This is a genomic window from Humibacter soli, from assembly GCF_054779035.1.
Map to the genome: position 1 here is coordinate 55,628 of NZ_BAAGYX010000002.1, position 115,343 is coordinate 170,970.

Genomic DNA, 115,343 nt, shown 5'->3' on the forward strand with positions numbered 1-115,343 from the left:
CTCGGTCGCGTATCCCTGGTGCCAGGTTGCGCGAAGGAACTCGTAGGCGAGCTCCGGCTCGTCATCCTGCCCGTGCATGTTCGGGATCAGCCCGCAGTAGCCGATGGCATCGCCAGATCCCCGTCGTTCAGCGACCAGCAGGCCGACCGCAGGGTCGGTGTCTCCTTGCCGGATGTGCTCCTCGAGGTCCTCGATCGTCGGATGCCCGTCCGCATCGATCCTGCGGTGAGGAGGCACCCGAGGGTCGCGTTCGATCCACAACTCGCGCTGCACAGCGGCGTCGCTGACACGCCATCGCCGCAGCAGCAACCGCTCGGTCTCGAGGACGACCTCGCCGGGGGAAGGACGTGAGTGGTTCATGGGCGACCGGATCTCAGCCCGTCAGAGCGCGCGGATGCTCCAGCTCGCCGCCGTCGTCTCGCCGGGCTGAAGAACGATGAGGTCCGTTCCCGAGTTGAACGCATCCGGAGGGCAGGTCATCGGCTCGACCGCCAGGCCTACCCGGTGGAAGGAGGGGTCGGGATGATCCGCGGTGTGGATCTGCACCCACGGGCACGCGGCATCCCACTGCATGGTGACGCCGTGTCCGTCTGCGGCACGCAGTTCGACGGATGCGACGCCCTCGACATCCCTGCTCAGTGTCGTGAACGCGTGGTCGATGAAGACATCCGCGATGGGGCGAGGTGCGCGAAAGTCGAAGTCCCCGCCCTGCTCGGTCGCGACGTCGGCGACCGCGATCGGCGCCAGCCGGTCGGGCGTGACCGTGAGCACGCTCGACGCCGGGAGGGTCAGGGTCCAGTCGTCGACACGGCCGCTGCCCGCCACGAGATACGGGTGGGGTCCTGTGCCGAACGGTGCGGCATCCGCTCCGGTGTTGCGCGCGGTGACGATCGTCGTGAGGCCATCGTCGTCGAGCCGGAACAGCACGGTGATGTCGACGCGGTGGGGGTAGCCCTGCTGCGCCTGCACGGTCGCGCCGAGCTCCACGAAATCGTCGCCGCGGTCGACCACCCGGTAGTCGAGCCAGGAGCCGAGCCCGTGCAGAGCGTTGCCGCGCTGCGGCTCGGTCAAGGACAACTGCTCCTCGATACCGGCGAAGGTGTACCGGCCGTCGACGACACGGTTCGGCCAGGGCACCAGCGTCGTTCCGCGGAAAGCAGGCCTGATCTCGTCGGCGTCGAAGGGCACGACGAGATCGCGGCCGGCGAAGGTCAAAGAGCGCAGCGACGCGCCGACGGTGGCGATGGAGGCACGGTACTCGCCGCGCGCGAGGTCGATGGATGTTCCGGAGAGGGGGATGCTCACCGCCCCATTCTCTCGTACGGCCGAACCTCCTGAGAGCGCTCCCGCGCAACCCGGCCGACCCACCTGTGGTGTGATCGTGATGCACATCGACGAGGAGGAACAGCATGGCGAAGACGTGGGGTCTGCACGAGAGGACGCATCTCGGGCTGATGCTGGCGCTGACGTTCTCCACCGGTGTGGTGGATGCCGTCGGCTACCTCGGCCTCGACCGTGTCTTCACCGGCAACATGACCGGCAACGTCGTCATCCTCGGCATGGCGCTGATCGGCGGCGACAACCTGCCGATCATCGGCCCCATCATCGCGCTGGTCTGCTTCATCGTCGGTGCTGCGGCCGGCGGACGTGTGCTGCGGCGAGTGGATGCCGGATGGACCCGGCTCTCGACGACGATGTTCGCCAGTGTGGGGACCATGTTGCTGGCGGCGGCCGTCGTGCTGTTCGCTGCCGGTACGAATCCTGCGCAGGGGGTGCAGTGGACGGTGACCGGCATGCTCGGACTCGCCATGGGTGCGCAGGCGGCGACCGCCCGACACATCGCCGTGAAGGACGTGACGACCGTCGTCGTGACGTCGACGCTCGCCGGACTCGCCGCCGACTCGGTGTTCGGGGCGGGAAAGGGCCAGCCGTGGGCGCGGCGGGCCGGGGCCGTCGTGCTGATCGGACTCGGCGCCGTCGTCGGGGCCACGGCCGTTCACGCCCGCCCGGCGATCGGACTGCTCGTCTCGGCCGCGATCGTGCTGGTGGTCGCCGCATGGGGGCACGCGGCGACGGGCGGGCCCGTGCCAGCGGTGTCGACTGAGCTGTGACGCCGCTTGCGGGTTTCGAGACGCGCCGCTTCGCGGTGCTCCTCAACTCACGGTGGACGCGCCGCTTCGCGGTGCTCCTCAACCCACGGTGGACGCGCCGCTTCGCGGTGCTCCTCAACCCACGGAGCCTCTGAAGTGATGCACAGGTTCCACACGTCTGTGAAGAAGTTCACGTCCGGTTCACGCCCAGCCGGGGGAACGCCCAGCGGCTCGCGTTGACCTGAGTAGGGCATCCATTCGGGTGTCGAATTCAGGCGGGAGACGCGGTGATCGGAACCGACGTGCGCAGTGCGCAGACGGATGGCGCGCCCGCCTCCGCGGTTCGGTTCTCCACCCATGAATCGCGGATCGACAGGGGCCCCGCGGGTGGTCCCGGCGGTCTCTCGAGGTACCGTCTGCCGTTCGTCGCCCTTGCAGCAGGTGTGATCGCGTTCGTCGTCTCGTGGTGGGGATCGTGGATCCCGTCGTTCTGGGGCGACGAAGCGGCGAGCATCATGTCGGCCGAGCGTCCGTGGGCATCCCTGTTCCGGCTCTTCGGGCGAGTGGATGCCGTACATGGCGCGTACTACACGCTGCTGCACATCTGGATCGACCTGTTCGGCGCGACCCAGTTCTCCACGAGGCTCACGAGCGCGCTCGCGGTAGGGGTCGCTGCGGCGGGCATCGTCGTGCTCGTGAACCGATGGGGCGGGATGCGGCTTGCGGTGACATCCGCCCTCATCTTCGCCGTGCTGCCGCGCACCACCTACATGGGCGCCGAGGTGCGCTCGTACGCGCTCAGTACGGCGTGCGCGGTGTGGCTCACCGTGCTGTTCGTGCACCTCGTGACCCGCAGGACGACCAGGGTTCTGCCGTGGGTCGGGTTCGCGGTCGCGTTCGCTGCGTGCATCTACGTCTTCCTCTACCTCTCGCTGCTCGGCCTCGTCTACGCGGCGACGCTCCTGTGGGTCGGTCGCGGCCGCATCCGTGCGACTGCGCTCGCCGTGTTCGGCAGAGCCGCCGAGGTGTCGCCAGACACAGCCGCGCTCGCAACCGTCGTGAAGCGTTGGATGGCTGCGACGCTCGGCGCCGCCGTACTGGCCGGGCCGGTCATCGTGTTCGCGTACCGCGAGCGCGGTCAGCTCGCGTTCCTCGGGCGCAACCCGGCGGTGAGTCTTCGGAACCTCGCCGTCTCCCAGTGGTTCGACACCGACACGCTGCTCGCCGTCGTGGCGTGGCTGGCGCTGGCCGGCACCGTGGCCTGGGGGGCGGTCGTGCTGGTGCGCAGACGGCACACCCTGTTGGCCAGCGTTCCGGACGCCGCTGCGAGTCACGACAGCACCGTCCTCCCCGCGCTCGCCGTGGCGTGGGCCGTGATCCCGCCTCTGGTGCTGGTCGGCCTGAACTCCTTCGTGCCGGCGTACACGGTTCGGTACACCTCGTTCGTGACGCCTGCCGTTGCCGTGCTGCTGGCGATCGGGCTGAACGGCGCAGCGGGGTGGATGGCGCGCCGATGGAACAGCCGAAGCTCGGTCATCCGTGCCCTCGCTCTCGCGGTGGGCGTCGTCTGCATCGCGGCCATCGCCGCGCCGACGTACCTCGGGCAGCGCGGACCGTACGCGAAGGACGGCGGCAGCGACTGGGCGCAGGTGGCCGCGACGGTGCAGGCGCACTCGACGCCGGGCGACGACATCGTCTTCGACGAGAACGCGCGGCCGTCGCGCAATCCGCACAGGGCGCTGCACCTCTACCCGGAGCAGTTCAAGAACGTGGTCGACGTGAGCCTGAAGACGTCGTACGTCGACACGAACGGGCTCTGGGACAAGACCTATTCCATTCCGGATGTCGCGTCGCGACTGAACGAAGGGAACGGCCGGGTCTGGCTGGTGGAGTACGTCGGCCCGGATCGCAATGGCGTCGTGTCGTCCGCCGGCATGCACGCCAGGATCGCCCAACTGCAGGCACTCGGGTTCGGGGTCACCCACACCTATCGCTTGCACAGGGACGATGTCTACCTTTTAACGAGAGGATCATCATCATGAACGTGGCCGTCATCATCCCCACGTACAACGAGGTCGAGAACCTCGCATGGATCGTGGGGCGCGTGCGGGCATCGGTGCCTGAGGCATCCGTGCTGGTGGTCGACGACGGCTCCCCGGATGGCACAGGAGAACTCGCCGACGAGCTGGCGGCAGCCGACCCGTTCGTGCATGTGCTGCATCGCGCCAGCAAGGAGGGCCTGGGGGCCGCGTACCGTGCGGGCATGCGGAAGGCGCTGGCCGACGGCCACGATGTGATCGTCGAGATGGACGCCGACGGATCGCACAGACCGGAGCAGCTTCCCGACCTGCTGGCGGCGCTCAAGACCTCCGACGTCGTCGTCGGCTCGAGGTGGGTGCCAGGCGGCGGCGTCGTGGACTGGCCGCTGTCGCGCCGCATCCTCTCGCGCGGTGGCAGCGCGTACGCGCGCTTCGCGCTCGGCATCCACGTGCGCGACATGACAGGCGGATACCGCGTGTTCACCGCCGACGCCCTCGATCGCATCGACCTCGACGCTGTGCTCAGCCAGGGCTACTGCTTCCAGATCGACATGCTGCGGCACGCGCACTCCGAGGGGCTGCGCATCTCGGAGGTGCCGATCACCTTCGCCGAGCGCGAGCGCGGCAACTCGAAGATGTCGCTCGGCATCGTCGCAGAGGCCATGCTTCGGGTCACCGCCTGGGCGATCACGTCGATCCCCTCACGCGTGCGTCGAGGCGGCAGGGCGGTCGCTCCCGTCACGGACCCGGTCGAGAGCCACCCCACCAGCGTCTGACACTGGCACGAACCGTGTGTCCGCGCTAGGTGAGCCGCTCTCTGAGGCGGCGGCGCGTACGGCGCAGGACCCGGCGGCGTAGGGTGCCAACTGCGGCACGCCCGGCGGGGACATGCCGCGAAGCAAACAGGGAGGACCCCAATGGCCGAAGACCCTTATGAGCGGTTCGGAGCCGTTCCCTCGTTCACTGTGACCAGCGAAGACGTGGCGGACGGGCTTCCGATCGTCGTCGATCACCGGGCAAGCGGGGGCAACACGTCGCCGCAGCTGTCGTGGAGCGGGTTCCCGGCCGGCACCAAGAGCTTCGCCGTGACCATCCACGACCCGGATGCCCCCACCGGCTCCGGCTTCTGGCACTGGGCCGTGTACAACCTTCCGGCATCCGTCACCTCGCTCGAGCGTGGTGCGGGCAGCGCAGGCGGATCGCTGCCGGCGGGTGCAGCTCAGCTGAAGAACGAGTTGCGCCAGATCGGCTACACCGGCGCAGAGCCGCCCGAGGGCACCGGAGTGCATCGCTACTTCGTGGTCGTGCACGCGGTGGATGTCGAGCAGCTCGCCCTCGACCCGGAGTCGACGCCTGCTGTGCTCGGTTTCAACCTGCACTTCCACACGCTGGCGCGCGCCGTCATCGTGCCCACCGCGTCGTTCGCGGACTGACGCGGACCGCGCAGACTGACCCCGACCGACCGGCACGGCACCCGGACGGGTGGGCGTCGGAGACGGTGGACGGTAGCGTTGGACGGGTGAACATCACCACTGTGCGCACGCACCGCAGCGATGAGAACCTTCCTCGCACCGAGCAGCTGGCGTGGAAGCTCGCGGAGGTAGCGACCGACCCGGTCGAGGTCTCCGACGAGGTCGCCGACATGATCGTCAACCGCGTCATCGACAACGCGGCCGTCGCGGCGGCGTCGCTGCTGAGGCATCCGGTCGTCGCCGCACGGTCGCAGGCGCTCGCCCACCCGGTCTCGGTCGGCGGCAGCGGATCGAGCGTCTTCGGAACGGATGCCTCACGTCGCGTCAGCGTCGAATGGGCGGCCTGGGCCAACGGCGTCGCCGTGCGGGAGCTCGACTACCACGACACTTTCCTCGCGGCGGAGTACTCGCACCCTGGCGACAACATCCCGCCCGTCGTGTCCGTCGCGCAGCACCTCGCAACCGAGCGCGGGCTCACCGGACGCGATGTCGTGCGCGGGATCGCCACCGGCTACGAGCTGCAGATCGACCTCGCGCGGGCGATCAGCCTGCACGCGCACAAGATCGACCACGTCGCGCACCTGGGCCCGAGCGCTGCCGCCGGCATCGGCACCCTGCTCGGGCTCGACACCGAGACCGTCTTCCAGGCGATCGGCCAGGCGCTGCACACGACGACGGCCACCAGGCAGTCACGCAAGGGCGAGATCTCCAGCTGGAAGGCGTTCGCGCCGGCCTTCGCCGGAAAGATGGCCGTCGAGTCGGTCGACCGTGCGATGCGCGGCGAGACCAGTCCGACCCCGATCTACGAGGGCGAGGACGGCGTCATCGCCTGGCTGCTCGACGGGCCATCGGGCAGCTACGAAGTGGCTTTGCCCGAAATCGGCACGGCCAAGCGCGCCATCCTCGACTCGTTCACCAAGGAGCACTCCGCCGAGTACCAGGCGCAGGCGTGGATCGACCTCGCCCGCAAGCTGCACAACGAGTACCCGCTCATCTTCGACGACCCCGAGCGGGTGCAGAGCATCGTGCTGCACACCTCGCACCACACGCACTTCGTGATCGGCTCCGGCGCGAACGACCCGCAGAAGTACGACCCGAATGCGTCGCGCGAGACGCTCGACCACTCGATCCCGTACATCTTCACCGTCGCGCTGCAGGACGGCAGCTGGGACCACGTCGCCTCGTACGCCCCAGAGCGGGCATCCCGACCCGACACCGTCGCGCTGTGGAACAAGGTGACGACGCAGGAAGACCCCGAGTGGACGCGCCGCTACCACTCGCTCGACCCGAAGGAACAGGCGTTCGGCGGCCGCATCGAAATCACGTTCACCGACGGCTCGGTCATCAGCGAGGAGATCGCCGTTGCGGATGCCCACCCGCTCGGCGCCCGCCCGTTCGCGCGCGACGACTACGTCGACAAGTTCCGCACGCTCGCGGCCGACGCACTCGAGGCAACCGAGATCGAGCGGTTCCTGGATGTCGCGCAGAGGCTCCCCGAGCTGACCGCCGAGGAGCTGCCAGGGCTGAGCTTCACCGCGAGGCACGGCCTGCTCGCCTCCGTGGACGCCCCCCGCGGCTTGTTTTAGGCCGCGGCGCGCCCGCCGCACCACCCACCACCACCACCACCCACACCCCAACCACCACCCACCACCCCAAGTGGTCGCCAGTTGTTGCGGGTTCCTCACGGGGGATTCCACACCAAGTGGCGATGACTTGCGGGGAGGGCGAGGTGGGGTGGGCGTGGGGCGGGCGTGGTGAGGTGGCGCACGAGTCATCCGTAGGAGGGATGGCCCCGACGCGTCGCATCGGCGAGACTGGCGGGGAGCAGAGGAGCAGCATGTCCGAACAGGAACCCGAGATCCACAAGGGTCTCGCCGGGGTCGTCGTCGACACCACGGCCATCTCGAGCGTCAACCCCGCGACCAACTCCCTGCTGTACCGGGGATACCCCGTGCAGGAGCTGGCCGCGGAGTGCTCCTTCGAGCAGGTCGCCTACCTGCTCTGGCACGGCGAACTGCCGACGGATGTCGAGCTCGAGGAGTTCGAGGCGCAGGAGCGCTCCCTCCGCAAGCTCGATAAGCGCACCCGCAAGGCGCTCGACGACATCCCGGTCTCCGCGCATCCGATGGATGCTCTGCGCACCGCGGTCAGCCAGCTCGGCGGACTCGACACGACGCTGCAGCAGGAGAACGGCATCCTCGATCGCACTCTCAACGAGGGGCGCGCGATCTACCTGCTCGCCCAGCTGCCGTCGATCGTCGCGTACATCCAGCGTCGTGGTCGCGGCCTCGAGCCGGTCGAGCCGCGGGAAGATCTGGACTACTCGCGCAACTTCCTTTGGATGACATTCGGCGAGATGCCGGACGACGTCGTGGTCGACGCGTTCCGCGTCTCGCTGGTGCTGTACGCGGAGCACTCGTTCAACGCGTCGACGTTCACCGCACGCGTGATCGCATCGACGTTGTCGGATGTCTACAGTGCGATCACCGGCGCCATCGGCGCCCTCAAGGGCCCGCTGCACGGCGGTGCGAACGAGGCCGTCATGGTCGCGTTCGACGAGATCGGCTCTGCAGACAAGGCGGCGGCCTGGCTTGATGACGCCCTCGCCGAGAAGCGCAAGATCATGGGCTTCGGGCACCGTGTCTACAAGAACGGCGACTCGCGCGTTCCGACGATGAAGGCATCCCTCGAGCGGCTCGTCGAGCACTACGACCGACAGGACATGCTCGACCTCTACACCGCCCTCGAGACGGCCATGCAGGAGCGCAAGAACATCAAGCCCAACCTCGACTACCCGAGCGGGCCCGCGTACAACCTGATGGGCTTCGACACCGCCACGTTCACGCCGATCTTCGCTGCGGCACGCGTCACCGGATGGACGGCGCACGTCATGGAGCAGCTTGCGTCGAACGCGCTGATCCGGCCGCTGTCGCTGTACAACGGGCCGCAGGAGCGCCACCTTTAGCTCGCCGCCCAGGCCCGGGCTCGACACGCTCGGGCTCACCGGCCCCGAGCCCGGGTATTGCGCCACTTGCGCTTGACCGCGCCAGCCTAAGTGGCGCGATAGTGCGCAAGTGGCGCGGTTGAGGCCCCCAGGATCCGTGTGGGCATTGCCGAAGAGAGTCGGGGGTCGGCGGGGACTTCTTGTCGGGCATCGACAGGTGCGTGGCGGGCAGGGGATGGTCGTGCCTAGCCTGGCCGGATGCATCTGCTGTTCCGCACGATTCTGCACGCCTGGATCTCCCGCTTCGGCAAGCACGTCGGTCACTACGACGTGGTGTCGACGAAGTTTCGGGTGCTGCCGACCGACCTGGACATCCTGCGGCACATGAACAACGGGGTGTACCTGTCGATCTTCGACCTCGGCCGGTTCGACCTTCTGCACCGCAGCGGCATCTGGCAGATCTTCACCGAGCGCGGCTGGTACCCGGTCGTGGCGTCCGAGACGATCACGTTCCGTAAGTCGCTGCAGCTGTGGCAGTCGTTCACCGTCGAGTCGCGCCTGATCGGATTCGACGAGAAGGCGGTCTACATGCAGCAGCGGGCCGTGGTCGACGGCGAGATCTACGCCGAGGGCTTCATCAAGGGCAGGTTCCTGAGGCGCTCGGGCGGCACGGTGCCGATGGGCGAGCTGTTGGATGCCGTCGGTCGGCCGCCCTCGGACCTGCAGCTTCCCGAGTGGCTGGTGCGCTGGGGCGACGACGTGAAGCTGCCGGCGACCCGCGCAGAAGCGCCCAGCGTGTGGGAGTGAATGCATCTCTTCCGCTGGTTGAGGAGCTCCGCGAAGCGGGGTGTCTCGAAACCTCGCGCCGTGTGAGGCGGTCTCGAGACGCGCGCCCTGCGGCGAGCTCCTCAACCAGCGGGGTCGGCGCGCATAGCCTGGTCGCATGACGATCGCCACCGCCGAGCCCGCACCTGTGGGTGGCGGTGTGACCGCGCCGCTTCGGTGCGAGTACCGACCATCTCGGCCGGTCGACCTGCGCAGAACGCTCGGCGTGCTCGGCCGGGGCGCCTACGACCAGACGACGATCTGGACGGCCTCCGGCATGTGGCGCACCTTCCGCACCCCTGCGGGTCCTGCGACGCTTCACCTCGCGCAGCGCGGTGGCGGAGTGGATGTCGCCGCGTGGGGTCCGGGCGCGGAGTGGGCGATCGACGGCGTGCCGCAACTGCTGGGGGCGGCGGACGACTGGAGCGCGCTCGACGTGGGCAGACATCCGTTCCTCGTCGAGGTGCTGCGGCGGAACCCCGGGCTGCGGCTCACGCGCACGCGGCGAGTGTTCGAGGCGCTGGCGCCCGCGATCATCGAGCAGAAGGTGACGAGCCTCGAGGCGTATCGGGAGTGGGCGCGCATCGTGCGCTGGTTCGGGGAGACCGCGCCGGGAGTCGCAGAGGGGATCGCGCCGCGCGAGCTGCGGGTGTGCCCGTCCGCCGAGACGTTGAGGCACGTTCCGTCGTGGGAGTGGCATCGCATCGGGGTGGACCCGACGCGATCCCGCACGGTCGTGATGGCCGCGCGCGTGGCCGAAGCCCTGGAGCGCACCATCGAAGACGACGGAGCGGCTGCCGCTGCCAAGCTGCGTACGGTTCCGGGCATCGGCGTCTGGACGGCCGCCGAGACCCTCCAGCGCTCGCATGGCGACCCCGACCAGATCAGCGTCGGCGACTACGGCCTGTGCAAGGTCGTCGGCCACGCGCTCACCGGATCGAAGACCGACGACGACGGGATGCTCGAGCTTCTGCAACCATGGGCCGGGCAACGTCAGCGCGTGGTGCGTCTGATCCTGCTCTCCGGTCGCGGCCCCGAACGGCACGGGCCTCGCGCGACGATCACCGACCACCGCTGGCGGTGAACTCCTCGCACTGCGCGGGTGAAGCGGGGCAGAAGGCTCCGTACGGTAATCCGTTATCCCCTAGCATGCGACCATGAGTTCGAAGAGCAAGCAGGGTTCGCGCCAGGGATCGCAGCACCACGAAGAAGAGGCGCTGCAGCTGAACCGTGGCCTGTGGGGATGGCTGGCCGGACTGATCACCCTCGTGGTGGTCGCCTTCCCGCTGTCGGCCTCCTTCGCCTTCGCGACCAACCCCGCGACGCGCTCCCTCTTCGGCTCTCACCTCTCCGGGCTCTCGGCCGCCGGGTTCTCCGCCTTCTGGTGGCTCCTCACCCTTCTGCTGCTCGCGCTGCCGTTCCTCGTCGGATTCGGCATCGCGAAGCTCTCGGGCAAGTGGGTCGGCATCATCGGCGTGATCATCGTGATCCTGGTGGTCGGCCTCGTGGTGCTCGGCCGCATGTTCGCCTTCTAGTCCGGATCGGACGGGTCGATCGGCGCGTGGTGGTCGAGGTTCACCACCCCGTGCCGCCAATAGCCCTGCACATCGAGCTGGTCGGGCCGCAGCCCAACCTCGTGCTTGAGGTAGCGACGCACGGGCACGAGGGCTGAGGCCTCGCCTGCCGCCCAGACGTAGACATCCTCAGGATCGAGATCCAGCGACCGCACCGACTCGAGCAGCTGCTCCGGCCCGTCCGAGCGATACAGCCACTCGACCGACGCGCGCCGTAGCTGATCCGTGCTGAGGTAGCGCTCCACCTCCTCGTCCGCGACGTCGATGAGCGCCGTGATGTCGGTGGATGACGGCAACATGTCCAACCAGCGGGTGAGGGCGGGCAGCGCGGTCTCGTCGGCGATGAGCACCACGTCGCCGACATCCTGCGGAGCCAACCGCGACCCGCGGGGACCGGCCACCCCGAGCACGTCGCCGGGATGCGCCGCGGCGGCCCACGCGGACGCGGGACCCCCTGCGGCGGCATCCACGGGTGCGATGCGCACGCCGTCCGGTGCGTGGAGCACGAAATCGATGTCGAGCTCGGCAGCACCGAACGGCGCGGGGCGGAACTGGCGCGGCGTGTAGTCGCGCGAGATGATCATGCCGCCGGTCGGCCGTCGCAGCCCGTCACCGGTCAGCTCCGGAACCGTGAGGTCACCGGTCGCCGGGTCGGGGAAGTACACCTTGACGTGGTCGGTGGGGCCGACGGCGGCGAAGTCCTCCAGCGTGTCGCCGATGAGGGTGATCCGCACGATCGACGGAGTGATCTGCTCCACGCGGTCGACGGTGAGTCGCCGAACTGCCATGTCGTGTCGCACGTGTTCGCGGGTTGCCATGCTCCGACGCTACGCCCAGGTGGGCATTCGCTACTCGACCAGCGGAGATTCCGATCAGCCGACGTAGTGCTCGGTGATGTCGGAGAGCAGGCCCTGTTCGGTGGGGGCCCATCCCAGAAGCTCCCTCGTGGCGGTGCTGGATGCCATCACATCCGCCCCGAAGAATTGGCCGAGCCACCCGAAGTGGGCGGTCGCCTCCTCGCGCGGAATCGACGCGGTCGGCACGCCGAGGCCACGGCCGATCGCCTCGGCGATCTCCTTGGTCGGGATGCCCTCTTCTGCGACGGCGTGCGTGATGGTTCCCGACGGCGCCTTCTCGAGCGCGAGCCCGACCATGCGCGCGGCGTCGAAGCGATGCACGGCGGCCCAGTGGTTCGATCCGTCGCCCACATAGGCAGCCACTCCGCGTTCGCGCGCGATGCGCACGAGCACGGCCGAGAACCCGTGATCGCCGGCGCCGTGCACCGTCGGCGAGAACCGCAGCGCGATCGGAGAGATGCCCCGGTCCGCGAAGCTCAGCGCGAACCGCTCGCTGCCTCCGCGCGGTGAATCAGGTCCGACGAACGGTGACTCGTCGTGCTCGGTCAGCACCTTGCCGGGCGCAGCACCCGCCAGGCCCGACGCGAACATGAACGTGCGACCGGTGCCGGCCAGCACGTCGCCGAGCGCTTCGAGTGCTGCGCGTTCCGTGCGGCCCGAGGCGGCAAAGTCGTCGAAGTCGTGCTTGAAACCGAGGTGGATGACCGCGTCGGCGTTCTCCGCGCCCGAACGCAGCACGTCGGGGTCGTCCAGGCTGCCGCGAAGCGGGGTGACCCCCGCCGACTGGAGTGCTGCGACGGAGGCATCCGAGCGCGCGATGCCCGAGACCTCGTGCCCGGCCGTGAGCAACTCGGTGACGACTGCCGATCCGATCCATCCGGATGCTCCGGTCATGAAGATGCGCATGATTGTCCTTCTCTCGTTGGGACTTGCTGGGTGAGGGGTTGAGCTAGTGGCGATGGTTGGGCTTTCGAGTGATGTCAGTTTCTGACATGACCGACGATAGCAGTGATGTCAGAAACTGTCATCACCGTGCCCGACGGCATAGGATCGCCACATGGGCAGATGGGAGCCGGATTCGAGCGGCAGGCTCGGTCGCGCCGCGCTCGACCTCTACTCGGAACGCGGATACGAGCAGACGACCGTGCACGACATCGCCGAGCGCGCAGGGGTCACGGAGCGCACGTTCTTCCGCTATTTCGCCGACAAGCGCGAGGTGCTCTTCGACGGTTCGCACGCGCTCGAGGAGACGATCGTGAACGCGGTGGCCTCTGCGCCCGCCGAGGATTCCGACCAGCCGCTGCGGCTTGCCGTCGAGGCGCTGCAGGCCGCTGCACCGTTCTTCGACGACCGATACGACTACGCAAGGCAGCGTTCTGCGGTGATCGCAGCGAACCCGAGTCTGCAGGAACGCGAACTGCTGAAGCTCTCGTCGATGACGGTCGGCATCGCGACGGCGCTGAGGGCGAGAGGCGTCGCGGATACTGAGGCCGATCTGGCCGCTGATGTCGCGGTGGTCGTCTTCCATCGCGGGTTCCAGCGGTGGCTCGGAGGCGAAGGGCGCAGCCTCGGCCCGTTCATGCGCGAGGTATACGAGGAACTGGTCGCGCTGGTCGAATGATGGGTCGGCGGGTCAGCGGTCGTCGATCCCTATACGCGGGTATTACGCTTGCCGAATGCTGCCCGGGGCTTCCGACCCAAGCGCGAGCGGCTCTCCTTCGTCCGTGACGCCGCGGAACGTGGGGGCTGGTGCGCTCTGGCGCTCCCGCGCGCGTGAACAACGGGGGCTGCTCGCCGCGATCGCAGGAACCGTGTTCGTCATCGCCGCGCTCATGGTCGCGCTCGCCGGCATCGGGTCGCGGGCGCCGATCGAGGCGGTCCAGGGCACGATCGCCGCCGGTCCGACGGCCGACGTCTCGCGAACCGTCACGTTCGGCGCCATCGATGAGTCTCAGTCGGTCTCGCATGAGAGTGTGCGCGCCGCACTGGAGAAGCTGTTCACAGGGGTGCCGGTGACCGTCGATGTGCGCGATGGTGCGGCGGGAACTCAGTCGTGGACCGTGACGCCGGATGCCGAGCGCATCCGCCCCGAGCACCTCTCGGCGCTGCGCCGCGACGACGCGCGCCTCGAGCAGACCGTGTCAGCGGTGCCGGGGGTGGACGGCACGACCGTGAACGCGACAGGACAGGGAGCGGCGACGGCGCTGGCCATGGAACGCTCGCTCGACGCGTTCGCCGCCGTGCTCCCCGTTCCAGCCGCCGTCCTCGTGGTCTCCGCCGTGATCGCGCTCTGCCTGCTTGCCCAGCTGCTGGTGGAGGCGCGCGACAACGAGACACGACTGCTGCGGGCGCGCGGGGCGAGCATCCGCTGGATCATCGGTGCGGATGCCGCGGAGGCGGCGCTCGCTGTGGGGGCCGGCGCGCTGCTGGGGTCAGCCGTCGCGCTGGTCGTCGTTGCGCTGCTGATCGGGATGCCGTCGGCCGGCGCCGTCATCCTGCCGTTCCTCGGCGTTCTTCTCGGCTCGGCGGCGATCGTCGTCGCGTTCTCAGCAGTCGCTGCCGCCCGCACGTCGGGCGAGCCGCGTCAGGTCTCCGGCCGCACCCGCTTCGCCGTCTCCGCCGGCCTCACGTTCGTCGTGATCGCGGGCGCGGCCGTCTCGATGTGGCGGTTCATCACCGACGCGCGCGTCACGGGCGCCGCGATCGATCCGCTCGCGGTCATCGCACCGGCCGCGGGACTGTGCGCGCTGGCGGTGCTCGCCGTCGTGATCTTCGGGCCGGCGTCACGCGGGGTGGAGGCCACGACCGGCCGCTCGACCGGAACGGGAGCACTGCCGCTGCGTTCCGTCGCGAGGCACTCCGCCGTGTTCGCCGCGCCGGTCGCGCTTCTCACGATCGCTGTCGCCGTCACCACCTTCGCGGCCGGATACCAAGGCACCTGGTCGTCGTTCCTCGCGGCTTCGTCGCGCATCGTGATCGGCGCAGACGCCCGTCTCGACCTGGATGCCCCGCAGTTCGTGGAAGGCACGAAGGACGCCGCCCCGGTGACCCCTGTCGCCGCCGTGCCTGGGGTTCAGCGCGCGGTCCCCGCCGCGACACTGTCCGGCACGATCGGTCCGCTCGCCGTCGACGTCGTCGGCGCGCCGTCAGCCGAGCTGGCGGCCCTGCAGCCCGCGCCGAGCACGATGTTCGATGCGGCCTCGGTCTCGCAGGCAGTCGGGGCTGTGAAGGGTGGTGGCAGCGGCATCCGTCTGCCGAAGGGTGCTTCGACGCTCTCCCTGAAGGTCTCCGCGACGGGGTCGGTCGCGTCGACCGCGAGCCTGACCGGCTGGTTCCAGAACGCGTCAGGGGAGACCGTTCCGGGCACGAGCGCGCAGTTCGCGGTCGACGGCCCGTTGGGCTCGCCGTCGTCGTCTATCACCATTCCGGTGCCGGATGGCGGGCCGTGGACGTTCGCAGCGCTCGACGTAGCAGTCGATCTGCCCGCCAATCCGGACGGATCCGGCATGTCGCCGCTGCACAACGTGCGATTCGGCGTGCTGAGCGGGAAGGCGGGCGACGAGACGCTGCCCGTCGCATCCGCCGACTGGAACGTGCTGCCGGATGTCTACCCGCCGACCGGAGCGACCACCGTGCACGACACGAGCGGGATCGGCTTCACCGCGAACATCGCCGACTCCTCGCCGGCACTGCGGGTGCGACTGGCACCACCGGCTCACGAGGCGCCAGTCCCCATCGCCGTGAGCGCTGCGACGGCAGCGGGCACCGGTCTGCATGTCGGTCAGACCACGACGATCGACCTGCCGCAGGGGCCACTGACCGTTCGGGTCGCGGCGATCGTGCCTCAGGTGCCCGCGACGGATGACGTGACGGCGGTCCTCGCCGACCTGCCTCAGCTGAATTCGGCACTCCTCGCCTCGAGCCAGGACCTGCCGGCGATCGACACCATGCTCCTCGGCGTGGACGGATCGGCCCCGCAGGTCGCGGAGGCGGCCGCACGCGCGGCCGGCGACGGTGCGACGGAGAGCACGCCTGACACGGCTCTCGGTACACGCTTCATCTCACCGGTCGTCGCCGCGCTCAACGTGGGCGCGTACGGATGCTGCGTGCTCTCCGGGGTGGCGCTCGCCGCGTGCCTCGCAGCGCTCTGGCGGCGCAGAAGGGGCGAGACGGTCATCCTGCGCGCCATCGGGTTCGCCCCTGGGGTGCAGGCTCGCGGCCGTGGGGTCGAGGCCGTGCTCGCGGCCGGGTACGCGCTGGTGTGCGGCGTCGTGGCGGGCATCCTCATCTCCGTGCTCGCCGGGAACACGCTGGCGCGCAGCTCTGTGCCGTCCGCGCTTCCCTCGCTGCCGATCACGGGCGCCTTCGACACGGTGTGGCTCGCGGGATGCCTCATCGTGCTGCTGGTCGTCGTTGCGCTGATCATCCTGCGGTATGTGCGGGCGGTGCGTGCCGACGCCGTGCACGCCGTTCCGGGAAGGACGACGACGTGAGCGCCGCGCGCGACAGGCGATCGTCCTCGCTGTCGACGGTGGCGCTCGGGCTGCGGTCGATGCGGTCGTTCCGCGGAGCACTCGTCGCGCTCGGCATCGTCGTGCTGCTCGCCACGGCGGGGGTCGTCGCCTGGCCGAGCATCACCGCGTCGCTCGTATCGTCGGATGCCCGCTACCAACTCTCGGCCCAACCGTCGGCGGCGACGAGCCTCGGTGGCACCTTGTCGGTTCAGACCTATATCGGCGGGCCTTCGGACGCCGGCGGACTGTGGGACTCCGTTCCCGCCGCTCTGACCAAGGGCCGCCGCAACATGCAGCCAGCTCTGCGGGCGGTCACCGAGCCCGGACGGTTCGTCGGCCGGTCGGACGGCGTGTCTCGCGGGTCGACCGCGCCACCGGGAATCGCTGTCGTGCCCGTCGCCTCCGATCCGCCGCGCAGCGCGCTCGGCATCTCCGTCGAGGGCGACCCCGAGCTGCGATCGGATGCGCGCCTGGTCGACGGACGCTGGCCGAAGGGCGGTGTCGACGATGGCGAGACCGAGGTCGTGATGTCGGCGAAGGCGGCACGCGCACTGAAGTGGAAGCTCGGAACGACGAGAACGCTGAACCTCGACATCGACCCCGTCGCGGAGTCGCGCCTTCGCTTCCCCGGCGACACAGAGGGCAAGCCGAGGCTGAACCTCCGGCTGGTCGGCACCGTCGCTCCGCATGACGCGTCGAGCGACTTCTGGACGCTCGACCCGGTGCGGGCCGACCTCGGACGTGGCGTCTCGTCCGATCCGAACCTGAAGACCCCGCTGTACCACGGCCTGGTGTGGATGGATGCCGACGCCTGGCCCAAGACGGCCGTCGCACTGGGATCCCCCTATCTCTCCACCTGGTACGGCATCGACGACGGCGCGGTCGCGGTGCCTGCACTGCGCGACATCTCCGCGGCAGCCACCTCCTTCGTCGCGACGCCGATCCCCGTGGGGTCGGAAAACACCGGACAGGACCTGCGCCTGAGCACGCAGCTGCCCGACATCATCAACGAGATCCTGTCCAGGATCGCCTCCGTGCCGACCCTGCTCGCCATCGTCGCGATCGGACCCCTCGGCGCCGCGATCGCCGTGCTGTTCAGCGGCGCGAGACTGATGGCGTCCCGTCGCGCGCGGTCGTACGAGCTCATGCGCGCACGGGGCGGGTCTGAGTGGCGGGTGCGGGGTGGTGCCGCGCTCGAGGCGGCGGCCTTCACCGTGCCCGCGGCGATCGTCGGCGGGGTGGCTGCCTCGCTCGTCACGGGGGCTGGGGCGTCCGCAGCGTGGCTGATCGCGGCGTGCGCGCTTCTTCCACCGATCGCCATCGCGGCGACGGCCTCGAGCCCGACGATCGGGCGCGGCCGGCGCAGGCCCGTGCTCTCGTGGACGGTCGAACTGCTGGTCATCCTGCTCGCCGCGGCCGCGTGCATCGTGCTCGCCCAGCGCGGTGCCCAAGCGGTGGCGAACCCGCTCAGCATCGACCCGTTGCTCGTCGCGACACCGCTCCTGCTGGTGTTCGCGCTGTGCATTGTCGTGCTGCGCCTCTACCCGCCTCTGCTGCACGGGATCGGGCGGCTCGCGCTCGCCGCACGCGGCGCCGTCGGCCCAGTGGGCTGGGCGACGGCCGCCAGGGGCGGTGCCGGGCGACTCTGGCCGCTGTTCGCGATGCTGACGGGCGTCGCGGTGGCAGTGTTCGCGGGCAACACGCTCACCGTCGTGCTGACGGGAGGGCACGAGGATGCCCTGAGGCGCGTCAGCGCAGACATCACGGTGCAGGCCGACCTCTCCGAGGCGCAGCTGAAGCAGCTCGGTGAGCTGCCGGATGTCGCCGCGGTCGCCCCGGTGCGCCTCGTGGGTTACGCGGATGCTTCGACCGGCCAGACGGTCGCGACCTATCTTGTCGACGCCGGCGAAGTGATGAGGGCGCAGTCCGACGTGCCGGCCGACTCGAAGCTCTTCCCCGTCGGCAGCAGCGGCATCGGAGGCGCGACCGTTTTGGGCGGGCTGCCGACGTCGACGCGACCCGACAGCTTCGCCTTCAACGACGGACGGGACCGGATGCCTGTGCGCGTGGTCGACCACGCGAAGACCTCCGCCGCTCCCTTCCTCACCGACCCCTCATGGGCTCTCATCGACCAGCGAACGGCGCCGGCGTCGGTTCGTGCGGCGTCCACTCCCACCGCGGCACTGATCGATGTGCGGCCTGGTGCAGACGTTGCCGCAGTCGCCGACCAGGTGAACCCGATCGTCGGCGCTGACGCGGTGGTCGACTCGACCTCGGCGGCGCAGGACCGACAGGAGCAGGGACCGCTCTTGCCCGGCATCCAGAAGTTGATGCTTGCTGGGTCGCTGCTCGCAGTCATCATGGCCGTCGCGGCGCTTCTGCTCACGCTCGCGATGGGTCGACGAGCACGGGTGCGGCTGCTCAGCGTTCTGCGCACGCTCGGGTTCGACCGAGGGCAGTCCGCGGCACTCGTGGCGTGGGAGGTGACTCCGCTGGCGCTCACCGCGATCGTCGTCGGGGTGTTGACAGGGCTCGGGCTGTCGTGGCTCGTGCTGGATGCCGTCGATCTGCGTCCGATCACGGGCGCACTGGAGCGTGCGGACTTCGCGGTCTCGTGGCAGGCGGTCGCGGTCGTGGTCGGCGTGTTCGCGCTGGGTACGGCGATCGCGGTGGGGAGTGCGGTGGTGGCGGCGCGGCGGGCGGATCCCGCAAGGTCGCTGCGTGCGGAGGAGGAGACATGAGCGAGGACGAGAACCGCGGCGCTGCGGCCGTTGCCGAGCTGGGCCATGCGCCGGGGTCTGCGACGGATCGAGAGCGGGATGGCGGCATCCTGTGCTCCGATCTGGTGCGCATCTACTCCGGCGACGGCGTCGAGGTGCAGGCCCTGCAGGGGTTGAACCTGCAGGTGGACGGCGGGGAGCTGGTCGCGATCGTCGGGGCATCCGGCTCGGGCAAGTCGACGCTGTTGGGCATCCTGTCCGGTCTCGACAAGCAGACGGCCGGCAAGGCGGTGGTGGCGGGTCGCGATCTGCTGACCATGTCGCGCAAGCAACGGCTGGAGTACCGAAGGCGCGCTGTCGGCTTCATCTGGCAGCAGACCGAGCGCAACCTGCTGCCCTACCTCACAGCGAGGGAGAACATCGCGATGGCGATGAGTCTTGCCGGCTCGGGCTCGGGCTCGGGCTCCGGCTCGGGCTCCGGCTCCGGGGGCGGTCGGCGCGACCGCACCGCTCGCATGGCCGCGCGCTCCGCTGAGCTTCTCGACCTACTCGAGATCGGGGACAAGGCGGAGCGGATGCCCGCCGAGCTCTCCGGCGGCGAGCAGCAGCGCGTCGCGATCGCCGTGAGCCTGGCGAACGACCCGCGGGTGCTTCTCGCCGACGAACCGACCGGCGAGCTGGACGACGCGACGAGCGTCGAGGTGCTTGAAGTGATGCGCCGGGTGAACCGCGAGCTCGGCGTCACGACCCTGATCGTCACGCACGATCCGACGGTGGCGGAGCACGTGCGGCGCACCGTGCTGATCCGCGACGGGCGCACGTCGACCGAGGTGTTCCGCAGCCATGGCGAAGGCGGCGAGCACGCCGTGGCCGAGGAGTTCACCGTGATCGACCGCTCCGGCCGGCTGCAGTTGCCCGCCGAGTACGTCACCCGGCTGCAGCTCCGCGACCGGGTGCGGCTCGAGCTGGAGCCGACGCACGTCAGGGTCTCGCCGTCGCAGCGGCCCGCAGCGGTGGATGCATCGGATGATCCACAACCTGCCAGCAGCCCTGCGGCCCACCGAGCGGAGGAGTCATGACAGGCACGGTAGACGCGACCGGCGACATCCTGCCGGTCTTGCGCGCGCAGGCGCTCACCAGGGTGTTCGGCGAGGGCGCCACACGGGTCGAAGCGTGCGCCGGTATCGACGTCGAGGTGCGGCCGGGGGAGCTCCTCGTCGTGAAGGGGCGCTCCGGCTCGGGCAAGACCACGTTGCTGAACATGCTGGCGGCGGTCGACCGTCCGACCAGCGGGAGGGTGTGGCTCGGCGACGTCGAGCTGAGCGCGGCCACCGAGGACGAGCTCGTGCGGGTGCGGCGAGACCGCATCGGATTCGTCTTTCAGGGGTTCGGGCTCATCCCGGTGCTCTCCGCCGCCGAGAACGTCGAGCTGCCGCTGAGGCTGCAGCGGATGCCGGCCGACGAACGGGATGCCCGCGTCGCGCGCCTGCTCGCCGACGTCGGCCTCACCGAGCACGCCGCTCAGAGACCACCGGAGATGTCCGGCGGTCAGCAGCAGCGCGTGGGCATCGCGCGAGCCCTCGCGACCGACCCCGATGTGCTCTTCGCCGACGAGCCCACCGGCCAGCTGGACAGCATGACGGCGGCCGTCATCATGGACCTGCTCGTCGGGCTGGTGCGCGACCGCGGAATGGCCGCCGTGGTGACGACGCACGACCCCGCGATGTCGGAGCGCGCCACCCGCGTGCTGGAGCTGCACGACGGCCGCATCGTGTCGGGAGCGGCTGTCCTCCCCTCCGCTGGTTGAGGAGCACGCCGCAGGCGCGCGTCCCTCCGCTGGTTGAGGAGCACGCCGCAGGGCGCGTCTCGAAACCCGCCCGCCGCTTGAAGAGGTTTCGAGACGCGTCGCTCCGCGATGCTCCTCAACCTGCGGTGGACGCGTCGCTCCGCGATGCTCCTCAACCCACGGCAACCGCAAAGGTGCGGCGGTAGTCGCTGGGGCTCACCCCTGTGGCGCGGCGGAAATGCACCCGCAGATTCGCCGCTGTGCCGAGGCCGCACAGCTCGGCGACCCGGTCGACGCCGAATCCGGTGGTCTCCAGCAGCTCCTTGGCGCGGTCGATGCGTGCCGTGTTCAGCCATTTGAGCGGCGTCGTGCCGGTTTCGGCGACGAACTGTCTCGCGAACGTGCGAGCGGATGCCCGTGAATGCGCGGCAAGGTCGCCAACGGTGAGCGGCCGGTCGAGTCGCGCCAACGCCCAGGTCTGCGTCGCCGAGAGGCTGGTACCGCGCTGCCCCGCCACAGGGGGCCGCTCGATGTACTGGGCCTGACCGCCGTCGCGATGCGGCGCAGCGACGATGTCACGTGCCACGGCGTTGGCGGCCGCTGCCCCGTGATCGAGCCGAAGGATGTGCAGGCACACGTCGATGCCGCTGGCCACGCCGGCCGAGGTGATCACGTCGCCCTCGTCGACGAAGAGCACGTCGGGATCCACCGTCACCAGCGGATGCTTCCTGGCGAGGGCATCCGTGTAGCGCCAGTGCGTCGTCGCACGTCGGCCATCGAGCAGACCTGCGCCGGCGAGTGCGAAAGCGCCCGTGCAGATCGACACCATGCGTGCCCCGCGGCGGCTCGCCTCACGGAGGGCGTCGGCGACGTCGTCCGTGATGCCATCGGTCGCGTCGCGGAAGGCCGGCACGATCACAGTGTCGGCGCTCACCACCGCGTCGAGACCGTGCGTGGCGTTCACCGACCAGCCGCCCGTGGTGTCGACGGGACCCGGCGTACGCCCGCAGAGCACCACCTCGTAGGGCAGTCCGAGGTGATCGAAGATCTGGAACGGCATCCCGATCTCCATCGGCAGCGCGCGCCCGAGTGCGAGCACCGCAATGCGGTGCCGTCGGCCTTGTCTCGGTTGGGTCATGGCAGAAATGTATCGCATATCGGCATTCATGCCACTCGTGGATGCCCAGCCGGGCCAGCACAGTGGGTTCGTGACCACCCTGCGAACTCGAACGGATGCCTCGCCGCACCTGCGCGTCGCCCGTCGGCTCGCGCCGGCTCAGGCGCTCTACATCTTCGGCAGCTCCGTCGATCTCACCCTCACCGGCATCGTCGGTGCGCGCCTTGCGCCGTCCACCGCGCTGGCGACGCTGCCCTATAGCCTCATCCCGATCGCGGCCGTGGCCTCGACGTTTCTCATCTCGCGTTTCATCGGACGCATCGGGTACCGCGCGGTGTTCACGGCCGTCGCATGTGTCGCGGTCGTCGCGGGGATCGTCTCCGCCGTTGCGGTTCAGCTCGACCTGTTCTGGATGTTCTGCCTCGGTACCGGCCTGATCGGGGTCTACTCCGCGGGGGCCGGCTACTACCGTTACGCCGCTGCGGACGCCGCAGGAACCCAGCGCGCCCGCGCCGTGACCACGGTGCTGGCCGGCGGCCTGATCGCCGCGCTGCTCGGCCCCTTCCTCGCGACCTGGGTGTCGGGCCTTCTGCCGGTCGCGTTCGTCGCGAGCTACCTGCTGGTCGCTCTTTTCGCCGCGCTCGCCGCGGTGTGGAACGCGTTCCTCCCTCGCGAACTGTCGAGGCACGGCATCTCCGAGGCCGCGACTTCACCCACTGCCGGGGGCGCGGGGGAGTCGGCACGACCGTCCGAGCCCGCTCCGCGAACACGTCGCACACTGTGGCGGCAGCCGGTCCTGCTCGCCGGCGTCGCGGCGACCTCGTTCGCGGCGTTCTCGATGACGTCGATGATGACGGCCGGGCCGATCGCCGGAATGGCGATGGGCCACAGTGAGGCCGAGGCGGCCTTCGCCGTGCAGCTGCACATGATCGGCATGTTCGCGCCCGGGTTCGTGATCGCGCGGTTCATCGGGCGATTCGGCGAGCGGTCGATCGCGGTGGCCGGTGCAATTCTCGTCATCCTGGCCGGTGCCGCGGCCGCGTGCAGTACGGCGGAGTGGGCGTTCCTGACGGCGATGTTCGCCGTCGGAGTCGGCTGGAACCTGGCGTACAGCGGCGGCAGTGCCATGATCACGGATGCCTACCACGCGGGCGAGCGCGGCCGCGTGCAGCCGATCGCCGAGGTCGTCACGAACGGCTTCAACGTGATCGGAGCGCTGAGCGCGGGCATCCTCGCGACGGTGCCTGGCTGGCGGATGCTCGGCATCGGCCTGATCATCCTGTCGGTCGTCGTCGCGATCGGTGTCGCCGCTGTGCGACGCTCCGTGCGTGCCCCCGCGGCGTGAGGCGGCGTGCTGGAGACGACATCCACAATTTAGTGCGATTCTTGATATTATGGCTCTGAATTCACAGGAGAGCCGAAAGTCATGGATCAAGACCGGATTGACGACCTGCCTGAGGTTTCCATCAGCGCGTTCAAGGTGAATCCTTCTGCGTTCATGGTGAGCGGAGCTGTGGTCACCAACCACGGCCGCCGTCGCGCGGCGTTCGTTCCTCTGGATGACGAGCCCCGAGCGAACGCCAAACTCGACGAGGTGAAGGCGCAGCTGGCGCTGCTGTCGAGAACAGCTGATCCCGACGACGTTGCACGAGAACTCGCCGAGCTGAGTGCCTCGCGGGACGCCGAACTGATCGATCCAGCACGATGAAGGCCATGATCGACACGAGCGTGCTCATTGCCGGCCTTCCGGCGGAGATCATCGGGGAGATCGAGAACTACTGCTCGTCGATGATCTGCCGCGCCGAGCTCGCCAGGGGCCTCTACGCGTACGAGGCCGACCCGGCGAAGCGGCGGCAGGCAGCAACACGCAGGGAGTTGCTGCGGCTCCTCGATGCGATTCCGGGCTTCTGGGTCGAGTTCGATCGGTCGGCATCCGACGGATATGGCAGGCTGACGGCGGTGCCCAGCACGGCGATCCGGCACAAGGACGCCCTGATCGCCGGCCACTGCGTCTCTCGGCACCTCCCGCTTGTGACGGGAGATAAGGGCTTCACGCGCTTTCCCGACCTCGAGTTCACGCTGGTCGGCGAACCGGAGGCCCGGGCGTAGCTGCCTGCTCGGAGCCGAACGACTACCCGCCGTACTCCCCGGCGATCTGCAGGCCCGCGTGGTGGGCATCGCATGCCGCCGCGATGGCATCCGCCGCTCCGCTGTACGGCTGCGCCATGGGATCGAAGACGGCGCCGTCGACCGACGCAGGCGTCTTCTCGATGGCGTCCTTCGCCGCAGCGACCAGGTCCTTCAGCCCGTAGCTGGGCTGGAACGTGAGCGCCGAGTATTGGTAGGGCACGGTGTTCACCGCACCTGCATACTCGGCGGCCGAGATCTTGCCCTGCTTGTAGCCCGAGTAGGCGTTCAAGGTCGTCGTACCGATCGCAGAGGCGACGGCACACGTGAGCGCGATGTCGGATGCCCCCGACGATGCTCCTGCGGTGGCATCGGCGTAACTCGGTGCGGCGGTCGCCGGAGCGAGCGTGGTCGTCGGGCTGGTGGAGGTCTGCGCTGTGCATCCTGCGACGAGTAACGCGGCTGCAGCGAGCGTGACGGCGGCGAGGACTCGACCCGGTCTGAACATGGCTGAACCATAGCCGCGCATCCGGCCGCAAGGCGAGGATGTCTCGCGATATGTGCCCGAAGGTGTATGCCCTCACAGGCCGATCCCCCCGCGCGCCGCATTCACCCGTGCCACAGGCGGATCGGCCGAATAGTCTCGACTGCATGGCGCAGGACGACGGCATCCTCAACCCCAGCGGTGATCCGGATCTGGCCCGGCAGGCGGTCGAGCTGGTGCGGGCGTGGCTGACGGCATCCGATGCGCGGGATGCCATTCCCGAGGCGTCCAAGCGCGATCCCGCCGCCGAGCGTCTCGCGGGACTTCTGCGCGATCCACGGGGCCTGGAGTTCGCCGTCGGCTTCGTCGACGACGTCGCCCGACCGCAAGACGTCTACGTCGCCGCCGCCAACCTGCAGCGGCTGTCGCGGGCCATCCCGAGTTTCCTGCCCTGGTATCAGCGTGCGGCGCTCGCCGTCGGAGGCGCCATCGCGCCCGCCGTGCCGTGGGTGGTCATCCCGATCGCGCGGCGGGTGCTGCGCTCCATGGTCGGACATCTCATCGTGGATGCCACCCCGAGCCGACTCGGCACGGCCATTGCTCGGCTGCGCGATGGCGGGGCATCCGGAACGAATGTGCGCCTCAACCTCAATCTGCTCGGAGAGGCCGTGCTCGGCGAGCGCGAGGCGGAGGCGCGGCTAGCCGGAACCCGTGAGCTGCTCGAACGCGACGACGTGGACTACGTGTCGATCAAGGTCTCCAGCGTCGCGAGCCAGCTGTCGATGTGGGCGTTCGACGAGTCCGTGGCGCGCGTGGTGCAGCGGCTCGCGCCGCTCTACGCGTACGCCGCCGCGTCGCCCAGCCCCAAGTTCATCAACCTCGACATGGAGGAGTACCACGACCTCGACCTGACCATCGCCGTGTTCAAGCGGTTGCTGAGCGATCCGCGGTTGATGAAACTCGAGGCAGGCATCGTTCTGCAGGCCTACCTGCCCGACGCGTTGGATGCCCTGCAAGACCTCACCGAGTGGGCGCAGAACCGCAGGGCCGCGGGCGGCGCCGCCATCAAGGTGCGCATCGTGAAGGGTGCCAACCTGCCGATGGAGCGGGTGGATGCCGCACTCCACGGCTGGCCGCTCGCCACATACGACGCCAAGGTGCACACCGACGCGAACTACAAGCGCGTGCTCGACTGGGCGCTCACCCCGGAGCACACCCACGCCGTCAAGATCGGCGTCGCCGGGCACAACCTGTTCGACGTCGCGTACGCCTGGCTGCTCGCCCGAAGCCGAGGGATCGACGACCGCATCGACTTCGAGATGCTGCTCGGCATGGCGACCAGGCAGGCGGACGCCGTCGCCCAGACCGTCGGCGGACTGCTGCTCTACGCACCCGTCGTGCATCCTCGCCACTTCGACGTGGCCATCTCGTATCTCATGCGACGGCTGCAGGAGAACGCCTCGAGCGACGACTTCCTCTCCGCCGCGTTCGAGCTCACCGAGAAGCCGAACCTGTTCGAGCGAGAGAGGTCGAGATTCTTGGCTTCGATCGCGGAGCTCGACGCCGAACCGGGTCCGCGCGGTCTTGCGCCCCTTCCGAACCGCAGGCAGGACCGCGCACGTGAGTGGGTCGAGTCCGATCCGACGACGCTGTTCCACACTCGGCCCGCTCCGGTCGACCCTGCTGCGAAGGCCGTCGAAGAGGGGCTCACCGGGGTGGTCCTCGGACTGGATCACCGTGCACTCCAGTTCGGAGGCCGGATGCCGGAGGCGGAGGACACCGCAGTCGTCGCCGAACCCGTGTCCGTCGACACGTCGGCCTTCGACACGGCGACCCTGCACACGTCGGAGACCGCCACGATCGGCAGGAGGGCGGCGAAGGCCCGCGCAACCGGCAGCTCGAGCGGTGCGACCGGCACCGTCGGTGCCACCGGCAAGGCCTTCCGCAACGAGTCGGACAGCGACCCCTCGTTGCCGGCGAACCGCGGCTGGGGTCGACGCATACTGACATCCGTCTCGACGTCGACAGAGGGCTACGACACGCTTGCCGCTGCGCGCATCGACGACCCCCAGTCGCTGGACGCCCTGCTCACCACCGTGCAGGCGACCGGTGCGCAGTGGGGTACCATCCCTGGAAGTGCGCGGGCGGCTGCGCTGGACCGGGTGGGTCTGGCCCTCTCCGCCAATCGCGACCGGCTGATCGAGGTGATGGCCGCCGAGACCGGCAAGACGATCGCGGAGGCCGATCCCGAGGTCAGCGAGGCGATCGACTTCGCTCACTACTACGCGGCTCGGGCTCGTGAGCTCGACACCGTGCAGGGCGCACGGTTCGTGCCGTCGAAGCTCACCGTGGCGACGCCGCCGTGGAACTTCCCCGTCTCCATCCCGGCGGGCAGCGTGCTCGGCCCGCTGGCGGCGGGCAGCGGGGTCGTGCTGAAGCCGGCTCCGCAGGCAAGGCGCTGCGCCGCAGTGCTCGCCGAGTGCATCTGGGAGGCGGGCGTTCCGCGTGAGCTGATGGCGCTCGCCGACGTGGACGAGGGACCGCTCGGTCAGGCATTGGTCTCCGATCCTCGGGTCGACAGGGTCATCCTCACCGGCGCCTACGACACCGCGAGGCTCTTCAAGAGCTGGCGGCCCGACCTGCCGTTGCTCGCCGAGACCAGCGGCAAGAACGCCATCGTGGTGACTCCGAGCGCCGACATCGATCTCGCGGTCGCCGACATCGTGAAGAGCGCGTTCGGCAACGCTGGGCAGAAGTGCTCTGCGGCGAGCCTGGTCATCCTGGTCGGATCGATGGCCAAGTCGCGCAGGCTGCTCGATCAGCTCGCCGACGCTGCGGAGAGCATCTACACGGGGTGGCCGGAGCAGCCGACGACCTGGATGGGTCCGCTCATCGAGCCCGCCGCCGGAAAGCTCGCGTCCGCGCTCACCGAGCTCGCGCCGGGAGAGGAGTGGCTGGTCACCCCGCGCAGGCTCGACGAGTCGGGGCGGTTGTGGTCCCCGGGCATCCGCACCGGTGTGCAGCCCGGGTCCTACTTTCACCAGACGGAGTTCTTCGGCCCGGTGCTCGGCGTCATGCACGCGCGAACGCTGGAGCAGGCAGTGACGTGGCAGAACGACGTGGACTACGGCCTCACCGCCGGACTGCACTCGCTCGACGCCGACGAGATCGAGTACTGGATGTCCGCCGTGCAAGCCGGCAACCTCTACGTGAACCGCGGAACCACCGGAGCGATCGTGCAGCGCCAGCCGTTCGGCGGCTGGAAGCAGTCGTCCGTCGGTCCGGGTCACAAAGCAGGCGGCCCGAACTACCTGTTCGGGCTCGGCACGTGGATCGGCGACGCAGGGTCATCCAGCTCGAGCCTGCACTTGCGCGGCCTCGACAGCAGGGTGACCGAGCTGATCGAGTCCGGCCAGCCGTCGATGAGCTACGAGGAGTTCGACCTCGTGCGCCGGTCGGCGCTCAGCGATGCGATCGCGTGGGCGACCGAGTTCGGCGTGGTGCGTGACGCCGCGGGCCTCGGCGTCGAGCGCAACCTGTTCCGCTATCGCACGACGCGGGCGAGCATCCGGCTGAGCGAGGGCGTCGGGCTCCCCGCGTTGCTGAGGGTGCTGGGCGCAGCGGCCCTCGCGCGCGGGCGCTTCGACGTCAGCACGCCGAGCCGGCTGCCCCGGCCGTTGCATCAGGCGCTTCGCGAGCTCGCCGTCGTCGAGGCTGTCGAGTCGGATGCGGCATGGATGACGCGAGTCGCGACATCCGGCGCCGCAGTCGACCCGGAGAGCGGCCGGAGCGATCGCATCCGCCTGATCGGCGGCGATGCCCGCGCGCTCGCGCGCGCCCTCGGAGACCGGCTCGACGTCACGGTGTTCTCGGGCCCCGTGACAGCGTCGGGACGCGTCGAGCTGCTGCCCTTCCTGCGCGAGCAGGCCATCTCGATCACGAACCACCGCTTCGGCAGCCCGACGTCGTTGACAGCCGACGTGATCTGACAGACGCGTCCTTCCGCGGGTCGAGGAGCTCCAGCGCGCATCTCGAAACCTGACATGCACCGGCGGAGAACCTGACCATCTCCTGACAGCGCGACCGACGGGATGACCGACCTGGGCGCATCCTGACGCGCCAGAAATCCTGGTCAAGTGACCAAAAACGTTGCGATTCCCCTCCCGTCGAGATCCGCATCAGCATGCGGATCGCTCAGGGATCATATGCGTTCGCATAGGCGGGTCGAGGAGCCTCGACGTGGTGGCTCGGGCGGCCGCATCGCCGTCCATGAGCATCCTGAGAACCTGAACGGCTCCTGGCAGCGCGGCACAGGCGCCAACCTACGGTGGATCACGGCCGGCTGACACCGGCCTTTTGTTTTGCCCCCGACCAGGTTCACACTCATGCGCTCATCCACCCCCTCAGACGCCGACAATCCGGGCCCGCGCCGTTCTCGCCGCACCCCGCGCCACCTCACGCTCGCGGTCGCAGGCATCTCGTTCGGGCTCGTCGCCAGCCTCACGACCGCTCTCCCGTCCTATGCAGCGCAGGCCGAGGCCGTGCACCAAGCCGCGCACACCACCACGGCGGGCTCGAGCACCGTTGTGCATCCCAGCAAGGCGCAGGTGCAGAGAGCCGCGCTGAGGAACGAGATTCTCGCGGCCGCCCAGAAGGGCGACGTGCAGCACCTGAGCGTCTCCGCCGCTGTCGCCGCGCCCACGATCGAGAAGGACACCTTCGCCACCGTCGACGTCGTGGCCAATCTCGAGAAGACCTACGGCATCGCGCCCAACTACGCGCAGCAGCTCATCGGCGCGAGCAACCCGAACGGCAGAGCCGCCATCATCGCCACCGCGCTCACCTACCTCGGCGACCCGTACGTGCTCGGCGGTGCTTCGCACAGCGGCATCGATTGCTCCGGCCTCACGATGGTGGCCTACGCCGCCGCAGGTGTTGGGCTTGCACACTACGTGCCGGATCAGGATGCCGTCGGCACCCAGATCTCCGGCGCCGACGCGCGCCCCGGCGACCTCGTCGTGTTCGACGACGAGGATCATGTCGGCATCTACATGGGCGACGGCATGGTGCTGCACGCACCGACAGAGGGCCGCAACGTCGAGCTCGACCCGCTCAGCAGTTGGACCGGCATCGCTTACCACTTCACCCGCCTGATCTGAGCCGGCTCGCTCTCGCCCCCGTAACGCCAGTGGGACAGCTGTCGACACTGGGAGCCCTCTCAGTTGCGTCCGATCCTCAATCCGTTAGGGTGGAACAGGTCGGCTTAGCCGTCCGCATTTAGGGGGACACGGTAGTCAGATAGTCCGTACCCCGAGTGCGGAAACGGGAGCAGGCTGGGAGCGAATGGGTCGGAGAGTAGCGGTGGCCGCGTCAGGTCACCCCGAGCAGACCGACGCGGTTCCGGCGACGCTCGCATCATCCGCCACTCCGTTCGACCAGATCATCCAGCCCGGCAGTGCGGCACCCATCGTTGCCGAGTCGCCGGTCGTCGCGCCGGCAGCCGTCGTGCCGACGGCGCCCGCCGTCCCGGTTGCCGAGACGTCCTTACCTCTTCCCGCTACGCAGCAGGCCTTCGCGTCGCGTCGTGCTCGTCGGGATGCCGAGCGCGGGGTCTCCCAGGCTCAGTCACCCGTGCAGGAGGCCGCGCAGTCGACTCCGACCGCGCCCCCCGCGCCGTCGACTACATCGTTTACCCGCGGTCGCGCGGAGCGCAGGCACGAGTCGGGCAACGGTGCCCACGAGCCCAAGCGCTCCCACAGGCCCGCGAAGAGCCAGGCCCACCAGCCGGCGAAGCGAGCGCACAGAGCACCCAGCTCCCGCACGCCGATGGTCATCGCATCGGGTGCCGTGCTTGCGCTCATCCCCGGTCTCATGATCGCGGCGCCCGCCAACGCGGCTGAATCGCTCAGTCCGGATCAACTGCAGGCCACGATCGCCAGCAACTCACGCCTGATCGCCCAGAAGCTGACGGTGTCGTCGGCCGTTGACGGCACGAGCGTGCAGAGGGAGAACTACGTCGCGAGCGCGATCGCCGGCATCGTCTCCGCGGAGTCCGGGCCGAGCGGATCCGGCGTCGCCGTAGCCCTCTCGCAGGCCCTGCAGTACGGCGGCGCGAGGGAGAAGATCGTCGAGACGGCGCTGACGTACCTCGGCGATCCGTATGTGCTCGGCGGGGCATCCCACGACGGCATCGACTGCTCCGGGCTGACCATGATGGCCTACGCCAGCGTCGGCGTCTCGCTTGTGCACTACGTGCCGAACCAGGACGACATCGCAACGCCGATCACCGAGGCGCAAGCGCAGCCCGGCGACCTCGTCTTCTTCGACAACGATGACCACGTCGGCCTGTACCTCGGCGGCGGAATGCTCATCGAGGCGCCGGACTACGGCATTCCGGTGCGCATCGTGGCGGTCTCGAGCTGGGACGGAATCCCGTACCACTTCGGCCGCATCCTCCAGGGCTGACACCGTCCACCCCCTCCCCGTTGGCCCTGCAACGCCGCGGGCCACCCCGAGGCTCTACTCGTCGGGCTCCGCAACAGGCAGCATGACGTGCACGGTAATCCCGTCGATGGTGTTCTGAGACAGCTGGATGTCGCCGCCTGCGGCATCCACCAACGCGCCGACGATGGCGAGGCCGAGCCCGCTCCCGGTGCTCGTGGCGCGCGCGACATCCACGCGGGTGAACCGATCGAACGCGACGGGGAGGAAGTCGGCGGGCATGCCCGGTCCGTCATCCACGATCGTCAGGTCGACGGATGCCTCGCCGCGTGTCAACGTCGCGGTGACGGTGCCCGCGCCCTTCTCCGCCCCGATGGCAGCGATCGCGTTGGAGATGAGGTTGTCGGCGATGCGACCGAACTCCTGTTGGGAGAGGCTCACGGTGCCGTCCTGCACGGGGCCCTGCTCCACCTCGAAGTCGATGACGCACTGGACGCCGCGAACGGCTGCCGCCTGGCGCATGCGGTCGATCGATGACGCCAGCTCGTCGGCGAGCTCGCTCCAGGAGCTCGTGCCGCGCGCCTGGTTCGCCTCGATGCGCGAGAGCTCGAGAAGGTTCGTCGCGAGCGTCGAGAGCCGCAGGACCGTCTGCTGCGACTGCCTCACGTCACCCAGCAGCGCGTCGGCGTCACCGGCGTCGAGCTCCGCCAGTTCCAGCTCACCGCTCAACACGGCAAGCGGTGTGCGAAGCTCGTGGCTGGCATCCGACACGAGCTGCCGCTCGCGATCAGCTGAGGCGCGCAGGCCCTCGATGAGCCCGTTCAGCGTCGTCGCGAGCGCAGCGAGCTCGTCGTGCGCCGGGGGAACCTGCAGCAGTTCGGAGGCGTCCGTCGGTTCCGCGATGCCGGACTGCTGGCGTCTGGCGAGGGCATCAGCCTGCTGTCGCATCTCGTTGACCGGCCGCAGCGCCGTGCGCGCGAGGATGTACGACGCAAGGGTGAAGCACGCGACGAGGATGACGGCGCCGATCAGGAGCGCCGCGTTCAGGCGGCCGAGCACGAGGTCGTTGGCGTCTTGGTTGCGTGCCGTGACGACGTGCCACACGCCCTTCGGGGTCTCCACCGGTGAGCTGCGCACGATGTACTCGCTGCCGTGCACGGTGACGTGCGTCGTCGTCTCGTCTGCGGAGAGCGGGGCTCGACCGTATGGACGCAGATACTTCGGCAGGCTCGTCGTGCGTACCGTGCCGGCGGGCGAGATGATCGCGATGTACTGCCCGTCTCCCGGGGTCGCGTCGCCGTCGGACGGGTTCCGCTGCAACTGCTCCTCGAACGGCTCGGCATCGTGCCGCAGCAGGGTCAGCGTCGCGTTGTCGAGAATGGCGCTGACACCCATGCGGATGCCGATCACGGCCACGATGCCGATCAGCACGGCCACCACGAAACTCCCCGCCGTGATGCGGGCGGTGATCGAGAGCCGACTCGTGAGTGTGCGGAGGTGGATCACCGTCGGCTGGACGGCTCGCGGGAGTCGGGGTCGGACTCGTCGGCGTCGGCCGCGCTGGATGACTGGCCTCCGACATCCGTCTGCTTGAGCGTCTCCAGGCGATAGCCGAGACCGCGCACGGTGGCGATGCGGATGCCCGTGTTCGCCGCGTCGAGCTTGCGACGCACATACGACACGTACTGGTCGAGCACGTTCTGGTCTATGTGCTCGTGACCGCCCCAGATGTCGTCGAGGATGTCGCCCCTCGTCACCAGCTCGCCCGCGTGCGTCGCGAGCAGACGCACGAGCGAGAACTCGCGCGGGCTGAACGCCACCTGCTTGCCGTCGACACTCGCCTTGTGCTCGAGAGAGTCGATCGTGAGGTTGCCGACCCGCATCGTCGGGTTGTTGGAGGCGTCTCTGCGCAGCAGCGCGCGCATCCTCGCAGCCAGCTCCGCGAACGCGAACGGCTTGGTCAGGTAGTCGTCTGCACCGGAGTCGAGTCCGAAGACGCGGTCTTCGACGGCGTCGCGTGCCGTGAGCAGAAGGATCGGGATGGTGCGCCCAGACTCCCGCACGCGCCGGCACAACTCGAAGCCGCTCATGCCGGGCAGCATCACGTCGACGGCAAGGGCGTCGACGGGCGCATCGCGCAGGGCGATCAGTGCGTCGACCCCGTTGTCGACGGACGTCACTTCGTAGCCTTCGGCGGTCAGCCCGCGGCGCAGGAGGCGTGCCATGTCGGCGTCGTCCTCCACGACGAGCAGGCGTGCAGTTGCATCTTCCACGAGGTCATCGTCACAGAATCCGCTGTGCGCGTCGAGAGGGAATCCTATGGGTCCCTTCAGGTTCGGCTGGGTGGCGTCGTCACTCGAGGTCGCGGTGCACCAGCTGCGAGAGCACGATCGCGCTGCGCGTGTGGTCGACGCTCGGGGCGACGCGCACGCGCTCCAGCGCTGCCTCCAGGCTCGGGATGTCGCGCGAGCGGATGCGCAGAATGGCATCCGCGCTCCCCGACACCGTGCACGCCTCGGCGACCTCGGGCACAGCGGAGAGGATGCGCTGCAGCTCGCTCGGCGATACCGTTCCGCGGCAGAAGAGCTCGACGTATGCTTCGGTGCTCATGCCGTCGATCGTCGGGTCGACGCTGATCGTGAAGCTGCGGATGACCCCGTCGGCGACCAGCCGGTCGATGCGGCGCTTCACGGCAGAGGCCGACAGCCCCACCTTCGACCCGATGTCGCCGTACGACGCGCGGGAGTTCTCGCGCAGCAGGTCGATGATGTGCCTGTCGAGGTTGTCCACGCGGGAATCCTACGTGAGCACTGGTCCTGGCGAGCTCTACGCGAACTCGACGGCGACGCCGAGCCACTCCCCGAGGTCGGCGATCTCGGCGTTCACCATCTCGGTGTCATCCGGCTCGAACGGGGTGAGCTCGTACACAGCACTCACGCGGAGCACGTCGCGTTCGCGGTCGACAGCGGCGTCGAGCATCCCGACGAATCGGTCGCCGATCAAAATCGGATGAGCGAAGAAACCGTATCTGCGCTGCGACTTCGGTTTGAACTGCTCGAGCACGTAGTCGAAGTCGAAGATGTCGCGAAGACGCGGGCGGTCGAAGAGCATGCCGTCGTAGGGGCTGAGGAACGCGACGCGTCCGCCGGCGTCGTCGTTCAGTGCGGCGATCGCCTGCGGATCCACCCGCCACTTCGTGCGCAGGCCCTCGATGGTGGCGGGCTCACCGGCCTCTCCGACGGGCGTCCATGGGGACTTCTGCTTCGCAAGACCGGCAGCTTGCAGCCTGCGCTCGTTGAGCATCCGTGCCGCGTCTTCTGGCTCGTATTCCGGAAGGTCGGTCGGGTAGACGCGTTCCGCGACATCCCATACGCGATGCCTGCCCTCTCGGCGCGCCACCGCGATTCGGCCGGCGCGCGAGAGGAACTCGAGCATGTGCGGCACCTGGTTGGGGCCGTACCAGCCGGCCTCGTCGGCGCGGGCGACCGCTGCGGTGTCAGGGATGTCGGATGCCAGCAACGGCCCGTCCGCGCGAAGCCGAGCGAGCACGTCGTCGCGGAACTTCTCGTTCGCCGCGATCCACTGCTTGGTGCTGTCCCTGAGCCGTCTCGTGCGCATGCCGGGAAGCATGAGCGGCAGAAGGGTGGTCGGGTAGAAGCTGCCGTCGAGCTCGAACAGCACCCGGTCGAGCTCGACCGCCTTCTGCAGTTGGCCGGGCTCGTACGACCAACCGATACGCGACCACGGGATGGTGTGCTGAGCCGGTGCGATCGTCGCGGTCGGGTCGATGCTGATCCTGCCGATCTGCTCGGCGACTTCGACGACGTCATCCGGTCGCTCAGCATCGAGCAGCTGGGCGCGCACCACGATGCGGCGAGCCTCGTCCTTCGTGAGCTGGTGGGTCACGCGAACGAGGGTAGCCCCCGCCGTAGAGTCCAGCGGCGCCATTTGCGCTCTATTGCGCCACTTGGGCTGGCGCTGTCAAGCGCAAGTGGCGCTGTCGCGGGGTGGCCGCCCGATCACCGTGGGTCAAGAATGGACGGCATGGCCAACGACGTCGATGCCCTCCTGTCCCAGCTCACCCTCGAAGAGAAGGCCGCCCTTGTCACGGGCGACGGCTTCTGGCATACCGCGGAGATCGAGAGGCTGGGCATCCCGGCCATCACCCTCAGCGACGGACCCCATGGCGTGCGTCGCCAGCCGCCTGAGCAGGAGAACGGCATCGGCGGCAGCTTTCCGGCGACCTGCTTCCCGCCGGCTGTCGGCCTCGCGTCGACCTGGGATGCCGAGCTCGTCGAACGCGTCGGCGAGGCGCTGGGCGACGAATCCAACGCGCTCGACGTGCAGGTGCTGCTCGGGCCCGGCATCAACATCAAGCGCTCGCCGCTGTGCGGACGCAACTTCGAATACTTCTCGGAAGACCCGCTGATCGCCGGCGAGCTGGGCGCGGTGCTCATCCGGGGCATCCAGTCGAAGGGTGTCGGCACATCGCTCAAGCACTTCGCCGCGAACAGCCAGGAGACCGACCGCTTCAGGGTCAGCGCCGAGATGGATGAGCGTACCGCGCGCGAAATCTACCTGTCGGCGTTCGAGCGAGTAGTGAAGACCGCGGCGCCGGCCACCGTGATGGCCGCCTACAACAAGCTCAACGGGGTGTACGCGACAGAGGATCGGTGGCTGCTCACCGACATCCTGCGCGACGAATGGGGATTCGACGGCGTCGTCGTCTCCGACTGGGGAGCGGTGAACGACCGCGACGCCTCCGTCGCAGCGGGACTCGACCTCGAGATGCCGGAGTCCGAGGCGGGGCCGGCGGCGATCGTTGCGGCAGTTCGCGCAGGATCCCTCGAGGAGTCTGCTCTCGACACCGCGGTACGCAACGTGCTGCGGCTGGTGTTCGACCACGCGCACCTCAAGGCGGACGCCTCGCGGGCCCTTGCGGTGCCCGACGAGATGGTGAACGCCCACCACGAGCTGGCCAGGGAGGCGGCATCCAGAGCGGCCGTGCTGCTGAAGAACGAAGGCGGCATCCTTCCGCTGAGCCCAGACGCGTCGATCGCCGTGATCGGCGAGTTCGCCCGCAACCCGCGCTACCAGGGTGCAGGCAGCTCGCAGATCGAGCCGACGCGGCTGGATGACGCCCTCACCGAGATGCGCCAGATCGCCGGTCCCAGCGTGAAGTTCGCTCCGGGGTTCACCCTCGACGGCAGGCCGGATGGGGGCGAGCTCCTGCGCGAGGCGGTCGCCGTGGCCTCAGCAGCCGAGGTGGTCGTGGTGTTCCTCGGGCTGCCGTCGCAGGCCGAGTCGGAGGGATACGACCGCGAGCACATGGACCTGCCATCCAACCAGGTCGCGCTGCTCGCGGAGGTCGCTGCCGCCAACCCCAACGTGGTCGTCGTGCTGTCGAATGGGTCGGCTGTGCGGGTCTCCGGGTGGGATGGCGGTGCCAGAGCCATCCTCGAGGGATGGCTGCTCGGGCAGGCGGGTGGTGGTGCGACTGCCGACATCCTGTTCGGGGTCACGAACCCTTCAGGACGCCTCGCCGAGACCATTCCCGTCAAGCTCGAGGACACCTCGGCGTACCTCGACCTGCCGGCCCGCGACGGACACCTCGCGTACGGTGACGGCGTGTTCGTCGGCTACCGCTGGTTCGACGCGCGGCAGCTGCCGGTGAGCTACCCGTTCGGGCACGGACTGTCGTACACGAGCTTCGAGTACTCGGGCCTGTCGACGAGCGTGGAGGGAACGGACGACGACCTCGCCGTTCACGTCTCGGTCACGGTGACCAACACGGGGAGTGCCGCGGGACGCGAGGTCGTCCAGTTGTATGTCGCGGCCCTGAGCGCGGAGGTGCGGAGGCCGCTGAACGAGCTGCGCGGATTCCAGGTCGTTCCGCTCGAGCCGGGCGAGAGCCGCGAGGTGTCGTTCACGCTCGGATACCGCGACTTCGCGTACTTCCACCCCACGCTGAAGCGCTGGTACGTGGAGAGCGGCGCGGTCGACATCCTGGTCGGGGCGAGCTCGCGGGACATCCGCGAGCAGGGAAGCGTCGAGCTGCGGATGTCCGTGCCCGTCGTCCCCCTCGACCGTCAGTCGTCCCTCGCCGAGTGGCTGCACCACCCGGGCGGCCAGCAGGTGATCGCAGGACTGCTGCAGCAGGCAGCCGCCCAGAACCCGGATGCCGTCGACATGTTCCAGAACGAGGAGCTGATGGCGATGATGGGCTCGATGCCCCTGCGCCGCATCGGACGATTCCCCGGAATCGGCCTCACCGACGACCAGGTCGACGCGATGGTCGCCCAGGCGAACGCCGTGGCGGCCGCCGGCTGACGCCGCCCGGCCGCCGGCTGACGCCCCCCGGCCGCCGGCTGACGCCGCCCGGCCGCCGGCTGACGCCCCCCGCCGCCCCGCCGATTCGTACGCCAGTCCTCGTGGCCCCACCTGTTTCGTTTGCAAATAACGCTGTTCGTTGTTCGCGGAACAGCATTATTTGCAATCGAGACGGGGAAGAGACCGTGATCGGTGCAGGGGCGGCACGAGACCTGCCTCGATCGCTCGGCCAAACGCCGTGCGGACGGCGCCAACGATGGTCGTCGGGTCCTGGATGTCGAGGTCGGTAGCTCGTATCACTCGCCATCCTGCCTGCTCCAAGAGCACGACGCGACGAAGATCCGCACGCCACCGACGCTTGTCTTCGCGATGTTCATCGCCCTCGTATTCGATGGCTATGAGCGCCCACGGATACGCAAGGTCGGGATGCAGGATGCGACCGCCTGCCACGGAGACGGGGTGCGCGATCGTGGGCTCTGGCAGCCCTTGGGCTATCAACGTGAGCCGCAACAGAGACTCCCGGCGGGAGTCGACTCCGGTGCGGATGCGCGGCAACGCCCAGCGGATGCTCACGGCCCCTGGCTGCCTCCCGAAGCGCTGCGCCGCATCCACAAGGTCTTCCAGCGAACAGAGCGGTGGCGTGCGCGAGCCTCGCTTCAGCCGCTTGCCGGAGACGAGGTAGTCACCGGCCGCGACAAGATCCTCCCTGGACAGGAGCGATGCGAGTTGGCACCAGACCTCTGCCGGGGGAAAGAGCGGAAGCTCCTCGAGGTAGTAGGGCGCGGCATCTGCCACTTTGTGGCCGATGACTCCGCGCGTGCGGGGAGCCGCTCCGGCGGTGGCGCCGACGTGCACGTCGACGATGCGTGCGAGATCGAGTGGCAAGGGGATGTCCAACAGTTGAGCCGCGGTGACATGGCAGAACCGTTGGCCTGCACGGAGCCGCGGAACGTAGATGCGCGCTCGCTCGAAAGCGTCCTCGAAGTGGAGACCAACGCTTCGAACCCCATGGAAGGGGCGGTCGAGATCAGGTGAGCGGAGGCGACCATCGCCGAGCTCGTGGAAGTTTCGCTCAGAGACGTGGAATGACGAGCCGCGCAGATGCGGGGGAAGGGGGACTCGCGACGGCACGGGGCCAGTGTCACAAACCGCGCAACTCAGCGGAGTCAGCTTTCCACATGCGCGCTGCGCGAGCGCAGGGGCGCACACTTTTCGATTGCAAATAACGCTGTTCGAGCCGAGGCGAACAGCATTATTTGCACTCCAAACGCGTGGCTGCGCGTGGGTGCGCTGCGAGTGCAGCCCTAGACGCCTAGCGTGGGGTGCATGAGTGCGGACGCGGGGGCGCCGACCGACACGGGTAACTCGACGCGGGATCCCAACGAGAAGACGTTCTTCGCGCAGCCGAGGTCGCTGTCCAACATCTTCGGCGTGGAGATGTGGGAGAGGTTCTCCTTCTACGGCATGCAGGGCATCCTGCTGCTCTATCTCTACTTCTCCGCTGCCGACGGCGGGCTGGCCATGCCGAAGGCGATGGCGGCGGGCATCGTCGGGGCGTACGGCGGCGCGGTCTACCTCTCCACGATCATCGGCGCATGGATCGCCGACCGGCTGCTCGGCTCGGAGCGCGTGCTGTTCTACAGCGCGATCGTCATCATGTGCGGGCACCTGTCGCTCGCGCTCATCCCGAGCTATGCAGGTCTCGGCGTCGGTCTTGTGCTGATCGCAGTCGGTTCCGGCGGTCTCAAGGCGAACGCGACGACGGTCGTCGGCACGCTGTACACCGAGAAGGATCCGCGGCGGGATGCCGGCTTCTCCATCTTCTATCTCGGCATCAACCTCGGTGCGTTCCTCGGGCCCCTCCTCACCGGGCTGCTCCAGTCGACCATCGGATTCCACTACGGATTCGGACTCGCCGCCGTCGGCATGGCGATCGGCCTCGTGCAGTACTCGTTCGGACGCAAGCGGCTCCCGGCTGAAGCGCGCCAGGTGGCGAACCCGCTGCCGAGGAAGCGGTACGTGCTGTGGGTCGTGATCGCGGTGGCGGGGGTGCTGGTCATCCTGGGCCTCGTGCTCGGTGGGGTGATCCGCGCAGACAACCTCTCGATCGTGGTCATCGTGGTGACGATCGCAGCGGCGGTGGCGTACTTCGTGGTCATCCTCACGAGCAAGCTGACGGATGTCGAACGAAGTCGCGTCTACGCGTTCATACCGCTCTTCATCGCGAGCGCGGCGTTCTGGTCGCTGTACCAGCAGCAGTTCACGGTCGTCACCTTCTACTCCGACAACCGGCTCAACCGGGACATCTTCGGCTGGGAGTTCCCGATCTCGTGGGTACAGTCGATCAACCCGATCTTCATCATCATTCTGAGCGGGGTGTTCGCGGCGATCTGGACGAAACTCGGCGACCGGCAGCCACCCACCCCGATCAAGTTCGCGCTGGGCACGATCATCATGGGCGTCGCGTTCCTGTTGTTCCTGCCGTTCGCGGGTGGCGGCAAGAACAGCACACCGCTGATCGCGATGGTGGGCATCCTGCTCGTGTTCACCGTTGCGGAGCTGCTGCTGTCGCCCGTGGGGCTGTCGGTGTCGACGAAGCTGGCACCGAAGCGGTTCCACGCGCAGATGGTGGCGTTGTTCTTCCTGTCGGTCGCGCTCGGCACCGCGCTCAGCGGGCAGCTCGCCGAGCTCTACTCGCCGAAGACCGAAGGGGTGTACTTCGGTGTGCTCGGCGTCATCGCGATAGTGATCGGTGCGGCGCTCGCCGCGATCACACCGATGCTGCGTCGGCTGATGGCCGGGGTTCGGTGAGGGGTTTCGAGACGCGCCGCTTCGCGGTGCTCCTCAACCAGCGGTGGACGCGGCGCTTCGCGGTGCGGTGAGGGACTAGTGCGCCAGCACTCCGAGCTGCACGATGAACCAGATGGAGACGGCCGTGCCGACCGCGAGGGCGGCTCCGCCTGTGATGATGCCGGTGAGCGCGAAGCCGCGCGGGCGTCCGCCCAGGAACGCGACGATGCCGAACGGGATGGCGACGAACGCCGGAATCCAGGCCGCGAGGCTCAGGCCGGGGATGATCGCGCAGACGGCCGCCGCGATGCCGACGATCATCGAGACGAGCCCGAAGTGCGGATGGCGCCTCACCGGCTGCTGAGGCTGGTCGCTGCTCAGCGCCCAGCGGATGGAGGTGGCATCCGGGGTGGGGTAGCGCGGCGCCGCGGAGTACTGGGGCGAAGCGTACTGCGGCTCGGGCGAGTAGGTATCCGGCCCCGGGGAGTATGGGTCGGGCGCCGCGTAGGGGGCCGGCGCCGCGTAGGCGACCGGCTCGAACGCCGTAGCAGCCCCGACCGGGCGCATCACCGTCGACTCTTCGAGGTCGGATGCGGTGGATGTCGCGGGAGCCGCCACCACAGGAGCCTCAGCGTCACGGCGGTGAGCGGTGCGCGAGATACCCGTCCAGTCGGACCCCGACCAGTAGAGTTCCTCCCCGTCGTTCCACGGGTTCGGGTACCAGCCAGCCGGAATCGCGTCAGCCATGCGACGAATCCTAGTGGCTGCCGCAAGAGGTGTAGCCGGCGGTCCGGCACCGGGTGTTCAACCCCGTCGGGTACCGTCGGCACTGGCGCCACCGCCGACCGCGTGCGGCGTCGAGTAGGGCATCCGACTGGGCGCACGCGCCCTGCCACGAAGGGCGAAGATGAGAATCTCGGTGACCGGCTGCGGGTACCTGGGCGCGGTGCACGCGTCAGCGATGGCGAAGCTGGGGCACGACGTCATCGGCGTCGACGTCGACACGGCCAAGATCGAGCGGCTTTCGAAGGGCGAGCCTCCGTTCTTCGAGCCAGGACTGCCCGACCTGCTCACCGAGTCGATCGCGTCCGGTCGTCTGCTTTTCACGACCGACATCGCCGCTGCCGCCGACGCCACCGTGCACTTCATCGCGGTCGGCACCCCGCAGACCGCGGACGGCAACGCCGCCGACCTTCGCTACGTCGATGCCGCCATCGACGCTCTGCTGCCCCACCTCGGCCCCGGCCACGTGGTCGCAGGCAAGAGCACCGTACCTGTCGGCACTGCGGCACGGCTCGCCGAGCGCATCGAAGCCACCGGAGCCCGGCTGGCGTGGAACCCCGAGTTCCTGCGTGAGGGCTACGCCGTACGCGACACCGTCGAGCCCGACCGCCTTGTGTACGGGGTGCGAGCGGATGACCAGGCATCCGTCGCCGCTCTCGACGAGGTCTACGCCCATGCCCTCGAGCTCGGCACACCCCGCATCGTCACGGACTTCGCCACGGCTGAACTCGTCAAGGTGTCGGCCAATGCCTTCCTCGCCACCAAGATCTCGTTCATCAACGCGATGGCCGAGATCGCGGAGGCGACCGGAGCGGATGTTACTCAGCTGGCCGACGCCATCGGATACGACACCCGCATCGGCCGTCGGTTCCTGAATGCCGGGGTCGGTTTCGGCGGTGGATGCCTGCCCAAGGACATCCGCGCCTTCACGGCACGTGCGGAGGAGCTCGGCCGAGGTGAGGCCGTCGCGTTCCTCAAAGAGGTGGACTCGATCAACCTGCGCCGCCGCCGTCGCGTCGTCGACCTCGCGACGGTGGAGCTCGGCGGGTCCGTCGTCGGGCGCAAGGTCGCGGTGCTTGGCGTGACGTTCAAGCCGCACTCCGACGACGTGCGCGACTCCCCTGCACTCGACGTCGCTGTGGGGCTCAAGGGACTGGGCGCGAACGTGGTCGCGGTCGACCCGAAGGGCATCCAGAACGCCAGGGCGCGGCATCCACAGCTCGACTACACAGATGACCTGTCAGATGCCCTGCGCGGCGCCGACCTGGTCATCCTCGTCACGGAGTGGCCGGAGTACATCGGGCTCGACCCCGTCGCGGCGCGCGAGCTCGTTGCCGGGGCGACGGTCATCGACGGCCGCAACGCCCTCGACCGGGCGGCGTGGATGGCTGCCGGCTGGCGGTACCGCGGCATGGGCCGCGACTGAGAACGGTCTGCGATCCTGCCGTGCTCCTCACCCCGCGGTAAGGGGCCGGTTCGACGGTGCGCACGCCAATAGGCTGGTGCGATGTTCACCGATCTCCCCGAGCGCGAGCTCCGCGCCTATGTCAGCGACCAGCGCGAACCGGACGACTTCGACGCATTCTGGGAGAGGACGCTGAGCGAGGCGCGCTCGTTCCCGCTCGACGTGGTCGTCACTCCCGTTGAGACCGGCCTGGCGACCATCGACACGTTCGACATCACCTTCAACGGGTTCGGCGGACAGCCGATCAAGGCCTGGCTGCGCACCCCGGCCGGCGCCACCGGCCCGCTCCCGACGATCGTGCAGTACCAGGGGTACGGCGGCGGGCGTGGGCACGCTCTGGACAGCCTGCTCTGGGCATCCGCCGGCTATGCGCACTTCTTCATGGACACGCGCGGGCAGGGCTCGGCGTGGGGTCTCGGCGACACGGGCGACCGCGACGGCAGCGGGCCCGCGTACCCGGGCGTCATGACGCGGGGCATCGAGAACGCAGACACCTATTACTACCGACGGCTGTTCACGGATGCCGTGCGTGCTGTCGAGGCAGCACGGTCGCTGGATGTCGTCGATTCGTCCCGCGTGGTGGTGGCCGGTGGCAGCCAGGGCGGCGGCATCACCCTCGCGGTGGCCGGACTCGTTCCCGACCTCGCCGGTGCGTTCCCGCGGGTGCCGTTCCTGTGCGATTTCGCGCGGGCGTCAGTGATCACCGACGGATTCCCGTACAAGGAGATCGGCAAGTACCTCGCGGTTCATCGCAACAGCGTCGCGTCCGTTCACAACGTGCTCAGCTACTTCGACGGCGTGAACTTCGCCAAGCGCGCTACCGCGCCTGCCTGGTTCACGACCGCTCTGATGGACGAGATCTGCCCGCCCTCGACCGTGTTCGGCGCTTTCAACGCGTACGCAGGGACATCCAAGGAGATCGACGTGTGGCCGTACAACGGACACGAAGGCGGCGGCGTCGAAGACGACGTGCGCATGATCGAGATACTGCGGGAGCTGTTTGCTTGAGCGGCTCAGCCGGTCCGAGCCGGCGTGGGGGCGCTGCTCGGGGTCACCGACGTGGCGAGGAGCACCTTTCCGGTGGCGAGCGACCGCAGCTCGATGCGGGTGATGTCCTTCACCGGGATTGACGTCGAGTCGGTCGTCCTCACGACATCGCCGGGGCCCGCTGACCAGGTCGAGACGCGGTCCGTCGTCCCGTCGCTCGCGATGACCCAGAGTCCGTAGTCCCACCGCTTCGCCTGGGCGGACGGGGTCGTCTCCGCATACTCCTTCCACCAGCAGACCATGTCGATGGAGGTGCCCCACTTCTTCGGGGTGAGCGTGACGTCGGCGCTGAGTTCGCTGGATGTCGGCGACCCCGGTCCCACCTGCTGCAGGCTCGTCGCAACGGAGGCCGTCACCGGGCCCGTGAACAGCGCGGGCGTGACGAAGGCGACCACCGCGGCGATGACCGCAGCAGCGAGCACGGCCCCCGCCGCCGACCAGCGGCGCAGGCGCCGACGACGGTTGACCTTGTGAACCAGCGAGGGAAGCAGATTCGGGGCATCCGGCTCTGCTTCGTCGAGCAGGTCGAATGCCTCATCGCGCTTGAGCGTGCTCAGCAGGCCAGGGATGCCTGCCAGATCGCTCAGCGCGGCAGAGCACGACGGGCAGTCCGCGAGGTGCTCCTCGTACGCGCGGCGGTCGGCGGGAGCCAGGGCGCCGAGAACATAGGCGGCGTCCCAGTCCGCGAATCGGTCGTTGGCGCGCTCTCTGGTGTCGCGGTCGCTCATCGGGTCACCCCCTTCTCCTGCAGTGCGAGCCGAAGCGCTCGCAGCCCGTAATGCATGCGGGACTTCACCGTTCCTTCCGGGATGCCGAGCATGCCGGCGATCTCCTTCGTCGATCGCCCCCCGTAGTACGCGTGCACCACGACGGCGCGGTGCTCCAGCGACAGCGTCGCGAGAGCGTCGGCGACCAGCCACGCGTCGAGGCGGGCGTCGGTGTCGTCGTTCGTGGCGGCATCCGGAACGGTGTCCGTCGTGATCTCGTGCTGGTGCCTGGCGCTGCGGGCGCCGTCGATCACGAGGTTGCGCGCGACCGTGAACAGCCATGCTCGAGCGGATGACTCGCTCTGGTCGAGAACGCTCGGCTTGCGCCAGGCCCGCAGCAGTGTCTCCTGCACGATGTCGTCCGCCTGCGCGGGGTCTCCGGTGAGGTGCACGACGTAACGCCAGAGCGCCGGGGCGTGCTCGTCGTGCAAGGCGCGCAGGAGGGCCGCGTCGTCAGCCGTCATGCAGTCTCCCGTCGTCTCGCCTCGTGTTCAGTGTGCGCCATGCCGCGTTGATCGGATATCGATCCTTCATGACACGAGATGAGCGGCGGTTCGGTTCACCCTTCTTGGGTTGTGGGAGTGTCTCTCGCTGGTTGAGGAGCGCGGCGGAGCGGTGCGCTCCCCGCAGGTTGAGGAGCGCGGCGGAGCGGTGCGCTCCCTTCTGGTTGAGGAGCACGGCAAAGCGGAGTGCTGCCCGCTGGTTGAGGAGCGCGGCAAAGCCGCGTGTCTCGAAACCTGCCCGCCCGTTGGCAGTGGGTTTCGAGACGCGCGCGGCTTGCCGCGAGCTCCTCAACCCGCGGTATGGCGTGAGGGTTTCGAAACGCGCGCGGCTTTGCCGCGAGCTCCGCAACCCGCGGTAACGGAGGTCAGGCGCCCTTGGCTGCCTTCGTCGCTGCCGGCTTCGCCGCGGCCGAGCGGGTGCGGGTGCTCGCGGTGCGAGCGCTCGACGTGCGCGGGCGGGCAGGTGAGGCAGCCGCTGCCTCTGCAGCTGCGCGCGACACCGGCACGAGGCGTGCCAGCTGGGTGACGTGCGACGGGTTCAGCTCCTCGAGCGAGGAGACCCCGAGCAGCCGCATGGTGCGGCGCAGCTGGGTGGCGAGGATGTCGATGGTCTTGTCGACGCCCTGACGTCCGCCGGCCATCAGGCCGTAGAGGTAGGCGCGCCCGACGAGGGTGAACTTGGCGCCGAGGGCGACGGATGCCACGACATCCGCACCGTTCATGATGCCCGTGTCGACCATGATCGTGGCGTCCTTGCCGACCTCGCGCACGACGTCGGGCAGCAGCCAGAAGGGCACGGGGGCGCGGTCCAGCTGGCGTCCGCCGTGGTTGGACAGGATGATGCCGTCGACGCCCAGGTCGATCAGCTTCTTGGAATCCTCGACGTTCTGCACGCCCTTGATCACGATCTTGCCTGGCCACAGGTCGCGGATGACCGCCAGGTCGTCGTAGCTGATCGTGGGATCCATCGCGGCGTCGAGCAGGTCGCCGACCGTTCCGCCGGTCGAGGAGAGCGATGCGAACTCCAGCGGGGGCGTCGTGAGGAAGTCGATCCACCACCACGGGCGCGGGATGGCATTGATGACCGTGCCGAGCGTGAGCTGCGGCGGGATCGAGAAACCGTTGCGCTTGTCACGCAGTCGGGCGCCGGCGATCGGGGTGTCGACGGTGAACATGAGGGTGTCGAACCCGGCGGCTGCGGCGCGGCGGGCGAGTGCGTAGGAGATCTCGCGGTCGCGCATGACGTAGAGCTGGAACCAGTTGCGTCCGTTGGGGTTGGCCGCTTTGACATCCTCGATCGACGTGGTGCCGAGGGTCGAGAGCGTGAACGGGATGCCAGCTGCGCCCGCTGCAGAAGCGCCGGCGATCTCGCCCTCGGTCTGCATCAGGCGGGTGAAGCCGGTCGGGGCGATGCCGAACGGCAGCGACGAAGGACCGCCGAGGATCTCGACCGACGTGTCCACGTCGACCGCCGGTCGCAGGATGTCGGGGTGGAACTCGACATCCTCGAACGCCTGGCGCGCGCGGGCGAGGCTGATCTCGCTCTCGGCCGAGCCGTCCGTGTAGTCGAACGCGGCCTTCGGGGTGCGGCGCTGCGCGATCTTGCGCAGGTCGTAGATGGTGTACGCGGAGTCGAGCCGGCGCTTCCTCGCGCTCAGCTCCGGCTTCTTGAACTGCATCAGCTGCGCGAGCTCGCGCACGTTGGGGAACTGTCTCTCGACCATGTGATTCTCCTTGGGGTCTGTTCCGGGTCTGTGTCTGTGTCTGATCTGCGTCTGTGTCTGATCTGCCGGGCCTGCGCATAACTCCTGCAATTCGTCCGCCGGCCGGTCGGTGTCTGCCGTGTTCCGGGCTTCGGTGGCCGGGCATCCGGCAGATTGCAGGAGTTATGAACGGTCGGGGCTTGGGCCTGGGCTTGGGCTTGGGCTTGAGTCCGTGATGCGGGACTCGGCGTAGTAACCGGCGACGTGTGCGCGAACGCGGCGGGCGGCATCCGCGGCGTCACCGTCGTGGATGGCCTCCACGATGCCCCGATGCTCCGACCGCAGCCTCGCTGAGGTGGCCCACCACGACGGAAGGTTAGGCACGGCGGCCAGCACGTACCCCTCGATCGAGTCGCGCAGGCCTGCCATCGTCGAGCTCAGCACCGTGTTGCCCGTGGCCTCGGCCAGCGCAACGTGGAACCTCGCGTCGAGAGCGAGGAATTCGGCCGGCTCCAACTCCGGCGCGTCCATGGCGTCGAGCAGAGTGGATGCCTGTGCCAGGTCGCGCTCCGGACGTGCCGCCAGGTGCGCCGCGATCGCTGGTTCCACGACGAGACGCGCCTCGACGACGTCGGCGATGGGGAATCCCTGTGCGGCGACCTGCAGTCGCATCACCGTGCTGAGTCCTCCCTCGGGGGATGACACGATGATCGCGCCGGCTTTCGGCCCGCTGCCTGTCGCCGTGCGCACGAGCCCGAGCACCTCCAGCACGCGGATCGCCTCCCGCACTGAGGATCGTGCGACGCCGAGCTCCGCCGCGAGCTGGCGCTCAGGGGGCAGATGGTCGCCGGGACGTAGCTCGCCATCGAGCATGCGCTGCTCGATGGTCCCGAGGGCGACTCGCCACGCCCGCGCGCTGGGCAGCATGGGGACCGTGCCGGCGTCTGCGACCTCGCGTTCCCCGGCGCGTGGGTCGGCGACCGTCGCCTCTGACTGCTGTGGTCGGACCACATTGCTGCTCACGGTGAGCGAGTCTAGCAGTGTGGTCCGACCACAGGAGTCTGTCAGCCCTCGATCGTGTCGGAGGTCGTCGGAGTAGCTGACTCCGGCTCCGCACCGGACCCGCTTGTGCCGCGCGAGCCGATCCGCCGTTGCCAGGGCCACGCTCCTGTGATCTCGACGGCCAGCGTCCAGCTCAGGAAGGTGCGGATCAGAACGATTCCGCCGAGCACGGCGATCGACTCCAGCGTCGGAGTGACAGCGACCGTGCGGATGATGTCCGCCGCAACCAGCAGTTCCAGACCGAGGAGGATGGTCCGTCCGAGTTGGATGCGAAACCGGTCGTACACATCCGGTCGGCGCCCGAGCAGGCCCGGAACCGTGAGCAGTGCTGCGGCGATCGCCCCGATCACGATCACCGCTACACCCACGATATCGATGACCTTGCCGGTCGTCTCGATGATGACTGCGACGTCCACGATCACCCTCGTTCCGCTCGAGGCGACGGGGGGCCGCACGGCCTGCACCGACGCACTGCGAGCACGCTAACCCTCGCGTGGCCGGCACGCCGGATGCAACGCGGTGGCGAATCGAGCGCGCCCGCGGAGCATCCGGCGTACCGTGCTGCGGGAGGCGCGGCGGGGGGAGGTGATCCCCCTGCGTGCGGCAGGCCGTCACCGAAAACCGGAGGTGGCGCCGAAAACAGCAGAGAATCTGCGGTTTTCGCTGCGAGAGCGCGATCACTCCGGTTTTCGGGCCTGCCGGGTGGAGCAGGGTTTCGAGACGCGCGCCTGCGGGGTGAGGCCCGGGCGTCAGGTGCGGAGGACCACGTTCAGGGGTGGCTCGCCGGCCGACATCCGCTCGATCTGGCGTCGGAGCAGGCGCGCCATGCGGGGCAGCATCGCGCTGCTGGCCCCTCCGACGTGCGGGGAGATGAGCACGTTGGGCAGCGCGAACAGCGGATGCCCCGCAGGCAGCGGCTCCGGATCGGTCACGTCGAGCGCGAACCGCAGCCTGCCCTCGCGCGCGTGCTTCAGCAGTGCGTCGGCGTCTGCCACCTGCCCGCGGGCGATGTTCACCACGAGAGCGCCGTCGGGGAGAGCCGAGAGGAAGGCGTCGTCGACCAGCCCGCGGGTGGACTCGTTGAGCGGCGTGCCGACGATGACGACGTCCGCATTCGGCAGCAGCGCGGGGAGCTCGTCGATGCCGTGCACGTGCACACCGTCTTCGTCGCGGGCACGGGATGCCACTCGTGTGACCTCCACCTCGAAGCCTGCGAGCCGCTCTTCGATGGCCTTGCCGACTCCGCCGTATCCGACGATGAGAACGCGTCGGTCGGCCAGGCTCTCGTAGCGCTTCGGCTCCCACTCACCGCGCTCGGCGGCACGCACGAAGCCGGGGATGCCGCGCTGCGCCGCGAGAATGAGTGCCAGGGTGAGCTCCGCCGTCGAGGTCTCGTGCACGGTGGCGGCGTTCGCGAACACGATGCCGGACGGCAGCACGTCGGCCACGCCGTCGAACCCGATCGACTGGCTCTGCACCAGGCGCGTGCTCACGCCGGCGAGGTTGCGCAGCACGGCGATGCCGCCCATGTAGGGAGGCACGAGGATGTCGAAGTCGTCGCGCGGCGGCGGCGCCTGCAGATCCCATGTGACGAACTCGACGTCGGGCGGCGTGCCGGGCAGCGCGTTATAGGCGTCGAGAAGGGCGGTTCCAGGAAGGCTGACGGTGAGGGTCACGACTTCGACTTTATTGGGTGCGTCAGGCGGCGGTGCGCAGCGTCAGGTCCGGCCAGCCCGGGAGGCCGGCCGTTTCCCGACGTGCCCGGTGGACTAGCGGGAAGGCTCGTAGCGCACCAGGTCGAACGAGCGCGCGACGATCTCGCGCAGGTCGTCGAGGGTGGCATCCGCTGCGATCCCGCCGCCCGCGAGGGCCCGAGCCTGCACGAGCACGTTGCCGACAGCTGTCGCCTCGACGGGACCGGCGATCACCGGCAGTCCTGAGCGGTCTGCAGTGCTCTGGCACAGCATCGTGTTCTGCGCGCCTCCGCCGACGATGTGGATGACCGACACGGCCTTCTCCGCCAGGTCGGACGCCGCGCGCACGGTGTCCGCGAACGCCTGCGCAAGGCTCTCGACGATGCTGCGCACGAACTCCGGCTGCGAGCTCGGGGCCGCGACGCCGTGCTCGTCGCACCAGTCCACGATGCGCGACGGGATGTCGCCTGGCGGGAGGAATCGCGGGTCGTCCACGTCGAAAATCGTGACAGGGCCGGTGACGCGGGCTGCGGCATCCAGCAGCTCCTGCAGTGAGCTGGAGCGCTGAGCTGCGTTCGCCTCGAGCTCCCACGAGCGGATCGACTCCGACAGCAGCCACAGCCCCATCACGTTGTGCAAGAAGCGGATGCGCCCGTCGACGCCGCCCTCGTTCGTGAAGCCCGCGAGCCTGGCCTGCTCCGCGACGACGGGAGCCTCGAGCTCCAACCCGACCAGGCCCCAGGTGCCGCACGAGATGTAGGCGAAGTCGTCACGCTGAGCAGGCACGGCGACGACAGCGGATGCCGTGTCGTGCGACCCGACGGCGATGACCGGCACCGCGTCGCCCGCCAAGCCGGAGAGCTGCAGCGATGTCGTACCGATGTGGGCACCGGGTTCGACCAGTGGTGGCAGCAGGCGGGTCGGGATGTCGAGCCGTTCCGCCAGCTCCACGTCCCACTCGCGCGTGACGGGGTCGAGCAGGCCGGTCGTCGAGGCGTTCGTGCGCTCTGCGACGCGCTCGCCGGTGAGCCAGAACGCCAGCAGATCCGGGATGAGCAGCATGCGGTCTGCGAGGTCGAGCAGACCTGGTGTGCCCGCACCGTCGTCCGCATCGCACGCCAGCTGGAAGACGGTGTTGAACGGCAGGTGCTGCAGCCCGTTGCGGCGGTAGAGCTCGTCGGCTCCGATGCGGGCGTGCACGGATGCCACGCCCGCCGCCGTGCGCTCGTCGCGGTAGTGGAACGGCACCCCGAGCATCCGATCGCCTCGCATCAGGGCGTAGTCGACAGCCCAGGAGTCGATGCCGATAGCGGCGAGCTCCTCGCCGGACTCGCGGGCGGATGACCGTGCCGCGGCGAGCCCGGCGAGCACCTGTCGATAGAGCTCGACGATGTTCCAATGCAGCCCGTCGGTGAGCTGCACCGGGTCGTTCGGGAACCGCGCGATGTGTCGCAGCTCGACCCGTCCGTCGGCCACGCGGCCCACGATGACGCGCCCGCTGGTGGCGCCGAGGTCGACGGCGGCGACGCTGACGCTTGCGTTCGCGGCGCTGCCGCCGCTGGTGACGCGCCCGCTGGCGATGCCGTCGCCGGTGAGGCGCCCGCTGGTATCTGAGGTGCTCATGAAGGGTCCTTCGTGTCGTCGTCCCTGCCCGGTTCGCGAGACTGCACGCCCACGCCATCCTCGTGGGTGATACCCGCTGTCATGGGGTGGACGTGCAGTCTCGCGGGAGTCGGAGCGCGCTACCGCAGGAAGGCGGCCGCGACGCCGGAGTCGACGGGGATGTGCAGCCCGGTGGTGCGGCTGAGCTCGGGGCCGGTGAGCACGAAGACCGCGTCGGCGACGTTCTCGGGGACGACCTCGCGCTTGAGGATGGTGCGGTTCGCGTAGAACTGCCCGAGGTCCTCTTCCTTGACGCCGTAGGTCGCGGCCCGGTTGGCGCCCCAGCCGGAAGCGAAGATGCCTGAGCCGCGCACCACGCCGTCGGGGTTGATGCCGTTGACGCGAACGCCGTGCTCGCCGAGCTCGACGGCGAGCAGACGCACCTGGTGCGCCTGGTCGGCCTTCGTCGCGGAGTACGCGATGTTGTTCGGGCCGGCGAACACGCTGTTCTTCGACGAGATGTAGATGACGTCGCCACCGAGCTTCTGGTCGATGAGCACGCGTGCCGCTGCACGCGACACCAGGAACGAGCCCTTCGCCATCACGTCGTGCTGCAGGTCCCAGTCCTTCTCGGTGGTCTCGAGCAGTGGCTTCGAAAGGGAAAGGCCGGCGTTGTTGACAATGAGGTCGAGGCCTCCGAACGCCAGCACCGCCGCGTCGATCGCGGCCTGTACCGCGTCGGCGTCGGCGACGTTCGCGGCGATGCCGATCGCGACATCCGTGTTTCCGAGCTCGGCGGCAGCCGCCTGCGCCTTCTCGAGGTCGAGGTCGGCGACCACGACGCACGCGCCCTCGGCCGCGAGCCTGGTCGCGATGGCCTTGCCGATTCCGGATGCCGCGCCCGTCACGAAGGCGATGCGACCCTGGTGGGTCTTCGGCTTGGGCATCCGCTGCAGCTTCGCCTCTTCGAGCGACCAGTACTCGATGCGGAACTTCTCGCTCTCGGCGATCGGCGCGTACGTCGACAGCGCCTCGGCGCCGCGCATCACGTTGATCGCGTTCACGTAGAACTCGCCGGCGACGCGCGCGGTCTGCTTGTTCGCGCCGAAGCTGAACATGCCGACGCCGGGCACCAGAACGATGAGCGGGTCCGCGCCGCGCATGGCAGGACTGTCGGAGTCCGCATACCGCTCGTAGTACGCGGCGTAGTCGGCCCGGTACCGCTCGTGCAACTCGTGCAGGCGCGTCAGCTGCTCCTCGGCGGACGCCGTCGCAGGCAGGTCGAGCAGCATCGGCTTGACCTTGGTGCGCAGGAAGTGGTCGGGGCAGCTCGTGCCCAGCTCGGCCAGCGCCGGCGCTTTCTCGGAGGCGAGGAAGTCGAGAACGACGTCGGAGTCGGTGAAGTGGCCGACCATGGGCTTGTCGTGGGATGCGATGCCCCTGATCGTGGGAGCGAGCGCGGCAGCGCGTGCCCCGCGCTCGTCATCCGCCAGTGCTTCGAAGCCGGTGCGGATGCCGCCGAACGGTTGTGGATGCCCGTGCTCGGCGATGTAGGCGGCCGCGGTCTCGATAATCCACAGCGAGTTCGCCTCGGCCTCCTCGGACGTGTCGCCCCATGCGGTGATGCCGTGGCCGCCGAGGACGGCGCCGATGACCTCGGGATTCGCCGCCTTGATGGCAGCGATGTCCAGGCCGAGCTGGAATCCGGGACGACGCCAGGGCACCCACGCCACCTTGCCGCCGAAGATCGTCGCCGTGAGCGACTCGCCGTCGGCCGCCGTCGCGATCGCGATGCCGGAATCGGGGTGCAGGTGGTCGACGTGCGCGGCATCCACCAGGGCGTGCATCGCGGTGTCGATCGAAGGTGCTGCGCCGCCCTTGCCGTGCAGGCAGTAGTCGAACGCGGCGACCATCTCGTCTTCGCGGTCGACGCCCGGGTACACGTTCACCAGGGACCGCACCCGGTCGAGGCGCAGCACCGCGAGGCCCTTCTCGGTCAGCGTGCCGAGGTCGCCGCCGGAGCCCTTCACCCAGAGCAGCTCGACCTGCTCGCCGGTCACCGGGTCGAGCTCGGAGCCCTTCGCAGAGGTGTTGCCTCCCGCGTAGTTCGTGTTGCGGGGGTCGGCCCCCAGGCGGTTGCTTCGCGCGATGAGATCGCGCACGGTCTGGTTGGTCATCTTCTCCTCCACTGGGGGCTCTGCGATGGGGTTCTCAACGGATGCGTCTACGGCCCGGACGACCGGCGACGGCGCTGAATAATCTGGGCTCACTCGTCACACGAGTCGTAGAATTGCTAGCAATGCATGCACTTGCCCGGCGTGCCCACGGCGACCTGTGCGAGGTGATCACCATGGCGACCCTGACGATTCGCGACCTGGATGACGAGATCCGCGACAGGCTGCGCGTTCGCGCGGCGATGAAAGGAGTCTCCATGGAAGCAGAGGTGCGAGCGATCCTCGCCGAGGCGGTGAGCACCGACCCCGAGCATCCCGTGGTGGAACGCATGCGTCGTTCTCGCGAGAACCACGCACGATTCGCACAGTTGGCGGCGGATCCCCAGCCGGAGGGCTGGGTCGACCGCATGCGCGAGCGGCTGGCCGCGACCAATGGGTACTGGGATGACGACTTCGTCGACTTCGTCAACAACATCCGAAGGCTCCCGGACGAGGTGACGTATGAGGAGTTCGTCGAGCACAAGGACGAGCTGCTCGCCGGGATCGAGCGAGAGCGCGCCCGGTGGTCATAGTCGTCGACACCAACGTGCTTTCCGAACCGACCGCGCCCGCGCCGGATCCTCGTGTTCTGACCTGGCTGCGTCAGCCGAGAGCACCGGGGCTGTTCACAACGGCGACGGTGATCGCCGAGCTGGCCGACGGCGTTGGAAGGTTGCCGCAGGGTCGAAGGCGCATCGAACTGCAGGATGCCCTCGATCTGCTCATCGACGTCGAATACCAGGCGCAGATTCTGCCCTTCGACCTCGAGTCGGCGCGAGCCTACGGCTTCGTGCGCGAGCTGCGCCGCATCCAAGGGCGACCCATCCAGAAGCATGACGCTCAGATCGCTGCGGTCTGCCTTGTGTACGGTGCGACGCTCGCCACCCGCAACACGAAGGACTTCGAGGGATTCGGCCTCGAGCTCATCGATCCGTGGCAGGCCGAGTGATCCCTGCGTCACCGATGTGAGCGCCGGCGGAAGCGCGATCACGGGTGGCCGCACGGGCCCTGCGGCCTGCTGATTCATCGCGAAGCCTCATCGACCTCGTTGGCGATCGGTTCCGTGAGCGCCGTGATGCGTGCTGCGAAGCGGTCGAGCGAGGCGGATGCCTCCGGCTCCTCCGGACGGTTGAGGTGTCCGTGCCGCATACCCGGCGCTGTTGTCGCGTCGACCTCGACACCGGCCTGCTGCAGAGAGGTGGCAAAAGCCTCGCCGGAGACACGCAGCTCGTCGATCTCGTCGTTGATCATGATCGTCGGCGGGAAGAGCGCAAGGTCGCTCGCCGTAGCGAGACCGGGGACGGCGTAGATCGGCAGATCGGCTGCCGGTGCGGCATCCAGCGGAGCGCCGAGATAGTTCTGGTACATCCTGGCGACCGCGACGGGGCCGAAGCGGTCGGCCTCGGGATCGGCGTCGAGTGCGGCACGCAGTGCGGCATCCGGCTTGGGCTGTACGGCCAGCAGGGTCGGGTAGGCGAGCACCGCCAGTGCGGGGACGGATCCTGAAGCAGCAGCTGCCCCGGCCTCGTTGGCCAGACGCAGGGCCGTGCCCGTCGCGATGTTGCCGCCCGCGCTCGCTCCGCCGAGGGCCCACGGGCCCGCAGCGAGATCCGATGCGGCTGCCCACCGGAAGGCGAAGGCGGCCTCGTCCAGCGGCACCGGATAGTGCACGCCCTCGACAACGACGGGCTTGTCGAGGAGTTCGGTCAGCTCGGAAGGGTTCGGCGCCAGCCGATACCCGACCGATACGACCGTGATGCCGCGCTCTGCGAACCCGCGCGACACCCAGTCGGCCTCCGGCATGTCGAGGTCGCCCGCCGAGAAGCCGCCGCCGTGCAGCCAGACAAGGCCCGGACCCGACGAACCCGAGCTCGTCGGACCGGAGCCCGCGGAGTCCGAGCCCGTCGACGCCGCGGCACGGTACACACGAACGGGCAACGGTCCGTGCGGTCCGTCGAGCACCAGGTCGTCGACCGTCACGGCCGTCGCGTCAGTGGTCACGCGCCCCATCCAGCCTGGGTCCCGCCGACGCGCTCTTCCTCGATCTTCTCCTGGTAGCCCGAGGCGGCGTAGGCCTTCATGGGGTTCGCGGGCAGGCCGCGCGACTCACGCCACTCGGCAAGAGCCGGGCGAACATCCGTGTAGAACGCGTCCATGAAGATCTCGTTGGCGGTGAGTACGTCGCCCGCCGCCTGCGCCCCGCCGAGGGCGTCGCGGTCGACGAGCAGAGCCCTTGCGGTCATCTCCTGCACGTTCAGCACCGAGCGGATCTGGCCTGGCACCTTCTTCTCGATGTTGTGGCACTGGTCGAGCATGAATGCGACGTCGGGGTTCGCGTACCCGCCACCGCGGATGACCTCGACCAGGATGCGGAACAGCTGGTACGGGTCGGCGGCTCCGACGATCAGGTCGTCGTCGGCGTAGAACCGCGAGTTGAAGTCGAACGAACCGAGCTTGCCAAGGCGAAGCAGCTGCATCACGATGAACTCGATGTTCGTGCCCGGCGCGTGGTGACCGGTGTCGAGGCAGACCATGGCGCGGTCGCCGAGCGCGCTGACCTGGGCGTACGAGGTGCCCCAGTCCGGAACATCCGTGTGGTAGAACGCCGGCTCGAAGAACTTGTACTCCAGCACGAGACGCTGGCCTTCGCCGATGCGCTCGTAGATTTTCGACAGGGAGTCGTGCAGGCGGTCCTGCCTGCCTCGCATGTCGTCCTGGCCGGGGTAGTTCGTGCCGTCGGCGAGCCAGATCTTCAGGTCGCGGCTGCCGGTCTCGTTCATGATGTCGATGCACTCGAAGTGATGATCGATCGCCTTCTGGCGGATGACCGGGTCGGAGTGCGTGACCGAGCCGAGCTTGTAGTCGTCGTCCTGGAACGTGTTCGAGTTGACCGTGCCGAGCGCGACGCCGTTGTCCTCGGCGTGCTTCTTGAGGTCGGAGTACGAAGGCACCTTGTCCCACGGGATGTGCAACGCCACCGTCGGCGCCAAGCCCGTGTTCTTGTTCACCTGGGCGGCGTCGGAGATCTTCTCGAACGGGTCGCGCGGCGTGCCCGGCGAGCCGAACACCTTGAAGCGGGTGCCGGAGTTGCCGAACGCCCAGCTGGGCAGTTCGATCGCCTGACGGGCGAGTGCGTCGAGGGTCTCTTGGGTCAGGGTGGATGTCACGTTGTGCTGCTTTCTCGTGCTGGTGGTTCGTGCTGTCCTGGGTGTCTCGGGGTCGTCTTCGACGCCCGAGCGTTCGCCTGGGCGGGACTACGTCGCCCGACCCAGTTGGTCTTCGAGGTTGAACACCTCGCGAAGCGGAACGGATGCCTGATCCGCACGCCCGTCGAGCCCGACGAAGAACTCGCCCATCTCGGCCTCCCAGCGGGCGGCGACCTCCGAGCGTGCCAGGTAGGCCTGGGCCGCGTCGTCGTCATCCGTCTCGTAGTAGCCGACGAGGCGTCCGCCTTCTGCGAGGAAGAGGGAGTAATTGCGTCGCCCGGCCGCCGCGATCTCGGCGAGCATCTCGGGCCAGACGGCCGCATGGCGCGCGACATATTCGTCGACCCGGCTCGGGTCGATCTGCAGTTCGAAGCAGATGCGCGCCATGTCTCTCCGATGGATGTTCTCTGGCCGGATCACTCCGGCGACGGTCATCCGGTCGCCTGGGCCGAAGCGGGTCCGGCCGGGGTCGTTACGACCGAATGAATCGTTTCAAGACTATCGGCGGCGCCGACCGGGGTCAACCGGCCGGCGCCGCCGACGTGCTTGGTCATCCCTTGACCGCTCCGCTCGTCATGCCGGCGACGATCTGACGATTGAAGAAGATGTACATGATCAGCGGCGGAATGGCGATGAGCAGGATGCTCATGAAGAGCAGGTTGAACTGGCTGACCGACTGGCTCTGGAAGTTGTAGAGCGTCAGCTGCACCGTGGGGTTGTCGCTGCTCGGCAGGAAGTACAGCGGCCCGGTGAAGTCGTTGAACACCGCGACGGCCTGCACGACCACGACGGTGACGACGACCGGTCGCAGCAGCGGCAGGATGACCCGGAAGAACAAGCGCATCGGCCCGGCGCCGTCGATGACGGCGGCCTCGTCGAGCTCCTTCGGGATGGTCGCGACGAACGCGCGGAACAGCAGGATCGCGAACGACAGCCCGAACGTGGCCTCGATCAGGATCATGCCGGGCAGCGTGTCGAACAGCCCGATGCCCTGCAGAACCCAGATCGTCGGAACGACGGCCGGCGGAACGATCAGCCCTGCCAGCACGAAGAAGTTCACGATGGCGTTGAGCCTGGTGCGCTTGCGCTGCAGCAAGTAGCCGACCATGGCCGCGAACACCACCATGATGATCACGCTCACCACGGTCAGCGTGATGCTGTTGATGAACGCCGCCAGCAACTGGTAGTTGTTCGTCTGGATGACGTCGGCGAAGTTCTGCCAGAACTGCCACTGCGTCGGCAGGGAGAAGCCGAGCAGCCCGGCTTCCTTCGGGTCCTTGGCCGCCGTCAGCACGACGAAGGCGAACGGCACGAGGAACACGACGATCGACACCAGGATGGCGATGATGCCGACCAGGTACTTTCTGGCGAACTTGCGTGCCGTCATGCGGCGCCGGGGCGGGTGTAGACGATTGGGGTCTCGCGGACTCGCCGTTGTGATGGCCCTGGTGACGGTCACAGCTCCGCCTCCCTTCGGTTGAGGAACCATTGCACGGGGAGCATGATCCCCGTCACCACGATGAACAGGATGACGTTGCCTGCCGTCGACAGGCCGAAGAAGCCCGCCTGGTACTGCTTGTAGATCACCGATGCGATCACGTCGCTGGAGAACCCAGGACCACCGTTGGTCATGGCCCAGATCAGGTCGAAGGATCGGAGTCCTCCGATCAGCGACAGGATGATGACCGTCGCGGTCGCCGGACGCACCAGCGGCAACGTGATGTTGCGGAACACGTTCCACGACGACGCGCCATCCACGCGGGCCGCCTCGAAGTACTCGGAGGGGATCGCCACGATGCCCGCCATGAAGATGAGCGTCGCGATGCCGACACCCTTCCAGATGTCGACGCCCGCCACGGTGAGCAGAGCCAGGTGAGGGTCGGTGTACCAACCGGGCTGAGGCAGGTGGAAGAAGCCGAGAACGTTGTTCACCACGCCGTGGAACGGGTCGAGCAGGGCCTTGAACGTCAGGCCGACGCCGACGGTCGAGACCAGCACGGGGAAGAACACGACGGCACGAAGGTAGCCCCTGCCGAAGGTCGCTCCGGTCAGGAGCAGAGCGAGCGCGAGCCCGAGCACCACCTTTGCTGCGGAGGTCACGAAGCCGTAGATCAGCGTGTTGACGAAGCCCTGAGTGAGGGCGGGGGTTTCGAAGAACTGAACGAAGTTGCCGAACCCGATGAAGGTTTGATTGAACAGCGTCCAGCGGGTCAGGGAGAAGTAGAAGGACGAGAACGTCGGCAGCGCGAAGAAGATCAGGTAGAGCACGGCCGCCGGGATGTAGAACCACGACGGGTATGGGCTGCGAAGCCCCTTGCCCTTCTTCTTGCCTGAGAGACCCGGCGTCTTCGTCGGGCTTGCCGGCTGTATGCGCACGGCTGCATTGGTCATTGGCACTCCTTAGACGAGGAGCGGGGGTCGACGACTGCTACCGTCGACCCCCGCTCCCATCGGTCCGTTTAGGCGAGGGTCCGGCTTACCAGCCCTTGATTCCGAGCTGCTGGGCCTGGGCCTTCACGTCCTGGTCGTACTGCTGAGCTCCGACCTGCGGCGTGGTGCTCTGAGAGCCGACCCCGATCAGGATGGTCTCGAGGTTCGGTCCCTTGATCGGCGACAGGAACTCGAGAGCGGGGCTCGCCTTGTCATCCTTGAGGTAGCTCTGGATGTCGGAAATGAAGGACGGGGCGTCCGACGGGAGCGAGCAGGCGCTGGTCGCGAACGGTCCTGCGGCGCTGCCGGTCGTGTTCTGCACCTTGCAGCCCTCTGGACTGTTCACGAAGGCCACGAAGTTCTTCGAGGCCGCGAGCTTGTCGCCCGTCGTGGTGTTGGCGATGTAGACACCGTTCGGCTCCCACATCGTCAGCGACGTGTACTGGGCATCCGGCGACGGGATCGCGAACACACCGATGTCGTTCATGTTGGAGGGGTTGTCCTGCTTCACCGTGGACATCGATCCGGTCAGCATCGGGTACTGCGCGGCCTTGCCGGTCGCGAGCGCGTCCATCGCCTGGGCGTTGGTCATCGAGGCGTAGTCCTTGTTGACCAGTCCGTCGGCGACGATCTCCGATGTGTGCTGGAAGCCCTCGAACGCGGGCTGGTTCACGTACTTGGCGTTGCCCGTGTTGTTGGTGTAGTCGGTCGCCCAGTTCGGGTCCTGCTTGTTGATGTTGGCGAAGTCACCGAGCACGAGCAGCTGGCTGGTCCAGGTGTCGCCGTAGGACTGCAGGATCGGGGTCACGCTCGGGTCGCCCGACTTGATCTTCTGGCTGTTCGCGATGAACTCTGCCCAGGTGGTGGGGATCTTCAGACCGAGCTTGTCGTAGATCTTCTTGTTGTAGAGCATGGCGCCGGCAGACGTCGTGCCGAGGGGCGCGCCGTAGACCTTGCCGTCGGCGGAGACGACCTGCTTGAAGTTCTTGTCGAGGTCCTTCACCCAGCTCTCGTTGCTCAGGTCGACCATCGTGGTCTTGGGGTTGAGCGCCTGGAAGAGCGAGCCGGAGTTGTAGTAGAAGACGTTGTCCATCGTCTTGGTCGACAGCTTCGTCTTCATGAGGTTGTCACCCTGGGTGCCGGCGGGCTGGGTGTCCAGCTTGACGGTCACGTTCGGGTACTTCTTCTCGAAGCCGGCGATCATCGCCTTGGCCATCGCGACGGTGGGGGCGTCGTTCTGAGTGAGCCAGCTGATGGTCGTCTTGGCGTTCGAGTTGCCGCTCGATCCGCCGCCGCCGAACCCGCTGCATCCCGCGAGGGCGAGAGTAGCTGCGGCGACCGATGCGACTGCGACCAGCGCCCGTCGCATGGGAGATTTGTTCATCCCGTGTACCTCCTTGTAATGGCGAACGGTCCATTCCGTTCGCTCCAGGGGATCGTGAGAATGGCATTGAAACCATTCAATGAATGAACGATACGACGAGGTCGTGATGGGGTCAAGTCTCAATTCGGCTGGCTTATCACGATCGGATAACGCGCCTTGCGGCCCAGCAAACCTCTTGACAAAGGACCCTGAATCGTTTCACGCTAGGCCGAATCGGACTCGCTGCGAGACGGCCGTCAGACGCCGGAATCGCAGTGGTGTGACGGCGTGGAGCCATCGGTAGTCGAGGAAGACTCAGGCCCATCCGGCGCACAGAATCACCGCGATGATGCGGCGATTGGTGCACCGTTCGAGCGTCCGATGCCGAAAGAATGAGTAATCATCGGCGTGTCGCGAGGGGCGACGCACCGGTCAGCGGAGGTGACGAGAGTGGCGGCGAGCGTCAAAGATGTCGCACGGCACGCAGGAGTGTCGGTCGGTACGGTCTCGAACGTGCTCAACCGGCCGGAGCGGGTCGCCCCTGACACGGCCGACAGGGTCAACTCGGCCATCGCCGAGCTCGGATTCGTGCGCAACGACGCGGCGAGGCAGCTGCGAGCCGGGCGCAGTCGCAGCATCGGCCTCGTCGTGCTCGACGTCGGCAACCCCTTCTTCACGGATGTCGCACGCGGGGCGCAGCAACGGGCATCCGTCGACGGACTCTCCGTGCTGCTCGGCGACAGCGACGACTCCCGTGAGCGGGAGACCGCATACCTCGATCTGTTCGAGGAGCAGCGTGTGCACGGCGTGCTCATCACGCCGGTCGAAGAGGATCTGCCCCGGCTGCGCAGGCTCCGCGATCACGGCATCCCTGTCGTGCTGGTCGATCGTGACGTGCCCGACCGCCGGTTCTCGTCGGTCGCCGTCGACGACGTCGCTGGGGGGCAGGCCGCCGTCGAGCACCTGATCGAGATCGGGCGGCACCGCATCGCCTTCGTCGGCGGCCCGGAGTCGATCCGCCAGGTGGCCGATCGCCTTTCGGGAGCACGGGTGGCGGCATCCGAGCGCACGTCGGTCGCGCTGGAATACCTGCCGACGACGTCGCTCACCGTTCAGGCGGGAGAGCAGGCGGGGCTCGAGCTGTTCGCCCGCGCGGCCGAGCGGCGCCCTGACGCGGTGTTCGCCGCCAACGATCTGGTCGCGATCGGTGTGCTGCAGGCGGTCATCGCGCGCGGGCTGCGGGCGCCTGACGACATCGCGATCGTCGGATACGACGACATCGGATTCGCGGCGTCGGCCATCGTGCCGCTGACGTCGATGCGCCAGCCGGCCGTGCTGATCGGGGAGACGGCCGTCGGCCTGTTGCTCGAGGAGGCCGACTCCGCCGAATCCGAGGATGGCAAGCAGATCGTGTTCCAGCCCGAGCTGGTCGTGCGCGAGTCGACCTCGCCGGTCTGGAGCGCGGCAAGCGCGTCCGCGTAGCGGCTCGGACTCACCCGCTCGGTCTCGGCTAGTCGGCTACACGAACCGAACCGGTGCTGCCTCTCGCGATGAGTTGCGGCTCGAACGAGATGTTGCTCTCTGGGGGCGTCTCGCTCAGCAGCGCCCACATACGATCCCACGCCTGCCGGCCCAGCTCCTCGATCGGCACGGATGCCGTCGTGAGAGGCGGGGTCGTGTAGCGCGCGAACGGAATGTCGTCGAATCCGGTGATGGAGACATCCTGCGGCACGCGAACGCCCCGCTCCGTCAGAGCACTGAGCAGTCCCATCGCGACGAGGTCGTTGTAAGCGAGCACGGCGGTGTCGTCGGATGTCGCCACGACCTCGGCTGCCGCGTGACCGTCTTCGAAGCCGACACCACCGCGTCGCTCGCTCACAGTGGCATCCGGATGTGCTTCCGTGAACTCGCGGATGGCGGACAGCCTGCTGAGGTTGGACTGCGCCGAGGCGCTGCCGGGCAGGTACGCGATGCGCCGGTGGCCGAGCGAGTACAGGTGTTCGAGCAGCTGCAGCATGCCGGAGCGGTAGTCGGCTGTGACGGTCGACGCAGGCGTCGACGAGTCGCGGTTGATCAGAACGACGGGCCCGAGATCGGGCAGCAGGGCCTCGAGCTCCTCTGCCGGCATACGCGGAGCGCACAGCACGATGCCGTCGCAGCGACGCCTCGCCTCCACGGCGAGCACGCGCTCCTCCTCGAGGTTCTCGAACGAGTCGGCGACGAGCACGTGATAGTTCTGTCGCGCGGCGGCCGCGCTCAGTCCGCGAAGGATGCCCTGGAAGACGGGGTTGGCCAGATCGGGCACGACGACTGCGACGGTCTGCGTCTTGCCGAGCACCAGGCTGCGCGCCACGGGGCTCGCCGAATAGTTCAGCGAATGCGCCGCCTGGCGCACCCGCTCGCTCAGTGCGGGGTCGACCGTCGTGCTGCCGTTCATCACTCGAGAGACCGTCGAGAGCGATACGCCGGCCAGCTCGGCGACATCGGAGATCGTCCGCGCACGCGAAGGGGAGTGAGAACGTCGTGCCATCGGGCATTTCCCCTTTCGTGTCAGAGGCGATCGCGGCCAGCATACGACCGCGATCACACTATCGTGTACGGTGAGAGAAAGCGTTTTCTGACGCGCTGAATCGAGCCGCCTCCCGAGCGCCTTCGCATCCGATGGAGGTCGCAGAGGCGAAAGAGGAGAGAGACCGTGCCGCAACGCACCCGCTACGCCCTCGTCGGCACCGGCTCACGTGCCGGCATGTACATCGACGCGATCACCGGGGCGCATTCCGACGTCGCCGAGCTGGTCGCCGTGCTCGACCCGAACCAGGGAAGACTCGAGCACTACGCGCGACTCATCGCCGAGCGGTCGCCAGAGGCCGGTGCGCCGGTGCAGCGGCATCCGGATGACCTCGAGGCGGTCATCCGTGACGAGCGCATCGACCGCGTGATCGTCACGACGCCCGACTTCACGCATGCGGGCTACGTCGTTCGGGCCCTTCGCGCCGGAGCCAATGTCGTCGTCGAGAAGCCGCTCACGATCGACGAAGAGGGCAGCCGGTCCATCGCCGAGGCGGTCGAACAGACCGGCGGCGAGGTCGTGATGACCTTCAACTACCGGTACGCCCCGCGCAACAGCGCCTTCAAGCGTGTGATCGCCTCTGGCGCGATCGGCCGCCCGCTCTCGGTGCACTTCGAGTGGGTGCTCGACACCGCGCACGGCGCCGACTACTTCCGCCGGTGGCACCGGCAGAAGAAGAACTCCGGCGGGCTGCTCATCCACAAGGCTTCGCACCACTTCGACCTGGTCAACTGGTGGATCAACGACGTGCCTGCGCGCGTCTTCGCGTCTGGCGGGCTCCGGTTCTACGGCGCCGACAACTGGCAGGCGCGAGGCGGCGGAGATCGCCCTGAGCGCGGAACCGGTGCGCCGTCAGACGACCCGTTCGCGCTCGACCTCACCAGGGACGAGAAGCTCCGCAAGCTCTACTTCGAGAACGAGCAGTACGACGGCTACCGCCGCGACCAGGATGTCTTCGACAGCGGCATCACGATCGAGGACAACCTCTCCCTCGTCGTCGACTACACGAGCGACGCGAGCATGAGCTATTCGCTGAACGCCCACAGCCCGTGGGAGGGCTACCGCATCGCGGTCAACGGCACGGAGGGCCGTGTCGAGCTCGAGGTCGTCGAGCGAGGGGACGTCGGGCTGGACGGCGATGGGCGCGTCGTCGACCCGTCTGCCGTCGTCGACGACCGCTCGAACACGCTGCGGCCACGCAGCGAGCGCATCCTTCTGCAGCGCCACTGGGAGACCCCGCAGCTCGTCGAGATCCCGCAGGGCGAGGGTGGACACGGCGGCGGCGACACGATCCTGCTGCGCGACGTCTTCGTCGGGCCGGGTGAGGATGACCTCGGCCGAGCAGCGAACTACATCGACGGCGTGCGGGCGATCGCCGTCGGCATCGCGGGCAACAAGTCGCTGGCCACCGATGCGGCCGTGCGCGTCGACGACCTCGACCTGGGAGTCTCCATCGAGCGCGCGACGGCGGGGGCCGAGGCGGCCGGGCGATGAGCAGGATCCTCGTCACCGGGAGCTCGGGCAGGCTCGGGCGCAGCGTCGTCGAGGTGCTCGGCGAGCGCGGCAACGACGTCGTCGGGGTCGACATGGTGGTTCCCGAGTCGGCTCGGCACGGCGGAGAGGCGATTGCGGCCGATCTCACCGACGCCGCTGCGGCGTCCGCGGTTCTCGCCGAGACGAAGCCCGACGCGGTCATCCATCTCGCCGCGATCGCGGTTCCGTTCAGCGCTCCTGAGCAGCACATTCTGCGCACGAACGCCACGCTCGCGATCAACGTCATGCAGGCAGCCGTCGACGCCGGCGTGCGCAAGGTCGTGACGGCGTCCAGTCCGACCGTGTACGGATACGGCTCGCCTGCGGGATGGGCGCCGGAGCGGCTCCCGCTCGACGAGGACGTCGAGCCCCGGCCGTGGAACGCCTACGCGCTCTCGAAGCTCATCGCGGAGCGAACGATGCAGATGTTCGCTGCGCAGCAGGGCGACGCGGTGCGGCTCGCGGCCTTCCGCCCCTGCTACGTGATCGCGCCGGAGGAATGGCGTGGTGCCCTCACTCAGCAGGGCCACACGGTGCGCGAGCGGCTGGATCGGCCGGAGCTGTCGGCGCCCGCGCTGTTCAACTACGTGGATGCGCGCGATGTCGGGGTCTTTCTCGACACGCTGGTCGGCGCACTGGGCGACATCCCGAATGCGCAGACGTTCATCGTCGGGGCGGCCGATGCTCTCGCTCGCAGGCCGCTCGCCGAGTTGATGCCGCAGTACTGGCCGCAGGCGGCGGACGCATCGTACGAGCTGACTGGAACCTCGCCGGCGTTCTCGATCGAGAAGGCCAGGCGACTGCTGGGCTGGGAGCCCGAGCACGACTGGCGCACGGAGCTTGCCGACGAGACGGCGATCGACGACGCCTCCCCGACAGGGTTGGCCGTGAAGACTGGAGGCGCGTGATGCGATTCGATGGTGTGCTGTTCTTTCCCGTCACGGCATATGCCGTGGACGGTTCGGTGGATGCCGCACTCACGGCGGAGCACATCGCCTCGCGACTCGACCACGCCCCCGGCGGAGTGTTCGCCGCGTGCGGCACGGGTGAGTTCCACGCGCTGAGCGCCGCGGAGGTCGGTGAGGTCGTTCGTGCGAGCGTCGACGTGGTCGGCGGGCGGGTACCCGTGGTGGCCGGTGCCGGAGGTCCGCTCGGGCACGCCATCGAGTGCGCTCGACGCGCTGCGGATGCCGGAGCTGACGCCCTTCTCGTGCTGCCGCCGTACCTGGTGTCGGGCCCGATCGCGGGAACCGTCGCGTACGTCGAGGCGCTGCTGCAGGCATCCACCCTCCCGGTGATCGTGTACCACAGGGGCACAGCAGCGCTCACGGCGGATGCCGTTGCCCGGCTCGCCGCGAACCCGCGGGTCATCGGCTTCAAGGACGGCGTCGGCGACGTCGGAGTCGCACAGCAGATCGTGCGCGCAGTTGAGGCGTCAGGGCGTGACGACATCGCCCTGTTCAACGGGTTGCTGACCGCGGAGCTGACGCAGGAGGCCTACCGGGCGATCGGCATCCCGCTGTATTCGTCGGCGGCGTTCGCTATGGCGCCGCGCGTCGCGAAGGCGTTCTACGACGCATACGTCGACGGGAATGATGCCCGTCGGCTCGAGATTCTCGACGCCTTCTACCTGCCGCTGGTGAGGCTGCGCGACGAGGTGCCGGGATTCGCCGTTGCGCTCGTGAAGGCCGGAGTGCGGCTGGGAGTCGCTGGGTCGCCTGGGCTGCCGGTCGGAGGAGTTCGTCCCCCACTGGTCGACCCGAACGAACGACAGGTCGAAGAGCTGCGGCGCATCCTCGCCATCGGCGACGAGCTCGTCGGCAGCGCATGACCACCGACCTGGGCGTCATCGCAGGCCTCCGCACGCGGCTGATCGACGCACCGCTGATCCGCCCGTGGGGGACGGATGTCACCGAGTTGCACCTCATCGAGGTGCTCGTCGACACGACGTCGGGTGTCACTGGGCGAGGCTTCAGCTGGACGCCGTCGATCGGGGCATATGCCGTTCGAGGCATGCTCGACCATGACATCCGCGACTTCGTGCTCGGCAAGTCCGCCGATGCCGGTGAGCTGTGGCTTCCGCTCTGGAAGCACTTGCACGAGGCGGGATCGGGTGGCGTCACCACCATCGCGATGGCCGGCCTGGACCTCGCGCTCTGGGATGCCCAGGGTCGGGCCACAGCGCGGTCGATCACCACGCTGATCGGCGAGCGGCGGTCATCCGTCGAGGTCTACGGCAGCGGCGTGAACCGGCACTACCCGCTTGAAGAGCTGGTGGCGCAGGCGCAGCGGTGGCGGGATGCCGGCTACCGGCTCGTGAAGATGAAGGTCGGCGGTCACCCGCTTGCCGAAGACGTCGATCGGGTCGCCGCCGTGCGAGAGACCGTCGGCCAGGAGGTCGAGCTCGCCATCGACGCGAACCAGCTGTGGGCCCTCGACGAAGCGGAGCGTGCGATCGGCGAGCTGAGCCGCTTCGATCTGCGGTGGATCGAGGAGCCGTTGCGTGCCGACGACCTGCAGGGGCATGCCGAGCTGCGCACGCGCATCGACGTGCCGATCGCGCTCGGCGAGAACCTGCACACGGTATATCGGTTCCGCGAAGCGATCGACGGCGGCGCGTGCGACATCGTGCAGCCGAACGCCATCAGGGTCGGCGGCATCACGCCGTTCCTCGAGATCGCGCGGTTGGCCGCGGATCGGGGCGCCCAGTTGTACCCGCACCTGCTGCCGGAGCTCTCCGGTCAGCTCGCCCTGGCAGTGCCGGAGACGACGCTTGTGGAGGATGTCGAGGACGCGTCGTTCGAGCGCCTCGGTCTTCTCGCCGAACCGTCGCCGGTCGTCATCGAGGGGCGCGAGCTGACCTCGCGCGGACGCGACGGTCTCGGGATCGTCTTCGCGTAGGCGTTCGAGGTTGGTGGATCGCTCCGTCAGCGAACGAGGGTGACCGGGCGTGCCCGTCCGGCGACGGAGGTGGTCGGCCAGCGGTCGTCGATCGTGAGGGGTTCGATCGCCGGGGCATCCGCGATGCCGCCGAGCAGCACCGTGTCCTCCACCTTGGCGCCCGGTGCCCACGGATTCCAGGTGAAAGCCTGGCCGAGCGCCACGACGTCGGTGGTCGTCGGGGTCGCCCGCGGGTCGCGCCCTGCGTAGCCCGCCGCACCGCCCTGGTGGTGCCTGCGCCACTGATCGGCGTCGAACCCGTTCGCCGGGTAAGCGGCTCCGATCGCCTCGAGCACGCTCGAAAGGGTCGCGCCAGGGTGGGTCGCCTCGAACGCCGCGGCCTCGACCTGCAGGATGCGCCGCTCGGCATCCAGTTCCTGCGGCGTGAGCGCTCCGAACGACACCCAGCGGCTGAGGTTGGCGATCAGCCCGTCGCGACGGGCGCAGACCACGACCATCGTGCGGCGGCCGAGCGGGGCATCCGTCGGCAGCGGGTGGGGAAGGGATGCCCGCGACTCGCCTGCGACGAGCAGCACCAGTGGGTCGGCGCCGACCGCGACGAGGCGCCGCGCAACCTCGGAGGCGACTCTGCGCTCCGACCAGCCGGGCTCCGCGTCGAGGAGCACATCGGTGACTGCGGTGGCCGCGTCGGTGCCCAGGGAGCGGAAGCGGTCGCGCTCGCCGGGCAGCAGCACGGCCCTCGCGGCTCGCAGCTCTGCGTCGAGCCGGTGCTCAGGCAGCGCGCCGAGGTCGGCAGCGCTCGGAAGGGGCTCGAACCAGGCGCGATCACGAACGGACACGCCGGTCGGAAGCTCCTCGGCGAGCAATCGGGCGGTCTCGTTGGAGGTGGCGAGCACCTCGTCACTGTCGCGCCCGACCAGCACGGCGACGATGGGGTCGGCAGCGAGGCTCACGTTCTGCCGGCGTCCGTCGAGGTACCAGGCGACGGATGCCGCACTGGTGAGCAGCACCGAGTCGGCGCCGGCGCCATCGAGGAGCTCAAGCACCCTGGCTCGCTTCGTCGCGCGGTCGGATGCCTGCTGATTGTCGGACGGGGCGGCGGGACGGGCGATCGTGTCGGTCATCCCTCGTGTCCCTTCGCATCGGCGGGGGCGGCAGGGCCGGCGGCGGTTTCGGCTTCGGCCCGTGCGGCGAGCAGCGCGGCGACCTGGGCCGCCTCTGTCTCGGAGACCGCTCCGTCGATGACGGCGGCGAGGTAGCGACGGGTCAGGCCGGTAGCGGGGACCGTCGTCGTGGCATCCCATGCGACGGAGGAACCGACCCCCGGGTAGTCCCGAACGCGCACGAACCACGGGTCGGCGGTGGTGTCGTGGTCGCCTGCGGTGAACACGATCGACGCGGTGCCGTCCTCGCCGGGCCCGGCCGCGAAGTCAGCGGAGAAGGCCAACCACGACGCGACGGAGCCGTTCACGCCGTCTTCGCCGGAGGCGTCAGACGTGAAGACGTTCACCTCGGAGCAGTCGGGAAAGCGCCAGAAGAAGCCGCCGTAGCCCGCCGCCACGCGTCCCTTGCTGCCGGGGCTGCCGAGCAGCACCTCGTCGTCGCCCGCCGCCGGGGTGAGCCGCACATCGAGTTCCAGCGCCCACGCGCGTCGCTCTGCACCGAAGGAGAGCGCATGCCAGCGAAGGATCCGCTCCTCGTCGAGCACCGGATCGCCCGATGGGCCGCGCCAGACGAGCGTGTGCCGCGCGGCGTCGCCCACCGCCTCGGTGCTCAGCACCTCGATGCGGCCGTGGTCGTCGAGCGGTTCGTACCCGCGGTCGCGCACGTAGGTGCGTCCGCCCCAGAAGTTGACGCCTGCGGCATCCTGCACAGTGAAGCCAACGCCGGTGTGCCAGTCGTGGTCTGCCGGGTGGGTCGCCGTCACCGTTGTGCCGCCGAGGGTGCGCACCGGATGCAGGTAGGGGTGCGGGCTCGAGAACGGGATCGTGCCTGCGCCGTCGACCTCTTGCGCGACGACGATGCCGTCGAGTTCTGCCGAGGCGATCATCCGATCGGCGGTTCCGAGCGACCACGGAGCCCCGAGCTCGCTGAACGTCTTGCCGGTGGCGGATGCCGTGCGCACCGCGTTCACGATGTCGTCGACGACGGGGTATGCGTCGTCACCCTCGCCGTGCCAGGTCACCTGCTGCGGGTCGATCTTCGTCGGTTCCGGTGCCTGCCGGATCGCCTCTACGACGCGCATGAACGCTCCTGTAGAGACCAGGGGCACGACGAGTTCCGCTGCGCTGCGCCGGTGCTCGATGAGATTCTCGAGCAGGTCGACGCGGTCGAAGGTGCGCTGCCCGTCGCCGAGGGTGACGACATCGGTCGTGTACGAGAACGACGCGGATGCTCTGGCGCCCGTGACCTCGACGGTCGCCGCGTGATCAGGGCCCCTGTGGAGATCAGCTGGAGCGCAGAGCGTGAGGGCGCAGGTGACGGTTGGCAGCCGGTCGCCCGTGATGCGGATGACTGACGTGTCGTCCGCCTCGATCGCGTTGGCCCGGTACAGCTCGGTCTCGACGCGGCCGACCGAATCGGCGGTGTCGTATCCCGCGATGCGGAGGGCCGTCGCGACGGCGTGCGCGAGCGGGTTGGTGGCGACGCCGTCCACCACGGCGTGCCCGTCGAGCACGCGGCGGCCGGCCCACCTTGCACGCGACCAGTACGACTTCGCGCGACTCCAGAGGCCGGTGGCGCCGACCGAGACCGTCGAGCCGAGGCCGAGTGCGTCATCCGCGAAGGCAGGAATGGCGGCCGACCCGAGGCTCTGGAACCCGACCTGGATGACCCGCTGCGTCTCGCTCTGCACCGCGAGCAGGTGCTCGAAGGCGGCCATGGTCGGCACGGGCGGCTTCTCGAGCAGCACGTCGGCGCCTGCGCGCATCGCCTGCTCGGCCAGCTGCTCGTGCGTATCGAGCGGAGTGGCGACGATGACGATGTCAGCTTGGTGGTGTGCGAGGGCGTCGCCGAGGCCTGCGTAGATCGGGATGTCGCCGTCGTGGTCGCTTCTGCTCGCGACGGCCGGATCGACGAGTGCGACGATCACCAGCCTGCCCTCGTCGTGCAGGCGTCGCGCGTTCTCGAGATGCAGTCGGCCGTAACCACCGATGCCGGTGATCACGACGTGCGGGATCGGATTCGACGTGTCCATGTGTCATCACCTCGCTGCTTGCTGGAACGGCGGCTTCGAGCGTCCCACGCATCACCGTCCATCATGCCAGAAAGCGTTTTCCCCACGCGGCATGGGCTGGCACCGTGCCGCACCATCCGACCGTTTGTCTCGCGAATGGGCACGCACCGCACGTGGTCTGCGCGATTTCTCCACCTGGTGTCGAAGCAGCGGACGGCTCTTCGACGTCTGCACGTGACGGCCGATCGCGCGGTGCGGCGGCGCACGACGGGCGACCGAGGGGGCGCATCCATGTACAGCACGTATCGCAGGCCGGTGCCGACCGGCAGCAACCGTCGTCGACGGGAAGCACGATTGAGCGTGTTCGCGGTCTTCGCGACGGCGGGCTTCCTCGTCGGAGTCTGGTCGGGGGTCATCCCGCAGGTCGCGCAGCGCACGCACGTGTCGGCCGGGCTGCTGGGCATCCTGATACTGATCAGTTCGATCGGCATCGTCGCGGGCGCCCAGCTCGGCGGAAGGCTGCAGGCCCGGATGGGAAGCGCCGGCCTCTGCCTCGCTGGCCTCGGCACCGCGGCGTTAGGAGCCTTCGTGATGGGCCAGTCCGGCGACGCCGTCGTGCTGTGCGCGGCGATGACCGTCTTCACGTTCGGCATGGGGCTCAACGACGTCGGGATGAACCTGCAAGCCGTGACCGTCGAACGGGCGTATCGCCGGCCGATCATGGCGGCCTTCCACGCGTTCTTCTCGCTCGGCGGTGGCGTCGGCGCCCTTGCGGTGCTCGGTGCGGCGACGATCGGATGGTCGGCCCCCGTGGTTCTGCTCGTGGCGGCGCTCGTCGCGGCGGTGAGTGTGAGCGTGGCATGTGGATGGCTGGTGCGGCCCGCCGAGGAGCACCAACCCGTTGCGGTGGTCGCGTCGCGGCATCCGTCGTCGAATGTGGTGCCGCACGTGGCGACCGGGCCGGCCGGATGGCCCGACGAGGAGTACGCGGCGCCGCGCGTTGAGGCGAAGCTTCGGCGTCCGCGGGTGCGGATGACCCGCGTCGCGTGGATGCTCGGCCTGTGCGCCCTCGTGCTGATGTTCGCCGAGGGGGTCGCCACCGACTGGAGCGCGCTTCAGCTCACCCAGGCGTTCGGGGCGGCGGCCGGCGCATCCGCTTTCGGGTATGCGGTCTTCGCGGTGACGATGACAGGTGGTCGGCTCATCGTGGATCGGGTCGCCGCAGCAGTCGGACCCGTCGCGGTGGTGCGCGGCGGGAGTCTGATCGCGGCTGCGGGGCTGGGGGTCATCCTGGTCTCGCCGTCGATCTGGCTGACGCTCGCCGGATGGGCCGCCCTCGGAGCAGGGCTCTGCGGATGCGTGCCGCAGGTGTTCACCGCCGCGGGCGCGCAGCCGAACGCCGGAGTCGTGCTCTCGCGGGTGCTCACCCTCGGATACGTGGGCATCTTCGGCGGCCCCGCCCTGATCGGGCTCGTCGCCGGAGCGACGTCGGTCACGGTGGCGCTGGTCGCCCCGTTCGTGCTGCTCCTGGTACCGGTCACCCTCGCGGGCGCGGTGCGGCGGCGGGGCCTGGCCGCGGCCACGGGTGCGGGTGCGGCCGGCGTCGAGCCGAGCTCCGCCCTGGAGTGAGGGCGTTTGACCCCAGGACCCACCCGCACCGCGGGCCCGTCCTGGGGTGATGCCTTGGTTTCGTTTGCAAAAAACGCGCTTCGGACGCCAACGAACCGCGTTTTTTGCAATCGAAACGACGTTGCCGGGCGGGGGGGGCTGGCGTCGGGACGATGATGGCACCCCGCGACCTATGAAACGATTCATGGTGTGAGGATGACGCCGGACGAAACCGGCGACCGGAACCCGATGGAGCGCAACGGATGAAGAAACGCCTGATCATCAACACCGACGCGAAGAACGAGGCCGACGACCAGTTCGCAATCGTGCATGCGTTGTTGTCGCCGTCGCTCGACATCCGGGGCATCGTGCCTGCACACTTCGGCGACCGGCGCAGTTCGCGCAGCATGCTCGACAGCCGCGACGAGGTGGATCTGCTGCTGCGGATGCTCGACCTCGGCACCGACATCGGGGTGGCCAATGGCGCCGAGCACGGGATGCCCGACGAGAACACCCCCGTCGATTCAGACGGCGCCCGCCTCATCATCGAGGAGGCGCACAAGCCGGGGCCGCTGTACGTGATCTTTCTCGGACCGTTGACCGACATGGCCTCGGCGGTGCTGCTCGACCCGTCGATCGCGGACAACCCCGACCTCACCGTGGTCTGGATCGGCGGCACGCCGTACGACGGCATCGCGGGAGGGGAGGACCACGGCGAGTTCAACCTGTCCAACGACGTGCCATCTGCCAACGTGGTGTTCCGGTCGCGGCTGACCGTGTGGCAGATTCCGATGTCGGTCTACACCCAGGTCGCAGTCGGCTATGCCGAGCTGGACGAGCGCGTTGCGCCGTACGGCGAGCTCGGCGCATACCTGGTGCGGCAGCTGAAGGAGTTCAACGCCGAGCACGTCGACCCCGAGATCGAGTACCGGTCGCTGGGCGACTCACCGGCCGTGAGCGTCGTGCTCAACCCGCATGGGGCCGTGTGGCGCCACCAGCAGGTGCGGGTCTTCGGAGCGGATGCCCGCATGACCAACATCGCCGTCGAAGGTCGCTCGGTGCGGGTGGCGGAGTCCGTCGACGTGCGCTTCCTGCTCGAGGACATGTTCGCGAAGATCAAGGCGCACGCTGCAAGGGCCTAGCCACGTTGCGTGCGTGGCGGGTTTCGAGACGCACGCCTTCGGCGCGCTCCTCAACCGACGGTGGGGCGGGGGCGCGGGGCGGTTTCGAGACGCGCCGCTTCGCGGTGCTCCTCGACCGGCGGTGCGGGTGGGGCTCGGGGCTATGCGGGCGGCAGTGGGCGGCTGGATGGTTTCAAGAATTCGCCGGGCTCGCGGGCGGGTTTGCTCCTTGATGGGTGGACGGCGCTCCGATTGCCTTGATCGCGGTGCGTCGATGCGGTTACACTCATCCGAGTTGGAACGTTTCAGTTTTGCGATTCCGACTCGAAGAGGACCCGAGGCATCGCTCGGCCCGACATCCTGATGCAACGACGGCCGCATCCCTGGCCACGGGCATCATGACGCGTTCGAAGGAGAACCCGTGGAATTCCGTGACCTGGTCGCAGCGCTGTCCGAGCCGCCGATCGAGTTCCGCCCCGAGGTGCGCTGGTGGTTGGCTGAAGGCCTGCACACCGACCAGACGCTGAGGAACGAGATCGAGTCCGCTCGCCGCCTCGGCTTCGGCGGCATGGAGTTCCTCGCCATGGACGAGGCGGGCATCGACCACTCGCGCTACGGCTGGGGCTCTGAGGAGTGGGTGCACGACTCCCAGATCGTGGTCGAGGAGACCACGGCGCGCGGGATGGCCGTGAGCTTCACCTCCGGCACCAACTGGGCGAACGCCAACCTTCCCACCATCACCCCTGACGAGCCCGCGGCCGCCAAGGAACTCGACGTCACGATCGAGACGCTCGCAGGCGGCGCCGCCCGGTCGGGCGCCCTGCAGCGGGTGAACCTCGAGGTGGCGTCCGCGACCGCCGGCGTGCACGGCGAGCGGGGCGTCATTCGCGAGCAGAGCCTGCACGCCGTCGTCGCTGCGCGTGTGCTCGACACCACGGAGCTGGGCTTCGTGCTCGACACCGAGTCGGTCGTCGACCTCACGCAGCAGGTGCAGGACGAGTCGCTCGACTGGACAGCGCCCGCCGAGGGCGACTGGCGCCTGTTCTCGTTCTGGATGCACGGCACGGGGCAGACCGCCTCACCTTCGGCATCCGTGAACTACACCGTGAACTACCTCGATCGTGAGGGCGTCGATGCGGTCATCCACTACTGGTCGACCGTCGTGCTCACGCCGGAGCTGCGCGCGCAGATCGCGCAGAATCCGCGCACCCAGATGTACATGGACTCGCTGGAGCTCTCGACCTACGGCGCGGCCGGTCTGTTCTGGGGGCGCACCGTTTCCGACGAGTTCCGCGCTCGCCGCGGCTACGAGCTGACGCCGTGGCTGCCGTTCCTGACCAGGACGATGACGATGATGGCCTCGGACACCGTCTACCACAACCAGCCGGACGCCGAGCACGCCGCCATCGTCGAGAAGGTGCGCTTCGACTACGTGCGCACCCTCACCGACCTCTACATCGAGAACATGCTTCGCCCGTTCGCCGAGTTCCTGCACGAGAACGGCATCGGCCTGCGCTCGGAGATCAGCTACGGCCTGCCGTTCGAGCTCACCCGCCCCGGCCCCGAGGTCGACGGCATCGAGACGGAGTCGCTGGAGTTCGGTTCGCAGATCGACGCCTATCGCCTGATGGCGGGGCCGGCGCACCTCTTCGGCAAGCAGTACTCGTCGGAGACCGGCGCGACGACCCGCAACTACATGCTCGACCACCGGTTCTACGACCAGATCATCGCGACGCAGCTCGCCGCGGGCATCACCAAGACCGTGCTGCACGGATGGGCGAGCCCGGCAGGTGCTCCCGGCCTCACCGAATGGCCGGGCCACGAGGGCATGTGGCCGATGTTCTCCGAGCGCTTCGACACGCGCCAGCCGGCCGCCGAGTTCTACCCGCTCTGGACCCGCGCGCTCGGCAGGCAGCAGATGATCCTGCGCCAGGGACGTCCGCGCGTGGATGTCGGCATCCTGCACACCGACCACTTCACCGACAACCTCTCCGGCATGTACCTGCTCGACGACAAGGGCAACCGCATCGCCGACGAGGATGCCTACGGCCGCATGTGGATGCGCGACCGCCAGAACCACTGGTGGCGCGACCTCGGCATGCAAGACGCCGGCTGGAGCTACGAGTTCTTCGACGGCTCCCTGCTGCTGCGCGATGACGTCGCGTTCCAGGACGGTCTCGTTCAGCCGACCGGTCCCGGCTACCAGGCGCTGATCGTCTTCCAGGACGGTCTCGACGCGGATGTCGCAGCACACCTCCTCACGTGGGCAGAGGCCGGCTTGAAGCTGCTCTTCGTGCACGGCACCAGTGAGCTGCTCTTCCTGCGCGATGCCAAGTACCACGCCAACGAGCGGGCGGCATCCCGTACGCCTGGCCTGGACGGACGGGATGACGAGCTCGCCGGCATCGTCGAGCGCCTGCTGGCGCTCCCGAACGTCTCCCAGGTCGACGACCCGGCGCAGACCGTCGAGGCGCTGCGCGAGCTCGGGGTGGCCGGACGTGCCGAGTTCGTCGAGGAGAACCGCAACGTGCTCAGCCACCTGCGGGAGGACGGCGACCTGCTGCACCTGTACCTCTACCACTTCCTCTACGAGACCGGTGAGCCGATCGAGGTCGAGGTCGCGCTCCCCGGCAACGGCACCGTGCACCGCATCGACACCTGGGCCGGCGTGGCGACCCCGCACGACGGCGCGCGCCAGGACGGCGACCGCACGATCGTCACCGTGCGCCTGCAGCCAGGCGAGACGGCGTTCCTGACGCTGGACCGTTCGACAGGGGCATCCGATGCGACGGCGCCGACCGCATACGAGCAGGTCGCTGCGCTGGATGACTGGAACATCGTCGTCGAGAGCTGGGACGCCGGCGAGCACGAGACCATCACGGAGGACCGCGGACTCGGTTACGAGTCGGTGGAGATCATGCCCACGACCGTGGTGACACGACTCGCGTCACCCGCCACGGCTCTTGCTTCGTGGAAGGACTTGCCCGGCGTCGGCGGCGAGGTCTCCGGTGTCGCGCAGTACACCGCGACCTTCGCGCTCGATGAGGAACCCGAGGATGACGCCGTCTACATTCTCGATCTCGGGTCGACGTCTGGCGGGCTCGGCTCGGTGCGGGTCAACGGCGGCGACCCGCTCGGGTTCGACACCTCTCACCCGGCGGTCGTCGTCACGGGCGCGCTGAGAGCGGGGGAGAACACGATCGAGGTGCGGGTCGCGAGCTCGCTGAACAACAGGATGCTCGCGCGCGGCTACTACGACCGGGTTCCGGACGTCATCTCGCGGCACGAGGGCCTCGGGCAGGCGATGCAGAAGACCTACGTTCGCGACTACGGGCTAGTCGGGCCCGTTCGCCTGCTGCGCGAGGTCTGAGGTGTCGGGAAATCCGAGGATGTCGCCAGATGCGAACAGGTCGGGCGGCCGGCGATGAAGCAGCACGATGACGCGCTCGCGTGGTTCGTCGAGCGCTGCGACGCGGATCCCGAGGTGCTCGCTGTCGTGATCAGCGGGTCGCTGTCACGTGGTGAGGAGCGCGCGGACTCCGACATCGACCTCTACGTCGTCGTGACCGAGGAGCGCTGGGAGCGAGCACACGCCGATGGCAGGCTGATGTACGTCGACTACGAGGGTGCCGACTATCCGGGCGGCTACTTCGACATCAAGCTCGCGACGCTGGACTACCTCGACGAAGCCGCCGACCACGGCGACGACCCCGTGCGCGACAGCTTCGTGCACAGCCGCATCGCCTACAGCACGGTGCCCGATCTGCAGGAGCGCATCGACCGCATCCGGAACGTACCCGAGGCCCAGTGGGAGGCGCACATGGCGTCGTTCCTCGCGCAGGCCAGGCTGCACGGCGAGTACTTCCTGAACCAGGGAATCAAGAGGGATGATCCGCTGCTCACCGCGCACGCAGCCGTACACCTCGCCACTTCGGCCTGCCGGGCGCTGCTCGCTCGCGACCACGTGCTCTTCGCAGGGCCCAAGTACCTGCTGAGCACCACGGCGTCGCTGCCGAACGTGCCGGATGGCTTCGCCGATGCCGTGCGCGACCTGGTCACTATGCCCACCGAGGCCGCTGGTCGCCGCGTGCTCGACCTGCTGGAGGCCGCGCACGACTGGCCTCTGCACGAGGACAACACCCTGTCGGTCTTCGTGCTCGACAACGAACTGGCATGGCGGTACCGAACCCCGCCGCCGGAATACCGCTGACCACCCCCACAACCCCGATCAAGGAGGATCATGACCGCCACCGTCGCCACCCTGCGTGCCGAGCTGCGGACCGACAGCGACGACGTCGCCTCTGCCACGCCGCGGCTCAGCTGGGCGACCGAGTCGACAACGGAGGGCTGGACGCAGGCCCATGCCGAGATCGAGCTCGACGGTCGCCACATCGCTGTCGTCGAGGGAAGGGACTCCGTGCTCGTCGCGTGGCCGTTCCCGCCGCTCGACCCACGGTCGGTGTACCGCGTGCGCGTTCGCGTGACCGGCTCGGACGGCGAGACGTCAGAGTGGAGTGAGCCGAAGGTCCTGCGCGCGGCGTTCCTCGCGGACGGCGAATGGACGGCGCCCTTCGTCGGACTCGCCGAGCCCCAGGGTCACGCTCAGCCGGCTCTGCTCCGTTCGGAGTTCGAGGTGCGTCCGGGCCTCGTGCGAGCCGTGCTGTACGCGGCCGCGCGCGGCGCGTACCAGGTCGAGGTCAACGGACACGAGGTCGACGACCAGGTGCTCAAGCCGGGATGGACGCCGTATCAATACCGCATCGTGCACGAGACCACCGACGTCACGGAGCTGCTGACCGAGGGCGCCAACGCGATCGGCGTCAACCTCGCAGGCGCGTGGTACACGGAGAAGTTCGGCTTCGGCGGCTTCGGACGCGCCTTCTACGGCGACCAGCCCTCGGCGGCCGTGCAGCTGCGCCTCGACTACGTCGACGGCAGCAACGAGACGATCACGACGGGCGAGGACTGGGCGGCATCCACCGGCCCGATCACCTCGAGCGGCATCTACCACGGCGAGGACTACGACGCACGTGCGGAGCAGCCCGGCTGGTCATCCGCAGGCTTCGACGCCTCGTCGTGGACGCCCGTGCGCATCGACGACGCGACCGGCCCGACCCCGACCGTGCGCACCGGCCCGGCGGTTCGCGCGCTGCACGAGGTTGCCGTGCAGGATGTCGTGACGTCGTCCAGCGGCGGGCAGATCCTCGACTTCGGACAGAACCTGGTCGGACGTCTCCGCATCACCGTCAGCGGCGCGGCAGGCACCGTGGTCACCCTGCGGCACGCCGAGGTGCTGGAGAACGGCGAGCTGGGCATCCGCCCCCTGCGGTACGCCCGCGCGACCGACACCTATGTGCTGCGCGGCGACGGCGAGGAGGTGTGGGAGCCGCGGTTCACGTTCCACGGATTCCGCTACGCCGAGGTGACCGGGCTCGACGCGCCGGTCGACCCTGCGGCCGTCACCGCGGTCGTCATCCACAGCGACATGCGCCGCACCGGCTGGTTCGACAGCTCGCACGCGCTGCTGAACAAGCTGCACGAGAACGTCGTCTGGGGCATGCGCGGAAACTTCGTCTACGTGCCGACCGACTGCCCGCAGCGCGACGAGCGCCTCGGCTGGACGGGCGACATCGAGGTGTTCGCGCCCACCGCGAGCTACCTCTACGACGCCGACGGCTTCCTCTCCTCATGGCTGGAGGACCTCGCGCTCGACCAGGCAGGCATCGGCGAGGGCATCGTGCCCTTCGTCGTGCCGAACGTGCTCAGCGACGGCGCGCAGCCGGCTGCAGCATGGGGCGACGCGGCGACCATCGTGCCGACCGTGTTGTACGAGCGGTTCGGCGACACGGGCATCCTGGAGACCCAGTTCGACAGCATGAAGGCCTGGGCCGACCAGCTGCTCGGCCGGGCTGGGGAGCGGTTCCTCTGGGAGGGCGACTTCCAGTTCGGCGACTGGCTCGACCCGACGGCGCCGCCTGAGGACCCCGCCGCCGCGAAGACGGATGCCGACATCGTCGCCACCGCCTACCTGTTCCGCTCCACCGATCTGGTCGCGAAGGCGGCGGCGGTGCTCGGGCGCGACGCCGAAGCGGCACGCTACGCAAAGCTCGCCGAACAGGTGCGGCAGGCGTTCCTGCAGCAGTACGTGACCCCTGGCGGGCGCATGATGTCGGATGCCCAGACCGGGTACGCCACGGCGCTGATGTTCGACATCGTGACCGACGACGAGAGGCGTCGAGTGATGGGTGACCGGCTCGCCGAGCTCGTGCGCACCACCGGCTACCGCATCGGGACCGGCTTCGTCGGCACCCCGCTGATCACCGACGCGTTGGCGGAGACCGGGCACCTGGACTCCGCCTCGCGGCTGCTGACCCAGACCGAGAACCCGTCGTGGCTCTACCCCGTGACCATGGGAGCGACCACGATCTGGGAGCGCTGGGACAGCATGCTCGAGGACGGCAGCATCAACCCCGGCGAGATGACCTCGTTCAACCACTACGCGCTCGGCGCCGTCGCCGACTGGCTGCACCGCTCGGTCGCCGGACTCGCCCCCGCCGAGCCGGGCTATCGGGTGATCGACATCGCTCCCCAGCCGATCGCCCAGCTGGAGCACGCCGAGGCACGCTTCGACAGCCCCTACGGGCCGGTGCGAGTCGCCTGGCGTCGCGAGGGCGAGCAGATCGTGGTCGACGCGACAGTGCCGCCGAACGCCTCAGCGCGAGTGCGGCTCCCTGGCAGCGACGACGTGCTCACCGTCGGCTCCGGCGAGCACAGCTGGAGCGTGGATGCCCCGGCAGCGGGCTCTGCGCCGGCGCCGGTGGATGACACCACGACGCTCGCCGAGGTGATCGACGACGAGGCCGCCTACCAGGCGATCACGAGCGCGATCAAGCGGGTCGACCCGGAGGTGGCGAAGAACTTCCCGTTCGGACGCCGCTGGGTCGCAGGCGTGCCGGTGCGCGAGGCGCTGCGGCGCATCCCCACGGAGCCGCGTGAGGCCGCCGAGGCGGCGATCGCCGAGGTGAACGCCGCCCGCTGACCTCCGCCCGCTGACCTCCGCCCGCGGTACCGACCAGAACCACGCACGACAACGTCGAAGGATCCGAACACATGAGCATCACCACCAGTGCGCCCCGCTTCGAGCACGTCCGCGATGGGCTGGGCATCGGCACCGGAGAGCCTCGGCTGTCGTGGACCAACACGGCGGACGACGGCGGATGGCAGCAGTCCGCGTATGAGGTCGAGGTCGTCACCGACCGCGGCACCGAGACCACGCGCGTCGAGGGCGATGCGCAGAACCTCGTGCCGTGGCCTGTCGCACCGCTGGGCAGTGGGGAACGCGCCGCTGTGCGGGTTCGCACGTTCGGGGTGGACGGTTCGTCATCCGACTGGAGCGATCCGGCTGTCGTCGAGCCCGGGCTGCTCTCCGTCTCGGACTGGACGGCACGGATGATCAGCCCGAGGCACCTCGGCGGCCTTGACGACCCTGCGCCGACCTTCACCACCGCATGGGCGGAGCAGGGCGAGGTGGCGTCAGCCCGGCTCTACATCACGAGCCGTGGTCTGTACCGCGCGGAGCTCAACGGTGCCAGGGTCGGCGACCACCAGCTCGCTCCCGGGTGGACCGCCTACGCGAGCCGCCTGGTGTACGAGACGCACGATGTGACCGAGCTGGTGCGCGACGGCGAGAACCGGCTGGAGGTCACGGTCGGCAACGGCTGGTACCGAGGCAACCTCGGTCGTCCGCAGCGGCGCGACCTCTACGGCGACCGCCTCGGCCTGCTCGCCCAGCTGGAGGTGCGGTTCGCGGACGGGAGTCGCCGTGTGATCGGAACGGATGACGGCTGGAGCGCACGCTCGAGCGACATCCTCTCCGACGACCTGTACAACGGGCAGCTCACCGACCTGCGCGGATCGGACGATGTGGCGCCGGATGCGGCGAATGCGGCGCAGGACGACGAACACAGTGTCGAGGTCGTCGACTTCGATCTCGGCACCCTGGTCGCCCAGCAGACCGAGCCCATGCGCGTCGTGGTCGAGGTGCCGGCGGTCGAGATCATCACGTCGCCGAGCGGTAGGACGCTGGTCGACTTCGGCCAGAATCTCGTCGGCTGGGTGCGGCTGCGGGTTCGCGGCGGTCGGGCGGCAGACACCGTGACCGTGCGCCATGCCGAGGTGCTGGAGCACGGCGAACTCGGCGTACGGCCGCTGCGCACGGCGCGCGCGACCGACCAGTACCTGCTGCCGGCGGATGACCGGAGCGACCGCGTCCTGGAGCCGGAGTTCACCTTCCACGGCTTCCGCTACGCAGAGGTCGAGGGCGTCGACGGGCTCGAGCCGGGCGACCTCACCGCGATCGTGATCAGCTCCGACCTGGAGCGCACCGGCTCGTTCGAGAGCTCGAACCCGATGCTCAACCAGCTGCACGAGAACGTCGTGTGGGGCATGCGCGGCAATTTCCTCAGCGTTCCGACCGACTGCCCGCAGCGCGACGAGCGGCTGGGCTGGACGGGAGACATCCAGGTGTTCGCGCCGACCGCGGGGTCGCTCTTCGACACCTCGGGATTCCTCGCCAACTGGTGCGAGGACCTCGCGGCCGAACAACTGCCGGACGGTTCCGTGCCGGTGGTCATCCCGGACGTGATGCGACGCCCGGCCCCTGCCGCTGCTGCGTGGGGCGACGCCGCCGTTGTCGTGCCTTGGGTGCTGTACCAGCAGTTCGGCGACACCGCGGTGCTCGAGCGTCAGTTCGAGAGCATGTGCGGCTGGGTCGACAAGATGCGCGAGCTCGCCGGCGACGACCTGCTCTGGGTCGGCGGCTTCCAGTACGGCGACTGGCTCGACCCGACCGCGCCGCCGGACAAGCCCGCCAAGGCGATGACCCCGCACGACGTCGTCGCGACCGCGCACCTCGCCTACTCAGCCGACCTGGTGTCGCGTGCCGCCGCCGTGATCGGTCGCGGAGAGGATGCCGACCGCTACGCCGAGCTCGCGGGGGCGACGAGGGCCGCGTTCCGCGCAGCCTACGTCACTGTCGACGCGCTGATGATCGGCGACAGCCAGACCGCCTACTCGATGGCGATCGAGTGGGGCCTCGTGGATGACGCCCAGTCCCGGCAGCGCGCCGGAGACCGGCTGGCCGACCTGGTGCGCAAGTCGGGGTTCACCATCGGCACCGGGTTCGTCGGAACCCCGCTCATCCTCGACGCCCTCACCGACACCGGACACCTCGACATCGCCTTCCGGCTGCTCTCGCAGACCGAGAACCCGTCGTGGCTCTACCCGATCACGATGGGCGCGACCACGATCTGGGAGCGCTGGGACAGCATGCTCGAGGACGGCACGATCAACCCGGGCCAGATGACCTCGTTCAACCACTACGCCTACGGCGTGGCGGCCGACTGGATGCACCGCGTGATCGGGGGCCTGGCGTTCGCCGATCCCGGTCGCCGCACCCTGGTCGTCGACCCGCGGCCCGGCGCAGGGGTGACCAGCGCGACGACCAGGCAGCGCACGCCGTACGGCGAGGCCGCAGTGTCGTGGACGCTCGAGGACGAGATGCTTCGGCTCTCCGTCACGGTGCCGACCGGGTCGAGCGCGCTCGTGACGGTGCCAGGTGGGGCGGACGGTGCCGGTGGATCCGGTGCATCCGGTACGGATGTCGAACGCGTCGAATCCGGAACGCACGAGTGGAGCATCCCTGTTCCCTCCGTGACGCGACCGGTGCTGGGCCCGACCCCTACGACGCGGGAGACGATCGACGACGAGGAGGTCTGGTCGCAGATCGTCGCCGCTGCCCAGAGCATCGACCCGTCGTGGACGCAGAAGGCGCTCGCCGAGGGCGCCGGGCAGTACCTCGACCGGGACATCCACGAGATCACGCGCCTGATGGGCCGCTCGATCATCTACCGCAAGGAAGGCGTGTTCACCGACGAGATCGACCGCATCCTCGGTGCCTGACATGAAGGTCGGTTCGATCAGCGGGATCGGTTTGGGCACGGCTCCGCTGGCGTTCAACGACGTCGACCTCGACCGGGGCGTGCGGGTGGTGCTGGATGCCGTCGACGCGGGCATCCGCCTCATCGATACGGCTCTCGCGTACACCCACGCTGATGCGGAGAGCTTCGCAGAGTCGCTGGTGGCGGAGGCGCTCGCGCATCGACCCGACGTCGACGTACTGGTTGCGACGAAGGGCGGGCACTATCGCGACGGCGAGGACTTCCCGGTGGATGGCTCGCCGGAGGCGCTGCGACGTGACTGCGACATCAGCCTGCGCACCCTCGGCGTGGAGCGCATCGGGCTCTACCAGCTGCACCACGTGGATCCGCAGGTGCCGCTCGCCGAGAGCGTCGGGACACTCGCGGAGCTTCAGCGGGAGGGCAAGGTCGACGAGATCGGGCTGTCCAACGTGTCGGTCTCGCAGCTGGAATCGGTGCGGTCGATCGCACCGATCGCGTCGGTGCAGAACCGGCTGTCGTTCGCGCGCTTCGAGGACCACGCCATGGTGCGGCACTGCGAGGAGATCGGGGCGCGGTATCTGGCCTACTCGCCCCTCGCGAGTGTGCAGTCCGGCGTCGTGGATGAGCGAGCCGAGGTGGCTGCGCGCTACGGCGTGAGTGTCCAGCGGCTGACGCTGGCGTGGCTGCGCTCGTTGTCCCCGGCCATGGTGCCGCTGGTCGGGGCGACGAGGTCGGCGTCGATCCTCGACTCGGTCGCGTCGGCACAGCTGGAGCTCTCCCCGGACGACGCCGCGGCGCTCACCACGGCCGCCCGCCGCTGACCCGCGTCGCACGCGCTCGGCGCAGAACTCGTTTCGATTGCGAAAAACGCTGTTCCTGGGCGGCCGAACAGCGTTAATCGCAATCGAAACGGGGGTCTCGCTCAGGGGAGGCGGGCCCAGGAGAGCGGGGCGAGGGTGACGCGTTGCTCGCCGGCCGGGGTCACGATGATCGCAGTGCGCTCGTCGCGGTCGAGGTTCGCGACGAGCACGGTCTGGCGCACCGTATTGGTCAGTGTCTCGCGTTCGGGCTCGTGTTCAGGTTCGTGTTCGGGCTCGTGCTCGGGTTCGTGTTCGTGCTCGGGTCCGCCCGAGGGAGGGAGAGCGGCCGACGGGATGATCGCACCGAGGGCCCACACGAGGCCATCCGGGCTGGAGCTGCCGCTGAGCAAGGTGCTGCCTCGCAAGTCGTCGATGGCGCGCAGAGCCTCGGACACCGGGAAGTCCTCGCCGGCGGCGGAACGGATGCCCCTTGGTCCCCACTCCTCGAAATAGGTCAGACTCGCCACTCCCGGCACGGCGAGGGCGGCTGCGTTGGCGATCGTCCACGCTGCGAGCTCCGGTGCGGACTGGCGCGGATCCACCGTGTCGAGCAGTTGTGGACCGTATCCCTCGGAGAGATCGTCGCGGATGGGTCGTGGCGGCGGCGTGGTCGCAACGTTGTTGAACCGAGGACGCAGGCTGACGGGGCCGATGTGCACGCGGGCCCCAGCCGCGATCCGCACCCCCTGCTCGGCGACAAGGCGCTGCATCGCGATCGATTCCACCAGTTGCTCGGTTCGCAGGCTGTGGAACAGCGGGGTCACGCTGAAGACGACGCCATCCAGATCATCCGGCAGCCGGTGCTGCTCGCGGTTCAGCTCCGTGAAGTGCGAACGCGCGCCGCCGACGACCGGGGCGTCGACCCCCGCAGCGTCCAGAGCGGCCCGCAGCGCCGCGACGGCGGGTGCATCCGACACGTGGGCTGCTTCGCCATCGGGCTCAAAGGCGGCGACCCTGGCGATCGGATGACCGCTCAAGGCCTCCACCGCGGCGGTAAGCTCACCGGCGCGATCGGGATCCGGCACCAGCCGCACATCGAGCGGCGGGCCGGATGTCGCCGCCCGAGCCAAGGCCGCGCGCCAGTTCCGCGTCGACAGGTCGAGCTCGACGAAGACCGCGGCGCCGAGGAGCGCGGGTCGCGCGGGTGCCTGGGCGACCGGAGTTGTCGAGCCAGGTGATTGCACCGCGGGATCGGGTGCGGTCGACGCGCCGAGTGCAATCGTGGGGAAGGGGCCGGCCGGCGCCAGCGTGAGCCGGGTCTCGAGGCGCTCGGCCGGTGAGGCGGACTGGCCCTGCGGCGTGGCGGCGGCCTGGAGTATGGCGGCGGTCTGCGGCGCTGCGGCGGTCGCCGGTGTGACATCCGGTGATGACTCACCGACAGCACGTGCACGCACACGGATGCTCTGCCGCACCGTCTCCCCGGCGGCGATGCGGTACGGGTACGGCAGGCCGAGGGGGCGACTGTAGGTCTTGTAGGAGGCGTCGGTCCAGTTGCGCTGGTCCTCCATCTCGAAGACGTCGCCATCGAAGCGCACCTCGATCTCGACGCCGTCCGCCGTCCAGTCGAGCCCTGCGATGTCGAAGACCGGCTGGTGCGGGCTGATCTCAGTAGGGAACCTCGTCTGTTCATCCGATCCGTCGGAGTGCAGCACTGTGAGCGGCGACCCGGCGTTCTGCGGCGGATGCAGCACCACCAACCCGACCCGGTTCGTGAAGAACTCGGTGCGCGAGTCGAGCTCCGCGGTGACCGTGATGGTGTCGCCGGATGCCTCGACGTGCACGGTGCCGTCGAAGTGGGCATCCAGCCCCTCGGTGTGCACCGCGAGTTCGAGCAGGGTGTCGGTCTGGCCGACGACTGCGGCGGCCGGGTCGGCGATGGAGGGATCCACCGTCAGGCCTTGCGACTCGCGCAGGTCGTCGATGACGAGCGTCGCGGTGTCCCAGTTGCGGTCACGCACGACGGCGCGGATGCTCCGCAGCACGATTCGGCCGTCGAGCCTCAGGTCTGCGAGCTCGTCGTCGCGCAGCTCGAGCGACCAGCGTCCGCCCTGCCACGGGCGGGATGGCTGCTCCCAGGTCATCCTTGACTCCTCTCCCGGTTCATGACTCCTGCAGATTCAGCGAGCCCGCGGAGGACTCCCGCGGGATCCTGCGGATGGATGCCCCGCGCGGTGCGGATCTGCAGGAGTTATGCACACGCGCGAGGGGTGCCCATCCGGGCTGGGCCTGGCCAGCCCGGGCTACAGGGTGGCCATGCCGCCGTCGACGGTGAAGAGGGAGCCGGTGGCGAAGGCGCCGTCGTCGCTCGCGAGGTACACCATGATGCCCTCGACGTCGCGCGGCGAGCCCGCTCGACCCAGCGGGATGCGGCCGATGATCGCCGCCCGCGACTCCGGGTCGTCGCTGATCGTGGTCACCAGGGTGGTCTCGGTGTACGCGGGCACGACCGTGTTCACCCGGATGTTGTCGTGCGCGTACGCGGCAGCGACCGTGCGCGCCAGGCCGTGGATGCCCGCCTTCGTCGCGCTGTACGCCGTGAAGTCCGCGCCCTCGCCGTTCAACCCGGTGGGGCTTCCGGTGAGGATGATGGAGCCGCCGCGCGCCGAACCCTCGGCCGCAGCGGCATCGCGCCGCAGCATCGCCCGAACCGCGTGCTTCACGGTGAGGAAGGTGCCCGTCAGGTTGATGTCGACAGTGCGACGCCACACCTCGAGATCGAGGTCGGCGGCCTTCGCGTCGTGCCCGAAGAGCTGCACGCCGGCATTGGCGACCACGACGTCCGGAGTCCATCCGTCGCGATCGAGCTCGGCGAAGGCATCCTCCACGGTCTGCTCGTCGGAGATGTCCATCGTGACGGCCCGAGCGGTCGGGCCCAGTTCGGCGGCGACCCTTGCTGCGGCATCCGCGTCACGGTCGGCGATCACGACGCGGGCGCCCTCGAGCGCGAAGCGTGCGGCGACTGCCCGGCCGATGCCGGTGCCGCTCCCGGTGACGAGGGCTGTTTTGCCGTCGAGGGTGATCATCGGGCAGCTCCTTGCTGGTGTCGGCACTCGATCTGGTCTTCGTTCATCGCGGCCGGTCTCAGCGCTCGATGTGGTCGAGGTGCAGCATGCGGGCGAGGTTCCTGTCGAGCTCGTCATCGCGGAAGATCTTCTTCCAGTCGTCCTTGATGATGCTCTCGCGCCCGTACTGCATGGCGATCAGGCAGGCGTCGCTGAACGGGTTGTCGCCGCGGAGGCCGTTCGCCAGCGCCACCTGCGTGTGGCCGTACAGGATGCTCCGCGCAGCCTTCTCCGGAACGCCCATCGTGTTCACGGCCTCGCTCAGCGCCTCGTTCAGCAGCTCGCCGATCATGCACGCCACGGTCTCGACGAGCGTCGGCTCGAGCTGGGCGAGCTGCTTGATCGTGACGAAGTGCACGTCGATCACGGGCGCGTAGATGGCGCGCACCGTCGCCTCCAGGATCGCCTTCTTCGCCGGGTCGTCCGACTCGATCGCGGCGATCGCGTCCTGCGGCGCCGCGATGCCGCCGAACGTGTCCGCGTACTCCTCAGGAGTCGTGCGCTGCAGGAAGATCGACGGATGGCACGGGTGGGCGCACGCGCGGATGACGTCGTCCCGGTCGGTCAAAAGCCCCGCGTAGGCCGCAGCCGGGTCGAGGGTGAGCGCGATCGCGCCCGACTTCATCTGCGGCACCAGGTCGGCGGTGACGGATTCCAGCGCCAGGTCCGGAACGGCGAAGACCACGATGTCGGCGTTCGCCACGGCATCTGCGGCGTCGGTCAACTCGCGTCCCGCGTCGGTGGTGCGCTGCCTGCCGGCCGGCGAGTTCTCGACGTAGAACACGGTGTGGGCGGTCTTCACCAGGTTGTTCGAGACGCGCATGCCCATCTTGCCGCCCGCGCCGATGACGGCGATGGTGTGGGGCGCGGTGTCGGCAGCGCCGGCGTTCGGTGAATTGTCGGTCATTCGATGCTCCTCAGGTAGTCGAGTGCGATGCGGGTCCATTCCCGCTCGGTACGGACGGTGGTCTCTGCGTCGCCCTGCCACGGCAGCCAGTGCTCGACGATCTCGTCGATGCCGCGCTCCCTCGGCCGAACGGTGGCGAGCAGGTGGTGATAGTCATGCAGGCCCTCGCCCATCGGCGCACCGCTGTAGGTGAAGCCGACCCAGCCGGGCTGGCGGGCGAAGGCGAAGTCCTTGGCGTGCACGTTTCCGGTCATCCGCGCAGTGCGCTCGATGCAGTCGCGGGGGGACTCCAGCCGGGCGACGACGTTCGCGGGGTCGAGGCAGATGCGCAGGCTGGGGCTGTCGATGCGCTCGACGAGGCCGGCGAGGTCATCCGTGCTCACCTGCTCGTAGGTCTCCAGCGCGAGGGTGACGCCCGCGGCCTCATAGGCGGGCAGCGCTCGCCGCAGCCATGACTCTGCCTCGTCGAGCGACGGGCGCGAGTCGGGGCCGTACAGCATCGAGCGCACGAGCCGCGCGTCGAACCGATCGGCGAGGAGCAGGTAGCGCTCCAGACGGTCGGGCTCGATGCCCTTGGTGCCGAGTTGGATGACCACGCCCAGGTCACGAGCCGCACGGTCGGCATCGGCGAGTTCCGTCTCCGACATGGAGTCGAGCGGGGCGTAGTCGCAGATCTGGAACAGCCCGATGTCGAGCGCGCGGGTCTGCTCGAAGGCGCCGACCAGCGACAGCGGCTCCGGAACCCGGTCGGAGTGCTGCCAGAAGAACGCGTAGCTTCCGAGCCCTATCACGAGCGCTGGCCGATCATGCAGGCCGGCCGATCACGAGCGCACTTCTCCTCGTCGAGCGGCAGCGGTCGCGCCCGCCTCGTCGAGCACCGCAACGAGGTTGTCGACGTCGTGAGCGAAGCGTCCGAGGAACAGGCCGTCGACGTCGTCGCCGAGACGGGTGAGCAGTCCGGGGCCGGCGGCCCCGCCGTAGATCACCATCGAGCCGGCGCGATCCGGGTTCGTGTCCAGCGCTGTACGCAACGCCCTGGTCACGACGCGGATGTGCTCGGCAGGCGCGGGCTCGGGAGCCCCGATCGCCCACACCGGCTCGTACGCGACGATGACGCGTCCTGCTGGGGCGCCCTCGAGGTCGGTGCGCAGCTGCTCGACGGTCGCGGAGGCTGCGCGCTGGGCATCCCACCTTTCCGTCTCGCCGAGACAGAGCACGGGGGTGAGGCCGTGCCGCAGGGAAGCAGCCGCCTTCGCCGCCGTCACCCGGTCGGTCTCGCCGAAGAGACGCCGTCGCTCGGCGTGCCCGATCTCGGTGAGGCTCACGCCGATCTCGGCAAGTTCCGACGCGGTGACCTCGCCGGTGTATGCGCCCGGCTCGAACTCCGAGACATCCTGCGCGCCGATCAGCACCGGGGTGCCGCTGAAGGTGTCGAGCGCGGGCAGTAACTGCGGATACGTCGGGATGACGAAGAACTCGACCTCCCCGGAAGCGACGGCATCGTGCTCGCGCACACTCCTGGCGACTTCGGTGAACCACCGCGTCGCCCTGGCGTGCCCGAAGTAGGTCTTCAGGCTCACGCCGACGGTGAGCTGTGCCATCAGCTCTCCTGTGGGGTGTCGGTCGAGTGGGTCATCCGCGGCTCAGCAGGATCCGGTGCTCTCGTACTCGTCGATCACGGCGACCTTCGCGGCGCTCGGCGACGACTCGTCGAAGCGGTAGGTCAGCCACTCGCGCACCAGGCGGCGGGCCAGCTCGATGCCGACGACGCGCTGGCCCATTGTGAGCACCTGGGCGTTGTTGGAGAGCACGCCGCGTTCGACCGAGTAGCTGTCGTGCGCCGTCACGGCACGGATGCCCGGCACCTTGTTCGCCGAGATGGCGACACCGAGCCCCGTGCCGCAGAACAGCAGGGCGCGATCCGCTTCGCCGCGGGCGACCCGCTCGGCGGCCTCGATCGCGACCTTGGCGTAGGGGGTGTGGCCGGACGCGTCGACACCCACATCGACCACGGACGCGACGCCGTCGTTCTTCTCCAGGTCGCCCTTGAGGATCTCCTTGTAGTCGAAGCCGGCATCGTCGCTGCCGATGATGAGGCGCAGGGGTTCTGCCATGGTGTGTTCCTCTTTCCTTCGATGGGTTCAGGCGATGGGGTTCGGGCTCAGGTGAGCAGCTCGCCGATCGCCGTGGCGATGAGCGCGAGCGATACCGCGCCGGGGTCCGGGGTGCCGATGCTGTGCTCGCCGTGGGTGCGCGCCCTGCCGAGCCGGGGGAGCAGGTCCGCGGTGTCGGCGGCGGCCTTCGTGGCGGTCTCTGCAGCGGAGGCCCACGCGTCGGCGAGGCTCTCGCCGCTCGCGACCGCTTCGCTCAACCGGGCGCTGAAGGGCACGAGGGCGTCGACCATGGTCTTGTCACCGAGCTGAGCCTTGCCGTACGCGATCACTCCTGCGCTGGCATCCGCGACGCCCGAGGCAACGGCTGCCGGGTCGGATTGCCCGTGGTCGCCGAGCTTCGATGCGACGGCCTGGAGGATGACACCCCAGAGCGCTCCAGAGGTGCCGCCGGCCTTGTCCGCCCAGGCGTCCGCGGCGCGGCTCAACGTGGTCTCCGCGCCGGCCCCGGCCTCGACGGCAGCAGCGCCTGCGTCGCGAGCGGCGTGCGATCCGCGCTGCATGCCGATGCCGTGATCGCCGTCGCCGGCGATCGAGTCCATGTGTCCGAGCTCGTCGACGTTCGCGTCGATCGTGGCGACGATGGTGTCGAGCACGTCGCGCACCCGTACCGCGCAGGCACGCGAGGCCTCGTCGGAGGCGGGGATGACAACCGGCTCATCTGCGCCGTCAGGGCCCTGTGCGGAGTCGGACAGAAGGGTCGAGCTCACAGAGCCGCGACGGTACGCGGGAGTGTCGACCGGCGTCTGCCAGAGGCGCTCGAGCTCGTCATCCAGCCAGAACAGGGTGAGCGAAGTGCCGGCCATGTCGAAGCTCGTGCAGTACTCGCCGACGTGCGGGTCGACGATCTCGATGCCAGCTGCCTTCAGTCGTCGTGCGATGCTGCGATAGACGACGAACATCTCCTCGTACTTCAGCGAGCCGAGGCCGTTGAGGATCGGCACCACCTTCGCGCCCTCGACCTCGACGCCCTCCGGCACCTCGGAGAGCAGACGGTCGACGAACAGGTCGGCAAGACCGTCAGCGGTCGGGATGTCGGTCTCTTCGATCCCTGGCTCGCCATGGATGCCCAGGCCGATCGCCATGCGGCCCTCCGGCACAGTGAAGAGCGGCTGCGCGGCGCCGGGAAGGGTGCATCCGGAGAACGCGACGCCGAACGAGCGGGTGCGTTCGTTCGCGAGGGTCGCGACGCGCACCACCTCGTCGAGGTCTGCGCCCGCCTCCGCGGCGGCCGCGGCGATGCGGAACACGGTGAGGTCACCGGCGATGCCTCTGCGCTTCTGCGATTCGTGCGGTGCCGCGCTGGCGATGTCATCCGTGATCGTCACGGTCCGGCACGGGATGCCCTCGGCGCGGAGCCGCGCCTCGGCCGCGTCGAAGTTGAGCACGTCGCCTGCGTAGTTGCCGTAGCTGAGCAGCACACCGCCACCTACATCGGCCGCCTTGGCCACCGAGTGCACCTGCTGCGCGGACGGGGATGCGAAGAGGTTGCCCATCGCCGCGCCGTGCGCGAGGCCGGGTCCGACCAGTCCGCCGAACGCCGGGTAGTGCCCTGAGCCGCCGCCGATGACGACGGCGACCTGCCCCTCAGGCACGACGGTGCTGCGCACGACGCCTCCTGAGACGCGGCGCACTGACCGTGCGTTGGCCGCCACGAAGCCGTCGATCATCTCGTCGACGAAGTCGGCGGGGTCATTCCACAGGCGGGTCATCGTTGTGTTCCCTTCACGGCGAATACTGTGTCATTCTGGCAAACCGGTTGACCGGTTGCAAGGCGAACGGGGCCTTGCGGCGATAGGTTGTACGCATGCCAGCTCATCGTCCCGGAAACGAGGCGGACCTCGTCGCGGCTCTCGGCTCGATGCCGTCCGGGTCGCCGGTCTCCGACGTCGCCGGACGGATGCTCGACCTCTTCATGAGCGGACAGGTGGCGCCGGGAACCAGGCTTCCCCCCGAGCGTCAGCTCGCGGCGACGCTCGGTGTCGGTCGCTCGGCCGTTCGCGAGGCGCTGGCCGCTCTGGAGATCCTCGGCATCGTCGACGTGCGCCCAGGATCGGGCAGCTACCTGCGTGGCACAGCGAGCGAGCTCCTGCCGCAGACCCTGAGCTGGGGGATGCTCATCGGCGAGCGCAACACCGCGGAGCTCGTCGAACTGCGGTCCGGGCTCGAGATCTACACGGCTCGCCTCGCGGCCTCCCGGGCGGAGGAGGCGGACCTCGACGCGCTCGCCCGCGACCTCGACCGCATGCGGGTCGGCACTCGCAGCCTCTCCGCCTTCGCGCGCGCCGACCTCGAGTTCCACCGCGCACTCGCCGCCGCGACGGGCAACACCATGCTTGTCGACCTGCTCGGCGTCGCCCGTTCGCTGCTCAAGGTCTACGCGGACCGCGCCGTGCGGGATGAGGCAGGGGTGCAGCGGGCCATCGACGAGCACGCCGCGATCCTGGATGCCATCACCCGTCACGACGAAGACGCCGCGGCGTCGGCCATGGCGGTGCACATGGCGACGGTCTCCGAGCGCCTCGCCACCACCGCTGGTTGAGGAGCACACCGGAGATGCGCGTCCCTCCCGCTGGTTGAGGAGCACACCGGAGGTGCGCGTCCTTCCCGCTGGTTGAGGAGCACACCGGAGGTGCGCGTCTCGAAACCACCAACGCCGCGGGTAAGGGTTTCGAGACGCGCGCGGCTTCGCCGCGAGCTCCTCAACCAACGACGGGGAACGCGCGCGGCTTCGCCGCGAGCTCCTCAACCGGCGACGGGCGATCAGAGGGGCGCGGGGCCGAGGTCGTCGAGGAGCTTCTGCATCGCGACGTACGCGCGGTTGCGGTACGCCACCAGCTCCGGCGTGCGGCTGGCCGGGATGTCGAGGTAACCCGCCCCCGACTTGGTGCCGAACTCGCCGGCATCCACGTGCTTCTGGAGTGAGGCCGGGGTGGCGAAACGTTCGGGCCAGCGAGTCTGCAGCGACTCGTAGCAGAAGGCGTAGACATCCAGCCCCGCCATATCGGCGATCGCGAACGGGCCGAAGAACGGCAGCCGGAATCCGAACGTGGTGCGCACGATCGTGTCGATGTCAGCCGGCGACGCGATGCCCTCGTCGGCGATCTTCGCCGCTTCCTCGAACAGGGCGTACTGCAGGCGGTTCAGCACGAAGCCGGTGGCATCCTTGATCGGCGCGGCAAGCTTGCCGGTCGACTCGACGACGGCGCTGGCGAGCGCGACGGCATCCGCACTGGTGGTCTCGTGCGGGATGATCTCGACACCGGGGATGAACGGCGCGGGGTTGGAGAAGTGCACGCCGAGGAATCGTTCCGGTCCGATCACGGCCTCAGCGAGGGATCCGATCAGGATGGTCGACGTGTTCGACCCGATGATGGCGTCGGGGCGTGCGGCGGCGCTGATCCGACGCAGGGTGTCGTGCTTGATCTCGATCTTCTCGGGGACTGCCTCCTCGATGAAGTCGGCGTCGGCGACGGCCTCTTCGATCGATGCGGCTGCGCTGATGTGTGCGCGCACGCGTTCGACGGCGTCGGCGGGGAACAGTCCGTCGGCGACGAACTCGGCGGTCTCCTTGTCGAGCCTGGCGAGGTTCGCGACGGCGATCTCCTCGGAGATGTCGGCGATGCGCACCGTGTGGCCCGCAAGAGCGAGCACCTGGGCGATGCCTCCTCCCATGTAGCCGGAGCCGACGACGGCGATGGTGAGCGGGTTCACTTGGTGGTTCCTTCCGAAGCGGTGACGGGGGTGGAAGCGGTGGCGGAGATCGTGGCGGGAGTGCCGAACCTCGCGGTCGACAGAACGGAGCGGATGTACCGCTGGTTCGTCGCGCACACGCCGAGGCTGTCGCCACCGTACTGCTCCGTCATGATGATGCCGCGGAATCCCGCGGCGACAGCGTCGCGCAGCACGTGCCGGTAGTTGATGAGTCCGGTCTCCATGGTCGACGGCGACGAGGTCGCCCAGATGCCGTCGCCCGACTCATCGCGCGTGTAGTTCTTCACGTGCATGTAGTTCGCGTAGGGCATGGTCTTCGCGAACAACTCCCGCCAGTCCTCGACGGGGCGGTGCAGCCTGATCAGGTTCGCGACGTCGGGGTTGAGCCCCACGTTGTCGAGGCCGACCTCCTCGACGAAGCGCACGGCGCTGTCGGCCGTTCCGAGGTAGGTGTCCTCGTACAGCTCGAGCGACAGTGGAAGCCCGACCTCCGCCGCGTGCTTGCCGAGCTCGCGGATGCGCGACACTGCCGCATTCCAGACCTCGGGGTCGTCAGGGTCGACGGGCCCCGGCGCCGTCCAGAACCAGAGCGCCCTGCGCTGCGCGTCGGAGAACGGCTGGTGCAGACCGGTCGAGAACACCTTCATGCCCCACTCGGCGGCCGCGTCGATGGTGCGATGCGCGTACGCGAGGTTCTTCTCCTCGTGGCCGGGCATGATGACGCTCTGACGTTGAAGGTGCACCGAGGGGATGCCAACGCCGTGCGACTTCGCGATGGCGAGGAACTCGTCGCGGCGCGACGGCGAGAGGTCGGCGGGGCGAACGTGGCTGTCTGCGAGCTCGGCGAGGGTGAACCCTGCAGCCTCGATCTGGTCGAACATGTCATCCCACACCTCGGCGGGAGCGTCGTGCAGTGCAACGCCGTCGGCGCTCACGGGCGGGAACCCGTGCAGGCACACCGCGATGGGCCAGGTGTCGGATGTCCAGGAGTTCGGATTCCAGTCCTGGTCGGTCCAGTCTTGCGCAGCGGTCACGGGGTGCTCCTTCTCATGGTGCCTGTGCCTGCTCCCGACTCTGCAGAGCTCGGCGGGTCTTGCGGATGGGTGGCGAGCAGGCGGTTGTACGCACCGTCGAGGTGCTCCTGGATGGCGGTACCTGCAAGCTTCGCATCACCCTTGGAGAGCACGTCTCGCAGCTCGGCGTGCTCCAGGTAGCCGACCTGGAGAAAGTCGCGGAACGACTCGTTGCGTGCGTTCAGGAAGAACTCGACCTGGCTGCGGATGTGCTCCCACGAGTTCTCGAGCCGGCGATGATCGGCAGCCTTGTAGAGCAGGTCGTGGAACTCGAGGTCGAGCTGGGTGGCCGCAGCGGCTTCGTATCCATCGCCGACGGCCTTCATGCGATCGAGGATGGCGTCCATCTCGGCGAACAGCTCTGGCGTCATCCGCTCAGCAGCCCGCTCGACCGCCAGCCTCTCGAGCGCGAGCCGCAGCGTGTAGACCTCGATGATGTCGGCGCGGGTCAGCTCGACGACGAACGCGCCGCGATGTCGTCTCAGCTCGACGAAGCCCTCATTGGCGAGCTGGCTGAGTGCTTCGCGCACCGGTCCTCGGCTGACGCCGAGTGCCTGCGCGATCTCGGCCTCCTTCAGGTGCTCACCCTGCTGAAGCTGGCCCTTGCTGATCATCGTGCGCAGCGCGTCGAGCACGTTGTGTGACAAAGACGGCTGGACCACAGGGGTCGCCGTCAAGCCGGAGACAGTCATGTCGAAACCTTCCCACAAAAAGGGATTTTATGATTGTAAACAATCTACGGTTGACAATCTGCAGTCGACAAGACAGCATGTCCGAGTACCACTTCGCGGGTCGCTGCCGGCCCGCCGAACGCGTCAACGGTCGTTGCCATGGCGGCTCCGGTCGATCTCGAACGAAGGAGTTTCTCGCGTGAAGAAGAAGGCACTCATCGCCCTTGCGGGCCTCGCCGTCGTGGCGACCCTCGCGGGCTGTTCCTCCAGCGGAGGCAGCGGTGGCTCGGCATCGGCCGTTCCCGCCACCGACAAGCCGCAGGCGCAGGCCGACAAGCCGACGAACTGCGACAACAAGATCATTTACCCGGATGCCACGCGCGTCTCCCTCTGGGGATGGTCGCCCACGCTGCCCGTCGCCGTCGACGCGTTCGACAACGCGCACAAGGACGTGCAGATCTGCTGGACCAACGCCGGCGCAGGTGCGGCGGAGTACCAGAAGTTCTCGACGGCCATCTCGGCAGGCAAGGGTGCGCCCGACGTCGTCATGCTCGAGACCGACCACCTGAACAGCTTCCTGATCAAGGACGCGCTGGTGAACCTGAGCGACTACGGCGCCGACAAGTGGAAGAGCGACTTCTCCGCGGGAACGCTGAAGGACATCTCCAGCAACGGTTCGATCTACGCGATCCCGGATGACGGCGGGCCCGTCGCGATGATGTACCGCAAGGACATCTTCGACAAGTACGGCCTGACGCCCCCGACGACCTGGGCCGAGTACGCGTCCGACGCCGCAAAGCTCAAGGCCGCCGGCGGTCCGGCGATGGGTGACTGGCCGAACGACACGCCCGCGTTCACGCAGGCCATGTTCATCCAGGCAGGCGCTGACCCGTTCAGCTACAACATCGACAAGAAGACCGAGCTCGGTGTCGACATCAACACGGCGGCGACCCGCAAGGTGCTCAACTATTGGGACGGCCTGGTGAAGAGCGGCGAAGTGGTCACGACGGGTCAGTCGTCAACCGACTTCGTGAGCGACCTCTCCTCCGGCAAGCTCGCGACGTTCATCGCCGCATCGTGGGAGCCGGGCCACCTCACCGGAGCGGGCTTCCCCAAGGGTGCGAACAGCCCGTGGCGAGTCGCCATGCTGCCGCAGTGGGACAGCAGCTCGGCCATCCAGACGAACTGGGGTGGCTCGACCTACGCGGTGTCCACGCAGTCCAAGGTGCCGCACGCCGCGGCCGAGGTCGCACTGAACCTGTTCGGCAACGAGAACGCCGACCTTCTCGGTGCGCACTTCCCGCAGCACCTCAAGGCGCAGAAGGCTCCGTGGTTCGTGAACGCCCAGGACCCGTTCTTCGGCGGGCAGCAGGCCAACAAGGAGGTCTGGATTCCGACGGCCGACGCCTACAAGGGTCAGGGCTACAGCCCCTTCCAGGATTACTACTACCAGCAGGTGACGGCCATGCTCACGAAGACGACGGGCGGTGACCAGAGCGCGTCAGCCGGACTGGCCTCTCTGCAGTCCACCGTCGACTCCTACGCCAAGTCGCAGGGCTTCACAGTCAAGACCAAGTGATGACCAGCGCCAATTCCACCGTCACCGTGGGGTCGTCCTCTCAGAGGAGGACGGCCCCGCGGGGCAGGAGCATCAAGCCCAAGGTCGTCGGGTGGTTGTTCGTCGCGCCGTTCGGCGTCGTGTTCCTGGTGTTCCTCGTCGCGCCACTGGCGTACGCCTTCGGCCTGAGCCTCTTCACCAAGGGGCTGGCCACCGGCACGACCTTCAGCGGCCTGGGCAACTACGCCAAGGCCTTCACCGATCCCGAGTTCCTGGGCGGCGTGCTGTTCGTCGCGGTCTTCTCGCTCGTGCTGATCCCGTTGCAGATGCTGGTCTCGCTCTCGGCCGCGCTCGTGCTCGACACCGTCGCGACCCGGCTCGCCAGGTTCTCCCGTTTGATGATCTTCGTTCCGTACGCCGTGCCGGCCGTGATCGGCGCACTGATGTGGGGCTTCCTCTACAGCCCGTCGTTCGGTCCGCTCAGCCAGATCTCCTCGCTGTTCCACGCGCCGGAGATCAATCTGCTCGGACCGCACGCGGTGTTCGGCGCCCTGCTCAACGTCGTGACGTGGCAGTGGAGCGGTTACTACATGATCATCATCTACGCCGCTCTGCAGGGGATCGACAAGTCGCTCTACGAGGCGGCGAGGATCGACGGCGCGAACCAGTGGCAGATCGCACTTCGCATCAAGGTGCCGATGGTCGGCTCAGCCATGGTGCTGATCCTGGTGTTCGCCCTGATCGGAACGCTGCAGTTCTTCACCGAGCCGCAGGTGCTCGCTCCGTCATCCAACGGCGTCATCACGCCATCGTTCACGCCCAACATGTACGCGTACAACCTCGCGTTCACGAACTCGCAGATCAACTACGCGTCGGCGATCTCGTTCGCGCTCGGACTCATCGTGTTCATCGGCGTGTACATCTTCCTCTTCGCCACCCGTAAGAAGGGACGAGTCATCTAATGACGAGCATCGGAATCCGAGCGAGCGAGAAGATCGCCGCCCCCGGCACCACCCGCGCGCGGCGCAAACCTCGAATCGGCTCGCACATCTTCCTCGTCGTGCTGGTGATCTACTTCCTGCTTCCGCTGTGGTGGCTCATCGTCGCCAGCACGAAGGATGCACACGGTCTGTTCTCCGGAACCGGCGGCGCCCTCTGGTTCGACAAGACGTTCGCGCTGTTCGGCAACCTCGGCGAGCTGTTCACCTACAACGGCGGCATCTACCTGCGTTGGCTGGGCAACTCCCTTCTCTACGCGCTGAGCGGCGGCGTGGGCTCTACGATCCTCGCCGTGCTGGCCGGCTACGGGTTCGCCAAGTACGCCTTCGCCGGCAAGCGCATCAGCCTCGCGCTGCTGCTCGGGTCGGTCATGGTGCCGCTGACGGCCCTGGTGATCCCGACGTTCGCGCTGCTGTCGCAGCTCGGGCTGACCAACACCATCTGGGCCGTCATTCTGCCCTCGCTGCTGAACCCGTTCGGCGTGTACCTCATGATGGTCTATGCCACCGACGCCATTCCCGATGAGCTGCTCGACGCCTCGCGAGTCGACGGAGCGGGAGAGTTGCGCACCTTCCTGACGGTGTCGTTGCCGCTCTTGCGACCGGCGGTGGTCACCGTGCTGCTGCTGTCGATCGTCGGAACGTGGAACAACTACTTCCTGCCCCTCGCCGTGCTCTCCTCTGACAGCCTCTTCCCCGTGACGGTCGGGCTGGGCCTCTGGGACGGACTCGCCAACTCGGCGAGCGGTACGGGCACGACGTCGCTGTGGAGCCTCATCATCCTCGGGTCGCTCGTGTCGATCATCCCGCTCATCGTCGCCTTCCTCAGCCTGCAGCGTTACTGGCAGGGCGGCCTCGCCGTCGGCGCCATCAAGTAGCACCTTCCCGCGTCCTCGGGCGCGACGCCTCACCGAACCATCTCCCATCGAAAGGACCGGCATGCCCACCGAAACCGCGACAGCTGCGCAGGACAAGAACCCAGGGGCCGAGGCCAGCACCCTCTTCCCCAACGCAGCACCGCACGACCCGACGGCGCCGCACGTGCACAACGCCACGATCGAGGTGGATGCCTCTTCCGAGGGTCAGCCCATCAAGCCGATCTGGGCGAGCCTCGGCTACGACGAGATCAACTGGACGTACACCGCAACGGGTCGCCACCTTCTCGGGACGTTCGGCGAGGTCACGCCCGTGCCGTTCCACGTTCGGCCGCACTACGCCTTCATCAACGGCACCGGCTTCGGCCTGCCGCACCAGGGCAGCGGCAACGTGTACCACGAGCGCGACGGCGTGCCGTTCTATGACTTCACCATCATCGACCAGACGTACGACGCGATCGTCGGCGCCGGTCACCACGTGCTGGTCGAGCTCGGCTTCACCCCGCGCGACCTCGTGCCGGAGCGCGCCGCCGAGGACTTCCCGTTCGTCGACAGCCCGACGGTCTACAGCGCCTACGAGGCCGGTCACTGGAGCTTCCCGCCCAAGGACTACGAGAAGTGGGGCGGACTCGTCGCAGCGCTCGCCGAGCACTGCGTCGAGCGCTATGGCGAGGCCGAGGTGTCGACGTGGCTGTGGGAGCTGTGGAACGAGCCCGACATCTACTACTGGCGCGGAACCCCGGAGGAGTTCGACGCGCTCTATGAGACGACGGCGCTCGCCATCCGCAGCGTGCTCCCGACGGCCTCCGTGGGCGGCCCGACCGTGACCGGTGGTCCGAACGGCGTCGGATTCCTGCGCCAGTTCCTCGCCTTCGTCGCCGAGAACGACCTCCCGCTCGACTTCGTGTCGTTCCACACCAAGGGCTCCAACTTCGTGCCGTGGCGCACCTACGGACCGATCGGTGCCGACGCGCCCGAGAAGCAGTCGCCGCAGACCCTCAAGATGCTCTTCGAGATCCGCAGGCTTCTGCGCGTGATGGCGGAGTTCCCGCAGTTCGCGTCGCTGCCCGCGATCGTCGACGAATGCGACGCGGGTGTGCCTGCGCACTGGGGTGTCTACGACAACTCGAACTTCCAGTTCCAGAACACCGAGTACTACCCGGTGTTCCAGGCGAGCCTGATGAAGAAGATCCTCGACCTCAACTCCCTCGAGACCGCTCAGGTGCACGAGGCCACGACGTGGAGCTTCTACTTCGAGGGCGAGCGCATGTTCGAGGGCACGCGCGCCTTCCTCACCGCCAACCGGGTCGAGAAGCCGCTGCTCAACGCGTACCGCATGTTCGCCCGCCTCGGAACGACCAGGCTTCCGGCCGTCTCCGACCGCAGCTGGCAGGTCTCCGACCTCGACGCGATCGCCCCGAGCGTGCCGCCGGAGGAGGTCGACGTTCTGGCGACCCGCACCGACGATGGCGACCTCGCGCTGCTCGTCTTCCGCCGCACCGACGATCAGTACAGCGTGGATGACCAAGCGGCCGACGTCACCGTGCGTGTCAACGGCGTGCAGCATGGCAGCTACGCCGTCGAGCACTTCCGCATCGACGCCGACCACAGCAACGCGCACACCGTCTGGGTCGCTCAGGGCAGCCCGCAGGACCCGACAGAGGAGCAGCTCGAGGAGATCCGCGGCCGCATGGGCCTCGAGCAGTTCGAGCCGGAGCGGGAGCTCGTCGTGTCATCCGATTCGAGTGAGCTTGCGCTGACGCTGCCGAACCAGTCGGTTTCCCTGCTCGTGCTTCGGCGCGCAGAAGCAGAATGAGTGCCATGAGCGAGAAGAGTATGCCATCGGTCCGCCTCGGCGAGGGCGTCGAGGTTCCCGCGATCGGGTTCGGCGTCTTCCAGATTCCGCCGGACGAGGTGCAGGCCAGGGTCGAGGAAGCGCTCGCCGTCGGCTACCGCCACTTCGACACCGCGGCTGCTTACAACAACGAGCAGGGTGTCGGTCGTGCGATCGCCGCGAGCGGTCTGCCACGGAGCGAGATCTTCGTCACGACCAAGCTGCGCAACGGGGAACAGGGGAGGGCATCCGCCGCCGACGCTCTCCGGGCCAGTCTCGACCGGCTCGGGCTCGACCACGTCGACCTCTACCTCATCCACTGGCCGTCGCCGGCCCGCGACTCCTACGTCGCGAGCTGGGAGGCCATGATCGAGGCTCAGCAGGCTGGCCTGGTGCGCGCGATCGGAGTCTCCAACTTCTTGACGCACCACCTGGATCGCGTCATCACGGAGACCGGGGTCGTGCCGGCGGTCGACCAGATCGAGCTGCACCCGTACTTCGCGCAGCGCGAGCTGACGCAGACGCTGCGCGAGCGCGGCGTGGCTGTCGAGTCCTACAGCCCGCTCGGGCAGGGCGCGGACCTCGCGGACCCGGAGGTGGTGGACATCGCGGCGGTGACGGGACGCACTCCGGCGCAGGTCATCCTGCGCTGGCACCTTCAGCACGGCTTCGTGGCGATTCCCAAGTCGTCGAGCCGCGCGCGCATGGCCGAGAACATCGACGTCGTCGACTTCGAGCTGACGGATGACGACATGGGTCGCATCGACGCTCTCGACGGCGGATCGCGCATCGGGGGAGACCCCGAGACGTTCGAGATCAGCCAGATCCGCTAGAGCCCTGGCCGCGCGGCCACGATCGCAGCATCATCCAGCAACTGAAAGGCAGACCACGTCCATGTCCCAACGCTTCCCCGACTCACCCACCGTCGTGCTCACAGGCGCAGCATCGCCGCGCGGCATCGGGCGCTTCGCCGCCCACTACCTGGCCGAGCGCGGCTGGAACGTCGGCGTGATCGACCTCGACGCGGCCGAGGCGGATGCCGTCGCAAGGGACATCGCAGCGGAGCACGGCGTGAAGACGGCCAGTGCGGGCGCGAACGTCGCCGTCGAGAGCGAGGTTCGAGCCGCCTTCGACACGCTGGAGGCCGCACTTCCGCCGGTCGTGGCGCTGGTGAACCTCGCGGGTGTCTCGTCTCCTGACCCGTACCTCGAGGTGACCTCCGAGGAGTGGAACCGGGTCATCGACATCAACCTGACAGGGGTGCACTACTCGACGAGGCGAGCCGCCGAGTCGATGGCTTCGCGGGGTCTCGGCCGCATCGTGAGCCTCTCCTCCGTCTCGGCGCAGCGCGGCGGCGGCACCTACAGCAAGGCTGCGTACTCGGCGGCGAAGGCCGGTGTCATCGGCCTGACGCGCGCTGCGGCTCGTGAGCTCGGACCGCTCGGCATCACTGTCAACGCCATTGCGCCGGGCCCCATCGACACCGACATCATGGGCGGTCCGCTGACCGACGAGCGCAAGGAGGCCATGGCCGCGGACGGCGTGCTGACCCGCATCGGCCAGCCGCGCGACGTCGCGGCAGCAGTCGCCTACCTCATCAGCGAGGACGCAGGGTTCGTCACCGGCCAGACCATCAATGTCGACGGCGGGCTCTACATGCACTAGAACTTCGCTGGTCGAGTAGCGCGCCCCAGAGCGGCACGTGCCCCGCTGGTCGAGTAGCGCGCCGCTGAGCGGCACGCGTATCGAGACCCACGCCGGACGGTGGGTCTCGATAGGCGTCGACCTTCGGGCCGGCGCTACTCGACCAGCGGGGGACGCGTCAACCTTCGGTCGGCGCTACTCGACCAGCGGGTTCATCAGGCCTTCTGGGCGGCGGCCCCGTCGCCCACCTCAGGCAGGGCGATTCCGCGCGTCGGTGCTTCGAAGGTCACCCGAAGCCGGCGCTCGCTGATCGCCAGCCGCATGCCGCGGAAACGCACCATGTAGTAGATGCCGATCGCGGCGGCCGCGATTCCGGATGCCCCGCCGACCACCAGCGCCCACCTCGGGCCGAACGCGTCGGCTACCCAGCCGACGATCGGCGCACCGATGGGAGTGCCGCCCATGAAGATCGCCATGTAGATGGCCATCACGCGGCCGCGCACGAGCGGGTCGGTCGACAGCTGCACCACGCCGTTCGCCGTCGTGTTGAAGGTCTGAGATGCGACGCCCACGATCGCGAGCATCGCCCCGAAGATCCAGTATCCGGGCGCCGCGGCCGCCGCGATGCATCCGATTCCGAAGATGACGGCTGCCACCGCGAGCAGCGAGCCGCGGGGCTTCTCGCGCCGGGCGGCGAGAAGGGCTCCGGCCACCGATCCGATGGCCATCACGGACGACAGGATGCCGTACTCACCGGCACCCTTGTGGAACACCGTGCTCGCCATGGTGGCGACGAAGATCGGGAAGTTCAGCCCGAACGTTCCGATCAGGAAGACCATGGCGAAGATGGCCAGCAGGTCCGGCCGCTTGCTGACGTATCTGAAGCCTTCCACCAGGCTGCCGCGGGAGCGGCTCGCGCGTGTCGACGTGTGCAGCTGGTCCCGTCGCATGAACGTCAGCGAGATGAGCACCGCAACGAAGCTGATCGCGTTGATGAGGAACACCCACCCGGCGCCGACGGCAGCGGTGAGCAGACCGGCGACGGCTGGGCCGATCAGCCGGGCGGCGTTGAACGAGGCGGAGTTGAGGGCAACGGCGTTGCCGAGCAGCTTCGGCCCGACCAGGTCGCCGACGAACGTCTGCCTGGCCGGGGAATCGAAGGCCGCAGCGATGCCGAGCGCCAGAGCGAAGAGATAGACCTCCCAGAGAGTCACCGTTCCGGTGATGGTGAGGATGCCCAACCCGAGCCCCAGCAGCCCCATCGCCGCCTGCGTCGCCATCAGCAGCTTGCGCCTGTCGAGATGGTCGGCGGCGAATCCCGTGACGGGGAGCAGGATCAGCTGCGGCCCGAACTGCAGCGCCATGACGACGCCGACCGCGAGGGCGTCGTTGTGGCTGAGCTGGGTCAGAACGATCCAGTCCTGCGCCGTGCGCTGCATCCACGTTCCAACGTTGGACACGAGGGCGCCCGCGAACCAGATGCGATAGTTCAGCGCGCTCAGCGAGCGGAACATCGCATTCACGAGTCGGCGAGCTCTCTGATCGCCACGGCGGCATCCGCGAGCAGGGCGCGGGTGGCGGGCGGAAGCTTCGCGAGTCGCTTGTCCAGCCACGCGTCACGACGTCGCCTGGTCTCCTTGACGAGCTCGCGCCCGTTGTCCGTCGGTACGAAGTAGACCTTGCGGCGGTCATCCATGGATGCCTGTCGCACCAGATAACCAGCGGCCTCCAGCCGGTTGACCGTGCGGTTCATCGAGGGCGGAGTGACGTGCTCGTGGGTGCTGAGCTCGCCGAGCGTCTTCGGCCCCTCGCGGAACAGCAGGGCGAGCACGCTGAACTGTCCGTCGCTGAGCTCGTCGTCGGCCCGCTCGGCCCGCACCCGTCGCGACAGTCGCGCGACGGCGATGCGCAGCTCTGAGGAGAGCTCGTGCGTGCTGAGGCGCTTGGCGACGGGGGTGGGCATCGACATCATGATCGTTAGCATAACAAATTAGCCACGCTAACGATTTAGGCGCCCGCGCGCGATGCCGTGCAAGGGGTGTCGGTCGAGCCAGGGGGTGTCGGTCGAGGCGGCATGGTGCGACCCTGGGGTGAGGTACAGAGCGGGGGCTCACCATGGCAGACGCACGCGGACGCATCCACATCGACCTCTTCAGCACGCTCGACGGCGTGCAGCAGGCGCCGGGCGGTCCGGACGAGGACACGACCGACGGATTCCGCTTCGGCGGATGGCAGGCCCCGGTGACCGACGAGATCGTGGGCAGGGAGATCGTCGACGGGATGGCGCAGATGGATGCCCTCCTTCTCGGCCGCCGCACGTATGAGATCTTCGCCGGATACTGGCCCATGCACACCGACAACGAGATCGGGGCGCTGTTCGAGCGAATCCCGAAGTACGTCGCGTCCCGCGGCGACGTCGATCTGACCTGGGCGGACTCGACCCTGCTGGGCTCGGACGTGCTGTCCGAGGTCGACGCCCTTCGCGACCGGCACCGCGAACTGCACGTGATCGGCAGCATCGACTTCTCGAGAACGCTGTTCGACGCCCAGCTCTTCGACCAGCTGACGCTCTGGGTCTATCCGATCGTGCTCGGCCGCGGAAAGCGGCTCTTCGACGACGGAACGGTGCCGGCCAACCTCGCGCTGCTCGCCCCGCCGGTCACTTCCGGCACGGGCGCGGTGCTCCTGCGCTACGCCCCAGCCGGCGCTCCCACCGTGGGCACCATGGGCCCGGAATAGCTCCCGCACCGCGCCCCACCACCTTCCTACCGAGCCACCACCTTCCCGCCGAGCCACCACCTTCCCGCCGACCCACCACCTTCCCGCCGAGCCACCACCTTCCCGCCGAGCCACCACCCAATCCCCGCAGATTCCGTGGTGGCTCGACGGCAGGGTGGTGGCTCGCGCGACGAATCGACGCCCCGGGCACGAACGAACTGCCAGGGAGTGCGAGAATCAGCCCGTGCCGAGCTTCGAAGACGAACAGGGTGTGACCGTCACCTACTACGTGTGGAAGGTGGAGCATCCACGTGCCGTCATCCACCTGGTGCACGGCCTCGGCGAATACGCCACCCGATACGAGCCTCTTGCGGGGATGCTCAACGAATCCGGCTTCAGCGTCTACGCCGCCGACCAGCGTGGCCACGGCCAGACCGGGCTCGATCAGTGGAACGGCGACCATGCGAAGCTCGGGCGGCTGGGGCCCGGTGGGCTGCGTGCGGCAGTCGAGGACATCCGTGTGCTCGATCGCATCATCCGGGATGAGAATCCGCGCGTTCCGCTCGTGCTCCTCGGGCACAGCTGGGGCTCGCTGATGTCGCAGATGCTGGTGAACGACCACTCCGACGAACTCGACGCGCTCGTGCTGACCGGCACCGCGTACCGAACCCCGCTCAGCATGGAGGCGGGCGACCTCAACAAGCACCACAAGCAGCTCGGCACGACCGGGTACGAGTGGCTCAGCCGTGACGAGCAGGTTTCGGCGGATTTCGCGGCCGACCCTCTCACGTTCGACGCGGCGGTGCTGAAGCTGTTCGGCGTCGCTGACGCACTCAGGCTGTACGGGCGGCCTCGGCGGGGCATCCACGATCTGCCTTTGCTCGTCATGATCGGCGAGGAGGACTCGCTCGGCGGCCCGAAGAGTGCACGGATGCTCGTCGACGCGTACCGAAGCCGCTCGGGCTTCACCGACACGACACTGAAGATTTATCCGGGCGCGCGGCACGAGGTGTTCAACGAGACCAACCGCGACGAGGTCATCGCCGACTTGGTGCGCTGGCTCGACGCGCGCTTCCCCGCCCTGGTCTGAGCCGAGTCGCAGTCTCGTCGCTGTGGCGGCGACGCCGTCCACCCACGCCTCGGCGCACGCCGCCATAGTCTGGACGGATGCACGGAGAGTACAAGGTTCCAGGCGGAAAGCTCGTTGTCGTCGACCTCGACGTCATCGATGGCGCGATCGCGAACTTCCACCTGGCCGGCGACTTCTTCCTCGAGCCGGACTCCGCCCTCGAGGCCATCGACGATGCGGTCAGCGGGCTCTCGGCCGAGGCGGATTCCGCCGCCATCGCGGATGCCGTCCGCAGGGCCCTCCCCGCCGACGCCGTGCTGCTGGGCTTTTCCCCGGAGGCCGTCGCGGTGGCCATCCGTCGATCCCTCTCGAATGCCACCACCTGGCGCGACTACGACTGGGAGATCGTGCACGCCAAGGCCGTTCCGCCGCGCCTGCACCTCGCGCTCGACGAGGCGCTGAGCAACTCGCTCGCCGAGGGTCTGCGCAAGCCGACGCTGCGTATCTGGGAGTGGGACGAGTCCGCGGTCGTGATCGGCAGCTTCCAGTCGGTGAAGAACGAGGTCGATCCGGTGGGCGCGGAGCACTACGGCTTCGACGTCGTGCGCCGCATCACCGGCGGCGGCGCGATGATGATGGAGAAGGGCAACGTCGTCACATACTCCCTCTACGTGCCCGCCGAGCTGGTCTCGGGCATGAGCTTCGCCGACAGCTACGCCTATCTGGATGACTGGGCCCTGGTCGCCCTGAGATCGCTCGGCATCGACGCGACGTACAAGCCGCTCAACGACATCGCGAGCCCGCAGGGCAAGATCGGCGGCGCCGCGCAGAAGCGCTTCAAGAACGGCGCGGTGCTGCACCACGTGACCATGAGCTACGACATGGACGGCCAGAAGATGACCGAGGTGCTGCGCATCGGCCGCGAGAAGATCAGCGACAAGGGCATCGCATCGGCCGCCAAGCGTGTCGATCCGCTGCGTGCCCAGAGCGGGATGACCCGCGCAGAGATCATCGACCGCATGAAGCAGACCTTCACCGAGCTCTACGGTGCAGTCCCCGGCGACATCACCGATGCCGAGTACGCCGAGGCCGAGCGTCTGGTCGCCGAGAAGTTCGCCACAGACGACTGGCTGTACCGCGTTCCCTGATCGCCCCGCGCCGGCGGTCACGGCCGCAGTACACCGACCGGTCTTCTGGCTCACGTAGGATACCCGCGTGGGTTGGTGGGTAGTCGGCGGCGTCATAGCGCTCTGCGTGCTGCTCTACGCCGCCCACCGCATCGGCTGGATCGACCTCTCAGACAAGAGCCGGTCGAAGTCGGGCGGCTCCCACGGCAGCGGAAGCGTGCTCATGATCGGTGACGAGGTCTTCGCTCCCGCCAAGTACGAGGCGCAGCTGGAGCTCGACAAGGAGTCCCGGCTCCCAGTCCCAGCCCCGATCCCGGGCGACGGCGACAACGGAATCTTCGGCGACGGCCCGGTGCGCATCGAGCTGGACGCACAGGGCCGGCCCCGCCGCTGAGCCCTGGGTCGCCGCCCGCCCCGCGCCACCACCGCACCCCGCCCCGCGGCACCCCCGCCCCGCGGCACCCCCGTGCCCCCGTGCGACCCCGTGCGCATAACTCCTGCACCCGCGCCCCGTGCGCGTAACTCCTGCAGATCGCGGCACCGCGAGTCCGACATCCGCACGAATACTGGGCACTCCTGCTGCGGCCGCCCCAGATTGCAGGAGTTATGCCCACGAGGGAGGGCAGCACCACCACCGGATGAACGGGGGGCAGGAGGGCAGCACCACCACCGATGAACCGGGGAGGCGCGGCATGATGGCCACATGGATGCCATCGACGCGCTGAACGAGATCGCGTTCCTTCTCGAGCGAGACCTCGCGCCGCGGTTCAAGGTTCAGGCGTTCCGCAGGGCGGCCGGCGCGATCGAGGGGCTCTCGGCATCCGAGCTGCGGGAGCGCATCGACGACGGTCGCCTCGCGCGCACCAAGGGGATCGGCGACCGCACCCTCGAGGTGATCACGCAGGCGGCCGCGGGGCAGACCCCCGACTACCTCGTGTCGCTGCGCGAGAAGGTGGAGGATGCCCCGGCATCCGGCCTCGCGTCCGCGCTGCGCGGGGACCTGCACTCGCACACGGAGTGGTCGGACGGCACCATGCCGATCGACGCGATGGCGGACGCAGCCACCCGGCTGGGCCGCGAATACCAGGCGATCACCGATCACTCGCCGCACCTCACGGTGGCCAACGGGCTGACCACAGAGCGCCTCACGCAGCAGCTGACCCGCATCGAGGAGTGGAACGCCGCCCACCCCGACGATGTGACGCTGCTGACGGGGATCGAGGTGGACATCCTCGAAGACGGCTCGCTCGACCAGACACCCGACGTGCTCAGCCGGCTCGACGTCGTCGTCGCCAGCGTGCACTCGAAACTTCGGGCGGAGAAGACCGTGATGACCAGGCGGATGCTCGCCGCTGTGCGTCATCCCTCGACGGCAGTGCTCGGGCACTGCACCGGCCGGCTGGTTCAGGGATCGCGAGGCACGCGACCGCAATCGGAGTTCGACGCCGAGCGGGTGTTCGCGGCGTGCGCGGAGAACGACGTCGCCGTCGAGATCAACTCGCGGCCCGAGCGGCAGGATCCGCCTGACGACCTGATCGCGCTCGCCCTGGAAGCCGGATGCCTGTTCAGCATCGACAGCGACGCCCACGCTCCCGGCCACCTCGACTTCGTGACACTCGGGGCGGCGCGCGCGCAGGCGGCAGGCGTTCCCGCCGATCGCATCATCACGACGTGGCCGCTGCAGCGCTTGCGCACCTGGCTCGACGCGAAGCGCTGAGGCGGCTCATCCACGTGGATGCGAGCGGGTGAGTCGCGCCCCGTCAGTGCTGGTGATCGCCGCCGCGCTGCAGGTCCTGGTAGTCGGGGTGGCGCTGCAGCCACGCTCGCACATACGGGCAGAGGGCCACGACGCGCAGGCCGGAGGCGCGCACGTCATCGAGCGCCGACTGCACCAATTGCGAGGCGAGCCCCTCTCCCTGATGTCCCTCGTCCACCTCGGTGTGGGTGAAGACGATGTGATCCGGATACCTGTTGTAGTACGAAGCGCCGACATTGTTGCCGTCGACTTCGATGACGTACCGGGAGGCATCCTGGTCGTCGCGTACCTGTGCACTCATGTCGCCACCTTACGCACAGGTGTCCGCAGACGTCGGTTACCGCGGCGGGCGGCAGAATTGATCGCATGCCCGAAGCGTGGACGCCCGAGTCGCCCGACACCGTGTTCGAGGCGGACAACCTCTCGGTGCTGTCGACCCTTCCGGATGCCGCATTCACCGTCGTCTACCTCGACCCGCCGTTCAACACGGGGCGCAGCCAGCGTCGCCAGACGGTGACCGCCGTGCGCAGCGAGGCAGAGGGAGCAGTGGCCGGATTCCAGGGCCGAGGCTACGAGCGCATCCGGGGAGACCTGCTGCGTTACGACGATCGATTCGACGACTACTGGGAGTTCCTCGAACCCCGTCTTGTGGAGGCCTGGCGTCTGCTGGCCGATGACGGAACGCTCTACCTGCACCTGGACTACCGCGAGGCGCACTACGCCAAGGTGCTGCTCGATGCGTTGTTCGGACGGGCCTCGTTCCTCAACGAGATCATCTGGGCCTACGACTATGGCGCGAAGACCAAGCGCCGCTGGCCCGCGAAGCACGACACGATCCTGGTCTACGTGAAGAACCCGCACGGCTACCAGTTCGATACGGATGCCGTCGACCGCGAGCCCTACATGGCGCCGGGCCTCGTGACCCCCGAGAAGGCCTCCCGTGGAAAGCTGCCGACGGATGTCTGGTGGCACACCATCGTCGCGACGACCGGCCGCGAGAAGACCGGCTACCCGACGCAGAAACCCGAGGGCATCGTGCGGCGCATGGTGCAGGCATCCTCTCGCCCCGGCGACTGGGTGCTGGACTTCTTCGCGGGCAGCGGCACGACCGGCGCGGTGGCGGCCGCGCTCGAGCGTCGGTTCGTGCTGGTCGACAGCAACCCCGACGCCATCGCCGTGATGCGAACCCGTTTCGCGCGGATGCCCGGCGTTGTCTTCCGCTGACCGGCCGAGAGTGGCCACCCGTCGGGCCAGCCATGGGGGTGCCGCCGGACCAGAACCAGACGAACTACGCCACTTGCGCTCTATTGCGCCACTTCGGCTGGCGCAATAGAGCGCAAGTGGCGCAATAAGGGTTGGCGGAGCGGCCGGCGGGCGCCAGCGGGACCGGCCGAGTCAGAGCAGGGGATGCCCTAGCTCGAGCCTCGCACGATGAGGCTGGTCTGCAGGATGGTCTCACGCTCGAAGGACTGACCCTCGATGCGCTTCACCAGCGTGCTCGCCATGACGGCGCCGAGCTCGTTCGCGGACTGGTGCATGGTCGTCAGCGCAGGTGACGCGGCGGAGCCGATGGCGTCGTCGTCGTAGCCGACAACGGCGATGTCGCCAGGGATGCTGAGGCCGTTCTCCGCGATCACCGTGTACGCGCCGAGCGCCATCTGGTCGTTCGCGGCGAAGACGGCGTCGATCGGCACCCTTCTCGCCAGCAAGCGACGCATGGCCATGGCGCCGGAGGTCGGCGAGAAGTCGCCCCACTCGATCAGCGACGCGTCGAGCCCGGCATGGCCCATCGCTCGACGCCATCCGAGCTCACGGTCGAAACCGGCGGGCATGTCGGCGGGGCCGGCGATGGTGGCGATGTTGCGCCGTCCGCGCTCGATGAGGTGGCAGGTGGCGGCCAGCGCGCCGGCGATGTTGTCGACATCGACGTAGACGCTGTCGTTGTCATCCACGTGCAGGGGGCGTCCGCCGAATACGACGGGAACCGACCGTCCGAGCCGCGCGTAGGAGTGATCGCCCGAGTGGTGCGACACCACGAGCGCGCCGTCGATGTTGCCGCCGGTGAGGTAGCGCCGCGTCTTGTCGGGGTTCGCCTCGGATGCCACCACGATGCCGAGCGTGTAATCGGTGGTCGCCAGGTGCATGGCGACGCCCTGGATGATCGAGGCGAAGAACGGGTCGGTGAACACCCGGGAGGTCGACTCGGGGATGACCATGGCGATGGACTCGGTGCGTCGGCTTGCGAGCATCCGTGCCGCGCGATTGGGCACGTAGTTGAGCTCCGCGATGGCGGCGTTGACCGCCGAGATGAGCTGCGGCGTCACCTTGGGGGAGCCGTTCACGACTCGCGACACGGTGGCACGGGAGACCCCGGCCCTCGCTGCGACCATCTCCAGCGTCGGCGGCTGTCCCTCGGAATTCGCGACCATGTGATCCTTCCCGCCTGCGAACACTATCGTGATTCGAGCCGCGGGGCGACCGTCGAGAGCGATTCGTGATCGCGCTCTCATGCTTGTGCTGGAGCGGAAAGCCTTGAGCCGGGATGTCAGGGCACGACGAGTACCAGGAGCTCGCGCTCGTTCCGGATGTCTGCACCTGTCAACGACGATGCAGACATCCGGAACGCGTCCGCGATGGTGAAGCGAGTACCGCTATGGGGTGACGGCGCCGCCGCCCGCGATGTGCCGACCGGGGTGACTCGGCCGCGACGGGCTGTCGGAGTGCGACGTGTCGACGTGACGGGAGTGCTCGGGCCCGTCGACTGTCGTGACCTGCACATCGTCATCCAGCACGACGTTCGGGACCGCGAGCGAGCCCGTCTCGACGGCGGCGACCCTGGCGATCGAGGCCTCGTCCTCGGCGTCGGCCGCCTCCTGCAGTGCCGACTTCGCACGCAGCGGCGGCGTCTTGAAGAACAGCGTCAGGACGAACGCCACCAGCACCACGAACATGGCGACCCAGTACACGGTCACGGCCGACTGGTTGAACGCCACCAGGATCGGCTTCGCGAGCCGCGGGTCGGCGCCCTGCAGGAACGAGGTGTCGTTCAGTGCGCTGTTGTCGGACTTCGGCGTCGAACTCGACTGGAAGCCCTTCAGCAGCTTGGGCTCGATGGCCTTGATGTAGGCGGTACGGGCCTGCTGAGTGGAGAAGTCGAGCGTGACGGTGCCGTCGCTGCTCACCTTCGCGTAGGGCACCGACTTCTCGAGACCCGCGGCGACCTGCGCCTGGGCCGCGCTCACGGCCTGGGCCTCGGCGGCTGCCTGTGCCTCCGGCGGGATAGCGCCCGCAGCGACCTGGGCCGCGACCGCCGACTTCGCCGCTGCCGTCGCCTTGGCGACGTTCTGGTCGTACCCGGCCTGCAGAGCCTTCGTGGTCGGCTCCTCGATCTTGCTCAGAAGCGGATCGTAGATCTGGTTCATGATCTGCTTGTTCTCGGGCGCGCTCGCCACGGCCGGGTCGAGCGCCGCGTTGAGCGCGGGCGTGAGGGTTGCCCTGTCGGCGAACGACGACTGGATGTTCGACGGCATGACCGTGAACAGCAGCGACAGCAGCACGGCGGTGCCGAGCGTTCCACCGATCTGACGGAAGAACGTCGACGAGCTCGTCGCCACACCCATGTCGCGAGCACCGACAGAGTTCTGGCTGGCGATCGTCAGGGTCTGCATGAGCTGGCCGAGGCCGAGACCGATAAGGAGCATGGCGCCCGCGATGAACCAGTAGGAGCCGTCGTATTTCAGGAATGTCAGCCAGAAGAATCCGCCCGAGAGCAGCAGCGTTCCGATGATCGGGAACTGCCGGTAGCGGCCCGTGCGGGAGATGATCTGACCACTCACGATCGAGGAGATCATGAGGCCGAGGATCATCGGCAGCAGCTGAAGGCCGCTCTCCGTCGGCGTCGAGCCGAGCACGAGCTGCAGGTAGAGCGGCAGTGTCAGCATGGCGCCGAACATGCCGAAGCCGACCAGCACACCGATGATCGTGGCCATCGAGAACGTGCTCGAACGGAACAGCTTGAGCGGGATGAGCGCGTCGTCCTTCATCAGCATCTCGACGATGATGAACGCCAGCACACCGATGCCGCCGATCACATAGCAGGCGATCGAACCGGCGCTGGTCCAGCCCCAGGTCTGACCCTGCTCGGCGACGAGCAGGAGCGGCACGAGCGCGACGATGACGGCCGTGGCGCCCCACCAGTCGATGCGCACCGAGTGATGGTCGTGCCTCGGGATGTGCAGGAACATCAGCACGATGATCAGCGCGACGATGCCGATCGGCACGTTGATGAGGAACACCCAGCGCCATCCTGGGATGAACAGGATCTGGTTCGCCCCGGCGAAGAGTCCGCCGATCAGGGGGCCGGCGACGCTCGAGATGCCGAAGACGGCAAGGAAGTACCCCTGGTATTTGGCTCTCTCTCGTGGAGCGAGGATGTCGCCCATGATGGCCAGCGGCATCGACATCAGACCACCGGCGCCAAGGCCCTGGATGGCACGGAACGCGGCGAGCTCGATCATCGACGTCGAGAACGAGGCGAGGATCGACCCGATGACGAAGATGACGATGGCGATGATGAACAGCGGTCGCCTGCCGAAGATGTCGGACAGCTTGCCGTAGATCGGTGTCGAGATCGTCGAGACGATCAGGTATGCGGTCGTGACCCATGCCTGCTGGCTGAGGCCGTGCAGGTCATCCCCGATGGTGCGGATGGCCGTGCCCACGACGGTCTGGTCGAGGGCGGAGAGGAACATGCCCGCCATCAGACCGAAGATCACGAAGAGGATCTGACGGTGGGTCATGATGGGGGTTTTGGGCGCGGACGGTGCCGACGCTGAGGTGGCGGCTTCTGACATGGATCCCCGTGAGTTCTGAGATGAGGAGAGCGGAGACAAGCCGGACGACCTGGATTCCGCCGTCGTTGGCTGGTGAAGGGAAAATTGCGGAGACTGCAAATTTACACCCGCATGGTTGCAGCGGCTAACGATCTCACGAGATCCGAACAAGTAGTTCGCCCCCGGCGAACGGATGCTCGTGCGAGCACTCACCAGCGTCGCGCCTCGCGCACCGCAGGGTCCGTCCAGGCGTCCCCTCATCCCGTCACCGGAGATTCTCATCTTCCCCACATACCGTCTGAGGGTCATGACTGAATCGGGCCGTCCCCTCCTGCAGCCGTCTCGGCGTCAACTGCTCGTCGCCGGTCTCAGCACCGCATCAGTACTTCTGCTGGCCGGTTGCTCGGCTCCCGCAGCAGACGCCGCCCGCAGTATCGCCACCCCGAAGGCGACGCCCACGCCGCAGAAACCCGTGCTTTCCGCGGTATCCCCGTCGCAGGCATCCGTCGTCGGCCAACAGGTGACGATCACCGGCACCGGCCTCGCCGACGTCGCGCGGGTGACCTTCGGCACCGTGACCGTCCCGGTCACTTCGGCGAACGCCGGCACTGTCGTCGTGAACGCGCCCGCCGCGTCGAACTACCAGCCGGCGACGGTGGATGTCACGCTGCTCGGCCACGACGGGGCAGCACTCGCCGCCAAGCCCCAGGCCCTGCAGTACGCGGTCTCGGCGGGTGTCGGCGCCCAGATGCAATACGCCCTCCAGCACTGGAACAACTACAACACCGCCGAGTACGGCGACCTCAACCCGGTCGGTGGCGACTGCGCCAACTTCGTGAGCCAGACCCTCGTCGCTCGCGGGTGGACGATGAACGACCAGTGGTACAACCACAACGCGGCCGCACAGTGGGGCCCCGCGTGGGGCTATGTGCCGGCGATGGATGCCTACTTCTCCGACAATGCCGCGGAGCTCGGCCTCGAGCAGCTCAGCTTCAGCCAGGCCGACCGCGCGAAGCTCGCGCTGGGCGACGTCGGCATCTTCTTCTGGGGTGACGACACCGTCGAGGACCACACCGAGGTCGTCGACAAGATCGAGCTCGTCAACGGTCAGTACAAGATCTCGCTGGCGAGCCACAACGACGACTTCGCCTATCGCGACCTCGACGAGACGATCACGGTGACGCACCCGGGGTCGACAGGGCACTTCTGGCACCTCACCCGCTGATCGGCTGGGCATTCTCCCGGCACGCGGTTCGCTCGGCGATCGCAAAGACGCCGTCCCGTAGCGTCGAAGACGTGATCGCGCGCAGACAGACCCGGATGTCGAAACCGAGGCGGAGCATCCGCGGGCGGTTGGCATCCGTGCTCTCTCTGGTCGCGGTGCTCGCGCTCGCCGGATGCGCAGCCTCGCCGCCGCCGCTGCCGACACCGATCCAGAACCAGCTCGACTACGCCAAAGCGCACTGGAACCACTACAACACGAAGGTCTACGGCGACCTCAACCCGGTCGGCGGCGACTGCGCCAACTTCGTCAGCCAAACCCTCATCGCCCGCGGCTGGAAGATGAACGACCAGTGGTACAACCACGACGCCGCGGCCGACTGGAGTCCTGCCTGGGGCTACGTGCCCTCGATGGACGACTACTTCCGCGCCAATGCGA

At 68.5% G+C, this 115,343-nt stretch carries 97 protein-coding genes (2 of these 97 running past the window's edge); 53 read left to right on the forward strand and 44 right to left on the reverse strand.

What is annotated here, in order from left to right:
• Together ACYVDN_RS13430 and ACYVDN_RS13435 are read right to left on the reverse strand one after the other, a co-directional pair.
• Positions 1-360, reverse strand: the 5' portion of a protein-coding gene (locus ACYVDN_RS13430; RefSeq protein WP_460572466.1) for a GNAT family N-acetyltransferase. Its footprint begins 180 nt before the window's first position; only the first 360 of its 540 coding nucleotides appear in the window; it begins with the start codon at positions 358-360; its stop codon lies off the left edge, out of view.
• A gap of 21 nt (positions 361-381) precedes the next feature.
• Positions 382-1,305 carry an aldose 1-epimerase family protein gene (locus tag ACYVDN_RS13435; protein WP_460572468.1) on the reverse strand — a complete coding sequence of 308 codons (924 nt, stop codon included), beginning with the start codon at positions 1,303-1,305 and terminating at the stop codon, positions 382-384.
• 104 nt (positions 1,306-1,409) lie between these two features.
• On the opposite strand from ACYVDN_RS13435, the gene ACYVDN_RS13440 reads away from it, so the two are divergent.
• The 9 genes from ACYVDN_RS13440 to ACYVDN_RS13480 all read left to right on the forward strand — a co-directional run bounded on the left by ACYVDN_RS13440 (position 1,410) and on the right by ACYVDN_RS13480 (position 10,905).
• On the forward strand, positions 1,410-2,111 hold the full coding sequence (locus ACYVDN_RS13440) for a YoaK family protein (RefSeq protein WP_460572470.1): 702 nt from the start codon (positions 1,410-1,412) through the stop codon (positions 2,109-2,111).
• 266 nt (positions 2,112-2,377) lie between these two features.
• Positions 2,378-4,132, forward strand: a complete 1,755-nt coding sequence (locus ACYVDN_RS13445; protein ID WP_460572472.1) for a glycosyltransferase family 39 protein — start codon at positions 2,378-2,380, stop codon at positions 4,130-4,132.
• On the forward strand, positions 4,129-4,905 hold the full coding sequence (locus tag ACYVDN_RS13450) for a polyprenol monophosphomannose synthase (protein ID WP_460572474.1): 777 nt from the start codon (positions 4,129-4,131) through the stop codon (positions 4,903-4,905). Before ACYVDN_RS13445 ends, ACYVDN_RS13450 begins: the two co-directional genes overlap by 4 nt.
• A gap of 141 nt (positions 4,906-5,046) precedes the next feature.
• A complete protein-coding gene (locus tag ACYVDN_RS13455) occupies positions 5,047-5,562 on the forward strand; it encodes a YbhB/YbcL family Raf kinase inhibitor-like protein (protein WP_460572476.1) in 516 nt (171 codons plus the stop codon).
• Between the two features lie 86 nt (positions 5,563-5,648).
• The gene (locus ACYVDN_RS13460) at positions 5,649-7,187 is read left to right on the forward strand and encodes an MmgE/PrpD family protein (protein ID WP_460572478.1); all 1,539 of its coding nucleotides are present in this window, start codon (positions 5,649-5,651) and stop codon (positions 7,185-7,187) included.
• Positions 7,188-7,438: 251 nt separating this feature from the next.
• Complete coding sequence (locus tag ACYVDN_RS13465) at positions 7,439-8,566, forward strand: citrate synthase/methylcitrate synthase (protein ID WP_460572480.1); 1,128 nt, start codon at positions 7,439-7,441, stop codon at positions 8,564-8,566.
• A gap of 237 nt (positions 8,567-8,803) precedes the next feature.
• Complete coding sequence (locus ACYVDN_RS13470) at positions 8,804-9,352, forward strand: acyl-CoA thioesterase (RefSeq protein WP_460572482.1); 549 nt, start codon at positions 8,804-8,806, stop codon at positions 9,350-9,352.
• Between the two features lie 136 nt (positions 9,353-9,488).
• Entirely contained in the window at positions 9,489-10,454 is a 966-nt protein-coding gene (locus ACYVDN_RS13475) for a DNA-3-methyladenine glycosylase family protein (protein WP_460572484.1), read from the forward strand.
• Positions 10,455-10,527: 73 nt separating this feature from the next.
• Positions 10,528-10,905, forward strand: coding sequence for a hypothetical protein (locus tag ACYVDN_RS13480; RefSeq protein ID WP_460572486.1), 378 nt, complete (start codon positions 10,528-10,530; stop codon positions 10,903-10,905).
• Here ACYVDN_RS13480 and ACYVDN_RS13485 read toward each other — a convergent pair.
• Positions 10,902-11,762 (reverse strand): siderophore-interacting protein, encoded by an 861-nt coding sequence (locus ACYVDN_RS13485; protein WP_460572488.1) that lies wholly within the window; start codon positions 11,760-11,762, stop codon positions 10,902-10,904. The two genes, ACYVDN_RS13480 and ACYVDN_RS13485, sit on opposite strands and share 4 nt — an antisense overlap.
• Before the next feature lie 54 nt (positions 11,763-11,816).
• Positions 11,817-12,707: an SDR family oxidoreductase gene (locus ACYVDN_RS13490; protein ID WP_460572490.1), complete on the reverse strand. Its 891-nt coding sequence runs from the start codon at positions 12,705-12,707 to the stop codon at positions 11,817-11,819.
• A 151-nt stretch (positions 12,708-12,858) separates the two neighbouring features.
• Here ACYVDN_RS13490 and ACYVDN_RS13495 point away from each other — a divergent pair, with 151 nt between their 5' ends.
• The 5 genes from ACYVDN_RS13495 to ACYVDN_RS13515 all read left to right on the forward strand — a co-directional run bounded on the left by ACYVDN_RS13495 (position 12,859) and on the right by ACYVDN_RS13515 (position 20,842).
• Entirely contained in the window at positions 12,859-13,422 is a 564-nt protein-coding gene (locus tag ACYVDN_RS13495) for a TetR/AcrR family transcriptional regulator (RefSeq protein WP_460572492.1), read from the forward strand.
• A gap of 103 nt (positions 13,423-13,525) precedes the next feature.
• On the forward strand, positions 13,526-16,294 hold the full coding sequence (locus ACYVDN_RS13500; RefSeq protein WP_460572494.1) for a hypothetical protein: 2,769 nt from the start codon (positions 13,526-13,528) through the stop codon (positions 16,292-16,294).
• Positions 16,291-19,056: an ABC transporter permease gene (locus tag ACYVDN_RS13505; protein ID WP_460572496.1), complete on the forward strand. Its 2,766-nt coding sequence runs from the start codon at positions 16,291-16,293 to the stop codon at positions 19,054-19,056. The genes ACYVDN_RS13500 and ACYVDN_RS13505 overlap by 4 nt, the downstream gene beginning before the upstream one ends.
• Positions 19,053-20,114 carry an ABC transporter ATP-binding protein gene (locus ACYVDN_RS13510; protein ID WP_460572498.1) on the forward strand — a complete coding sequence of 354 codons (1,062 nt, stop codon included), beginning with the start codon at positions 19,053-19,055 and terminating at the stop codon, positions 20,112-20,114. Before ACYVDN_RS13505 ends, ACYVDN_RS13510 begins: the two co-directional genes overlap by 4 nt.
• Positions 20,111-20,842: an ABC transporter ATP-binding protein gene (locus ACYVDN_RS13515; RefSeq protein ID WP_460572500.1), complete on the forward strand. Its 732-nt coding sequence runs from the start codon at positions 20,111-20,113 to the stop codon at positions 20,840-20,842. Before ACYVDN_RS13510 ends, ACYVDN_RS13515 begins: the two co-directional genes overlap by 4 nt.
• Before the next feature lie 151 nt (positions 20,843-20,993).
• Here the strand turns inward: ACYVDN_RS13515 and ACYVDN_RS13520 are convergent, their stop codons facing one another.
• Positions 20,994-21,959 carry a GlxA family transcriptional regulator gene (locus ACYVDN_RS13520; protein ID WP_460572502.1) on the reverse strand — a complete coding sequence of 322 codons (966 nt, stop codon included), beginning with the start codon at positions 21,957-21,959 and terminating at the stop codon, positions 20,994-20,996.
• A 70-nt stretch (positions 21,960-22,029) separates the two neighbouring features.
• Between ACYVDN_RS13520 and ACYVDN_RS13525 the strand changes: the two genes are divergently transcribed.
• The 3 genes from ACYVDN_RS13525 to ACYVDN_RS13535 all read left to right on the forward strand — a co-directional run bounded on the left by ACYVDN_RS13525 (position 22,030) and on the right by ACYVDN_RS13535 (position 24,047).
• Positions 22,030-23,283: an MFS transporter gene (locus ACYVDN_RS13525; protein WP_460572504.1), complete on the forward strand. Its 1,254-nt coding sequence runs from the start codon at positions 22,030-22,032 to the stop codon at positions 23,281-23,283.
• A gap of 81 nt (positions 23,284-23,364) precedes the next feature.
• Entirely contained in the window at positions 23,365-23,646 is a 282-nt protein-coding gene (locus ACYVDN_RS13530; protein WP_460572506.1) for a hypothetical protein, read from the forward strand.
• A gap of 5 nt (positions 23,647-23,651) precedes the next feature.
• Positions 23,652-24,047, forward strand: coding sequence for a type II toxin-antitoxin system VapC family toxin (locus ACYVDN_RS13535; protein ID WP_460572508.1), 396 nt, complete (start codon positions 23,652-23,654; stop codon positions 24,045-24,047).
• A 22-nt stretch (positions 24,048-24,069) separates the two neighbouring features.
• On the opposite strand, the gene ACYVDN_RS13540 is transcribed toward ACYVDN_RS13535, so the two are convergent.
• Positions 24,070-24,573 carry a hypothetical protein gene (locus ACYVDN_RS13540; protein WP_460572510.1) on the reverse strand — a complete coding sequence of 168 codons (504 nt, stop codon included), beginning with the start codon at positions 24,571-24,573 and terminating at the stop codon, positions 24,070-24,072.
• Positions 24,574-24,716: 143 nt separating this feature from the next.
• On the opposite strand from ACYVDN_RS13540, the gene ACYVDN_RS13545 reads away from it, so the two are divergent.
• The 3 genes from ACYVDN_RS13545 to ACYVDN_RS13555 all read left to right on the forward strand — a co-directional run bounded on the left by ACYVDN_RS13545 (position 24,717) and on the right by ACYVDN_RS13555 (position 31,014).
• Positions 24,717-28,538: a proline dehydrogenase family protein gene (locus ACYVDN_RS13545; protein WP_460572512.1), complete on the forward strand. Its 3,822-nt coding sequence runs from the start codon at positions 24,717-24,719 to the stop codon at positions 28,536-28,538.
• Between the two features lie 396 nt (positions 28,539-28,934).
• Positions 28,935-29,708, forward strand: coding sequence for a C40 family peptidase (locus ACYVDN_RS13550; protein WP_460572514.1), 774 nt, complete (start codon positions 28,935-28,937; stop codon positions 29,706-29,708).
• 202 nt (positions 29,709-29,910) lie between these two features.
• Positions 29,911-31,014 (forward strand): C40 family peptidase, encoded by a 1,104-nt coding sequence (locus tag ACYVDN_RS13555; RefSeq protein ID WP_460572516.1) that lies wholly within the window; start codon positions 29,911-29,913, stop codon positions 31,012-31,014.
• Positions 31,015-31,068: 54 nt separating this feature from the next.
• Here the strand turns inward: ACYVDN_RS13555 and ACYVDN_RS13560 are convergent, their stop codons facing one another.
• The 4 genes from ACYVDN_RS13560 to ACYVDN_RS13575 form a co-directional block, all read right to left on the reverse strand.
• Positions 31,069-32,496: a sensor histidine kinase gene (locus tag ACYVDN_RS13560; RefSeq protein ID WP_460572518.1), complete on the reverse strand. Its 1,428-nt coding sequence runs from the start codon at positions 32,494-32,496 to the stop codon at positions 31,069-31,071.
• The gene (locus tag ACYVDN_RS13565) at positions 32,493-33,263 is read right to left on the reverse strand and encodes a response regulator transcription factor (RefSeq protein ID WP_460572520.1); all 771 of its coding nucleotides are present in this window, start codon (positions 33,261-33,263) and stop codon (positions 32,493-32,495) included. Before ACYVDN_RS13565 ends, ACYVDN_RS13560 begins: the two co-directional genes overlap by 4 nt.
• A gap of 79 nt (positions 33,264-33,342) precedes the next feature.
• The gene (locus ACYVDN_RS13570; RefSeq protein ID WP_460572522.1) at positions 33,343-33,780 is read right to left on the reverse strand and encodes an Lrp/AsnC family transcriptional regulator; all 438 of its coding nucleotides are present in this window, start codon (positions 33,778-33,780) and stop codon (positions 33,343-33,345) included.
• A 36-nt stretch (positions 33,781-33,816) separates the two neighbouring features.
• Positions 33,817-34,896, reverse strand: coding sequence for a DNA glycosylase AlkZ-like family protein (locus tag ACYVDN_RS13575; RefSeq protein WP_460572524.1), 1,080 nt, complete (start codon positions 34,894-34,896; stop codon positions 33,817-33,819).
• Between the two features lie 138 nt (positions 34,897-35,034).
• Here ACYVDN_RS13575 and ACYVDN_RS13580 point away from each other — a divergent pair, with 138 nt between their 5' ends.
• Complete coding sequence (locus ACYVDN_RS13580) at positions 35,035-37,320, forward strand: glycoside hydrolase family 3 C-terminal domain-containing protein (RefSeq protein WP_460572526.1); 2,286 nt, start codon at positions 35,035-35,037, stop codon at positions 37,318-37,320.
• Between the two features lie 156 nt (positions 37,321-37,476).
• On the opposite strand, the gene ACYVDN_RS13585 is transcribed toward ACYVDN_RS13580, so the two are convergent.
• Positions 37,477-38,205, reverse strand: coding sequence for a hypothetical protein (locus ACYVDN_RS13585; protein WP_460572528.1), 729 nt, complete (start codon positions 38,203-38,205; stop codon positions 37,477-37,479).
• A gap of 441 nt (positions 38,206-38,646) precedes the next feature.
• Between ACYVDN_RS13585 and ACYVDN_RS13590 the strand changes: the two genes are divergently transcribed.
• Complete coding sequence (locus ACYVDN_RS13590; RefSeq protein WP_460572530.1) at positions 38,647-40,131, forward strand: peptide MFS transporter; 1,485 nt, start codon at positions 38,647-38,649, stop codon at positions 40,129-40,131.
• Between the two features lie 75 nt (positions 40,132-40,206).
• Here the strand turns inward: ACYVDN_RS13590 and ACYVDN_RS13595 are convergent, their stop codons facing one another.
• Positions 40,207-40,857 (reverse strand): MFS transporter, encoded by a 651-nt coding sequence (locus ACYVDN_RS13595; protein WP_460572532.1) that lies wholly within the window; start codon positions 40,855-40,857, stop codon positions 40,207-40,209.
• 160 nt (positions 40,858-41,017) lie between these two features.
• On the opposite strand from ACYVDN_RS13595, the gene ACYVDN_RS13600 reads away from it, so the two are divergent.
• Positions 41,018-42,319, forward strand: coding sequence for a UDP-glucose dehydrogenase family protein (locus ACYVDN_RS13600; protein WP_460572534.1), 1,302 nt, complete (start codon positions 41,018-41,020; stop codon positions 42,317-42,319).
• An 81-nt stretch (positions 42,320-42,400) separates the two neighbouring features.
• Positions 42,401-43,366: an acetylxylan esterase gene (locus tag ACYVDN_RS13605; RefSeq protein WP_460572536.1), complete on the forward strand. Its 966-nt coding sequence runs from the start codon at positions 42,401-42,403 to the stop codon at positions 43,364-43,366.
• Positions 43,367-43,371: 5 nt separating this feature from the next.
• On the opposite strand, the gene ACYVDN_RS13610 is transcribed toward ACYVDN_RS13605, so the two are convergent.
• The 8 genes from ACYVDN_RS13610 to ACYVDN_RS13645 all read right to left on the reverse strand — a co-directional run bounded on the left by ACYVDN_RS13610 (position 43,372) and on the right by ACYVDN_RS13645 (position 52,913).
• Complete coding sequence (locus tag ACYVDN_RS13610; protein ID WP_460572538.1) at positions 43,372-44,133, reverse strand: anti-sigma factor family protein; 762 nt, start codon at positions 44,131-44,133, stop codon at positions 43,372-43,374.
• Positions 44,130-44,636 carry a sigma-70 family RNA polymerase sigma factor gene (locus ACYVDN_RS13615; RefSeq protein WP_460572540.1) on the reverse strand — a complete coding sequence of 169 codons (507 nt, stop codon included), beginning with the start codon at positions 44,634-44,636 and terminating at the stop codon, positions 44,130-44,132. Before ACYVDN_RS13615 ends, ACYVDN_RS13610 begins: the two co-directional genes overlap by 4 nt.
• 404 nt (positions 44,637-45,040) lie before the next feature.
• Entirely contained in the window at positions 45,041-46,399 is a 1,359-nt protein-coding gene (locus ACYVDN_RS13620) for an alpha-hydroxy acid oxidase (protein ID WP_460572542.1), read from the reverse strand.
• A gap of 162 nt (positions 46,400-46,561) precedes the next feature.
• A complete protein-coding gene (locus ACYVDN_RS13625; RefSeq protein WP_460572544.1) occupies positions 46,562-47,401 on the reverse strand; it encodes a FadR/GntR family transcriptional regulator in 840 nt (279 codons plus the stop codon).
• Positions 47,402-47,442: 41 nt separating this feature from the next.
• Positions 47,443-47,856, reverse strand: a complete 414-nt coding sequence (locus tag ACYVDN_RS13630; protein WP_460572546.1) for a DUF1622 domain-containing protein — start codon at positions 47,854-47,856, stop codon at positions 47,443-47,445.
• Between the two features lie 333 nt (positions 47,857-48,189).
• Positions 48,190-49,116 (reverse strand): 2-hydroxyacid dehydrogenase, encoded by a 927-nt coding sequence (locus ACYVDN_RS13635; protein WP_460572548.1) that lies wholly within the window; start codon positions 49,114-49,116, stop codon positions 48,190-48,192.
• Between the two features lie 93 nt (positions 49,117-49,209).
• A complete protein-coding gene (locus ACYVDN_RS13640) occupies positions 49,210-50,757 on the reverse strand; it encodes a rhamnulokinase (RefSeq protein ID WP_460572550.1) in 1,548 nt (515 codons plus the stop codon).
• Positions 50,758-50,876: 119 nt separating this feature from the next.
• On the reverse strand, positions 50,877-52,913 hold the full coding sequence (locus tag ACYVDN_RS13645; RefSeq protein WP_460572552.1) for a bifunctional aldolase/short-chain dehydrogenase: 2,037 nt from the start codon (positions 52,911-52,913) through the stop codon (positions 50,877-50,879).
• A 122-nt stretch (positions 52,914-53,035) separates the two neighbouring features.
• Between ACYVDN_RS13645 and ACYVDN_RS13650 the strand changes: the two genes are divergently transcribed.
• Positions 53,036-53,482: a FitA-like ribbon-helix-helix domain-containing protein gene (locus tag ACYVDN_RS13650; protein ID WP_460572554.1), complete on the forward strand. Its 447-nt coding sequence runs from the start codon at positions 53,036-53,038 to the stop codon at positions 53,480-53,482.
• Positions 53,473-53,898, forward strand: coding sequence for a type II toxin-antitoxin system VapC family toxin (locus ACYVDN_RS13655; RefSeq protein WP_460572556.1), 426 nt, complete (start codon positions 53,473-53,475; stop codon positions 53,896-53,898). The genes ACYVDN_RS13650 and ACYVDN_RS13655 overlap by 10 nt, the downstream gene beginning before the upstream one ends.
• A 74-nt stretch (positions 53,899-53,972) precedes the next feature.
• Here ACYVDN_RS13655 and ACYVDN_RS13660 read toward each other — a convergent pair whose 3' ends face one another.
• The 6 genes from ACYVDN_RS13660 to ACYVDN_RS13685 all read right to left on the reverse strand — a co-directional run bounded on the left by ACYVDN_RS13660 (position 53,973) and on the right by ACYVDN_RS13685 (position 59,969).
• On the reverse strand, positions 53,973-54,950 hold the full coding sequence (locus ACYVDN_RS13660; protein WP_460572558.1) for an alpha/beta hydrolase fold domain-containing protein: 978 nt from the start codon (positions 54,948-54,950) through the stop codon (positions 53,973-53,975).
• Entirely contained in the window at positions 54,947-56,116 is a 1,170-nt protein-coding gene (gene rhaI / locus ACYVDN_RS13665; RefSeq protein ID WP_460572560.1) for an L-rhamnose isomerase, read from the reverse strand. The genes ACYVDN_RS13660 and rhaI overlap by 4 nt, the downstream gene beginning before the upstream one ends.
• Positions 56,117-56,203: 87 nt before the next feature.
• The gene (locus ACYVDN_RS13670) at positions 56,204-56,542 is read right to left on the reverse strand and encodes an L-rhamnose mutarotase (protein WP_460573520.1); all 339 of its coding nucleotides are present in this window, start codon (positions 56,540-56,542) and stop codon (positions 56,204-56,206) included.
• 163 nt (positions 56,543-56,705) lie between these two features.
• The gene (locus ACYVDN_RS13675; RefSeq protein WP_460572562.1) at positions 56,706-57,542 is read right to left on the reverse strand and encodes a carbohydrate ABC transporter permease; all 837 of its coding nucleotides are present in this window, start codon (positions 57,540-57,542) and stop codon (positions 56,706-56,708) included.
• A gap of 68 nt (positions 57,543-57,610) precedes the next feature.
• Entirely contained in the window at positions 57,611-58,546 is a 936-nt protein-coding gene (locus ACYVDN_RS13680) for a carbohydrate ABC transporter permease (protein ID WP_460572564.1), read from the reverse strand.
• A gap of 85 nt (positions 58,547-58,631) precedes the next feature.
• Entirely contained in the window at positions 58,632-59,969 is a 1,338-nt protein-coding gene (locus ACYVDN_RS13685; protein WP_460572566.1) for an ABC transporter substrate-binding protein, read from the reverse strand.
• 429 nt (positions 59,970-60,398) lie between these two features.
• Here ACYVDN_RS13685 and ACYVDN_RS13690 point away from each other — a divergent pair, with 429 nt between their 5' ends.
• Complete coding sequence (locus ACYVDN_RS13690; protein WP_460572568.1) at positions 60,399-61,430, forward strand: LacI family DNA-binding transcriptional regulator; 1,032 nt, start codon at positions 60,399-60,401, stop codon at positions 61,428-61,430.
• Positions 61,431-61,458: 28 nt separating this feature from the next.
• Here ACYVDN_RS13690 and ACYVDN_RS13695 read toward each other — a convergent pair whose 3' ends face one another.
• Positions 61,459-62,478, reverse strand: a complete 1,020-nt coding sequence (locus ACYVDN_RS13695; RefSeq protein ID WP_460572570.1) for a LacI family DNA-binding transcriptional regulator — start codon at positions 62,476-62,478, stop codon at positions 61,459-61,461.
• A 165-nt stretch (positions 62,479-62,643) separates the two neighbouring features.
• Between ACYVDN_RS13695 and ACYVDN_RS13700 the strand changes: the two genes are divergently transcribed.
• Genes ACYVDN_RS13700 through ACYVDN_RS13715 form a run of 4 tightly spaced genes read left to right on the forward strand, consistent with a single transcriptional unit; the run spans position 62,644 to position 66,951 of the window.
• Complete coding sequence (locus ACYVDN_RS13700; RefSeq protein ID WP_460572573.1) at positions 62,644-64,011, forward strand: Gfo/Idh/MocA family protein; 1,368 nt, start codon at positions 62,644-62,646, stop codon at positions 64,009-64,011.
• Positions 64,008-64,958: an NAD-dependent epimerase/dehydratase family protein gene (locus tag ACYVDN_RS13705; RefSeq protein ID WP_460572575.1), complete on the forward strand. Its 951-nt coding sequence runs from the start codon at positions 64,008-64,010 to the stop codon at positions 64,956-64,958. The genes ACYVDN_RS13700 and ACYVDN_RS13705 overlap by 4 nt, the downstream gene beginning before the upstream one ends.
• Complete coding sequence (locus ACYVDN_RS13710) at positions 64,958-65,881, forward strand: beta/alpha barrel domain-containing protein (RefSeq protein WP_460572577.1); 924 nt, start codon at positions 64,958-64,960, stop codon at positions 65,879-65,881. Before ACYVDN_RS13705 ends, ACYVDN_RS13710 begins: the two co-directional genes overlap by 1 nt.
• The gene (locus tag ACYVDN_RS13715; RefSeq protein WP_460572579.1) at positions 65,878-66,951 is read left to right on the forward strand and encodes a mandelate racemase/muconate lactonizing enzyme family protein; all 1,074 of its coding nucleotides are present in this window, start codon (positions 65,878-65,880) and stop codon (positions 66,949-66,951) included. The genes ACYVDN_RS13710 and ACYVDN_RS13715 overlap by 4 nt, the downstream gene beginning before the upstream one ends.
• Positions 66,952-66,977: 26 nt before the next feature.
• Here ACYVDN_RS13715 and ACYVDN_RS13720 read toward each other — a convergent pair whose 3' ends face one another.
• Both ACYVDN_RS13720 and ACYVDN_RS13725 read right to left on the reverse strand, forming a co-directional pair.
• Positions 66,978-68,075: a M24 family metallopeptidase gene (locus ACYVDN_RS13720; protein WP_460572581.1), complete on the reverse strand. Its 1,098-nt coding sequence runs from the start codon at positions 68,073-68,075 to the stop codon at positions 66,978-66,980.
• The gene (locus ACYVDN_RS13725; protein WP_460572583.1) at positions 68,072-70,147 is read right to left on the reverse strand and encodes a DUF6807 family protein; all 2,076 of its coding nucleotides are present in this window, start codon (positions 70,145-70,147) and stop codon (positions 68,072-68,074) included. Before ACYVDN_RS13725 ends, ACYVDN_RS13720 begins: the two co-directional genes overlap by 4 nt.
• A gap of 270 nt (positions 70,148-70,417) precedes the next feature.
• On the opposite strand from ACYVDN_RS13725, the gene ACYVDN_RS13730 reads away from it, so the two are divergent.
• The 7 genes from ACYVDN_RS13730 (at position 70,418) to ACYVDN_RS13760 (ending at position 83,635) form a co-directional block, all read left to right on the forward strand.
• Positions 70,418-71,755: an MFS transporter gene (locus ACYVDN_RS13730; RefSeq protein ID WP_460572585.1), complete on the forward strand. Its 1,338-nt coding sequence runs from the start codon at positions 70,418-70,420 to the stop codon at positions 71,753-71,755.
• A 242-nt stretch (positions 71,756-71,997) separates the two neighbouring features.
• Complete coding sequence (locus tag ACYVDN_RS13735) at positions 71,998-72,876, forward strand: nucleoside hydrolase (protein ID WP_460572587.1); 879 nt, start codon at positions 71,998-72,000, stop codon at positions 72,874-72,876.
• Positions 72,877-73,276: 400 nt separating this feature from the next.
• On the forward strand, positions 73,277-76,225 hold the full coding sequence (locus ACYVDN_RS13740) for a glycosyl hydrolase family 2 protein (protein ID WP_460572589.1): 2,949 nt from the start codon (positions 73,277-73,279) through the stop codon (positions 76,223-76,225).
• Positions 76,226-76,279: 54 nt separating this feature from the next.
• The gene (locus ACYVDN_RS13745; protein WP_460572591.1) at positions 76,280-77,065 is read left to right on the forward strand and encodes a nucleotidyltransferase domain-containing protein; all 786 of its coding nucleotides are present in this window, start codon (positions 76,280-76,282) and stop codon (positions 77,063-77,065) included.
• Positions 77,066-77,095: 30 nt separating this feature from the next.
• Positions 77,096-79,894, forward strand: a complete 2,799-nt coding sequence (locus ACYVDN_RS13750) for a family 78 glycoside hydrolase catalytic domain (protein WP_460572593.1) — start codon at positions 77,096-77,098, stop codon at positions 79,892-79,894.
• 71 nt (positions 79,895-79,965) lie between these two features.
• Positions 79,966-82,815: a family 78 glycoside hydrolase catalytic domain gene (locus tag ACYVDN_RS13755; protein WP_460572595.1), complete on the forward strand. Its 2,850-nt coding sequence runs from the start codon at positions 79,966-79,968 to the stop codon at positions 82,813-82,815.
• 1 nt (position 82,816) lies between these two features.
• Positions 82,817-83,635 (forward strand): aldo/keto reductase, encoded by an 819-nt coding sequence (locus ACYVDN_RS13760; RefSeq protein WP_460572597.1) that lies wholly within the window; start codon positions 82,817-82,819, stop codon positions 83,633-83,635.
• Between the two features lie 101 nt (positions 83,636-83,736).
• On the opposite strand, the gene ACYVDN_RS13765 is transcribed toward ACYVDN_RS13760, so the two are convergent.
• From ACYVDN_RS13765 to ACYVDN_RS13795, 7 genes are all read right to left on the reverse strand, one after another.
• Positions 83,737-85,755 (reverse strand): hypothetical protein, encoded by a 2,019-nt coding sequence (locus ACYVDN_RS13765; protein WP_460572599.1) that lies wholly within the window; start codon positions 85,753-85,755, stop codon positions 83,737-83,739.
• 159 nt (positions 85,756-85,914) lie between these two features.
• Positions 85,915-86,697, reverse strand: coding sequence for an SDR family NAD(P)-dependent oxidoreductase (locus tag ACYVDN_RS13770; protein WP_460572601.1), 783 nt, complete (start codon positions 86,695-86,697; stop codon positions 85,915-85,917).
• A gap of 58 nt (positions 86,698-86,755) precedes the next feature.
• On the reverse strand, positions 86,756-87,643 hold the full coding sequence (locus ACYVDN_RS13775) for a phosphogluconate dehydrogenase C-terminal domain-containing protein (RefSeq protein ID WP_460572603.1): 888 nt from the start codon (positions 87,641-87,643) through the stop codon (positions 86,756-86,758).
• Entirely contained in the window at positions 87,640-88,434 is a 795-nt protein-coding gene (locus tag ACYVDN_RS13780) for a sugar phosphate isomerase/epimerase family protein (RefSeq protein ID WP_460572605.1), read from the reverse strand. Before ACYVDN_RS13780 ends, ACYVDN_RS13775 begins: the two co-directional genes overlap by 4 nt.
• Positions 88,435-88,464: 30 nt before the next feature.
• Positions 88,465-89,244 (reverse strand): triose-phosphate isomerase family protein, encoded by a 780-nt coding sequence (locus tag ACYVDN_RS13785; RefSeq protein WP_460572607.1) that lies wholly within the window; start codon positions 89,242-89,244, stop codon positions 88,465-88,467.
• A 42-nt stretch (positions 89,245-89,286) separates the two neighbouring features.
• A complete protein-coding gene (locus ACYVDN_RS13790; protein WP_460572610.1) occupies positions 89,287-89,757 on the reverse strand; it encodes an RpiB/LacA/LacB family sugar-phosphate isomerase in 471 nt (156 codons plus the stop codon).
• Between the two features lie 47 nt (positions 89,758-89,804).
• Positions 89,805-91,526, reverse strand: a complete 1,722-nt coding sequence (locus ACYVDN_RS13795) for a dihydroxyacetone kinase family protein (protein ID WP_460572612.1) — start codon at positions 91,524-91,526, stop codon at positions 89,805-89,807.
• Between the two features lie 95 nt (positions 91,527-91,621).
• On the opposite strand from ACYVDN_RS13795, the gene ACYVDN_RS13800 reads away from it, so the two are divergent.
• A complete protein-coding gene (locus tag ACYVDN_RS13800) occupies positions 91,622-92,356 on the forward strand; it encodes a FadR/GntR family transcriptional regulator (protein ID WP_460572614.1) in 735 nt (244 codons plus the stop codon).
• A 221-nt stretch (positions 92,357-92,577) separates the two neighbouring features.
• Here the strand turns inward: ACYVDN_RS13800 and ACYVDN_RS13805 are convergent, their stop codons facing one another.
• The 3 genes from ACYVDN_RS13805 to ACYVDN_RS13815 are packed head-to-tail and all read right to left on the reverse strand — an operon-like array spanning position 92,578 to position 95,293.
• Positions 92,578-93,489, reverse strand: coding sequence for a 3-hydroxyacyl-CoA dehydrogenase family protein (locus ACYVDN_RS13805; RefSeq protein ID WP_460573522.1), 912 nt, complete (start codon positions 93,487-93,489; stop codon positions 92,578-92,580).
• A gap of 35 nt (positions 93,490-93,524) precedes the next feature.
• Positions 93,525-94,562 (reverse strand): sugar phosphate isomerase/epimerase family protein, encoded by a 1,038-nt coding sequence (locus ACYVDN_RS13810; protein ID WP_460572616.1) that lies wholly within the window; start codon positions 94,560-94,562, stop codon positions 93,525-93,527.
• Entirely contained in the window at positions 94,559-95,293 is a 735-nt protein-coding gene (locus tag ACYVDN_RS13815) for a GntR family transcriptional regulator (protein ID WP_460572618.1), read from the reverse strand. The genes ACYVDN_RS13810 and ACYVDN_RS13815 overlap by 4 nt, the downstream gene beginning before the upstream one ends.
• 178 nt (positions 95,294-95,471) lie before the next feature.
• On the opposite strand from ACYVDN_RS13815, the gene ACYVDN_RS13820 reads away from it, so the two are divergent.
• The 6 genes from ACYVDN_RS13820 (at position 95,472) to ACYVDN_RS13845 (ending at position 102,202) form a co-directional block, all read left to right on the forward strand.
• On the forward strand, positions 95,472-96,851 hold the full coding sequence (locus ACYVDN_RS13820; protein ID WP_460572620.1) for an ABC transporter substrate-binding protein: 1,380 nt from the start codon (positions 95,472-95,474) through the stop codon (positions 96,849-96,851).
• Positions 96,851-97,792, forward strand: coding sequence for a carbohydrate ABC transporter permease (locus ACYVDN_RS13825; RefSeq protein ID WP_460572622.1), 942 nt, complete (start codon positions 96,851-96,853; stop codon positions 97,790-97,792). Before ACYVDN_RS13820 ends, ACYVDN_RS13825 begins: the two co-directional genes overlap by 1 nt.
• The gene (locus ACYVDN_RS13830) at positions 97,792-98,706 is read left to right on the forward strand and encodes a carbohydrate ABC transporter permease (protein WP_460572624.1); all 915 of its coding nucleotides are present in this window, start codon (positions 97,792-97,794) and stop codon (positions 98,704-98,706) included. Before ACYVDN_RS13825 ends, ACYVDN_RS13830 begins: the two co-directional genes overlap by 1 nt.
• A 61-nt stretch (positions 98,707-98,767) precedes the next feature.
• The gene (locus tag ACYVDN_RS13835) at positions 98,768-100,519 is read left to right on the forward strand and encodes a GH39 family glycosyl hydrolase (RefSeq protein ID WP_460572626.1); all 1,752 of its coding nucleotides are present in this window, start codon (positions 98,768-98,770) and stop codon (positions 100,517-100,519) included.
• Positions 100,520-100,524: 5 nt separating this feature from the next.
• Positions 100,525-101,370: an aldo/keto reductase gene (locus ACYVDN_RS13840; RefSeq protein ID WP_460572628.1), complete on the forward strand. Its 846-nt coding sequence runs from the start codon at positions 100,525-100,527 to the stop codon at positions 101,368-101,370.
• A 61-nt stretch (positions 101,371-101,431) separates the two neighbouring features.
• Positions 101,432-102,202 carry an SDR family NAD(P)-dependent oxidoreductase gene (locus ACYVDN_RS13845; protein WP_460572630.1) on the forward strand — a complete coding sequence of 257 codons (771 nt, stop codon included), beginning with the start codon at positions 101,432-101,434 and terminating at the stop codon, positions 102,200-102,202.
• A gap of 194 nt (positions 102,203-102,396) precedes the next feature.
• Here the strand turns inward: ACYVDN_RS13845 and ACYVDN_RS13850 are convergent, their stop codons facing one another.
• A complete protein-coding gene (locus tag ACYVDN_RS13850) occupies positions 102,397-103,695 on the reverse strand; it encodes an MFS transporter (protein WP_460573524.1) in 1,299 nt (432 codons plus the stop codon).
• Between the two features lie 5 nt (positions 103,696-103,700).
• Positions 103,701-104,144 carry a MarR family winged helix-turn-helix transcriptional regulator gene (locus tag ACYVDN_RS13855; RefSeq protein ID WP_460572632.1) on the reverse strand — a complete coding sequence of 148 codons (444 nt, stop codon included), beginning with the start codon at positions 104,142-104,144 and terminating at the stop codon, positions 103,701-103,703.
• A 152-nt stretch (positions 104,145-104,296) separates the two neighbouring features.
• On the opposite strand from ACYVDN_RS13855, the gene ACYVDN_RS13860 reads away from it, so the two are divergent.
• The 5 genes from ACYVDN_RS13860 to ACYVDN_RS13880 all read left to right on the forward strand — a co-directional run bounded on the left by ACYVDN_RS13860 (position 104,297) and on the right by ACYVDN_RS13880 (position 108,812).
• Positions 104,297-104,920, forward strand: coding sequence for a dihydrofolate reductase family protein (locus tag ACYVDN_RS13860; RefSeq protein ID WP_460572634.1), 624 nt, complete (start codon positions 104,297-104,299; stop codon positions 104,918-104,920).
• Between the two features lie 223 nt (positions 104,921-105,143).
• A complete protein-coding gene (locus ACYVDN_RS13865) occupies positions 105,144-105,989 on the forward strand; it encodes an alpha/beta fold hydrolase (protein ID WP_460572636.1) in 846 nt (281 codons plus the stop codon).
• A 77-nt stretch (positions 105,990-106,066) separates the two neighbouring features.
• Positions 106,067-107,116, forward strand: coding sequence for a lipoate--protein ligase family protein (locus tag ACYVDN_RS13870; RefSeq protein ID WP_460572638.1), 1,050 nt, complete (start codon positions 106,067-106,069; stop codon positions 107,114-107,116).
• Positions 107,117-107,183: 67 nt separating this feature from the next.
• Positions 107,184-107,489, forward strand: a complete 306-nt coding sequence (locus ACYVDN_RS13875; protein ID WP_460572640.1) for a hypothetical protein — start codon at positions 107,184-107,186, stop codon at positions 107,487-107,489.
• Positions 107,490-107,798: 309 nt separating this feature from the next.
• Complete coding sequence (locus tag ACYVDN_RS13880; RefSeq protein WP_460572642.1) at positions 107,799-108,812, forward strand: PHP domain-containing protein; 1,014 nt, start codon at positions 107,799-107,801, stop codon at positions 108,810-108,812.
• A 43-nt stretch (positions 108,813-108,855) separates the two neighbouring features.
• Here the strand turns inward: ACYVDN_RS13880 and ACYVDN_RS13885 are convergent, their stop codons facing one another.
• On the reverse strand, positions 108,856-109,152 hold the full coding sequence (locus ACYVDN_RS13885; RefSeq protein WP_460572643.1) for a GNAT family N-acetyltransferase: 297 nt from the start codon (positions 109,150-109,152) through the stop codon (positions 108,856-108,858).
• Between the two features lie 65 nt (positions 109,153-109,217).
• Between ACYVDN_RS13885 and ACYVDN_RS13890 the strand changes: the two genes are divergently transcribed.
• Positions 109,218-110,075: a DNA-methyltransferase gene (locus tag ACYVDN_RS13890; RefSeq protein ID WP_460572645.1), complete on the forward strand. Its 858-nt coding sequence runs from the start codon at positions 109,218-109,220 to the stop codon at positions 110,073-110,075.
• Between the two features lie 188 nt (positions 110,076-110,263).
• Here the strand turns inward: ACYVDN_RS13890 and ACYVDN_RS13895 are convergent, their stop codons facing one another.
• Positions 110,264-111,280, reverse strand: a complete 1,017-nt coding sequence (locus ACYVDN_RS13895; protein WP_460572647.1) for a LacI family DNA-binding transcriptional regulator — start codon at positions 111,278-111,280, stop codon at positions 110,264-110,266.
• Between the two features lie 222 nt (positions 111,281-111,502).
• Positions 111,503-113,650 carry an MDR family MFS transporter gene (locus tag ACYVDN_RS13900; RefSeq protein WP_460572649.1) on the reverse strand — a complete coding sequence of 716 codons (2,148 nt, stop codon included), beginning with the start codon at positions 113,648-113,650 and terminating at the stop codon, positions 111,503-111,505.
• A 340-nt stretch (positions 113,651-113,990) separates the two neighbouring features.
• On the opposite strand from ACYVDN_RS13900, the gene ACYVDN_RS13905 reads away from it, so the two are divergent.
• Together ACYVDN_RS13905 and ACYVDN_RS13910 are read left to right on the forward strand one after the other, a co-directional pair.
• On the forward strand, positions 113,991-114,908 hold the full coding sequence (locus ACYVDN_RS13905; RefSeq protein WP_460572651.1) for an amidase domain-containing protein: 918 nt from the start codon (positions 113,991-113,993) through the stop codon (positions 114,906-114,908).
• 95 nt (positions 114,909-115,003) lie between these two features.
• A protein-coding gene (locus tag ACYVDN_RS13910) for an amidase domain-containing protein (protein WP_460572653.1) crosses the window boundary here: on the forward strand, positions 115,004-115,343 show its 5' portion. It continues 296 nt past the right edge of the window; 340 of the gene's 636 nt are visible here — the first part of the coding sequence; it begins with the start codon at positions 115,004-115,006; its stop codon lies beyond the right edge, outside the window.

What these genes read in the sequence shown, in the direction of transcription:
- ACYVDN_RS13440 (WP_460572470.1), top strand. Translation starts at nt 1,410, where the DNA reads ATGGCGAAGACGTGGGGTCTGCACGAGAGGACGCATCTCGGGCTGATG.
- ACYVDN_RS13450 (WP_460572474.1), top strand. Translation starts at nt 4,129, where the DNA reads ATGAACGTGGCCGTCATCATCCCCACGTACAACGAGGTCGAGAACCTC.
- ACYVDN_RS13455 (WP_460572476.1), top strand. Translation starts at nt 5,047, where the DNA reads ATGGCCGAAGACCCTTATGAGCGGTTCGGAGCCGTTCCCTCGTTCACT.
- ACYVDN_RS13465 (WP_460572480.1), top strand. Translation starts at nt 7,439, where the DNA reads ATGTCCGAACAGGAACCCGAGATCCACAAGGGTCTCGCCGGGGTCGTC.
- ACYVDN_RS13470 (WP_460572482.1), top strand. Translation starts at nt 8,804, where the DNA reads ATGCATCTGCTGTTCCGCACGATTCTGCACGCCTGGATCTCCCGCTTC.
- ACYVDN_RS13475 (WP_460572484.1), top strand. Translation starts at nt 9,489, where the DNA reads ATGACGATCGCCACCGCCGAGCCCGCACCTGTGGGTGGCGGTGTGACC.
- ACYVDN_RS13480 (WP_460572486.1), top strand. Translation starts at nt 10,528, where the DNA reads ATGAGTTCGAAGAGCAAGCAGGGTTCGCGCCAGGGATCGCAGCACCAC.
- ACYVDN_RS13485 (WP_460572488.1), bottom strand. Translation starts at nt 11,762, where the DNA reads ATGGCAACCCGCGAACACGTGCGACACGACATGGCAGTTCGGCGACTC.
- ACYVDN_RS13490 (WP_460572490.1), bottom strand. Translation starts at nt 12,707, where the DNA reads ATGCGCATCTTCATGACCGGAGCATCCGGATGGATCGGATCGGCAGTC.
- ACYVDN_RS13495 (WP_460572492.1), top strand. Translation starts at nt 12,859, where the DNA reads ATGGGCAGATGGGAGCCGGATTCGAGCGGCAGGCTCGGTCGCGCCGCG.
- ACYVDN_RS13510 (WP_460572498.1), top strand. Translation starts at nt 19,053, where the DNA reads ATGAGCGAGGACGAGAACCGCGGCGCTGCGGCCGTTGCCGAGCTGGGC.
- ACYVDN_RS13515 (WP_460572500.1), top strand. Translation starts at nt 20,111, where the DNA reads ATGACAGGCACGGTAGACGCGACCGGCGACATCCTGCCGGTCTTGCGC.
- ACYVDN_RS13520 (WP_460572502.1), bottom strand. Translation starts at nt 21,959, where the DNA reads ATGACCCAACCGAGACAAGGCCGACGGCACCGCATTGCGGTGCTCGCA.
- ACYVDN_RS13530 (WP_460572506.1), top strand. Translation starts at nt 23,365, where the DNA reads ATGGATCAAGACCGGATTGACGACCTGCCTGAGGTTTCCATCAGCGCG.
- ACYVDN_RS13535 (WP_460572508.1), top strand. Translation starts at nt 23,652, where the DNA reads ATGATCGACACGAGCGTGCTCATTGCCGGCCTTCCGGCGGAGATCATC.
- ACYVDN_RS13540 (WP_460572510.1), bottom strand. Translation starts at nt 24,573, where the DNA reads ATGTTCAGACCGGGTCGAGTCCTCGCCGCCGTCACGCTCGCTGCAGCC.
- ACYVDN_RS13545 (WP_460572512.1), top strand. Translation starts at nt 24,717, where the DNA reads ATGGCGCAGGACGACGGCATCCTCAACCCCAGCGGTGATCCGGATCTG.
- ACYVDN_RS13550 (WP_460572514.1), top strand. Translation starts at nt 28,935, where the DNA reads ATGCGCTCATCCACCCCCTCAGACGCCGACAATCCGGGCCCGCGCCGT.
- ACYVDN_RS13580 (WP_460572526.1), top strand. Translation starts at nt 35,035, where the DNA reads ATGGCCAACGACGTCGATGCCCTCCTGTCCCAGCTCACCCTCGAAGAG.
- ACYVDN_RS13590 (WP_460572530.1), top strand. Translation starts at nt 38,647, where the DNA reads ATGAGTGCGGACGCGGGGGCGCCGACCGACACGGGTAACTCGACGCGG.
- ACYVDN_RS13595 (WP_460572532.1), bottom strand. Translation starts at nt 40,857, where the DNA reads ATGGCTGACGCGATTCCGGCTGGCTGGTACCCGAACCCGTGGAACGAC.
- ACYVDN_RS13600 (WP_460572534.1), top strand. Translation starts at nt 41,018, where the DNA reads ATGAGAATCTCGGTGACCGGCTGCGGGTACCTGGGCGCGGTGCACGCG.
- ACYVDN_RS13605 (WP_460572536.1), top strand. Translation starts at nt 42,401, where the DNA reads ATGTTCACCGATCTCCCCGAGCGCGAGCTCCGCGCCTATGTCAGCGAC.
- ACYVDN_RS13610 (WP_460572538.1), bottom strand. Translation starts at nt 44,133, where the DNA reads ATGAGCGACCGCGACACCAGAGAGCGCGCCAACGACCGATTCGCGGAC.
- ACYVDN_RS13615 (WP_460572540.1), bottom strand. Translation starts at nt 44,636, where the DNA reads ATGACGGCTGACGACGCGGCCCTCCTGCGCGCCTTGCACGACGAGCAC.
- ACYVDN_RS13620 (WP_460572542.1), bottom strand. Translation starts at nt 46,399, where the DNA reads ATGGTCGAGAGACAGTTCCCCAACGTGCGCGAGCTCGCGCAGCTGATG.
- ACYVDN_RS13640 (WP_460572550.1), bottom strand. Translation starts at nt 50,757, where the DNA reads ATGAGCACCTCAGATACCAGCGGGCGCCTCACCGGCGACGGCATCGCC.
- ACYVDN_RS13645 (WP_460572552.1), bottom strand. Translation starts at nt 52,913, where the DNA reads ATGACCAACCAGACCGTGCGCGATCTCATCGCGCGAAGCAACCGCCTG.
- ACYVDN_RS13650 (WP_460572554.1), top strand. Translation starts at nt 53,036, where the DNA reads ATGCATGCACTTGCCCGGCGTGCCCACGGCGACCTGTGCGAGGTGATC.
- ACYVDN_RS13670 (WP_460573520.1), bottom strand. Translation starts at nt 56,542, where the DNA reads ATGGCGCGCATCTGCTTCGAACTGCAGATCGACCCGAGCCGGGTCGAC.
- ACYVDN_RS13675 (WP_460572562.1), bottom strand. Translation starts at nt 57,542, where the DNA reads ATGACGGCACGCAAGTTCGCCAGAAAGTACCTGGTCGGCATCATCGCC.
- ACYVDN_RS13680 (WP_460572564.1), bottom strand. Translation starts at nt 58,546, where the DNA reads ATGACCAATGCAGCCGTGCGCATACAGCCGGCAAGCCCGACGAAGACG.
- ACYVDN_RS13685 (WP_460572566.1), bottom strand. Translation starts at nt 59,969, where the DNA reads ATGAACAAATCTCCCATGCGACGGGCGCTGGTCGCAGTCGCATCGGTC.
- ACYVDN_RS13695 (WP_460572570.1), bottom strand. Translation starts at nt 62,478, where the DNA reads ATGGCACGACGTTCTCACTCCCCTTCGCGTGCGCGGACGATCTCCGAT.
- ACYVDN_RS13705 (WP_460572575.1), top strand. Translation starts at nt 64,008, where the DNA reads ATGAGCAGGATCCTCGTCACCGGGAGCTCGGGCAGGCTCGGGCGCAGC.
- ACYVDN_RS13710 (WP_460572577.1), top strand. Translation starts at nt 64,958, where the DNA reads ATGCGATTCGATGGTGTGCTGTTCTTTCCCGTCACGGCATATGCCGTG.
- ACYVDN_RS13715 (WP_460572579.1), top strand. Translation starts at nt 65,878, where the DNA reads ATGACCACCGACCTGGGCGTCATCGCAGGCCTCCGCACGCGGCTGATC.
- ACYVDN_RS13720 (WP_460572581.1), bottom strand. Translation starts at nt 68,075, where the DNA reads ATGACCGACACGATCGCCCGTCCCGCCGCCCCGTCCGACAATCAGCAG.
- ACYVDN_RS13725 (WP_460572583.1), bottom strand. Translation starts at nt 70,147, where the DNA reads ATGGACACGTCGAATCCGATCCCGCACGTCGTGATCACCGGCATCGGT.
- ACYVDN_RS13730 (WP_460572585.1), top strand. Translation starts at nt 70,418, where the DNA reads ATGTACAGCACGTATCGCAGGCCGGTGCCGACCGGCAGCAACCGTCGT.
- ACYVDN_RS13735 (WP_460572587.1), top strand. Translation starts at nt 71,998, where the DNA reads ATGAAGAAACGCCTGATCATCAACACCGACGCGAAGAACGAGGCCGAC.
- ACYVDN_RS13745 (WP_460572591.1), top strand. Translation starts at nt 76,280, where the DNA reads ATGAAGCAGCACGATGACGCGCTCGCGTGGTTCGTCGAGCGCTGCGAC.
- ACYVDN_RS13750 (WP_460572593.1), top strand. Translation starts at nt 77,096, where the DNA reads ATGACCGCCACCGTCGCCACCCTGCGTGCCGAGCTGCGGACCGACAGC.
- ACYVDN_RS13755 (WP_460572595.1), top strand. Translation starts at nt 79,966, where the DNA reads ATGAGCATCACCACCAGTGCGCCCCGCTTCGAGCACGTCCGCGATGGG.
- ACYVDN_RS13760 (WP_460572597.1), top strand. Translation starts at nt 82,817, where the DNA reads ATGAAGGTCGGTTCGATCAGCGGGATCGGTTTGGGCACGGCTCCGCTG.
- ACYVDN_RS13765 (WP_460572599.1), bottom strand. Translation starts at nt 85,755, where the DNA reads ATGACCTGGGAGCAGCCATCCCGCCCGTGGCAGGGCGGACGCTGGTCG.
- ACYVDN_RS13770 (WP_460572601.1), bottom strand. Translation starts at nt 86,697, where the DNA reads ATGATCACCCTCGACGGCAAAACAGCCCTCGTCACCGGGAGCGGCACC.
- ACYVDN_RS13775 (WP_460572603.1), bottom strand. Translation starts at nt 87,643, where the DNA reads ATGACCGACAATTCACCGAACGCCGGCGCTGCCGACACCGCGCCCCAC.
- ACYVDN_RS13785 (WP_460572607.1), bottom strand. Translation starts at nt 89,244, where the DNA reads ATGGCACAGCTCACCGTCGGCGTGAGCCTGAAGACCTACTTCGGGCAC.
- ACYVDN_RS13790 (WP_460572610.1), bottom strand. Translation starts at nt 89,757, where the DNA reads ATGGCAGAACCCCTGCGCCTCATCATCGGCAGCGACGATGCCGGCTTC.
- ACYVDN_RS13795 (WP_460572612.1), bottom strand. Translation starts at nt 91,526, where the DNA reads ATGACCCGCCTGTGGAATGACCCCGCCGACTTCGTCGACGAGATGATC.
- ACYVDN_RS13800 (WP_460572614.1), top strand. Translation starts at nt 91,622, where the DNA reads ATGCCAGCTCATCGTCCCGGAAACGAGGCGGACCTCGTCGCGGCTCTC.
- ACYVDN_RS13805 (WP_460573522.1), bottom strand. Translation starts at nt 93,489, where the DNA reads ATGGGAGGAGGCATCGCCCAGGTGCTCGCTCTTGCGGGCCACACGGTG.
- ACYVDN_RS13815 (WP_460572618.1), bottom strand. Translation starts at nt 95,293, where the DNA reads ATGACTGTCTCCGGCTTGACGGCGACCCCTGTGGTCCAGCCGTCTTTG.
- ACYVDN_RS13825 (WP_460572622.1), top strand. Translation starts at nt 96,851, where the DNA reads ATGACCAGCGCCAATTCCACCGTCACCGTGGGGTCGTCCTCTCAGAGG.
- ACYVDN_RS13830 (WP_460572624.1), top strand. Translation starts at nt 97,792, where the DNA reads ATGACGAGCATCGGAATCCGAGCGAGCGAGAAGATCGCCGCCCCCGGC.
- ACYVDN_RS13835 (WP_460572626.1), top strand. Translation starts at nt 98,768, where the DNA reads ATGCCCACCGAAACCGCGACAGCTGCGCAGGACAAGAACCCAGGGGCC.
- ACYVDN_RS13840 (WP_460572628.1), top strand. Translation starts at nt 100,525, where the DNA reads ATGAGCGAGAAGAGTATGCCATCGGTCCGCCTCGGCGAGGGCGTCGAG.
- ACYVDN_RS13845 (WP_460572630.1), top strand. Translation starts at nt 101,432, where the DNA reads ATGTCCCAACGCTTCCCCGACTCACCCACCGTCGTGCTCACAGGCGCA.
- ACYVDN_RS13850 (WP_460573524.1), bottom strand. Translation starts at nt 103,695, where the DNA reads ATGTTCCGCTCGCTGAGCGCGCTGAACTATCGCATCTGGTTCGCGGGC.
- ACYVDN_RS13855 (WP_460572632.1), bottom strand. Translation starts at nt 104,144, where the DNA reads ATGCCCACCCCCGTCGCCAAGCGCCTCAGCACGCACGAGCTCTCCTCA.
- ACYVDN_RS13860 (WP_460572634.1), top strand. Translation starts at nt 104,297, where the DNA reads ATGGCAGACGCACGCGGACGCATCCACATCGACCTCTTCAGCACGCTC.
- ACYVDN_RS13870 (WP_460572638.1), top strand. Translation starts at nt 106,067, where the DNA reads ATGCACGGAGAGTACAAGGTTCCAGGCGGAAAGCTCGTTGTCGTCGAC.
- ACYVDN_RS13880 (WP_460572642.1), top strand. Translation starts at nt 107,799, where the DNA reads ATGGATGCCATCGACGCGCTGAACGAGATCGCGTTCCTTCTCGAGCGA.
- ACYVDN_RS13885 (WP_460572643.1), bottom strand. Translation starts at nt 109,152, where the DNA reads ATGAGTGCACAGGTACGCGACGACCAGGATGCCTCCCGGTACGTCATC.
- ACYVDN_RS13890 (WP_460572645.1), top strand. Translation starts at nt 109,218, where the DNA reads ATGCCCGAAGCGTGGACGCCCGAGTCGCCCGACACCGTGTTCGAGGCG.
- ACYVDN_RS13895 (WP_460572647.1), bottom strand. Translation starts at nt 111,280, where the DNA reads ATGGTCGCGAATTCCGAGGGACAGCCGCCGACGCTGGAGATGGTCGCA.
- ACYVDN_RS13900 (WP_460572649.1), bottom strand. Translation starts at nt 113,650, where the DNA reads ATGACCCACCGTCAGATCCTCTTCGTGATCTTCGGTCTGATGGCGGGC.
- ACYVDN_RS13905 (WP_460572651.1), top strand. Translation starts at nt 113,991, where the DNA reads ATGACTGAATCGGGCCGTCCCCTCCTGCAGCCGTCTCGGCGTCAACTG.